Raw genomic sequence first — 115,343 nt, forward strand, 5'->3', positions numbered from 1 at the left:
AGGCCGCATCTACTCGACGGCTGTCTGACCACAACGGGGTTGGCCATCGAGCCATGGTGATCGCGGGGACGGACTCTACGAATTCAACTGGAGTAGTTGGGAAGCGGACAACTGCGCATGTCGGCGTAGCTGAACAGCTCCCCGCCGAATCATGAAGTCGGCCCTCTGCAAGTTCACTACAGGAGGACCCGGCGCCCGCATTGCTTGGACGCTCGCCGGCGCCGGGCCTTCCGTCAGACCCACTCGAAAGGAGTAGGTCATGTTCAGCATCCCATCGATCGCGAGCACGGACACCCTAGGGGTGCCTCAATGGCTCATGCGTCGACTGCTGACTCTCGTCACCGCTCTGACGGGACGCGGGCATCTTGACAAGATCCCAGCGATCGGAGTCAACATCGATGGCTGAAACCGTCTGGCTGTCGTCAGATGGCCCCCATGGTGACGACTACACCAGCGAGGTCGCCGCAGCCGTATCCGAGGCTGTCCGCGTCCTCAACCACGCCACGCTCTCCCGTGTCGGCGTCACCTATCCGTCCACCGTGTACGACGTCCTCGGCCGTATTGGCATTTCGACAGCTGGGCTTGACCAACTGCTGAGGCAACTCGGCGAGGCGTTGCGGCGCATGCAGGAATCCGGGCAACTGGGTGACGACCATGGCGACCCCGGCAAGCGTCTTGACAAGGCTCTGTCAGAACTCGCGGCGGCCCGGAAGTCGGCACGTGACCTCGCGCTCCGACTCGACCGTGCCTTCAACACCACGGCCGGTCTGCATCTGACAGACAGAGGCAGGCACTAGATGAAACGAGAAAGGCTGTATTTCGACGACCGATTCCCGACTCGGAGGCAGGTAGCAGGCCTGTCGGACGCCGCATTCCGTATACATTTCACAGCGATCTTCTGGTGTGCCCACAACCTGACCGACGGTGCGGTACTCCAGGAAGACCTGATCGACGTGTGTCCGCGAGTGCGGAAGCCGCTGCGCTTCATCGCCGAACTCGTGTCCCGGGGTACCTGGCATCTGCCTGGCGAAGAGTGTCCCTCCGATCTCTGCCCGGCGCCTGTGGCGAAGGGGTGGGTGATTCACGACTTCTTCGCATTCGTGCCCGCTAAGGAGCGGGTGGAGAAAGAACGGAAAGCTAACGCCGAGCGGCAGAAAAGGTGGCGAGACAGGCGACGCGACCGGACCGAGCCACACGCCGTCGACGGTGGCGTTGGTAACGCCGAACGTAACGCGTTACTAACGCCACGCAGTTCCGTCCAGTCCCCGAAGGGGACTAGGACGGAAGAAGATGAAGACAATCAGTCGTCTTCTCGTCCGTCTTCTCGTCCGTCTTCTCGCCGTAACGCGCGCGCCTGGGCGAACGACGACGACTCCGTCGATCGCGGTATCGTCCAGCTCCTGGCTGAGTTGACCGGCCGCGAGATTCGCCTCCTCGACGCGGCCGTGATCCGCCACGCGATCCTCGATGGCCGGTCCGTCAAGCACCGAAGTCGCTACGTGGCCAAGGCACTCAAGGAAGACCCCGACAAGTTCCTGCCTGCGGTCGAGGGCGTCGAGCCCAGTCCGTCGCTGAGGATCGCCCCAGATTGGTGCGGTTACTGCGACGAGCGCACCCGGCAGATGGAACTTCGCGACAACACTGTGGCGCGCTGCCCGGCGTGCCACCCACTCATGGCTAAGAGACCTGCGTCATGACCAGACGCAAAGCACTGTCCTGCTTGAGAAAGCACCGCAGGCAGCCTGCGCTTTCGACGTCACGGAAACATCCGACCCGCCGCCCTGCCGAGGTGCTGGCCGCAACGTGCGGATCTACGCCAGGGTACGGCGACAAAACGGCCCCGACTCCAGTACCGCCAAGCACGTCGCCGGGGCCGCACCCCTACCCGCCAGCAACGAACGCATAGGAGCGCCTCTCATCATGACCGCATCCACCACTCGTAAACAGCGGACTCCGCACATCGTCTTACCAAGTGGACCGCCCCGCCTGACGTCCAGCGCCGCCACGGAACTGCTCGCCATCCTGCTGGAGGCTCACCAAACCATGCTCGTCAACCGCCCCAACGTCGCATAGGACCCATGAACACCATCCGCTTCGCCTTCTACGGCCGGGTCTCCACCGAGGACAAGCAGGATCCCCAGTCCTCGCGAGGCTGGCAGATCACCCGCTCCCGCGCGCTCATCGAGTCGCGCGGGGGCGTGATCGTCACCGAGTTCTTCGACGTCGACAAGTCCCGCTCGATCCCCTGGCAGCGCCGCCCGCACGCGGCGGCGCTGCTCGCCGAACTACGCAACCCCGACCGCGGCTTCGACGCGGTGGTGATCGGCGAGCCGCAACGAGCCTTCTACGGCAACCAGTACGGCCTGACCTTTCCCGTCTTCGAGCACTTCCGGGTTCCGCTCTGGGTGCCCGAGGTGGGCGGCCCCATCGACCCGAACAACGAGGCCCATGACCTGGTCATGAGCGTGTTCGGCGGTATGAGCAAAGGCGAGCGCAACCGCATCAAGATCCGCGTGCGCAGCGCCATGTCAGCCCAAGCCCAGATGGAAGGCCGCTTTCTGGGAGGTCGGCCGCCTTATGGCTACCGGCTGGCCGACGCGGGCCCACACCCCAACCCGGCCAAGGCGGCCGACGGCAAGCGTGCTCACCGACTGGAGCTTGATCCCGTCGCCGCACCCGTGGTGGAAGAGATCTTCGCGGTCTTTCTCGACGGCTACGGCCTGTTCGCCATTGCCGAGAGACTGACCCACAACGGGATTCCCAGCCCATCAGCTCACGATCCGGGCCGGAACCGTCACCGCTCCGGCATCGCCTGGTCCAAGAGCGCGGTGCGCGCCATCTTGACCAACCCCCGCTACACCGGCCACCAGGTGTGGAACCGCCAGCGCAAGGACGAGGTCCTCATCGATGTGGACGACGTCGGCCTGGGCCACACCACGAAGCTCAGGTGGAACTCCAAGCAGGACTGGGTCTGGTCGAAGACGGTCGTTCACCCGCCGATCGTGTCCACGGAGGATTTCGACGCCGTGCAGATGACGCTGACGGGGCGAGGCGATCGCCACACCGACAAGACCCGCAAGCGCACCCCCAAGCCGTACCAGCTCCGGGGGCTGCTGTACTGCGGTGTCTGCGACCGCAGAATGCAGGGCCAATGGGTCAACGACGCGGCCTACTACCGCTGCCGCTTCCCCGAAGAGTACGCCCTGGCCAACCACCTCATGCATCCCCGCAACGTCTACCTACGAGAGGACCGCGTCGTCCCGCGACTGGACCGCTGGCTCGGCCGGCTGTTCGCGCCCCACAACGTTGACCAGACTCTCGACGTCTTGGCGGCCGCACAGGACGTGACACCGCCCGAGGCCCAAGCACTCGCTGTGGCACGCCGCCAGATCACCGAGTGTGACCGCAGGCTCGCCCAGCATCGGGCTGCTCTTGAGGCGGGCGCCGACCCGGCGCTCGTCGCCGGATGGATCCAGGAAGAGCTTGTCCGCAAGACCGCGGCCGAGCAACGCCTCGGCCGCGCGCACGTACTGCCTCAGAGGCGGCTGAGGCGTGATGAACTGGCGGAGATCACGCACAGGCTTGGAGACATGGTGCGAGTTCTCTCGAATGCCGACCCGATCCGGAAGGCCAAGATTTACGCGAACATCGGACTGCGGCTGGTCTACCATCCGTCAAAACAGAAAGTCCTGGTCACGTCTACACATGACCAGGACCCCATAGGTGACCGGTTTGTGTCCGAGGGGGGACTTGAACCCCCATGCCCCGCAAAGGGCACTAGCACCTCAAGCTAGCGCGTCTGCCTATTCCGCCACCCGGACGTGGTGCCTGCACGTGGGACCGTCATCCCGCGTCGGCGGACTTAGGTTAGCAAACTCTTGAGCCGCCGTCATATCGGTAAGAGGGCAGGTGCGGGCGGGGTGCCGGGAAGGGGTGCCCGGCGGCAGGATGGGAGGTGGAAGCCGTACCGAAACCCCAAGGAGTCCACCATGACGGCGATCAACGCTGAGGACGAGGTCGTCGGGCTGTGCCGCGACCTGATCAGGATCGACTCGACCAACGCGGGCGACAATTCGGGGCCCGGTGAGCGGGCCGCCGCCGAGTACGTGGCCGAGAAGCTGGCCGAGGTGGGGCTGGAGCCGAAGATCCTGGAGTCGGACAGCCGCAGGGCCAACGTGGTCGCCCGCATCGCCGGGGAGGACTCCTCCCGTGACGCCCTGCTGCTCCACGGCCACCTGGACGTCGTCCCCTTCAACGCCGCCGACTGGACCCAGCACCCGCTCAGCGGTGAGATCGTCGACGGCTGCGTCTGGGGGCGCGGGGCGGTCGACATGAAGAACATGGACGCGATGATCCTCGCGGTGGTGCGGCAGCGGCTCGCCGAGGGGCGCAGGCCGCCGAGGGACGTGGTGCTGGCCTTCACCGCCGACGAGGAGGCGGGGGGCAACTACGGCGCCCAGTGGCTCGCCGACGAGCACAAGAGCCTGTTCGACGGGTGCTCGGAGGCGATCGGCGAGGTGGGCGGGTTCAGCGTCTCCATCGACGAGGCGCGCAGGCTCTACCTGATCGAGGCCGCCGAGAAGGGCATCGCCTGGATGCGCCTGACCGCCACCGGCAGGGCCGGGCACGGCTCGATGCTCAACGCGGAGAACGCGGTCACCGAGCTGGCCGAGGCGGTTGGCCGCATCGGCCGGTACGAGTGGCCGGTCCGGATGACGCGGACGGTGAGGACGTTCCTTGAGGAGACCTCCAGGGTCCTGGAGCTGGAACTCGACCTGGACGACGCGGAGAAGACCGTCGCCAAGCTGGGGCCGCTCGCCCGGATGATCGGCGCCACGCTGCGCAACACCGCCAACCCCACGATGCTGGAGGCGGGCTACAAGGCCAACGTGATCCCCCAGACCGCGACCGCGCACGTGGACGGCCGCTTCCTGCCGGGATACGAGGACGAGTTCTTCGAGACGCTCGACGAGCTGCTCGGCCCCAACGTGACCAGGGAGTTCGTCTACCACGACATCGCCATCGAGACCGGCTTCGACGGACCGCTGGTGCGCGCGATGGCCGACGCGCTCCTCGCCGAGGACCCGGGCGCACTGGCCGTGCCGTACACGCTGTCGGGGGGCACGGACCTCAAGGCGTTCAGCAGGCTGGGCATCCGGGGATTCGGCTTCGCGCCGCTGCGGCTCCCCGCCGACCTGGACTTCTCCGGGATGTTCCATGGCATCGATGAGAGGGTTCCGGTGGATTCGCTCCGGTTCGGGGTCCGGGTCCTTGACCGTTTCCTGGACGGCTGCTGAGCCTTTACCGGGAAAACCGTTGTGTTGACTCGTTGTGGTGCTAACGTAACTCTCCGTTGAGGGATGGTCCGTGTCCAAGCGGGCCCGTCCAGGAGTTTTGGGGAGGTCACGTGGCACGCGTGCCGCACGAGCAGTGGAGGGCGTCATCGCCCGCTGTTCGACGCGCGCCCGTGACTCTTCCCGTCGACGACACGATCCCCGGCCGGGCTGACCGGATGGCGCGGTTCGCGGCCGGCACTCGGTGGGGTTTCATGCGAGCCCTCGCCATCGGTGGTCTCCTGGCCGCCGCATGGCTGCTCGCGGTCGTCTTCGGGCTCCTCGGTGCCGCTCCCGCGGTCGCGGACACCACCGCGACGACAGGAGAGGCCCACTCCCAGACCCCTCACACAGCCGCTTCCGGACCGGCCCTCGGGGCCGGTGTCTTCCCCACGGTCGGCGGCGGGCCTTCGGCGACGGAAAACGCCGAGGCCATGGCGGGGCGAGGTGTGGACGGGCTCACCAGCCAGTCCCAGCCGGGGTTCCCGGCACCCGCCACCGTCGAGCACGGCTCTGGCGCGAATGGATTCGTGCCCCAGAGCGGTAGTGGATCCGGTGCCCCAGGGCCGGGTCCGGGGGATGTCGCGTGGTTCGCCTACGACCCGCGGCCGACGACGCAGCGTGTTCCGCCTGCGTTCGTGCTTCCCCCCGTCGTCCGCACAGCGGCGGACGACCCTTCTTTCTCTCCTGACTGATCTCGTCTCGCGGACCGGCCCATCCCCTTTCTGGTGATCCGCCGGTCGCGGAGCCTGCCTTCATCCTCCGTCCCCAGGAGAACCGCTCCGTTCGGTGAGCGATCAGCAGGCCGAAGAAAAGGCAATTGCCATTCCTCGTGACGGCCCTCGGGGCCTCCGCTGTGCGGGCCTTTCCGGCCTTCCCACGGCTTCGCACGCCCTCACGAGGGTCAGGTCCCCCCCGAAACTGCTAGGAGCTTCAATCATGCGTACGTGGGTTACGGGTACGGCCCCCGCGGCACTGCTCGCACTGGGCGTCATGGCGATGGGCGGCGGTACGGCCTTCGCCGACACCGACGGCGACCATTCGATCGGCGGCGGCAACCAGGTCAACCTCCCGATCACCCTGCCGATCGACATCAGCGGCAACTCCGCCGCCGTGGCCGGGGAGTCGTCCGCCTCCTCGGAGGGCGGCGCCTCCGTCGAGAGCGACGCCGGCGGTGCGGGCGCGGGTGGCAACACCACATCGGGCCGGGGTTCGGTGCTGGGCGGCAACCAGGTCGTCGCCCCCATCACCGCACCCGTCAACGCCTGTGGCAACGCGGTGTCGGTCTTCGGCCGCTCCGAGGCGGGCTGCCGGGGCGGCTCCTCGGTGCGGAACGAGGGCGGGAGCGGCGGCGGAGCCGGCGGCAACCGTACGAACGGTGACCACAGCATCGGCGGCGGCAACCAGGTGGTGGCGCCGATCACCGCGCCGATCAACGCCTGCGGCAACTCCTTCGCGATCTTCGGCGGGGCGACCGCCGGTTGCCGGGGCGGTGCCTCGGTGAGCGGTCAGGGCGGTGCCGGTGGAGCCGGTGGAAACCGCACGTCCGGCCGGGGTTCCGTGCTGGGCGGCAACCAGGTGGTGGCGCCGATCACCGCCCCGATCAACATCTGCGGCAACTCGGTCGCCGTCGTCGGCGAGGCCTTCTCCGGTTGCGAGGGCGGCGCCGAGGTCGGCGGCGGCACGCCCGATGGCCCGGGTGGCCCCGCTGGTCCGGGCGGTCCCGGCGGTCCTGGCCACCCTGGCGGTCCTGGCCACCCGGGTGGTCCCGGTCACCCCGGCGGGCCCGGGCACCCTGGCGGGCCTGGGCACCCTGGCGGGCCTGGGCACCCCGGTGGTCCGGGGTGGCCGGGTAAGCCTGACGGTCACGGCGGACCCGGCCACGGCGACCACGGGAAGCAGGGGCCGCGTCCCGGCGGCGGCTGGGACCACGGTCCGCGTCCGGGCGGCCACGGCGACGACTGGGAGCGCGGTCCCCGTCCCGGCGGCCCCGGGGGCTACGGCCGGCCGGGGAACGACACCGACGGGCGCTTCGGCGCCGGTAGCGGCAACCAGGTGGTCGCGCCGATCACCGCGCCCGCCGAGGTCTGCGGCAACAGCGTCGGCAACGGCCCGGCGGGCTGCCCGGGAGGGACGTCGGCCGGGACGGGCCGGGGTGGCGGTGCGGGCGCGGGCGGCAACGTCACGTCCGGCCGGGGTTCGGTGCTTGGCGGCAACCAGGTGGTGGCGCCGATCACCGCGCCGATCAACGTCTGCGGTAACGCGGTGGCCGTCCTGGGCGGGGCGTTCGCCGGTTGCCAGGGGGGCGCGTCCGTCGTGGGCGGCGGCGGTGGCGCCGGCGCGGGCGGCAACGTCACGTCCGGCCGGGGTTCGGTGCTCGGTGGCAACCAGGTGGTGGCGCCGATCACCGCGCCGATCAACGTCTGCGGCAACGCCGTCGGCGTGCTCGGCCAGGCCGCGGCCGGGTGCAGGGGCGGCGCCTCGGTCTCGGGCGGTGCGGGCGCGGGTACAGGCGCCGGTGACAACCGCACCTCGGGTCGGCACTCCGTGCTTGGTGGCAACCAGGTGGTGGCGCCGATCACCGCGCCGATCAACATCTGCGGCAACGCCGTGGCGGTCCTGGGCGACGCCGCCGCGGGCTGCCTCGGAGGCTCCCGCGCCGGTGGCCCGTCCGGGCGTCCGGGCGGTGGCCAGTGGGGCGGTCCCGGCGGTGGCCACCGGGGCGGCCCCGGTGGGCACGGCGGCCCTGGTGGGCACGGCGGTCACGGCGGTTACGGCAAGGGCCACGGTGACTGGGACTCCAAGCCCGGCAAGCAGAGGACGAGCGGTCTGCTGCCCGCGTTCCCGGCCGTCCCGGCGCTCGGCGGCGCGGCCGGACAGGCGTCCGCCCCCGGCCTGTCGCCGACGGCCGCGGACCGGTCGCGGTTCCCGGCCGCCGAGAGGCTGCCCGAGTTCCCCGCCGCTCCCGCCGTTCCCGCGGCGCCCGCGAGCGAGGTGAGCGACCGGGCCGCGAAGGCCGGAAAGGGCTTGTCGGCTCCCGTCGCCGACCTGACCTCCTCGACCCCGGCCGGAGCCCTGCCGGTCGGTGACCTGGGCCTGATGAGCGCGGCCCAGCCCGTCGGCGTGACCGGGATGAACGTCGGTTCTCTGGTCACCCTCCTGATCGGTGCGCTGGCCGCGGCTGCCGCGACGGTCTTCGGCACCACCCGCCGGATCCGTTTCGGCAAGAAGTAGGGGAACGGGAAGCAAGGCGGGAAGTAAGACATTAGTAACCCATTGGACACGCTTTCCCAGGACCGCTGAGGAAGGCGCCTAGACGCCTCGAAGGCGGCGAGACAGGACGGCCGCGCCCTCGTGGCGCGGCGTCCGCTCGGCCTGCGAGGCACGGAAGCTTTGCCCGTTCCGGGGGCGCGGCCCGGAGCGGGCAAAGCCATGTCCGGAGTCACCCGGAGTTACATCGTCCTGGTCACACGTATTATCTTCCGGCGCAGTCGAACGTCTCGGCGGCCGTCGGGATACAGTCGCAGGCGGTCGAGCTCCCAGTCGCCGTATTCTGCATGTTCGGTCAGTATCCGCCGGGCTGCGTCCCGGGATGTGCCACGCGGAAGGTGGAGGACCAAGTAGGAGTAGTCGAGCACAGCGATTAGTCTCCGAGGGTGAGCCGGGGGACGTCGACACTCATAGGGCTTTATTCTGCGTCCTTGCGGCTTCCCTTGGGAGTGTTCTCGGTCGAGACCGGGTAACCCGAGGGGAAGAAAACGGGGAACGAATGCGAACAGCGAGGTAGGAAGCAGCGTGCCAGCCAAGAACGGCAACGCCGGTGGAACCCGCCTGGTGATCGTCGAGTCGCCTTCCAAGGCGAAGACCATCGCCGGGTACCTCGGCCGCGGCTACGTCGTGGAGTCCAGTATCGGACATATTCGCGATCTCCCTGAGAAGGCCGACGACATCCCCGAGAAGTACAAGGGGGAGTCCTGGGCACGCCTCGGTGTCAACGTGGATCACGAGTTCGAGCCGCTCTATGTCGTCAACCACGACAAGAAGGCGCAGGTGAGCAAGCTCAAGCAGCTGCTCAAGGACGCCGACGAGCTCTATCTCGCCACTGACGAGGACCGCGAGGGCGAGGCGATCGCCTGGCACCTTCGTGAGGTGCTCAATCCCAAGGTGCCGGTCCACCGCATGGTGTTCCACGAGATCACCCCTCGGGCGATCCAGGAGGCGGTGGCCAACCCCCGCGCCCTGAACCTGAGACTGGTCGACGCCCAGGAGACCAGGCGCATCCTCGACCGCCTCTACGGCTACGAGGTCAGCCCGGTCCTGTGGAAGAAGGTCAAGCCCCGCCTGTCCGCCGGGCGCGTGCAGTCCGTGGCGACCCGGCTCGTCGTGGAGCGCGAGCGCGAGCGCCTCGCGTTCACCAGCGCGAGTTACTGGGACCTGCAGGCGCTGCTCGACACCGGCCGCGACGAGATCCCGCACGAGTTCACCGCCATGCTGACCGGTGTGGGCGGTAAGCGCGTCGCCCAGGGCCGTGACTTCGCGAGCAACGGCACCCTCAAGAACGCCGACGTGCTCCACCTGGACGAGCAGGCGGCCCGTGCCCTGGCCGGGCGCCTCGCCGGGGTCTCGTACAAGGTCAAGTCCGTCGAGCGCAAGCCGTACACCCGCAAGCCGTACGCGCCGTTCAGGACGACCACGCTGCAGCAGGAGGCGAGCCGCAAGCTGGGCTTCTCCGCGAAGTCGACCATGCAGGTCGCCCAGCGTCTGTACGAGAACGGCTTCATCACCTACATGCGAACCGACAGCATCACGCTGTCGGAGACCGCCGTCGCGGCGGCCCGCAGCCAGGCGATCAAGCTGTACGGCGCGGCGTACGTGCCCGACAAGCCGCGCGTGTACGCGAGCAAGGTCAAGAACGCGCAGGAGGCGCACGAGGCGATCCGTCCCTCGGGTGAGGAGTTCCGCACGCCGGGCGAGACCGGGCTGAGCGGCGACATGTTCCGCCTGTACGAGCTGATCTGGCAGCGGACCGTGGCCTCCCAGATGAAGGACGCGGTCGGCGAGTCGGTCACCGTCAAGGTGAACGGCACGTCGAATTCGGGTGAGCTGGTCGAGTTCACCGCCTCCGGCCGGACGATCACCTTCCACGGTTTCCTGAAGGCCTACGTCGAGGGCGCGGACGACCCGTCCACCGACCGGGACGACTCCGAGAAGCGCCTGCCGAACCTCACCGAGAACGACCCGCTCACCGCGTCCGCGCTCAACGTGCTGGCGCACGCGACCAAGCCGCCCGCGCGATACACCGAGGCGTCGCTGATCAAGGAGCTGGAGGACCGGGAGATCGGCCGCCCGTCGACGTACGCGTCGATCATCGGGACGATCCTGGACCGCGGTTACGTCTTCAAGAAGGGCACGGCCCTGGTGCCGTCCTTCCTGGCGTTCGCGGTGGTGAACCTGCTGGAGCGGCACTTCGGAAACCTCGTCGACTACGACTTCACCGCCGACATGGAGAAGGTCCTCGACGACATCGCGAACGACCGGGCGGAGCGGGTGCCCGAGCTGCGCCGGTTCTACTTCGGCGCGGAGGGCGACGAGGGCCTGAAGGAGCTGGTCACCGACCTCGGTGAGATCGACGCCAAGGAGATCAGCTCGTTCTCCATCAGGGGCACCGACATCATGATCCGGGTGGGGCGCTACGGCCCGTACCTGGACCGCGACGGCGCCCGGGTGAACGTGCCGGAGGACCTCGCGCCCGACGAGCTCACCGCCGAGATGGCCGAGGAGCTGTTCTCCCGTCCGACGGGTGACAGGGAGCTGGGCAAGGACCCGGTGACCGGGCACGTGATCGTGGCCAAGGACGGCCGTTACGGCCCGTACGTCACCGAGATCCTTCCCGAGGAGGCGCCGCCGGCCGAGGGCGCCAAGAAGAAGACCAAGAAGGCCGACGCCGTCAAGCCGCGCACCGGCTCGCTGCTCAAGTCGATGTCCCTGGACACCGTCACCCTGGAAGACGCCCTGAAGCTCCTCTCGCTGCCTCGCGTGCTCGGGGTGATCGACGACCAGGAGGTCACCGCCCAGAACGGCAGATTCGGGCCTTACGTCAAGAAGGGCACCGACTCGCGCTCGCTGGCGTCCGAGGAGGAGATGTTCACGATCACCCTTGAGCGGGCCAAGGAGTTGTTCGCCCAGCCCAAGGCGAGGGGAAGGCAGGCCGCGGCGGCGCCCCCGCTGCGCGAGCTGGGCGAGGATCCCGTCTCCAAGAAGCCGATCGTGGTGAAGGAGGGGCGGTTCGGGCCGTACGTCACCGACGGCGAGACCAACGCCTCCCTGCGCAAGGGTGACGAGGTCGAGCAGATCACGACCGAGCGCGCCGCCGAGCTCCTCGCCGACCGCCGCGCCCGTGGCCCGGCGCCCAAGCGTCCCCGCACCACCAGGGCCAAGGCGAAGGCCTGACACTTCGTTTTCGGGGTCCCTGGGAGCTTTCAGGCCGGCCTTCCAGGGTTCTGTGAGCTCCCAGGGCCTTGAGGGCTTTCGGGGTGTTGAGTTTCCAGGGTCCTGAGCTTTCAGGGTCCTGGGCCTCCAGGTTCCGAGTCTCCGGGGTCCTGGGCTTCCAGGGTTTTGGAAGTTCAGAGCCCTGAACCGGCGTGCTTCTGGGCTTCCGAGGCTCTGGACTTCCGGGGTTCCAGGTATCCGGGAACGCATTCGCCATCCCGGGCGTTCTTCGGAGCGCACCGGGAACGGCCGGTGGGCGCGGGAGAGGCGAGTGACGGTTGTGGGTTTCGTGTCGCTGGTCATCTGCGCGATCACGCTGGTCCACTTCTATCTGTGGCGTCGCCTGGTCGGTTCGACCACGAGGCCCGGCCGGACCCGCCGGGTGCTGACGTGGGTTCTCGTCGCCCTGGCCGTGCTCGCCCCGGTGACGTTGGTCGCCTCCCGCAGCGAGTGGGGCCACTTCCTGGCCTGGCCGGGGTTCTTCTGGATCGCGGTGATGTTCTACCTCTTCGTGTTCCTGGTGATCCTGGAGATTCCCCGGGGTGCGGCCCTGCTGGTCCTGAGGTGGACGGAGCGGCGGGCGGAGGGGCCGGATGTGGCGGACGCTCAGGAGAAGCGGGCCGCGCTCATGGCCGCCCAGCCGGTGCCCGCCGTTCGACCCGATGTCGCCGACCGGTCCGCCGTCGCCGGTCGGTCCGGGTTCGAGGCGGGGTCCGAGGCGGGGTCCGGGAGGAGGGCCGAGGCGAGTTCGGAGACGGGGACCGAGATCGGTGGCGTGATCGTCGTTCCCGGTGCCGGGGACGCGCGGCGCGACGGAGGGTTTCCAGGAGGACCGTACGGCCAGGCCGGGATGAGCAGGAGGCTGTTCATCGCCCGTACGGCAGCGGTCGCCGCCGGGGCGGGGGCGCTGGGCACGGTCGGGTTCGGGGTGAGGACGGCTCTCGGTGACCCGGTGATCGAACCGGTCAGGGTCGTCCTGCCCAGACTGGATCCGCGCCTGAGCGGCCTGCGGTTCGCGGTGGTGAGCGACATCCACCTGGGCCCGCTCACCGGTACGGAACACGCCCGTCGCCTCGTCCGCATGATCAACTCACTGGAGGCCGACGTGGTCGCCGTCGTCGGTGACCTGGTCGACGGTACGGTGGCCGAACTCGGCTCGCTGGCCGTGCCGCTGAAGGACCTCGAATCCCGCTACGGTGCCTACTTCGTCACCGGCAACCACGAGTACTACACCGCCAACGGCCCGCAGGAGTGGATCGAGGAGCTGCGCGGGCTCGGCATCCGCCCCCTCGGCAACGAGCGCGTCGAGATCGCCCACGGGGGAGCCGTTCTCGACCTCGCCGGGGTCAACGATCTCGGCGGTGTCGCCTCGGGTGACGGCCCCGACTTCGAGCGGGCGCTGGGCGGTCGTGACCGTTCCCGGTCCACCGTCCTGCTCGCCCACCAGCCGGTCCAGGCCGTCCAGGCGGCGACGTACGGCGTGGACCTCCAGCTGTCCGGCCACACGCACGGTGGCCAGATGGTCCCCTTCAATCTGGTCATCCCGATGCAGCAGCCGGTCGTCTCCGGCCTCGGCGAGGTGGACGGCACCCAGGTCTACGTGACGCGGGGCGCGGGCTTCTGGGGGCCGCCGGTCCGGGTGGGCGCACCGCCTGAGATCACTCTTCTGGAAGTCCGGAACGAGTAACCCTGGACACCCGGCCTGGGGCACACCGTTCAGGAAGTTCGCGGTGAGCACCTGGGGAACTCGGCAGGGAGACTTCCTCGGGAAGTTCACGGCGGGCACTCGCGAGAACTCGGACAGGAGTGCTCCTCCGGGAGTCCGCAGCGAGCACCCGGGGGAAACCCGGCAGGGAGACCCCTCGGTAAGTTCACGGGGAGCACCTGGGGAACTCGGACGGGAGTGCCCCTCCGGAAGTCCGTGGCGAGCACCTCTGGAAATTCCACCGGAGGCACTTTGGGGGGCTCCAACGGCAGCACCTCTGGAAACAGTCGTACCGAGCGCCTCTTTTCGCGGGTGTGACCTGCGGGGCGCGGGGCCGGCGTATTACCCTCGTGCGACGGGCAGCCGGGTATTTCCGCCTGGCTCGTGTTTTCCCAAGCCCAGCGAGCATCTGGATACGCTGACACTATGACCACCCCTGGCCGGAGCACCGCGCGACGTAAGACCCCCCACGTGCTGGCCAACGCCCCGTTCCGCAAGCTGTGGACGGCGATGTCGGTATGCAGCCTGGGAGACTGGCTCAACCTCCTCGCGCTGACCGCCCTGGCGGGCAATCTCACCGCGGCGTCGGGCTACCAGGTTCAGAGCCTGGCCATCGGCGGCGTCTTCGTGGCGAAGATGCTCCCGGCCATCCTGCTGGGACCGCTCGCGGGGGCGTTCGCCGACCGGTTCGACCGGCGGCTGACGATGTTCTTCTGCGATCTCCTGCGCTTCGCGCTGGTGCTGTCGATCCCGCTGGTCGGCAGCTACCAGTGGGTGATCATCGCCACGTTCCTGGTCGAGTGCGTCAACCTCTTCTGGGTGCCGGCCAAGGACGCCACGGTGCCCAACCTGGTGCCCAAGGAGCGGCTGGAGGAGGCCAACCAGCTCAACCTCCTGGTCACGTACGGCACCGCGCCCGTCGCCGCGCTGCTGTTCGCGCTGCTTTCCGTCGCCGACGACGTCCTGGGCAGGCTGGTGCCGTTCCTCGCCCAGCGCGAGACCTACCTGGCGTTGTTCATCAACGCGCTCGCCTACCTGGTCTCCGCCGTCATCATCTTCTCGCTCAAGGACATCCCGAAGAGCGGAGCGCGGGCCACCTCCACGCCGTCGGTGCTGCGGCAGATCTTCGAGGGCTGGCGGTTCGTCGGCGGCAACCGGCTGATCCGCGGTCTGATCATCGGCATGCTGGGCGCGTTCGCCGCCGGTGGCGCGGTGGTCGGGGTGGCCAAGATCTACGTGGAGGCGCTGGGCGGCGGCGACGCGGCGTACGGCGTGGTCTTCGGCGCGGTCTTCGTCGGTATGGCCTCCGGCATGTTCTTCGGGCCCAGGCTGCTGAGGGAGCTGTCGCGGCGGAGGCTGTTCGGCCTGTCGATCGTGGTGGCGGGGCTCGTCCTCGTCGCGGTCGCCCTCGTCCACAACCTGGTGATCGTCGTCCTGCTGACCGTGCTGCTCGGCGCGTGCGCGGGAATCGCGTGGATCATCGGCTACACCATGATCGGGCTGGAGGTGGACGACAGCCTGCGGGGCCGTACGTTCTCCTTCCTGCAGTCGCTAGCCCGGGTGACCCTGCTGCTGGTGGTCGCGGTCGCGCCGACCCTGGCGGGCCTGTTCGGCGAGCGCCAGATCAGGGTCGGTCTGGAGCCGGTCTACCGGTTCGACGGCTCGAACCTGGTCTTGCTGGTCGGCGGGCTGCTCGCGGTGATCGTCGGAATCGTCGCGCTGCGGCAGATGGACGACCGCAGGGGCGTCTCGATCGTCGCCGACCTGCTCGCCGCGGTGCGCGGGGAGCGCTTCGCCCCCGAGAGCCCTGAGCAGGGGCGCGGGATGTTCATCGCGTTCGAGGGCGGTGAGGGGTCGGGGAAGACCACCCAGTCCAGGTTGCTCGCGATCTGGCTGCGCGACCAGGGCTTCGACGTCGTGCAGACCCGTGAGCCCGGCTCGACCAAGGTGGGGATGCGGCTGCGGGCGATCCTGCTCGACGCCGTGCACCAGGGACTGTCGGCGAGGTCCGAGGCGCTGCTGTACGCGGCCGACCGGGCCGAGCACGTGGAGAAGGTCATCCGACCGGCACTGTACCGGGGTTCGATGGTGATCTCCGATCGCTACGTCGACTCGTCGCTCGCCTACCAGGGCGCGGGCCGCGCCCTGGACACCGGGGACGTCACGATGATCAACAATTGGGCCACCGGCGGGCTCGTCCCCGATCTCACCGTGCTCATCGACACCCCGCCTTCGGTGGGGCTGGCCCGGCTGGGCGGGGCCGCCGACCGCATCGAGTCGGAGCCCCTGGAGTTCCACGAGCGCGTCCGTCGTGAGTTCCGGGCACTGGCCGCCGCCGAGCCCGACCGCTACCTGGTCGTCGACGGGACCCTGCCCCAGAGTCAGATCTCCTCGATCGTCCACGACCGGATCCGCGAGATCCTGCCCGACCCGGTGCCGCAGGAGTCGGAGGACGTCACCGGGACGATGCCCGCGATCCGCGACTGAGCCCGCGTCCCCGACGGTAGGTTGGGGGCGTGGGAGTCTTTGACGATCTTGTGGGGCAGGAACGGGCCTCCGCGACGCTCCGCCGGGCGGCGGCGGCCGGGGCCGATCTGCTGGCCGGAGGGCGCGGCGCAGGGATGACCCACGCGTGGTTGTTCACCGGGCCGCCCGGATCCGGTCGCGAGGAGGCCGCGCGGGCGTTCACCGCCGCGCTGTTCTGCCCGGACCAGGGGTGCGGCCACTGCGACATGTGCCACCAGGTGGCGGTCGGCTCCCACCCCGACCTGGAGATCGTCCGCCCGCAGGGGCTCTCGTACGGCATCAAGGACACCCGGCGGCTCATCCTGCGCGCGGCCGGGGCGCCGACGCTGGGCCGCTGGCGGGTCGTGCTGTTCGAGGACGCCGACCGGGCGACCGAGGGGGCGTCCAACGCGCTGCTCAAGGCCATCGAGGAGCCGCCGCCGAGGACGGTGTGGCTGCTCTGCGCGCCCTCCCCGGACGACATGATGATCACCATCAGGTCCCGATGCCGGATCGTCACGCTCGTCACCCCGCCCACCGCGGCGGTCGCCCACGTGCTGGCCACCCGCGAGAACGTGCCGGTGGCGATGGCGGAGTTCGCGGCCAGGGCCGCCCAGGGGCATATCGACCGTGCCCGCAGGCTCGCCCTGGACGGGGACGCGCGTGCGCGCCGCGAGGCGGTGCTGTCCATCCCCCGGTCGCTGACCGGTGTCGGGGAGTGCGTGATGGCCGCCGAGCGGCTGGTGAAGACCGCCGAGGACGAGGCCGCCGCGGTCACCGCGGTGCTGAACGAGTCGGAGATCACCGAGCTGCGGCAGGCCTACGGCGAGGGCTCCACGGGCAAGGGGCTCAACAGGGGCCTGATCCGCGGCGGCGCCGGGGCGCTCAAGGATCTCGAGGACCGCCAGAAGTCCCGGGCGACCCGCACCAAGCGCGACGTCATCGACGCCTCTTTGCTCGACCTGGTGGCGTTCTATCGCGATGTGCTGGCGGTGCAGTTCGGCGCGTACGTGGAACTGGCGAGTGAGGACCGCCGCGCAGACCTGGACGAACTGGCCCGTGCCTCCACGCCGGAAGACACCCTGCGCAGGATCGACGCGATCATGCGCTGCCGGAGGCGGCTGGCGTCCAACGTCAGTCCGCAGATGGCGGTCGAGTCGATGACCATCTCGCTGCACCGGCCCGGGCTCTGAGCCTCGGCCGTCCCCGAACCGTACCGGGCGGGATTCGCCGACCCCGAACCGGCCCTGAACCGGCTTGATTCGGCCCCGAATCGGCCCCGAAACGATCCTGACGTCGTACCGGGCCGATTCCGGACCGGTCTTATCCGGTCGTACGGGGCCGTCGGACCTGGCTGTGAGGTCACGCGAGGCTCTCGGGTGCCGTTTTCAGGAGCCGCAGTCCATAGAGCCGGTTCCACGCCGCGAGGGCCCAATCACTGCCCGCCGTCCCCGGGCGCGGATCGACGGCGCGATGCCCGCTTGTTCGTCGCGGTGTCCGGGCCGGGGCCGTTCGGAGAGGGCTCTGACCGATACCGGACATTTTCCAGTTTCCTTGGCCGGCGGCTGAATATCTGCTGGTGGGAGGGTAGTTGGTAACCCTCATCAAGTAGTCGCTATCCGTCTGTTTCCGATTAGGTGGAACCATTCATCGCTAAGTCGCCTCAAAGTACGAGTACGGGTCGTTAAGATTAACCGGCAAAATAGGTTATTTCGTTATAAATCGGTGGACAGTGTCCTGCTCTATGGGGATGAGCAGCGAAGACCGGGGGACTCTTGGTGAGCATTGGGGCACGGTACGGCGGGATTCCGCCCGCGAAGGAGCGGGCCGTCACGAGCCGTGTGGGCGACGACGACACGCTGAGAATCGAGTGGCCGCAGCCGATCCACGGGGGCGACGGGAACGATCCCGGGATCGTTCTGCGGCACGTGGAGACCGGCGAGGAGTGCGAGGCCACGAATCTGAAGGCACTCTCCGCGGGCATCTGGACGGCGTCGCGAGGCGGTGAGCCCATCGCCACCGACGACCCGGGATTCTCGCTCGACGGCCTGTGGGCCTACGCGGAGACCCCCAGAAACCGAGAGATCAGGGCGTTTCGCACCGCTGTCGGGACGCTGGGCCTGCGGGTCCGCGAGGTCGAGCCGTACGTCGAGGTGATCCGGGTGACCGCGGAGGACGGGGTGATCGAGGTCGAGGGCGCCGTCGCGTACGGCGAGCCGATCCGGGGGGCGGCGAAACTCGTGGCGGTGGCCCGCCGGGGACCCGAGCCCGTGAGCGGGCCCGCGAACTTCCAGGGGCGGTGGTTCGACGGCGGGATCGAGATCGCGCCGATGGCCGAGACGCAGGTACGGCGCCGGGTCTTCTGGGATCTCTACGCGGAGTTCTCCGGAACCCGTCTGCCGCTCGCGACTCGCCTTGATGACATAACGGACAAGAAAACCAAAATTCGGTTCCCGGCCCAGCGCGTGGGACAGGTGAGGGTCCGGCCGTACTACACCGAGACCGACAGCCTCGCCGTCGCGCTCAGCGTCGAGGAGGAGAGCTCGTGAAGATCTCCTTTCTCATCCTCAACGCCTACGGCATGGGCGGAACCATCCGCGCCACCTTCGACCTGGCCACGGCGATGTCCGAGCGGCACGAGGTCGAGATCGTCAGCGTCTTCCAGCACGCCGACGTCCCCTTCCTGCCGTTGGGCTCCCAGGTTCGCCTGCGTTCACTGGTGGACCTGCGGGAGGGGGCCAGGGTCCGCTGGCCGTACGCGAAGAAGGCCGAGCGGCTGAGCGCGCGGGAGAGCGCGCTGATCCACCCCGAGGAGCGCGCGTACGCCTCCTTCAGCGCCTGGAGCGACGAGGTTCTCGTCCGCGAGCTGCGCAGGCTCCGCAGCGACGTGCTGATCACCACCCGCGCGGGGCTCAACATCATGGCCGCGAGGTACGCGCGCAAACGGGTCATCACGATCGCCCAGGAGCACCTGCACTTCGAGGCACACCAGCCCGGGATCTTCGAGGAGATCCGGACGTGGTATCCGAGGCTCGACGCCGTCGTGACCCTCACCGAGGCCGACGAGCACGACTACCGGAAGATGCTCGACGGGGCGTCCACCCAGGTGTTCACCATCGGCAACGGGCTGCCCGGCGGCCCGCGTCCGCGCTCCCGGCAGGAGAACCGGATCGTGCTGGCCGCGGGCAGGCTGGTGCCGGTCAAAGGGTACGACCGCCTGCTGAAGGCGTTCGCCCGGGTGGCCAAGGAGCGCCCGGACTGGAAACTGCGCATCTACGGCGAGGGCCGGGTCGGCGACAAGCTGATCAAGCAGTCCGTCAAGCTGCGCCTGCACAACAACGTCACGTTCATGGGGCCCACGGGAGACATCGAGGGCGAGCTCGCCAAGGCCTCGATCCACGTGGTCAGCTCTCGTTTCGAGGGCTTCGGCATGACCATCATCGAGGCGTTCGCCTCCGGGGTGCCGGTGGTCAGTTTCGACTGCCCCCGTGGGCCTCGCGAGATCATCACGCCCGGGATCGACGGGCTGCTCGTCCCCGCGGACGACGTGGACGCACTGGCCGCCGGGCTGATCCAGATGATCGACGACGAGGAGGGCCGCCACCGGATGGCCGAGAACGCCCTCCAGACGGCCAGGAGCTACGACATCTCCATGATCGCCGACCGCTGGGAGAAGTCCTTCGCCGAACTCGGCCGCTGAGCCGAGCCCGCGCGCCGGGCGGAGCGCACCGGATGGGACACGTGGGCAGGAAGGGGCCACAGGCGGAAAGAGCGCGGACGGGGCGGAACTCGTGGGTCGAACGAAGCAGCAGAAGGCCCGGCACGGCGTCTCTGTGATGTGGAAGTCGAACTGCTCTCCCACGGAGAGCCCCTCGCCAGGGACCGCGTCGACATCGCGACGCTGTTCGCCGAACATCACCTCGGGCTGGTACGGCTGGCGCTGCTCATGGTGGGCGACCAGGCCACCGCCGAGGACGTCGTACAGGAGGCGTTCACCCGCACCCACGCGGGACGGCGCCGTCTGCGCGACCCGGGCAGGGCGCTGACCTACATCCGTTCGGCGGTTCTCAACGGGTCGCGATCGGTGCTGCGCCGCCGCGCGGTCGCCTTCCGACGGACCGCGCCGTACGAGCCGCCGGTCTGGTCCGCCGAGCACGTGGCGCTGCTCGGTGAGGAACGCCGAGAGGTGCTCATGGCCCTGCGCGCGCTGCCCAGGCGGCAGCGGGAGGCGCTGACCCTCCGCTACTACCTGGACCTGTCCGACCAGGAGATCGCCGAGACGATGGGCATCGCCGCAGGCACCGCCCGTTCCACCCTCGCGCGTGGGCTGGCCGCCCTCGCGCGGATGCTCAAGGAGGAGTCATGACCGACATCGAGAACCGCCTCCGCGATGCCCTCTCCACCGCCGCCGCGACCGCCGAGAACGTTCGCCCGCTCACCGTCCCCGCCCGCCGCCGCTCCAGGGCACCCTTCCGGATCGCCGTCGCGGCCCTCGCCGTCGCCGTGACGGTCTTCGGAGTCGTACGGCTCAGCGCGATCTCCCAGCTGTCGAGGGAGAACATCGTCGCCATGGCGATGAGCGGCCCCGAGCAGTCGGGATACGCCGATGTGTCGGTCTTCCTCTGCAAACAGGACAGCCCCTTCCCCATCTGCGACCATGCGGCGACAGAGGATGAGCAGGAGGAGATCCGCCGGGCACTTGAGGTCCGGCCCGATGTGGAAAGGGTCTTTTTCAAAGATAGCCAGCAGGCATGGAAGGAATTCCAGAGCCAGTACGCGGACAATCCCGCGCTGCGGGAGGCGATAGCCGTCGAGGACATGCCGGAGTCCTTCCGAGCCTGGCTCAGGCCGGGGACGGATTCCAGGGCCGTCGCCCGCGCCATGGGCGAACTGCCGGGGGTGTCCAACGCGGTCGATACGCCCTGCATGCTGAGAAAAGCATCGCTGTGGTCGCTCATCACGCACTTCCTTCCGTGGTCGGGTGAGCCGGAGCAGTGCTCCTTCCCGGCGTTCAAGCCCCCGGGGGCCTGAGCGGAAGCGGACCGAACGGGTTCGGGCCGGGCGGGTGACGGCGGCTTGAGCGGTTCGCGAGTACGGCCGGGCGGTGTCGCGTGCCCGGCTCGACGACGCCGGGGTCGGGCGGCTTGTCCATGATCGCCCTTGGATGACACCCCACATCCGAGGGCATGACGCATAAGGTGAGCACGAGCCGTACCCCCAGGTTTGGAGCCATATGGGCATGATCATGGCGGTGAGTTTCACCCGCTACGGCAGGCTGTACTACCTCGATCCCGGTGAGCACACCCCCAAGGTCGGAGACAAGGTGCTGGTTCCCACCGACGCGGGCCCCGAGGTGGCCGAGTGCGTCTGGGCGCCCCAGTGGACGAGCGAGGAGGTCGGCGGGCTGCCGGTGTGCGAGGGCATCGCGACCGAGGAGCACCTCACCCGAGACGAGGGCAACAAGCGGCGCCGCGCCGAGGCCCGCAGCGTCTCCAAGCGTCTGATCAAGCGGCACGCGCTGCCCATGAAGGTCGTCGGCGTCGACTACACCGACGCCGAGAACGTCTACACGGTCTATTTCTCCGCCCCACAGCGGGTCGACTTCCGCGCCCTCGTCCGCGACCTGGCCCGCAACCTGCGCGCCCGGGTGGAGTTGCGCCAGATCGGCCCCCGCGACGAGGCCCGCCTCCAGGGCGGCATCGGCCCCTGCGGCCGCGACCTGTGCTGCGCCACCTTCCTCAAGGACTTCGAGCCGGTCTCCGTCCGGATGGCCAAGGACCAGGACCTGCCGGTGAACCCGCTGCGCATCGCGGGGGCGTGCGGACGGCTGATGTGCTGCCTGAAGTACGAGCACCCCCTCTACCTCGACGCGCACAGCAGGATGCCCCGCCTCGGGCTGAAGGTCGACACCCCCGAGGGGGCGGGAACCGTCGTGGGCCGCAACGTACCCTCCGACTCCGTCGTGGTCCGCCTTGAGGAGGGCGGCCGCCGCTGCGCGTGCCCGTCGGCGTCGGTGTGCTCCCCGCGCAAGCAGCACGACGCGGCGTACGGGGACGCGGTGAAGGTCGCCGACGGCGGCCCCGAGGGGTGACCGGAGGCCCGCGGGCGCCCGGGTTTCAGCGGCCCCCGAACCCGCGCGGTCGCCGACCGCTTGAGCCCGCACGAGGGCTCGGGTTCGACGGCTGCGGAGCCTGTGTGGTCGCCGATCGCTTGAGCCTGCACGAGGGTTCGCGTTTCGATGACCGCTGAGCCCGTGTGGCGCTCGGGTTCGACGGCCGACTGAGCCCGCGCGGGCGTAGGATGCGAGCGGTCAGCCTCTCCGCGCGCGTCGGCTCCCCCCGCCGGACCCGCGTGCGATCCCGACCCACGGACTACGGAGCGGACAAGGCGTGAAATCCCATGTGGCCGCCGTACTGGCGGCGGTGGCCCTACTGGCGAGCGCGTGCACCGGCACGGGCGCCAACGCCGGCTCCGGCAGCGGCGACGGGGGCAGCGGTACGGGCGGTGGTGAGGTAGGGGGGTCGTCGCTCACCTGGAAAGACTGCGGGGACGGCTTCGAATGCGCGAAGCTCCCCGTTCCCCTCGACCACGGCAAGCCGGACGGCGAGAAGATCGAGATCAGCGTGATCCGGCTTCCCGCCTCCGGTAACCGGATCGGCTCGATCCTCATCAATCCCGGCGGCCCCGGCGCCTCCGGGGTTCAGTACGCCCGAAGTGCCCGCACGGCGGTGAGCAAGGCCGTACGAGACCGCTTCGACGTCGTGGGCTTCGACCCGCGCGGGGTCGGCGACTCCGAGCCCGTCCGGTGCCTGTCGTCGAGCGAGCTGGACACCTACGTCGGCCTCGACAGCTCGCCCGACTCGCCGGGAGAGGTCACCATGCTGGAGGAGGGGTCGCGGCGGTTCGCCTCCGGCTGCCAGGCTCGTTCGGGCAAACTCCTGCCGTACGTCGGCACGGCCAACGCCGCCAGGGACATGGACCTGCTCCGCGCCGCCGTCGGCGACGACCGCCTCACCTACCTCGGCAAGTCGTACGGCACCCAGCTGGGTGCGGCCTACGCGGACCTCTTCCCCGGCCGCGTCCGCGCCCTCGTCCTGGACGGCGCCGTGGACCCCTCGCTCGGCCCGCTGGAGATGAACACCGCGCAGGCGCGCGGTTTCGAGGTCGCCCTCGACGCGTTCCTCGAAGACTGCCTGGCAGCCACCGACTGTCCCTTCCGCGGCTCCGTCGCCTCCGCCCGCGAGGAGATCGCCGCCCTGCTCCGCCGCGCGGACACGACCCCCCTGAGCAACGGGACGGGCGACGGCCGTACGGTGACCGAGGCATGGACCACCCTTGGCCTGATCACCCCGCTCTACGACCGGCAGGCCTGGCCGGTGCTCAGGCAGGCGCTCGACCGGGCGCTGAAGGGTGACGGCACCACCCTGCTCCGCATGGCCGACCTGTTGATCGACCGTGAGGCGAGCGGCGAGTACACCAATCAGACCGAGTCCAACCTCGCCGTCAACTGCGTCGACGCCCCCTACCCCGCCGACTCGGCCGCCTACGCCGCAGCGGCCCGTGAGGCGGCAAAGGAGGCCCCTCTCTTCGGCGCGTACGTGATGTGGAGCTCGCTGCCCTGCGCGTACTGGCCGGTCAAGGGAGGCCCACGGGAGAAGATCGACGCCCCCGGAGCTTCGCCCATCATGGTCGTCGGTACCCTCCGCGACCCGGCCACCCCCTACCAGTGGTCCGAGGCCCTCGCCTCCCAGCTCTCCTCCGGCGTTCTCGTGGGGTTCGACGGCGACGGGCACACCGCCTACCTGACCGGTTCGACGTGCGTGGACCGTCTGGTGGACGGCTACCTGATCGATCTGGCCGTCCCCAAGGACGGGACCCGCTGCCCCAAGATCGGGTGATTCCAAGGCGCGAGAAGGCTTCGGGAGCCTGTAGACTGCCGTAGGCCGTGGTGAACACGGCACGCCGCCTTAGCTCAGTCGGCCAGAGCACTTCACTCGTAATGAAGGGGTCTGGGGTTCGATTCCCCAAGGCGGCTCCAGCTCAAAGGCCCTCCCGGATGATCAGGGAGGGCCTTTTGCATGCCGTGCAGCAGTGAAATACAGCAACGAGGTCAGCCGTCCTGGTTCGAGCGCGACCACCGCGCAGACGGGGCCGCCACCGGCCACGATCACCGGCCAATGCCCGGACTCGTCCTCGGCATGCCCCGATGCGGCCCTGCCTTCGTCGATGAGCTTCTCGCCCAGGCGCGCACCATATCCCCGTCACTCGTGTAGTCGAACGCCTGCGAAATCGACTGTAGGGAGCACGGGACGATAGGACTATGACAAACTCCGCGACCGACTCATAGCCAAATGACGAAGGGACGGTTGGCGTGGCGCCGGGCCTCGGCTTCGTCCGTCAGTCTCCGGCGGCGCTGAGAGTCCGCAAGATGTCGACCAGTGTCGTCATCTGCTGGGAGGTGAGCGGCTCGAACAGCTCTTCCGCCGCCCGTTCATAGCCGGCCGTCCAGTCCTCGGCCAGGGCGGCCCCCTGTGCCGTCGCCCGAAGGAGCACGGACCGGCGGTCGTTGGCGCTGGTCTGGCGTTCGAGCAGTCCGTCGCGGACCAGCGCGTCGACCAGGGTGGAGGCGGTCCCTTGGGCGATGCCGACCGCGAGAGCGAGCTCGGTGAGCCGGACGGGCTGTGAGCGTGCCACCTCCACCACCAGGCGGGACCTCGGCGTCGACACCCCGTGCTCGCCCAGGCGCTCGTTGAAGTGACGGACGAGAACCTTCGCCGTGCGACTGAACTCGTCGGCGACCTGTGCTGCGGTGACGCCCTTCCTCGCGTGCGGCATCGCCCACCTCCCACTTGACGCATCCATCGTACGGGAGGTTACATAGACGTAGATGCATTGGCATCAAACTATTCGATTACGATGCATCTATGAGGAGCGGCCGGGGTCGCGCGCCGAGCAGCACCGGAACCGGGTGCGCACGAGGGGTGCGCGCTCAACCACAAGGAGTGGAAACGTGAAGGTTTTCGTCACTGGCGGCAGCGGTTTCGTCGGCAGCACTCTCGTCCATCGCCTCGTCGCCGAAGACCGCGAGGTCACGGCACTCGCCAGATCGGATGCGAGCTTTCAGCGCGTACGCGCGGCCGGTGCCGATCCCGTACGTGGCGATCTCGCCGACCTCCGCGAGGTCGGCTCCCCGGCACCGAGCTGGCTCGCCACGCTGCGAGAGGTCGACGCGGTCGTGCACGTCGCGGCGCACATGGAGTTCTGGGGGCCCGACTCGCTCTTCGAACGGGCCAACCACGTGCCGACGGTCGCCCTGCACGCCGCGAGCGTCGCGGCCGGGGTACGACGCTTCGTGCTCATCAGTGCCGCGTCCGTCTCCACGGGCAGCCAGCGTCTTCCTGTCGTGGACGAGTCGACGCCGGAAGGCCGGCCGAACATCGCCTACAGCCGCGTCAAGCTGGCCACCGAGCGCGTGCTCCTGGAAGCCCGCAGCGGAAGCACCGAGCTGGTGGTGCTCCGCCCGCCGTTCATCTGGGGTCGCGGAATGACGACGATCACCGAAATGGCCGAGGTGGCCGAGGCCGGACGGTTCGCCTGGATCGATCACGGCACGCACATCGTCGACTTCGTGCACGTCGGCAACCTGGTCGGCGCCGTGCTCCTGGCGCTCACGCGGGGCTGCCACAAGGGCGTCTACTACGTGACGGACGGCACGCCGATGCCCATTCGCGACTTTCTCACTCCCCTGCTGGCGACCCGCGGCGTGGATCTGTCCAAGGGTCGCAGCGTCCCGCTGGCGATGGCGGCGCCCCTGGCGGCGATGATGGACCGCACGGCCCGCCTGCTCCGCCGGAAGTCGGCGCCCCCGCTGACGAACTGGCTCGTGAGCTTCACCGGCCGGGACCGTTCCTACGACATCACCGCCGCGAGGACGGAGCTGGGCTACTCGCCCGACGTGACCCTGGAGAAGGGCCTGGCTGCGATGAGCTTCTCCTGAGCCGGGCGACGTCAGTAGGTGTAGAAGCCCTCGCCGGTCATGGCGCCGAGTCACCGGACGACATCAGCCGCCCGGCGAGCGCACACTGCGTCGTATTCCGGCCGATCTCGACGGTGACGAACTCGACACCCAGATCGGCGGGTTGTGCCGTGATGGACGCACCGATCGGTTCGCGAACCGGCGCCAGTCCACGGGTATGCCATCGTCTCGGGGTCGCCTGCTCTATGGATCTTGGATCGCGGGGGATCCTTACGTTGAATCGACTTGCGCGAACTTTCCAGGTGAAAGTCCGAGGCTAGGTTGGGGTCGTCGTGGGGAGAAGGAGGGTGGGGGAGGCTTCGATGAATCGCAGGGGGACGGGGCCGTAGCGTTCGGGGAGTTCGGCGGTTGCCTTTTGGAGGTCGGTGGTGCCTATCTCTACGGCGGCGCCGTCGAAGCGGGCGGCCACCGTGGTGATGGGGACCCCCCTGCGGGTCCAGTAGTCGATGTCGTCGGTGATGCGCTGGGCCAGGGCCTCCAGGCGGCGAGCGGAGTGGGCAGCGTCGCGGAGTTCGACGGGGGCGGCGGGGAACCTGCTGCGCAGAGCGCTGTCCAGGGTGGAGGACGGGACGCGGTAGACGATCAGCTTGGAGCCGTCGACGGTTATCCCGGCGTACTGGTCGGGGTAGGTCTGGCGTAGGTACTCGCTGACGCGGTCGGCCAGGAAGGGCGCCTCGGCCTGGCCCGTGGGTGTGGAACTCACGGCGGCGGGGTGGGGAACGGAGGGCGTGGGGCCTTCGGGGGTCGCGGCCGTGTCGTCGCCGGGGGCCGCGCATGCCGCCATGGTGGTGGCCAGGCAGAGGGCCGCGCCCAGGACGGTGGCCGTGGTGCGGATGTGATTCCTTGCACTCATGAGGACGCCTCCGATCATATTGTCCGACAAACAGTAGAACGAAAAGTGGACGGGATGCGTTCGAACCGGGATTGAAAAAATGACCCCCGTTTCCGGGAAACGATCGGCTCATGGCGCGAAAAATGGGTCGGCGCTGAGCGCCGACCCCTTTCGGTCATTGCATGTCACACCCAAGTCCGCCGATCGTCCGGTGACGATGGTCATTTCAGGGAAGGCCGCGATCACGTTGCTCCACGGGGAGTGGTACATGCGCCAGGCGCAGGTACGGCCGGCGTTCACATAACCGGTGCACGGGTACGGAGGTGCCGTTGTCGTAGGCGGAGGTCACATCGGCGGCGTACACCTGGGTGTTGTCGCTGGGGTTCACGACCTCGACCGGGCCGCCGCTGTCGCCCTCGCTGATCGCGTTGGTGAACGCCCGCTGCTCGGCCCGGATCATGCCGGAGAGAAATCCTCCAGGGACGCTCGGAACATTGAGGGTCACACCCACCGTGATGACCCGGACGTTGCAGTTGGTCCCGGAATAGGCGCCAGAGGTGCAGACGAAAAGGCCGACGTAGGAATTCTGAGTGCCGGTCGCCGGGTTGCTGTATTCCGTGAATATGTTGCCGGCCGGATGAGGTCCTCCCTGCGGGAGTCGATGAAACGGAAGCGTTCGGGTGGAAGGACAAAGGGGACCGGAGCCTTGGCCCCGGTCCCGATCACTCGACTCAGAAAGGTGTCAGGTCGGTCATCCAGGGATGATGGCGATGCCGGGGAACGCCGTGGTCGCGTTGCTCCACGGGGAGTAGTAGATGCGCCAGGTGCAGACGCGGCCGGTGGGCCGGTAGCCGGTGCAGGGGACCTGGGTGCCGTAGTCGGTGGCGGTGATGGTGCCGACGGCGTAAACCTGGTTGGTGTTGGCCGGGTTGGTGACCTCGACCGGGCCGCCGCTGTCGCCGCCGCCGGCCGCGTTGGTGAACGCCTGCTGCTCGGCGCGGACGGTGCCCTGGATCAGCCAGCCCACGTTGATCGTGACGTTGACCGCAGTGATCTTGATGGTGCAGTTGGTGCCGGAGAAGCCGCCGGAGGTGCAGACGAACTGGCCGACGATCGAACTGGTGGTGCCGACCACGCTGCTGCTGAACTCCGTGGCGACGCTGTTGACGGGGTTGTTGAAGACTCGGCCCCCGGCATTGGTGTCGATGAGGAGCACGTCACGGGAGGAGTTGCTGTGCGTGACGGTGCCGATGACCTGGCCGGTGGGGTCCGCAGCGGTCTGGCCGACCGACGCGCAGTGCGCCGAGGTCAGCATCTTGGGGACGCCCTGGTAGGTCACCGCGAAACCGGTCGTGCAGGCGGGTGACGGAGTGCCCCACACCGAACCGCCCCACCACGGCGGGCTGTCGTTCCAGCGGCTGGCGACCTTGGGTTGCACACCGTGCTCAAGGGTGACCGGCACCGCCGCGTCGGAGATCGCCGTGCGGGTCGCGCCGGCCGAGGCAGTGGTGGCCTTCAGGCCCGAGCCGTCCTGAAGGGGCTCGATGGAGGTGATCAGATCGCGGTTTGCCCGGATGAGGCGATTCGCCTCGCCCTCCAGCTCACGCGCCGAGTACCGCGCCGGCAGCACGCTGATCGCCACGTCGCGCCGCAACCGGCCCACGAGGTCGTTGATCGCCTTGGCGGGCTTGCCCTTCCAGTACACGCGCAGTTCGCGGTTCTCCGGCGCCGCGACGACGCCCGCGTAGCCGTCGCCGTCGCCCGCCAGTGCGGCGGTGATCCGGTCGGCGGCCTTGACCATCTTCTGCTGATCGAGCAGCAGGTCCTTCCACGAGGCGTAGCCACCCGGCACCGGTCCGGTGTGCTCCACGGATCCCGTGGTCCAGGGCTTGGCCGGGTCCGGTGCGCCGGCGGCCTGGGCGGTGCCCATCCCGGCGACGGCGATCATGACGCCGACCGCCGTGGCCAGGTAACGGAATCGAGTTGACCTGCGGGTTCTCAGGGGGATGTGCACTTTGGATTCTCCTAAGCGACGTCCTCGGCACTTCCGGCAAGCGACGGCCGATCAGTACTTCGTCCACGTCGGCTGGGGCCTGGCCGGCCGCGTGCGGGCGACGATCAGGGACCGGCGCCTGCGCACCGGCCCCTGATCGCTCGAATCAGATCTCGTCGATCATCCGAGGACGATGGCGATACCGGGGAACGCGGCGGTCGCGTTGCTCCACGGCGAGTAGTACATCCGCCAGGCGCAGACGCGGCCGCTGGTCACGTAGCCGGTGCAGGACACCGCGGTGCTGCTGTCGATCGCGGTGTTGACGCCCGCCGCGTACACCTGGGAGGTGTTGGCCGAATTGATGACCTCCACCGAGCCGCCGCTGTCGCCCTGGCCGACCGCGTTGGTGCGCGCCGACTGCTCGGCCCGCACCGTGCCCGTGATCAGGTAGCCCACATTGATCGTGACATTGACCTGCTGCACCTGGATGCTGCAGTTGGTGCCCGAGTACGCGCCGGAGGTGCACACCCACAGGCCCACGTAGGAACTGGAGGTGCCGATGACCGGGTTGCTGAACTCCGGCGAGGTGGAGCCGGGGTTGTTGTTGAAGACCCGGCCCGCGGAGGTGCCGTTGATCAGCAGCACGTCAAGGCCGTCGTTGTCCGGCGAGATCGAGCCGATCACCTGGCCGGTCGGGTCGGTGGCCGTCTGACCGGCGTTGCCGCAGTGGCCCGCGGACAGCATCCTGCTCGTCCCGCCGTAGGTGACGGCGAAGCCCGTCGAGCAGCCGCCGCCGGTACTGGCGTTACGCCAGGCCGCGCCGCCCCACCAGGGCGGGGAGTCGTCCCAGCGGGTGGTCAGCGTCGGCTTGACGCCGGCCTCCACGGTGACCGGCACCGCCGAGTCGGCGACCTTCGAGCGGGTGAGGCCGTGGTCGGCGCCCGATACCGTGAGGCCCGAGCCGTCGACGTTCGGCGCGATCGCCGTGATCGCGTCACCGGACGTGCGGATCAGGCGGTTCATTTCCCGCTCCAGCTCGCGGGCCGAGTAGGCGGCGGACAGGACGCTGACGGGCACCTCTTGGCGCACCTGGCCCAACAGGTCGCGGACGGACTTGGGGGTGTTCCCCTTCCAGTAAACGCGGAGCTCATGGTTCTCCGGCGCGGCCACGATGCCGGCGAACCCGGCACCGCCCTGAGCCTTGACCGCGGCGGTGACGCGGTCGGCGGCCTTGACCAGTTTCTCCTGGGTGGCCAGCAGGTCCTTCCAGGAGGCGAAACCGCCCGGGATCGCGCCGGCCGGCTCGATGGGCCGGGTGGTGGTGTCCTTGACGGGGGCGGGGGCGGGGGCCGCGACGGCCTGCCCGGCGCTCATCCCGACAAGGACGAGGGCGGCGCTGAGCGCCACTGCCAGACGACGAGGGGATCGTGGGGATCTTGTGGTGGTTGGGGGGATTTCCACCGGAATGCTCCTCTGTGACTCGCTTGTTCGGATGCATCCGGTATTCCATGCATTAAGTGGTTAATCAATGACTTGACTCTTGTTATTGAGACTGGTAAAGCATCGGCCTCATGCTGGTTTTCCGGCTTTGTGTCCACGGGGAAGTGATAGCGCTAACTGTGACTTGACCTGCGGGTATGGATTTACAGACCGTCATAATTCCAGCCAATAGCACATGTCATTAGTTGTCCGCTTTTGGACATGGCGGAAAAGCGATGATCATCGATTTAGGGCGCCCCTGGGCAGCCCGGCGTATAAGAAAGCCGTTACCGGCAGGTAGACCTGGCCCACTGGCCTCGATGTTTCGTGAGGGTGTTTTGGGTCGCGTACTGAGCGCTTTTCAGCCTGCTTCATGGATCTGCGGGACGTGAATTGCTTGATCGGCCGGCCTGCTCTTTTGGACGGCAGCGTGACTTCCGCAGTATCCGCCGACTCTTCAGCTGCGCACTGAACGTTTTTCATCCCCCTGTGACGGTCTGGCTGATCACGGAGTGGCCGCAGACTCGGTGTTTGCCTGACGAATGTGGAAAGCTCCTGGTAGACGGGTTGATCACCACAACCAGGCCGTCGGAACCAAGAGCTTCGAGTGCTTTTCCAGCGCGCCGCCGTGGGTTTGTCGCGTTCGACGCTGAACTACGTGGCTGGGCTGATACGCCGGCGGCGCAAAGCGATCGGGTCGCTCTGGCGCCGGCTCAACCCCGGACAGCAGGCCATGCCAGTCCTGGTCCACCTGCGCAGGGGGGAGACGTTCGCCGAGGTCGCAGCCGGATTCGGCAGGTGATCACCGATCTGCTCCACCGCGACCGCCAGGGCAAGCTTTCCGGTCTGCACGGCCTCGGAAGCGGTGGGCAGTGTCTCGTAGTCGCGGGCCAGGCGGCGGTGGTGCGTGAGCGGCCGAAGGTGCGCTCGACGACCCACCGGCGAGGCAGGACGATGAATCCGCGAGTGGCGGGGTCTTGGGACACGACCTGGGCATCGATGCCGAGGGTGGCGGCATGGTCGATGAAGTGCGTGCGGTGGCCGCCATCGATCCAGGCTCTGGCCGGTGGCGAGTTGGTTGAGCAGGGGTGTGCCGGCGACCGAGTCCTGCACGTCGGTGGCGGTGACCAGGACGGCGAGCAGTAAGCCGAGCGTGTCGGTGGCGATGCTGCGTTTGCGGCCGACGATCTTCTTGGCCGCGTCTGTGCCCTGGCCGGTGGCAGGGACGTTGGTGGAGGTCTTGACGCTTTGCGCGTCGATCACGCACGCCGATGCTTCGGGGTTGCGTCCTTCGGCCTGGCGTACCTGGCGGCGGGCGCGCCAGGCGGTCAGGACGGGTTCGATCAGCTGTCGGCGGGCATCGGGCAGATCGCTGGGACAAGGGGGAGGTCCAGCCATGGCAGTGGTCTATCGCCGACCAGATCGTCGAGCCCAGAGACTTGCAGGTCGAGCCCAGAGACTTGCAGGTCACGACAACGAACTACAGCGCCACCGCCAGCCACAAAAAACCCACGACGGATCATCTTTAAACCAGACGGGAGAAAAGCCGTAGATCACTGTCGCATCCACACCAGATGTCACTATGGGTACCGACTTTCCCAGACGTTTCACTCCCTGTACTTTCCGCTGCTTGCAGAAACAAGCACAAAACACCCTACTTATCAGCCAAACGCTCTCTGAGAGGTCAGCCGAAGGCGGCGTGTGGTGCGCTGGTGCCCTGGGGTACGCGGAACGGGCCGGACGCGCCGGGGCGGATGTCGAAGTCGAAGATCGCGGTTGGCAGGTAGACGGTGGCGCAGGAGTTGGGAATGTCCACCACCCCCGACAGCCGGCCCTCGATCGGCGCGGCGCCGAGCAACAGGTATGCCTGTTCGGGGCTGTAGCCGAACGCCGTCAGGTAGTCGATCGCGTGCAGGCAGGCCCGCTGGTAGGCCAGCTGCGAGTCGAGATAGCGCTGCTCGCCGTCCAGGGTGACGGACACCCCGGAGAAGGCGAGCCACTCGCTGTACTGGGGGGCGGTGCGGCCCGGCATGAAGATGGCGTTCTCGTCGACGCGGTACGTCCGCATGCCCTCTTTGATGACGTCGACCCGCAGGTCGATGAAGCCGCCCATCTCGATGGCACCGCAAAAGGTGATCTCGCCGTCGCCCTGCGAGAAGTGCAGGTCGCCGACCGACAGGTTCGCACCGGATACGTACACCGGGTAGAACACGCGGGATCCCCGGGTGAGGTTTTTGATGTCCTGGTTGCCGCCGTTTTCTCGCGGTGGCGCGGTGCGGGCCGCCTCGGCTGCGATTCGGTCGAACTCGGAGGAGGAGACAGAGCCGAGGATGGCGTCCTGAGGCTCGGGAGGCAGGGCCAGCGGCGGCACTCTCTCCGGGTCTGTGGCCCTCAGCGCCGACTCTCGCGTGTTCCACTTCGACAGCAGCGCCGCTGACGGCGCGGTGCCCATGAGTCCGGGGTGGGTGATGCCGGTGAACGACACCGCCGGGATATGGCGTGATGTGGCGATCTGACCGGAGAAGTCCCAGACCGCCTTGTAGGCGTCGGGGAACTGCTCGGTGAGGAACCCACCGCCGTTCTTGGTGGGGAAGATCCCGGTGTAACCCCAGCCTTGACCGGCCAGCGGGCCGCTGTCCTCCTGGGAGATGGGCCCCAGGTCGAGGATGTCCACGACCAGCAGGTCACCCGGCTCGGCCCCCTCGACCGCGAACGGGCCGCTGAGCGCGTGCACCGTCGTCATCGGGGCATCGCGGATGTCCTCGGCGGAGTCGTCGTTGTGGATCGCACCGTCGAACCACTCCCGACAGTGGACCCGGAAGCTGTCGCCGGGCTTTACCCGTGCCACAGGCGGGATCTCGGGGTGCCAGCGGTTGTGACCGATCTTGGCCTGGTCGGTGAACCTTCTGGATGAGTCGAGCGGGAAAATCAGCTCCGGCACGGTTCGGATTCCTTTCGGCGCTGTGAGACAGAGACGGTCACGGCCGCGGCAGGCGGCTGGTAGCGGGATGGGCGGTCACCGCGCGTCCGGTGCGGCGCCGCGGCAGGGACGTGACGACTTCGGGCTCGTGGGCGCTGCGCTCCGCGCGCTGCAACAGGGTGGACACGGCGTCCGGGGAGCGCGCCAGCATCGGCGCCGAGAACATCCGAAGCGAGACCGCGCCGCAGTCTGGGCACCGCACCGCGGCGGATGCCGTTCCGATCGGAAAAGTGACCTCAATTTCGGAGCAGTAAGGGCACCGATAGGCATATACCGTCATAGCGTGCGCCCTTCGAGCGGCTTCGAACCGGTCCTCTTCGGTCGTGCATCCCTCTCTGTCGCTGTGACCTGGGAAAACAGTCTCAGAGTCGGATGTATTCGCAATTTAACGCGTGAATGGAATGCAATCCATCTCGCTTCCGTCAACTTGCCCGCACAGTAAGGTAGATACCTTGGTCTCCGGGCAAAAGTGCGAGGATATGTTCCCTTGCGATAAACGCATAAATATATTTCTGTTTGCCGACCGCCCCTCCTGGAGCGGGTGGCCGGCTACCTGCGAGGTTCCCCGGTAGCCCGGCACCGGCGCTGACTCCGGCCGCCCGACATCCGTCGTGCCGGCCTTGAGCCAAGCGATAGTCGGCCCGATGTGCTCCAAGCCGCGCGCCGAACCGTCCGATCGGCTCTCGCCACACGGAGAGAAGTCCCTGGTCCCGTCAAAACGACGGGACCAGGGACTTCTTCGAGAGTCCGAGCCATCTGTTTCTTTGTCCGCTCAGCCGATCCACCGCTTTCCCGTTCGAACCCGAAGGTACGCGGTGGATCGCAGCTGGTTCGCGGCCCCGTTGCAAACCAGACTGTCTCTCCGATGCCGGCCCGGGTCCTGCGGGAGATCCGAGCCGGCACGACGGTGGCCGGTCCGGGTCCCGCGGCGGAACCGGGCCGGCACGAGGGCGCCGGTCCGAGCCCTGCGGGAGATCCGAGCCGACGCCGTGGTGCTGTGAAGGATTCTGCGGTGACCCGGTATAGCGGCGGTATAGCAGCCGCGCATCGCGCGTCCTCGTCGTCGGCCCGCAGGTCGAAGCCGTTCTCGCCGGACTGTTTCCGGCTCCGGGTTCCGGCTTCGAAGTCCTGGCCGGAAAACGGGGTCGAGGCGCTGCCGGGAAAGTCGGGATGGTCGGGAACCATGGGCGCGGGGGGTCTCGCCAAGGTTCCGCTTCCCGGAAAACCGCCGCTGAGCAGGTGATATACAGCCGATATACATGTGCTCCATACTCTGGCGCAGCGTTTCGCTAGCGGGGCCTGGCGGCGCGTCGAGCAAGGAGACACTCATCATGTTGCGTAAGCGCTGGGCGACGCTCGCGATGCTGACCGTATTGGCCACGTCACTGTCCACCGCGGTTGTCGGTTTGTCCGCTCACAGTGCGGCCGCCGAGGTTCCTCCCCTCGAATATCCCGAGCCGTACGACTGGTTCAGGCCCGTCATCGCCGAGAACCGGTCTGGTCCGGCCATGGACGACTGCTACCTCTACGGCATCTGTCCCTGATCCGAACCAGTGGAGAGCCTGCCGTCCTCCGGGGAAGGACGTCGGCTGCGCGGTTTCGCCGCGTTCGCCGACGTCGAGGACGCGCATTCTCCGCTCCAGGGTGCGGGAACGGCCCAGGGCACGGGAAAAACCCAGGGTATGGAGAAGGTCCGGGGTACGGGAGGGGCCCGGGGCAGGGGAACGACCCGGAGGGCGGGGACGGCCCGAGGCGCGGGGACGGTTCGGAGTAGAGGAAGGGCCCGAGGCGCGGGAACGCCGGGATCAGCCGGTCAACTCCCGCGAGAAGGGGGCCCCGATCTCCGCGTAAAGCTCCGTGGCGAGGCGTTCCTGGGTTTCCGCGGTGGTCGTGTCGCCGTTGTCATGCGAGATCGCGGAGAGTACGACCCAGGTCTGGGCCTCGCCCATCCGGTGCCCGGTCGCCCGGTGGTTGTCCAGGGCTCGACGGCCGTACTTCTCGGCTTCCGTCAGGAGTCCCCGCCGGTGGCAGGCGTAGGCGAGCACAGTGAGCGCCCGTCCTTCGACGACGCGGAAATGAGGTTCGCCGACAAGTTCCAGCGCCTGCTCGGCGAGGTCGGCGGCGGCTGTGTGGTCGCCCGAGCGGTGGTGGGTGATGCCCAGCGCGAGGAGCGCCTCGCCCACGAGGTGGCGGGCGTTGATCTCCCTGGCGATGCCCAGCGCGGTCCGGTGGAGACGCAGGGCCTCCTCGGGGTTCCCGGAGTGGTCACGGATGGAGGCGAGCGTGTTCATCGCCTGGACCTCGGTGAATCGGTCGCCGATGTCCACCGCTATCCCCAGCGCGGCCTCGGCGGTGTCGTGGGCCTGCTCCAGCCGGCCGGAGTCACGGCGTACCAGGGCGAGCCACGCCAGCGTGTCGGCCTCGAGGTATCGGTCGCCGAGTTCCCGGTGACGGGCGAGGGCGGTGGTGAGGTGGTCGGCGGAGGCGGCGAGGTGGCCGAGTTGGTGGTGGAGTTCGCCGATGGTGGTCATCGCGACCGCTTCGGCTCTCGGCGCCGAGGTCTCGCGGATCAGCGTCAACGCCTGGACGGCGTGGTCGAGCCCTTCGCGGAGCCGGCCGGACTGTCTGCAGGCGTTCGCGAGGTTGTTCAGGATCTTGGCGCGTGTCTGCTCGGAGCCGAGACGGTCGTGGAGTTCGAGCGCTCTGGACAGAGGGCGGGTGGCTTCGTCGGGGAGGCCGACGAACATGAACGTGGTGCTCAGATTGCTCAGGGCGCTCGCCTCGCCCTGCGTCCATCCCGTCTCGTGGCTGAGGGCGACCGCCCTGTTCAGGTAGGCGATCGAACGGTTGTAGCGGGCGAGGCAGTGGTAGGCGTGGGCGAGGTTCAGGAACGCGGACGCCATCGCCCGCCGGTCCCGTTCCGCGTGGGCCGCGGCGAGTGCGGCACGGCCGGTGGCGAGCCAGTCGACCATGCGTCTGGAGAAGTTGTGGTAGCCGCGAAGCCTGTCTGCCAGGAGCCAGGCCATGGGTCTGGGACCGTGCCGGACCGCGTGATCGATCGCCGCGACCACGTTGTGGTGTTCGGCGCTCAACCACGCCATGGCGGCGGCGGGGTTGTCGATGGCCGGCTTCCGTGGGGTGGCGGGGGTGTCGACGGTCGCCGTTCGTGCCGCGGCCGGGTCGTCGATGGCCGCCTGTGCCGCGGCCGGGTCGCCGACGGTCGCCGTTCGCATGGTGGCGGGGGTGTCGACGGCCGCGGTCCGTGTCACGATCCCGTCGGGCGCGGGGAGCTGGAGCATGTCCGGGTAGAGCACCTTCGCGGCGTCGCCGGCCATTGACAGGTACCACTCGAACAGCCTGCCCGTCGCCTTCGTCCGTTCCTCCTCGCCGTCCTCGGCGGACGAGAGGTCGTCGGCGTATCGGCGGAGCAGGTCGTGCACGGTGAAGCGGCCGGGGCCGTGCTGGTCGACCAGGTGGACGTCGGTGAGCCGATCCAGCGCCGCCGCCGCCTCCTGCTCGGAGACGTCCGCGAGGGCCGCCGCCGCGGCCGGGGTGAAGTCGGGGGACGCGACCGGCCCGAGCCGCCGGAAGATCCGTCGCACGTGCTCGGGCAGGAGCCGGTACGACAGGTCGAAGGTGGCGCGGACGGCGGTCTCCTCGTCGCCGTCGATCGTGAGCGCGTTCACCGGACTGCCGGTGCCGAGTTCCGTGACGTAGTCCCTGATCGGGAAGTTCGGGCGGTCCAGCAGGCGCGCCGCCGCTATGCGCAGCGCGAGGGGCAGGTGGGCGCACACCTCTCCCAGCCTGGCGACGGCCTCGGGTTCGGCCCGTACGCGGTTCGCGCCGAGAAGGTGGCCGAACAGGGCTTCGGTCTCGGCAGGGGCGAGCGTGTCGAGGGTGATGCGCTGGGCGCCCTCGCGGACGACCAGCCCGGTGAGCCGGTCGCGGCTGGTGACGAGCACCGCGCAACCGGCGTTGCCCGGCACCAGGGGCCGGACCTGTTCCGCCGAGCTCGCGTTGTCCAGCAGGATGAGGATCCGCCGTCCCGCCATGAGCGAGCGGTAGCGCGCGGCGGCCTCCGTCGCCTCGACGGGAACCTGTCCCGGCGAGACGCCCAGCGCCCGGAGGAAACCGGCGAGCGCGTCCGCGGGGTGTACCGGGGCTCCGGGCGAATACCCCCGCAGGTTGAGGTAGAGCTGCCCGTCGGGGAACCTGTCGGCCACCCGGTGCGCCCACCGCACCGCGAGGGCGGTCTTGCCGACGCCTCCCATCCCGGTGATGGCCGAGATGGTGATCGGGTCGGTGGCGCCACCGGGCAGCATCCTGTCCAGAGCCTCGAACGCGTCCTCACGCCCGATGAAGCCGGGGATGTTCGTGGGCAGTTCCCTGGGCACCGGCGGTGTCGTACGGGTGGCGTCCGACACCGTGGCCGTCGTCGCGGGCGCGGCGCGCTCGGGTGCGGGGGGCCGGTCGTCACCGCGAAGGATGTCCTGGTGCAGCCGCTGGAGCGCGGGGCCCGGTTCCACACCGAGCTGCTCGTGGAGCAGGGCGCGTGTCTGCTGGAAGACCTCCAGTGCCTCGGCCTGGCGACCGCTGCGGTTCAGCGCGACCATGAGGTGGGCGCGCAACCCCTCGTGGTACGGGTGCGCCAGCGCGAGCCGGGTCAGTTCGCCGATCAGTTCGCCGTGCCTGCCCAGGGCGAGTTCCGCCTCCGCCCACCGCTCGTGGGTGACGAGCCGGAGTTGTTCCAGCTGCGCCGCCTCCTCGGAGATCGGTTCGCAGTCGCCGAACTCGGCGAACGCCGGACCTCGCCACAGGTCGATGGCGTCGCGCAGGATGCGGCCGGCCCTCGCGGGGTCGGCGTCAAGTGTCCGGCTTCCCTCGGCGGCGAGCCTACGGAAGCGGGTGGAGTCCAGGCCGTCGCCGGTGACGATCGTGTATCCGCCCGGCTGCCGGATGATGCGGTCGTTGCCGAGCACGCTCCGCAGCCGATGCACGTACAGCTGGATGTTGCGTCGTGCGGAGGCCGGAGGACTGTCGTTCCAGACGGTGGTGACGAGCTGGTCGACCGAGACCGTCTGCCCGGCTCCGCGGGCGAGGAGGACGGCGAGCACGAGCCGGGGCTTGTACGCGGCACCGACGAAGACCTCCTGGCCGGCGTGGGTCACCTGAAGCGGTCCCAGCACCTGGAACTCCATCAATGGCCACCCCGCTTCCTGGCTTCACGTGGTGGCCGGCCTTCGGGTTCGACGGCCCCGATCGTCTCTCGGAGGGCGTCGGTGTCCATGAGGCGTGATCATGGCATTTACCACCATCCGTGTACAGCTCATCCTGATGTGTGAAACAGCACCTCGCGCACCTCGGCACTGCGGTTGTGGTGCGAACCCAGCGGAAAACCGTGCCCGGATGACCGGGCATCTCCCGCCACGGTGACCGGGAACGACTGCCGCGAGGGCGGTCGGGTATCGCGGATTACGGCGAGGAGCACCTGGAAAATCCCATAATCTATGGCTTATGTCTGAACGGGGTGAAGGACAGTCAGGGGTCGCGTCCAGTGTCGGGCGTCTCGCCGCCATCGCGGCGGCGGCGGGTCTGCTGGTCGCGGGGATCGCACTACCGGCGGTGGGAGGCGCGGGCCTCGGCATCGTGTCGGCGACCAACGAGCTGAACCTCAGGCCTGAGGATCTCAAGGAACCTCCGCCGGCGGAGGTCACGGTCGTGCAGGACGTCAAGGGCAACGAGATCGCGCGGTTCTACGAGGAGTACCGCAAGGTCGTCAAGATCGACCAGGTCGCCGAGATCATGAAGACGGCGATCATCTCGATCGAGGACTACCGCTTCTACCAGCACGGTGCGATCGACCTTGAGGGCACGATCCGCGCGTTCGCCAAGAACCTGCACGCGGGCGGGGTGAGCCAGGGCGGCTCCAGCATCACCCAGCAGTACGTCAAGCAGGTCCTGCTCAACTCCGCGGCCACCGACGAGGAGAAGGACAAGGCGCTGGAGGCCAGCTACGCGCGCAAGCTCAACGAACTGCGCTACGCGATGGCCGTGGAGGAGAAGTACTCCAAGGACGAGATCCTGGAGAAGTATCTGAACATCGCCTACTTCGGCGCGGGCGCCTACGGCGTGGAGGCGGCGGCGGACCGGTTCTTCGGCGTCACGGCCGCGAAGCTCACCCTGCCGCAGGCGGCGACGCTGGCCGGCGCCGTGCAGGACCCCAACGCCACCGACCCCAACCTGGGCAAGAAGTATCGCGACCGGTTGCTGCACCGGCGCAACGTCGTGCTCGACCGGATGGCCGAGCTGGGCAAGATCACCCCGGAAGAGGCGAACAAGGCGAAGAAGGCGAAGCTCGGTTACAAGGGGACGAAGCTTCCCGGCGGTTGCGAGTCCAGCAAGTACCCGTACTTCTGCATCTACGTCCGTCAGGAAATCCTGAACAACCCCGACTTCGGCAAGACGGCCAAGACCAGAGGGCAGTTCCTCAACCGCGGTGGCCTGACGATCAGGACCACGCTCGACCCGTCCATGCAGGCGGCGGCGGACAGGGCGATCAGGAAGTGGGTCTTCGCCTCCGACAACCCGGTGGCGGCCGAGGCGTTGGTCCAGCCGGGCACCGGGGCGATCAAGGCCATGGCGGCGAGCAGGAAGTACGGCGGGGACGAGGACAAGAAGGAGATGTCCTACAACGTCGTCGCGGACGCCGCGCACGGCGGCGGTGTCGGCTTCCAGGCAGGCTCGACCTTCAAGACGTTCACGCTGCTCACCGCACTGAAGCAGGGCATGAAGGTGAACGACGGCTTCAGCGCCGGTGCCGGTTTCCGCGCCTCGGGCTACTCGGCGTTCAAGAACTGCAAGGGCGAGAACATCGGCGACCCGAACCACACCGTCACCAACGACGAGGGCGCCCCCGGCTGGAAGACCCTGCAGACCGGCACCTGGAGTTCGGTGAACACGTTCTTCATGGAGTTGGAGCAGCGCGTCGGGCTCTGCGAGACGATCAAGACCGCGAAGTCGCTGGGCATCCACCGCTCCGACGGTCTCAAGCTCCTTGAGTACTCGACGTTCACGCTCGGCACCAACGAGATGGACCCGGTGACCGTGGCCAACGCGTACGCCGCGATCGGCGCGCGCGGCAAGTACTGCGCGCCGATGGCGATCACCCGGATCACCGACAGGAACGGCAAGGTCACCGACTACAAGCCCAAGTGCCGCCAGGCCCTCGACCCCGAGGTCGCCGACGCGGCGGCCCACGTGCTGTCCGGCGTGTTCACCAAGGGCACGATGCGAGCCGTCGGCGGCATCGGCCGCGACGCGGCGGGCAAGACCGGCACCACCGACAGCTACGCCACCGCGTGGTTCGCCGGGTTCACCCCGGACCTGGCCGGCGCGGTCAGCATCGGTGACCCGCGCGGCTCGCAGAAGTACAAGCTGAACGGCGTCACGATCGGCGGCCGTTACTACGGTTCGGTCGTCGGCGCCAGCATCTCGGGCCCGATCTGGAAGGAAACGATGCTGGCGGCGCTGAAGAACGTCGATCCGACGTCCTTCACCCCGCTCAACACGGAGCGGTTCGGCGGGTGCGGCCAGAGCTGCCAGCCCGCGCCGCCTCCGTCGAACAACGACGGCCCCGACAACAACGCCGACGGCCCCGACGGCGGCGGCGATGAAGTGCAGGTCCCCATCGGCCAGGGCGAGTAACGGCCGGCGGCCGAGCGGGGTCGGGGCGGCCGTCCCGACCCCGCTCGGAGCGCATCGGTCAGGCGTCGCCGGACCCTTCGTCCCGGGCCCAGCTCGGGAGCGCGTCGATCAGGCGTCGCCGGACCCTTCGTGGCGCCACAGGCGCAGTTGCAGGTCGAGCACCACCCTGTCGTCGGGGTCGTCGAGGCGGTAGCCGCCCACCTGTTCCAGCCGTGCCACGCGATAGCGAACGGTGTTGGGGTGCACGAGCAGTGAACGCGCCGTGGCGCCCACGTCGCCGAGTGCGCCGAGGTAGGCGGCGACGGTGTCGATGAGGCTGCTGCCGTGGCTCCGGTCGTATTTGACCAGGCGGCGGAACCGGTCGTCGGCCAGCAGATCCGTCTCTCCCAGAGTCGTGAGCGCCTCCGACAGCAGCACCGCCGTGCGCTGGCCGTCGAGACTGATCACCGGTCGGTCGGGGGTATGAGCGACGGTCTCGCACACGCGGTCGGCCTCCGCGCGGGCCGCGGCCACGGTCGGCACCGACAGGGACGAGGCGATCGCCGCACGGAAGGTGGCTCCCCGGTGCCGCTCGAACGCCGCCAGGGTGCGGCGGGCCCACTTCAGGTAGCGGTCCACCTCGACCTGGCCGGGGAGGACGGCGTACAGGCGGAGCCCGACCGGGGCGACCATCGACTCGTCGCGGACGGAGTGGGCGTGCACCGTCAGCATCGTCACCGCCTCGGTGGAGGACAGCCACTGGCGCGCGTCGGCGTCACCGACCGCCTCGAAGGCGACCACGGCGAACTCCTGGGGAGCGTCGAGGCTCAACTGCCGCACGAACCCGGTCTCGTCGCGTTGGGAGCCGGGGGCGAGCATACGCTGGACGAACTCGGTGCCCATGGTGTGGATGAGACGGCTCTGGCCGACGAGTCGCGCGGCGAAGATCGAGGCCGCGACGAGGTGCTCCTCGGTCTGTTGGGAGAAGGGCCGGTTCGTCTCCTGCATCCAGATGGTGCCGAGGTACTCGCCGGACCGCGGATCGTGCATGCCGACCCCGAGCCTGCGCCGGAATCCGTCCTTCTCGTTCAGCGTCACCGTGGCACGAGGGCGCCGTAGCCGGTCGTAGACCCGCATGGCCTGCAGTTCCGCCATGTGTTCCGCCGGGGGTTCGCGCCCGAGGATGGTGAGACGCCGGATGTCGTCGGCCTGGTCGCTGTAGGGGGAGAAGGCGAGCACCCGTCCCTGCACGTCTTCGATGGAGATCAACGTGCCGGTCATCATGCCGAGCGCCTTGGCCAGTCCGAAGAGGTCGTTGTGCTCGCCGAGCGCGGGACCGGTCCTTCGTGCGAGCCGCTCGTATCCATCGGATTCCTGGACGAAGCGTTCGACCACGGTGACCAGACGCCACCACGGCGTCCGGTCGGTGATCCCGATGACCGGGACCGGGAGTTCGCGCAGCGACCGCGGGTCGGCGTCCTTGAGCTTCACGACGAGCGCTCCGGGCCGGTGGCGGGCGAGATCGGCGGCCGCCGCGACCGCGTCAGGGCCGCGGACGCCGAGGAGCAGGACGACGGCGCCGTCCATCTCGTGGTCATCGGGCGGGGGCATTCCGTCGGACACGTCGAGGGTGACGCAGCCGCCGATGGGGACGTCCAGGCCGCCGGGTGCGTGGACCACCGACACGAAGGGGTCGCGCACGACGTCGAGGAGTTCGGCCAGGGTGGATGACCAGCGCGGATACGCAGATTTCACAGGACTCCGCACTCTGTGACATGGATGTTATCTACTTGGCCAACTATCTATCAAACAGGACAAAAATATATACATCCCCACAAAGCTTGTGAACAGTTCGGCGTTTTAGGGTGACAGCACCCCCAACGGTCGACCGACCGAAACCCCCAGAAACCAGGAGGACCAACATGGCGTTGGTTCGCATCCGACGCGCTCTCGGCGTTGTCGCCGTAGGCGTGCTCGGCACCACCGTCCTCTCGGCGTGCGGCGGTTCCTCGACGGAATCCGTGTCCGCCTCCGCTCCTGCCTCCGGTACCTCCGAGTCGCAGGTCTACGTCATCCCTCAGCAGGTCGGTGTCCCGCCGTACAGCTTCCTCGACGACGGCGGCAAACTCGCCGGGCTACTGCCCGACCTGTCCACCGCGCTCGGCGAGGAGATGGGGGTGACCGTCAAGAACGAGCAGGCGTCGTTCGAGAACTCGCTCCTGGGCCTGCAGCGCGGCGCCTACGCCTGGGTGCCCGGCGCCGACGTCACGGCCGAACGGCTGAAGAAGTTCGACTTCGCCACCACCCTCATCGAGAGCTACGGCTTCCGTGTCAAGGCCGACGGCATCACCATCGGCGACTCACTCGACGACCTGTGCGGCGTCTCCGTCGCGGTGACCGCGGGTTCGAGCCCGGTGTCGACACTCAAAGACCAGTCCAAGAAGTGCGAGGCCGCCGGGAAGAAGCCCGTCGACGTGCAGACCTTCGCCGACCAGGCGACCGCCGACCTCGCCGTCAAGAGCGGCAGGACCGACGCCTCCACGGCGACCTCCAGCGGCCTGGGCTACCAGACGCGTACCGAACCCGGCGTGTGGAAGATCACCGGACCGATCTATCAGGCGATCGACATCGGGTTCGCCTCGATGAAGGGCGACGGCATGGCGGCCAAGCTGCAGCAGGCCACCGAAGCGCTGATCAAGAACGGTACCTACGCCAAGATCCTCGCCAAGTACGGTACCGAGAACATGTCGATCAAGAGTTCCGTGATCAACCCAGAGCCGCACGCATGAGTGAGGTCAGCACGGCCGGGTTCCCCTCGGAACAGGCGGGAAAGGACGGGACGCCGGAGGACTGGCGTCGCCGGATGGAATCGATCTCACGGCTCCCCCACGGACGTCCGCTTCACCTCGGCCGGCTGACCTTCGCGGTACTGATGGTGGCCGCCGTCGCCGGCCTCGCGATCAGCGTCGCCCGCAACCCCGCCTTCGAGTGGGGCACGGTGGCCGACTACTTCTTCTCCGAGCAGGTCATGAACGGCCTGGTCAACACCATCACGCTGACCGCACTGTCGATGGGGCTCGCCCTCGTGGTGTCGGTGGTCATCGCGAACATGCGGCTCTCGGCGAACCCGGTCCTGCGCGCCGTCAGCGGGACGTACGTCTGGTTCTTCCGGTCCATCCCGCTGCTGGTCCTGCTCATCCTGTGGTTCAACGTCTCGTTGATCTATCCGACGTTCAGCCTCCCCAACCCCTTCGGCGGCGACCTGTTCGCGCTGGACACGCGCAACCTCATGACCGCCTACTGGTCGGCCGTGCTGGCCTTCGGCCTTCAGCAGGCCGCCTACACCTCGGAGATCATTCGGTCGTCGCTGCTCGCGGTCCCCCAGGGGCAGCGCGAGGCGGCGCTCGCGCTGGGCATGACCCCGCTGGACACGTTCCGGCGCATCGTCTTCCCCCAGGCGATGAAGATCGCGGTGCCGCCGGTGAGCAACGACCTCATCAACCTGCTGAAGGCCACCTCCCTCGTCGCCTTCATCTCGGTCTCGGACCTGCTCTACAGCGTCCAGCAGATCTACAACCGTACGTTCGAGGTCGTCCCGCTGCTCATGGTGGCGACCATCTGGTACATGATCCTCGTCAGCCTGCTGTCGGTCGCCCAGTACCACCTGGAGCGCACGCTCGGCCGCAGCACCGCCACGACGCGCCGCACCGGGTGAACCGGGATGAGTGAGAGCCAGGTCATGACGACGCCGCTGATCAGCGCACTGAACGTCCGCAAGTCCTTCGGCCGGCACACGGTCCTGCACGACGTGTCGCTGGACGTCCACCAAGGGGAGACGGTCTGCCTGCTCGGACGCTCCGGCAGTGGCAAGAGCACCTTCCTGCGCTGCCTCAACCTGCTTGAACGCACCGACTCGGGGGTGATCATGCTCGACGGTGAGCTGCTCGGCTACGAGGAACGCGGCGGCAAGATCCACCGGCTGTCGGCGCGGCGGGAGGCGAGGCAGCGCCGACGCCTCGGCATGGTGTTCCAGCAGTTCAACCTGTTCTCGCACAAGACCGTGCTGGAGAACGTCATCGAAGCGCCCACCCGGGTGCTACGGCGTCCGGGCGGGGACGCGCGTCGTGAGGCGCGCGAACTGCTCGCCAGGGTCGGTCTGGCCGAGAAGGCCGACGCCTACCCGGCCCAGCTCTCCGGCGGCCAGCAGCAACGCGTCGCGATCGCCCGTGCCCTCGCGATGAAGCCACAGGTGCTGCTCTTCGACGAGCCGACCTCGGCGCTCGATCCAGAGATGGTCAACGAGGTGCTGCAGGTCATCCGCGAGCTTGTGCTCGACGGGATGACCACCATCATCGTCACCCACGAGATCGGGTTCGCCCGCGAGGTCTGCGACCGGTTCGTGTTCATGGAGGACGGCCGCATCGTCGAGGAAGGCCCGTCCAGCCGGCTGTCCGGCGAGGCCGAGCATCCGAGCACCCGCGACTTCCTCAGCAAGGTCCTCTAGCCTCGGCGCCCGCGAGCGCCGCACATCGTCGTGCCCCGGCACGAGCCCGACAGACATCATCGTGCCCCGGCACGAGCCCGACAGACATCATCGTGCCCCGGCACGAGCTCGACAGAGAGAGGCAGTCATGCCATCGACGGGCGGAGCCATGCCCTCTGTGGCCGTGATCGGTGGCGGTTTCGCCGGACTCGCGGCGGCCCACCAGCTGAAGCGGCACGGGTACTCGTTCACCGTGTTCGAGACCGAGGACGGACCGGGCGGCACCTGGCGCGTCAATCGTTTCCCCGGTGCGGAGGTCGACACCCCGGCCCCGATGTACTCGTTCTCGTTCGCCCCGTACGACTGGTCACGCTCCTACCCCGGCCAGGCGGAACTGCAGTCCTACCTTGAGCACGTGGCCGACCGGTTCGGGCTCAGGGCCCACTTCCGGTTCGGCACCACCGTCCGGCGGCTGGTCTGGGAGGAGGACGGCCAGCGCTGGGCCGTGCACCTCGACACCGGTGAGGTGCTGCGTTTCACGGCCGTGGTGACCGCCGTCGGACTCCTGAACGTCCCGAACGAGCCCGCCTGGCCGGGCCGCGAGCTGTTCACCGGCGACATCTTCCACACGGCGCGGTGGCGTTCCGACGTGGCGCTCGACGGACGCCGGGTGGGAGTCGTCGGCACCGGTTCGACGTCCGCCCAGATCGTCGCGGAGCTCGGCGGCCGAGCCAAGCATCTGACGGTGTTCCAGCGTCAGCCCGCATGGGTGGACCCGAAGGTCTCGCTCCCGTTCACCGAGAAGGAACGTGCCCGACGGCGTCACCCGGTGACGCGGCGACTCATCCGGTGGCGGTTGTTTCTGCAGCTGGAACGCAAGTGGCTCGGCGGCAGGATCATCCGGCCCGGCGGGACCGTCGACACCCGGGCGGTCAAGATCTGCCAGGACTACCTCGCAGAGGTCTTCGCCGACCACCCCGACCTCAGGGCGGCTCTGACACCGACCTCGGCCTACCTGGGCAAACGGGCGATCCACAGCTCCACGTTCTACCCGACCCTGCTGCGTGACGACGTCACCCTCGTTCCGCACGCCGTGGAACGAGTGACCGAGACCGGCGTGGTCGACGCCACCGGCCGGGAGCACGAACTCGATGTCGTGATCACCGCGACGGGATTCCGTGCGGCCGAGTTCCTCTGCGGCCTGGAGGTCCACGGGCGCGCGGGCCGCGACCTGAGGGAGAAGTGGGGCGACGACCCCATGGCGTTCCTCGGCATCATGGTGGACGAGATGCCGAACCTCTTCATGATGTACGGCCCCAACACCAACTACTACGCCCCGGTGTTCAACTTCGAGCAGCAGGCGAAGTTCGTGGTGCGCTCCCTGCGGGAGATGCGCCGCCGCGGTGCCAGCGCGGTCGAGGTCAGGCCGGAGGCGGTCAGGCGGCTGAACCGCTGGCTGAAGCGTCGCCTGGACGCCAGCTCGTTCGCCCAGGCACCGAACTACTTCCGCTCGGCGAGCGGCCGGGTGGTCACCCAGTGGCCGGACGGCGCCTCGGTCTACTGGTTGCTCACCCGGACCCTGCACGCCCGATCCGCGCGGTTCTTCCGCGCCCCCAGCGCGTCGGACTCCCCGGACAACCGGCACCTCTCCGTGCCGTGAGGGCCTGTCCCGGATCCTGAGAGGGCGACGTCCCGGCCGTGAGAAGAACCGAACGGCCCCCGCGGCCCATCGGGCCGTCGCGATACACAAACGCACCCCGGACGACGTTCCCCGCACACTCGTCGGGGACACCATCCGAGCCCGCTGACCGGTTCCCCGCCCGGTTACGCCGCGAGGAACGTTTCGCCTGGTGAAGTGCTGTCTTCTGGCGGGAGAGCCGCTGTGCGCGGGTCATGGATCGCCCCCACGTCCAAAGATCTCGGATGTGGGAGAGGCGTGTGCCCGGGGTGTGGAGATCGCCCGATGAAGGATTCAGGCCCGGCGCGGTAAGTACAGGTGACCGCATACGCCAGGAAAGGCCGACATGTATGACAATCTCCCGCGAAGACGTCGGGGTCGATGACGCGGCCCTCATCGAGCGGTCGTTGAACGAACCCGAGATCTTCGCCGTCCTGTTCGACCGGCACGCACCACTCCTGCACCGCTACGTGACCAGGCGACTGGGACCCAGCGAGGCGGAAGACGTCGTGGCGGACACCTTTCTCGCCGCCTTCCAGCGCCGGAGCGATTACGACAGGGGCCGCTCCGACGCCCGCCCGTGGCTCTACGGGATCGCCTCCAATGTGATCGGCAAACGGCGACGCACCGAGAAGAACCTCTACCGCGCCTACATCCGCAGTGGCGTACATCCGGCGGAGATCCCCGGCGTCCAGGTAGAGGACGGGATCAACACCCTGGCCGTCAACCGGCCGCTGGCGCAGGCCCTGTTGAAGCTCAAACGGGCCGATCGCGACGTGCTGCTGCTCGTCGCCTGGGCCGAACTGAACTACCGGGAGGTCGCCGACGCGCTCGCCATCCCGGTGGGGACCGTGGCCTCGCGACTCAACCGAGCCCGCATGCAGATCCGTCAGGCCTTGAACCAGGAAGAACGAGGAGAATGACGATGGACGCACTGAAGACCATGTGGGAGACCGTCCCCGCGGCCACCGAGAGCGAACTCGCCGGAGCGCGACGGCGCCTGATGAGTGGGATCCACTCCCGGCGGCGCCTTGTCACCACCCCCCGGCTGCTGGTCACGGCCGGTGCCGCGGCGACGGCCGTCGCGACGGCACTGGTCCTCGGGAGCGGCGCCCCCGCCTACGCGGTGGCCGAGAGCCCGGACGGCACGCTGACGGTGACCGTCAACGAACTCCACGACCCCGACGGGCTGGAGGCGAAGCTGGCCGCTGCCGGCGTCAAGGCGGATGTGACGTTCCTGGCGCCGGGCATGCTGTGCGCGCCTCCCCGGTTCACCGGTGTGGACGCGACCTACGGCGGGCCGCCCGCCGGCGGACCGGGGGATCTGCGGTCGGCCACGAAGGCGGCGCGTTCGTCCCAGGCCGCCACGGTGACCTCCGTACGGACGATCCGGATCGCCCCTGAGCACATCAGACCGGGCGAGACGCTCGTCATGGAGTTCCGCGACAACCTGAACGCACAGGTGCCCTGGCACCTCGGCATGTGGCTCGCCAAGGCGGGCAGCCCGGTGAAACCGTGCGCGCCCATCAAGGAGATTCGCTGACCTCCTGCCGACGACCGGAGTCGACGACGGCGGTGACGCGGATCTCGACGCGCATCCCCTCGCGGCTGTTCGGGGCTTCGCCCCCGAGAAGGCCACCGTCAAGGTAGCCGGCCACTACGACGGCGCGGTCCTCCAGGTTTGCGACGCATAAGGGAAACTGCTCCGAAACACGTTCAACCAGGTCCACAAGAGTACGGACTGTCGCACGGCCGGATGGATTTTGGGCGCTTTCGGCCGTGCGGCGCTCGTGGACAGGTCAGATCTCTCCGCTGCGGATGCCCGTCAGGAAGTCGCTCCAGGCTCTCGGGGAGAAGGTGAGCATCGGACCGGACGGGTCCTTGCTGTCGCGTACGGCGACGAGGCCCGGCAGGTTCATGGCCACCTCCACACAGTCGTCTCCGTTGGGGCCGCTGTGGCTACTCCTGATCCAGGTGAGGTTGGGGCGAATGGATTCCATGATGTTCGCCTCTACTTAAGTTGATCAATGTCGTCGGCCTGGTTATGTCAGAGGCAGGAGTGAGACCACGTCGGCATCGGGATGCACGCGTTCTGCGTATTCTGCGGCCAGCGCTCTGCTTGACGCGTAGTTGAGCCGCTCCTGAGTTTTGCGTAGACGCTCTTCGCACATATCAAGAATCTGCCCCCAGCGGAAGACCCACAGGCCGACCTGTCCATCGTCCTGGGCGCAGTTGGGCGGAAGGTTGAGGCCCTTTATCTGCCATTCCAGGGCCGGGTCAATGGTGTTGCCGATCAGCCAGAAGTCCCACCGAGTCTTCTCGTCATGTTTGTATCGATCATCGGAAACCACTGCAAAAGCGTAACTGCGGAGCTGGGCGAGCTCCTTTTCTGTGAGGGTAAGACTCGGCCGCTTCAGCTCCACAACGAGATGACGCTTGTTTTTGTCCGCACCGGTGACTCCGGACAGCATGAGATCCAGGCGCCCTGACCTCCCGTCGGCGCGACGAACCGGCCGCCGGGAGTTTCGGCGAGGGGCTGCTCCTTCGAGAATCGCCAGGTGTCGCTCCAGGGCTTCGGTGAGTCCAGTTTCTGAAACAGCGCTGGAGAACTCATCGCCAAAAACCCAAAGCTCTTTTTCCAGCATCCGATGGAGCTGAGTCCGCTCGCGCAGCTCCCACTTCGCCTCCGGCTCATAGAGCAGGCTTCGCAGTAACGCCAGAAAGTCAACTCGATCGACGGCTTGCGCATTGGCGGCGACGATGTTTCCCAGGCTGGCACGACCCACCAGCCTTTCGATCTGTTCTTTCTGTGCCGCAGAAAGGCTGAACAGATCTTCGAGCACCTTTGATATGGAAGTCGGCTGCCTGCGGAGCGCTTCACTGAGCAGGACCAACTGCGTGCGTCGAGCTTGCTTCCCGCCCTTGAGGTGACGACTGAGCAACACTGCGACATCATCGAATGTGGCTCGCTCAGCGACTTCGACGTCCGACTCGGGCGAACCGTTATAAGGATAAACGCCCTCTTGTATCCAGAGCTCGATCTGCTCTTTGGTCCGCTCGCTCTCCCGCATACGGAAATGTAACCGCATTTGGTCGCGTGCCGCCTTCGCGACTCGCCCAAGTGGTGTATCGTCTATCTCAAATTCGCCGTCAAGGGAGTCGTATTCAGACAGGTTGCGAAGGCGATGCCATAAGATGTAGGCGGTGAAATTGAAATCGGGTGCCTGAATTCCTGCCGAAAGCGTCAGCCGGTGAACGCCCTGATCATCACATATCAGGAGTTCTCGCTTTTGTGGCTTGATCGACCATTCCACGATGCGTAGCACCGGTCCGGCGCTTTCCTCGTCCGTCGCGACTTCCGCATCGACGCCATCCAGGTGAAGCGCATATTCGTCCTGGCGGCGGATGACTTCGGACGGATCGAGTCGTCGCCCTCGCCAGCAAATTTTTACATCAGGGTACTTATCCAGATAGACAGCGAATCGGCCTGTGAGCTCAAACCTAACGCGGTCAGAAAGAAGCCGGTTTTTCCTGGGGGCATCCCCGGTAACGCGGACGGTGGTCCCGGTTTCTTCCTCGGTGAGTCGGCTGTCGTCCAGGTCGAAGACGCTGGCTCCATCTGAGAACCGTACGGTGGTGCGCGTGCGAGCGGTCGGCCCGTCCGCGACCGTTACCCAGCCGGCGGATGAGCCAAGGGCAAGGACCCGGAACCGACCGTAGCCGTGTCTGCCATGCAACTGTCGCCCGAGATTGCTTGTCTTTTTGGCCTTTTTCTTCCACGATCCGCCCATTCCACTGAAGGCCGGACGTACCGAGTCGGCGGGAATTCCGTGACCGGTGTCTGTGACCGTGATCGAGTCGACCCCGTCCAGGTCGTTTAGCTCGATCTCTGCGAAAACCTCTTTTGCATCAGCGTCCAGGCCGTTCCAGATGAGCTCTTCCATGGCCCCTACCGGGTCACCTCGCCGGGCCACACGCTCAATGAAGTCTGGCTGGACTTCGACTGGAATATGCACACGGGCATCATTGCCGATCACCGTATGTGGCGCAACAATTATCCGGATGTAGGTCACCGAGGCTGGGCTGTCGAGGTCAAGTTCGGCAACTTTAGGTTATCGATGATGATTTGCGGCTTTCCGGATACCTTATAGTCGACATTCCGAAATTATGGGGTATCCGGAAGATGGTGGACTGACCGCACGAGGTCATCGCAGCGACTTCTCGGAGGAAGGATCACACTTGTCGAATGACTGGGTGGCCTCTGTAGGGCCTCGGTGGTACGACGCTTGCGTCGGTCAGATCTCTCCGCTGCGGATACCCGCCAGGAAGTCGCTCCAGGCTGTCGGGGAGAAGGTGAGCATCGGACCGGACGGGTCCTTGCTGTCGCGTACGGCGACGAGGCCCGGAAGGTTAGTGGCTACTTCCACACAGTTGTCGCTGCTTCCGCCGCTGTAGCTGCTTTTACGCCATACGGCGGTGGTCAGGTCAGAGGGGGGCATGGTCACTCCTTACCGCAGCAATGAACGCCGCAGACTTCTCGGGGGACAAGCACACACCGGCAAGACGCTCGAATGTCAGCTTAAGGTTCTTCACCTGATCCGTCGCCTCTACATAGACGTCTCCGCCTGGGCAGCCGGTGTAGCCCACCTCCGGATCTTCGGTATCGAACGCCAGCAGAGAGAAAGCGCCCTCCAGGCCACAGTGCGCACCGATCCGAAGCGGAAGTATCTGAACGGTGATGTTGGGCCAGTCCGTGATGTGAAGGATGTCTCCGAGTTGGCGGGCCATGATGGCGGGCGAGCCAACAGGGCGGCGCAGCGCGCATTCGTCCATGAGCACGTGCAGCGAGGGCGCCTTTGAGCTGAGAAGGCTGATTTTGCGTGCCATCCGAGCTGCCACATACCGCTTCAATTCTGTGGGTACCAGTTCCGGCCGTGACGTGCGGATGAGTTCACACGCGTAGTCCTCGTTCTGCAGAAGGCCCGGCACCAGCAGCGGTTCCCAGGTGTGGATGGCGGTCGCCTCGGATTCCAGGCCGACGTAGGCGCCGGCGAACACATCGCTGTAGGCGGTCCACCAACCCCGCTGACCGGCATCCTGGCCGAGTTGGATCAGCCCTGCCTTCGCCGAGGGGTCCACAGCGTACAGATCGCAAAGATCAGCGATGTCCGTGCTGCTGGGCATGGTGCGGGCGTTCTCGATGCGGCTTAGCTTGGCTGTGGACCAGCGGAGCGGAGTGGACACCTCCTCCAGGGTGAGATTCGCTATCTCGCGAAGTCTTCGCAGCTCACGGCCGAGGCGGCGGTGCCGGACGGTAGGACTCGCAGCAGCCATGCCGACCAGCATGCCTGATCACTGTCGTCGTGCGCCGAGCAAATTCATACAAGGCGCTTGTGATCATGTAAGTTGCGCGCCACACTGTAAGGAGTTGATTGAATACCTAGAGTGATGGCAGGGTTGAAGTGTCCGGGGCGGCATCGTAGCCGTCGTTGATCGCCGCTGCGCCGATCAGTCGGCGGGCGAAACGTCGTCGGGACGCGAGGGCTCTGCCTGCGGGTCGATGTATGTTCCTCTTCCGACCACGGTCCTGATCAGGCCGCGCCCGCGCAGTTCCCGCATCGCGCGCCGGACCGTCAGGTATGCCACGCCATATTCGGAGGCGAGATCGCGCTCTGCCGGGAGTCGCTGACCCGGCCGTAGGTCGCCGGCATCGATCAACGCCTGGATGTGATTGGCCAGCCGGACATACACGTATTCCGGGCTGTCCTCTTCTGGATCGAACGGCGAGACGCTGCTCATGAATTCACCGTATGGCTATGGTGACCTGCTGAAATCCATGGGTAGCCATACATCGCTATACATGGCTACACTCCATCGCGTAGCCTCTGGCCCAGTACGAAAACGGGATCCGCAGGCGCTCGCAACGCCGCACGGATCCCTTGACCAGGAAGGCGCTCCTGATCCATGAGTAACCCTAGTACCCCGGTTCTCGACCGAGCCGCGGTGAACGACTGCGGCTGTTTCGCCGAGGTGCCGCCGATGCCGATGGGATGTGCCACCTGCGGGCACGCTCCCTACGCACACGGTTGCCCCGATCAGGTCGCCGACCACGAGTACGCTCAGCCGTCCGCCGCGCTGATGGATGTTCGCCTGCGGGTCCGCCGCACCGGAGACCGCTCCCCGTCCTGCTTCGAGTCGCCCGTTCGCGTGGTTCCTGTCGAAGAGGCTCCGCCGATACCGGCGCAGCGTCGCTCCGAGCACGACTCGGCCGCCGTGCCTTCCGTACCGGCATCATCGTCCTGCCGTCTTCGCCCGGCGCTCCCGTCCAGATCCATCCATCTCGGGCGGTCCCAGTCCGGCGCCGTACGTCGCCTCGCGGCCCGTCCCCGGAGATCGGCCGCCTGCGTCCTGCACCGTGTAACGGTCACCCCGTCTCCGTACCGGCCACCCGGCCCGTACGGCACACCCCTCCGCGTCTTCGCCCACCGTACGAAGCGGGCCCGTCCACCGCTACCAACGACCGGACGGGCCCTTGATCGGATCGAGGTCCAATCAATGAACGATGGTGGGTCCATCAGTCCCGAGCCCAGGCGGGAATCGACCATTCCCGGCTGGCGGCTCATCCTCAGTGACGCCGGACGGTTGTGGGCCAGTCGTGAGCAGCCCTTCTCCTTGGCCGCGTTCCACGCCGGAGCCGAGCGCACCGTCGACGCCGACAGTCTGGAGGCCCTGCGGGCTGAGACCGACCGGCAGGAGATCATCGCCCAGGAGGCCGATGCCCAGACCGACCCCGTCACGGAGACCCCGGTCGCGGAGAGCGCTGTCGGGCAGGTGGTCTCATGATCCGGCGACGGCCCATCCGCTCTCGCGGACGCCACCGCGACGGCCAGGCCGCCCTGCCCGTACCCCACCACACCTGGGACCACGAGGCGCGTGCCGAGGCCGCGATGCTGGAGATCACCCGGCCCGGCTGGTCCGTCCTGTACGGCACGGGCAGCCGCCTCTTCCACGCCATCGCCACCTGGCCCACCCCCGAACCGCTGATCATCTGTGACCGTACGGTCGAGGGACTGAAGGCGCAGATGCGCGAGGCCGAGACGACCATGCTGCATCGCTGGGCACTGACCTCCACCTCGGTCACCATCGGCCACTTCTGACGAACGGGCACGGCGGCCCCATCCCTTCCCCGATCCGGGGCCGCCGTGCCGTCACCGGCGTATCGTGCGAGGGCGAAACGTGGTACGTGAGCGCGTCATAGCTCTGGCACGTTGGCTTCGACGAATGCGGGAGCCAACAGTCGGATGCGTCCTTCCTCCAGGTCGCCGGCGAGCGCGCGCACGGCCATCTGTACGCCGGTGGCGCGTGCAGAGCCGAACTGCTCCCACAGGAGTTCGCAGCCTTCGGCTACGACGTCGCGGATCTGCTCCTCCTGGGATAGCCGTTTGAATGTCGAGCGCAGGCTGTCGCCAGTGGCCATCATCAGTCGCACGACGTCGCCGGCGTCCTTGTCGGCCAGGCGGTGAGGTGGGGCGGCGCGGTCGTTGAGCCTGTCGCGAAGCTTGAAAGCTTTGGCGATCAGCAGCGAGGTCGGACCGGCTACCTCAATCGCGAGTTCTCGTGAGTCGCTCCCCGGTTCGAGGCTTGGCACCTGCAACGAGGAGTGATCAAACAGAGTGGCTTCAAGTCCGAGGACATGCCGGGTGGCGTTCTTGTCGTGGGGTGGTAGGTGCGCGCTGCGCCTACCACGGTTGGGGGCGAGCGTCTCCGGCACGAGAAGGTCCACCTCAACGGGATGGCTCTGGCCATTGATCATTTCCATACGGGTCCAGAGTCCTGGGCTGTTGGGGATGGTCAGCTCGAATCCCGCACCGCGCATGGCCTCGTTGAGCAAAGGCTCGTCCCGGATGAGCTTGGGGTTGAGGCTCAAATCAGCGTCGCTGGTGTAGGGGGAACCAGTCAGTACGACGCCGGTTGTCCGCAGATGCACTGCCTGGGCGCCGACCAGGACGATGGCATTGGAGTGTTCGTAGAGTGCCTGTAAGGCGTCCAGGAGGACCCGGCGGGCCACGACGGTGAGTTCATTAAGATCAACACCTTCGGGAATGCGCGCCATAAGGTTCCTCCGGATCGTCGAAACCCCAGCTCACCCCCATAGCTGAGGTCAGGATGGGGGAAACTCTATGCTGTCAAGGTCGTCCAGGCGCCAGTTTTCCTCATGGTCACGCATGTAGTTCAGCACTGCCTCTCCAGCAGCGGGTAGTCGACCAGGCCCCGATAGGGAGTCCAGCACCAGTTGGCTCAACGCCACGTGGGGCAGGCCGTCGACCTGGCGAACTCCGGAGAATACGCTCGTATCGGGAGGTTGGAGCAACAAGACGTCGGCACCCTGGTTCACCGGGAAGAGACCCTGACCTTCCACCAGACGAGCGGTGGCCTCCTCGGTGGCATAGAGCATCGCCTGACCGCCGATGGCCAGGGGAGCCACCCCTGTAGCCGCGAGTGGCCCGGTAAGGGCCATTGAGGTGCGGAGTTCCTGGTGTTCGAGCAGCCTGCCGATGAAGGAGTCCAGGCCGTTGGGGACCAGGAACCCGAGGAAGCGCCCTGGTCTCAGCAGAGACGTCTCCGAGGCGCGCAGGCGTAGGAGGGCCTCCCAGTCGACCTTCACGACAATTCTGTTTCGGCGCCTGATGATCGCCTCTTCTTCCAACGCGTCCAGCAGACGCGAGACGTAGGCACCGCTTAGGCCGGTCGTCTCCGCCAGTTCCGCCGCCCGGTAGGCAGGGCGGACATCGGCCAGGACACGGACCAGGCGCCCGGCGCGTGCGCCGCTCAATCCGCGCTGAGCACCAGCCGTACGTGGTCGTGGATCCCGTGCGGCGCCCTGGGTTTCAAGCACTATGGCTGGTTGATTCATCCGGAAAGAGACATTGCCGGTCAGGTCGATGTAACCGCAGCCCCAGCGAGACAGCAGGGCGCGCGTCTGTGGACTGATCCATGGAGCGATGACCAGCACAGCGGCGTCCTGACTGAGGCGGCGCATCAACGAAACCCGGGGCAGTAGCTCTCGCTCCAGGAGAACCGGGGTCCAACTCAGCTTGGTTTCCACCAGGACGCGCCTGGTGAGGCTCCGGTCAGGGCTTGTGATGGTGATGAACGCGTCATGCCCGAGGTCCTCCGCCCGGCAGGCGTCGGCTTCCAGCGTCACCTCCCATTGCTGCCCCAGCATCTTGCGCAATCGGTCGATTCCCAGCTCCAGAAGTTGCTCTGGAGTGTTGGGGAATCCATTTTCATGGGTGCGCGCCATGACTCCAGGGTGACATGGCAAGTGCCGGGAATCCATGCTGAGTTGCCAGAAACAGCGAGTTGCCAAAACTTGGCAACTCGCTGTTTCTGGCAACTTTGCCCAATCGGGGTAGCCTGGGCAGCCGCAAGAAGTTGGGCGCGATGGTCAGTGGGCGGGGTGAGGGCCAAGATTCTTCGCAGGTCAGGGATGATCCTCGTTGTTCTCGCCGCTGGGCCGCCCGAAGTAGTAGCCGGTGATCCCCGGGGGATCCGTGCCTTGCTCGGGTTACGCGTCGAAGCGGCGGCGGGAGTCCTCGATGTGGCCGAGATATCGGCTGGTCCAGTCGCACATGCCGTCAACCGTCTTGCGTAGCGCCTGGCCCGACTCCATGAGGGTGTACTCGACCCGTGGCGGCACGGTGGGGTGCACCTCCCGCTCGACCAGGCCGTTGCGCTCCAGCATGCGCAGGTTCTGGGTGAGCATCTTGTGGCTGATGCCGTCGATCTCGTTCCGCAACTCGCCGAAGCGCAGGGTGCGGTCCCCCAGGGTCTCGATGATCAGGAGTGCCCACTTGTTGGCGATGTCCGAGAAGATCTCCCGCGCCAGGGAGTCCGCGCGGGTCAGGTCCGCGTCCTGGGGCGAGCCGTTGAACTGCTTGGTCACCATAAGGTTCCCCAGTCACTGAAAAGTGCGTTCTTCCATGTCAGTGAACACTCTCCTATGGTTCCCAAGTAACTACAAGAGACCGAGAGTGATCGGGGCCGCCGGAAGCGAGCCCGAGGACTCTCCTGAAGAGGGAGTGGGCAGCATGGCCATCACCCTGGTGAACCCCGCCGGACTGCCGGAGATCGATGTGTACCGGCAGGTGTCGATCGCGACCGGGACGAAGCTGGTCTTCGTCGCCGGGCAGGTCGCCTGGGATGCCGGCGGGGTCACGGTCGGCGAGGACGATCTCGCGGCTCAGGTCGAGCAGTGTTATCTCAACATCGGCACGGCCCTGGCCGAGGCCGGCGCCTCCTTCGGCGACGTGGCGAAACTGACCGCCTACGTCGTCGGCTGGACCCCCGACAAGATGCCGTTGTTCCTGGAGGGGGTCGCTCGGGCGGCCGCGAAGCTGGGGGTCACCCCGGTCGCTCCGGCCACGCTGCTGGGTGTCGCGGCGCTGGCCGTACCCGACCTTCTGGTCGAGGTCGAGGCCACCGCGATCATCGACTGAGTTCGGCGCGACAGGGTACGGATCGCCGTGTCATGGTCCTCGGACCACATCCCGTCCCCGCTTCGCGGGCGATCCGCGTGGGGCGGAGGTCAGGTGCGGCGTGCGGCCCAGACGGTGCGTTCGGTGCGTACCGAGAGGTCGTCGCGGCGCAGGAGGCTGCCGGGACCGCTCGTGTCGAGCAGCCGGTCGAGTGCGGCGAGGTCATCGGCGGGGAGCGTTTCCGCGACGGCACCGCGGACGCGCCGAAGGGTGCTCAGGGCGTAGCGACCGACGGCTTCGTTGTGGGTGCCGTCGATGTTCACGATGACGGTGCGCTCGCCGTCGAGGGTGAACCCGGCGGCGGTGAGCATCGGTCCCCAGTCGGCGCCCCGATGGGGCATGTGCTCGGCGTGGAAGCGGTCGGTCGCGGCGTGGCTGCGGTCCTCCAGGCCGGGCCGCTCTTCGGGGGCGTCTTCCGGCAGGAACCGGGGAAAGCCGGCCAGCTCGACGACGGCGAACAGGCCGCCGGACGGGAGCATGTCGTGGACGTTGCGCAGAGCATGGCCGGGGTCGGCCATGTGATGCATCGAGGCCGAGGCCCAGACCAGGTCCGGCGTACCGAGGTCGGGCCAGTCGGCGGCGTCGAGGTCGGCCTGCACGGTGCGTACGCGGTCGTCCACGTCCCGGGCGCACGCCTTCCTGCGCAGGCGATGCAGGTGTTCGGGTGAGGCGTCGACGGCGATGACGTGAGCTTCGGGGAAACGGTCGAGGAGGGCGAAGGTGCCCGTTCCCGTGCCGCAGCCCAGGTCGGCGATGTGGCGCGGGCTGGTCTTCAGCGGCAGCCACGCGGTGATGGACGCGATGTGCTCGGCGAGGACTTCCGCGTCCAGGTCGAGGATCTCCGCCTGGTCGGCGTCGTCCTCCCGGTGGTGGTCGTCCTGCCGGTGGTGGTCGTGCTGCGCGCCGTGGTCGTGCTGCGCGCCGTGGTGGGAGGCATGCGAGTGTGCTTGGGTCATGTCGTCACCGTAAGGCGGGTTTGCTTAGAAAGCATGATGACTCCCAGAATGCGCAAGAGACCGGTGTGAGACGGTGCCTCACGCGCAAGGCGCACCCGTACGCGGAGGGTGCGCGTCGCCGTCATCGGCGGAGTTCGGGGGTGTCGCCGTCGTTGTCGCGCTGGTGTCCTCGGCGGGCGTCGCGGTCGAAGATGCCCAGAAGTTCACACGGTCCGCCTTCGGCGCCGATGGCGTGCGGCAACATGGTCGGGAACTCGGCGGCCTGGTTGGTCTCGAGGCGGAAGCGCCGGTGGCCCAGCATGAGGATCGCGGTGCCGGAGAGGACGACCAGCCATTCCCGGCCTGGGTGGGCGCGCATGCGCGAGGGGTTGTCGGGCGGCGGCTCGGTCATGCGCTGGCGTATCACGCTCATGCCGGGGTCGCTCTTCACGGGCCAGCGCATCCGGCCGTGAGCGCCGTCGACGATCGGGCTGATCACGACGTCGTCGGCGGCGTTCTCGACGAGCTGGTCGAGGGTGGTGTCCAGAGCGCGGGCGAGGGTGACGAGCTGGTCCAGGGCGAGGCGGCGCTGTCCGTTCTCGATGCGGCTCAGTGAGGACTGGCTGAGGTTGGCGCGGCCGGCCAGCTCTTCCAGGGACCAGCCCTGTGCGACGCGCAGGGCACGGATGCGTTTGCGTACGAGGCTGTCCAGGTCTCCAGTTTCTTGCGTCATGGGCAGCATAGTATGCCCATGACGCAAGCAGGGATGACGCCGTGCGCAGAAGGCCGGCGCCGAGGCCGCCGCCCGATAACGGCACAATCGGAGAGGGAGAAAATCGGATCCGCGACTTCCTGACCTCGGAACCGCCGCGTCACGGCTGAGCCGTCAACGCCGCCACGGCGGTCCCGCCGGGCTTATCACTGAGGCCGGCTGAGAAGTGGTATCCAGAGCACGTTTCTCAGTCAGCGCTCAATGGTGGTGTTCTCCCGCAGGGAGTCACGTCCTGCCGGGGGTGATCCCGTAGCGCCGGATCCGTTCGGCCTCGCCGACGTGGCCGAGTCGTACCAGCAGGCCGATCGCCTCGCGCAGGGCGCCGGGCAGGCCCAGCTCGGCGGCGCGCAGGTGGGCGAGGACCGCCCTCTCCGGGTGACCCGTCTCGCGCAGCAGGACGGCGAGCCAGGTCAGGGCGCCGGTGTCGCCCGCCTCGACACGGGCGCTCAGCCAGGTGATCGCCTCCGTCGCCCCTCCTGTCTCGTACATCAGGTCGACCGCGTGGCCCAGAGCGCGGGCGTCGCCGTTCTCGGCGCGGCTGCGCAGCCAGGTGATCGCCTCCTCCGCACGGTCCAGCTGGTGCAGCAGGGTGGTGAACCGCCCGAGGGCTTCGGTGTCGCCGTTCTCGGCGCGGCCGCTCAGCCAGGTGATCGCCTCCTCGGCCCGGTCCGTCTCCTGGAGTAGTTCGACCGCCTTCCACAGGGCGTCGGCGTCGCCGTTCTCTGCGCGGCCGCGCAGCCAGGTGATCGCCTCTTCGGTCCGGTCCGTCTCCTGGAGTAGTTCGACCGCCTTCCACAGGGCGTCGGCGTTTCCCGCCTCGGTGGCGTCCCGGTACGCGGCCAGCGCCTCCTCGATACAGCCGGTCTCCTGGAGTAGTTCGACCATCCCCCAGCCGGCACCGAGGTGCCCGGTCTCGGTGGCGCGCCGGTACGCGGTCAGAGCCTCCTCCAGCCGGCCCTCCCGATGCAGCAGGACGGCCATCGGCCAGCGTGAACCGTCGTTTCCCGCCTCGGCGGCGCGCTGATATGCGGCGATCGCTTCCTCGGTCCTGCCCGCCCTCTCCAGAAGGCGCGGCAGCAGATCGAGGGCGGGGCGGTCACCGGTTTCCGCGCGGGCGTTCAGCCAGGTGATCGTCTCTTCGGTCCGGCCCGTCTCCTGGAGCAGTTCGACCATCTTCGAGATCGCGCGGTGGTCACCGTTCTCGGCGCGGGTTCGCAGCCAGGTGATCGCCTCCTTGGTCCGCTCCGACTCCCGCAGCAGCTCGACCGCCTCCCAGAGGGCGTCGGTGTCGCCGTTCTCGGCGCGGATCCGCAGCCAGGTGAGCGCCTCCCCGGTACGTCCCATCTCCCGCAGCAGGGCGACGGCCTGCTTGAGGGCGTGGCCGTCGCCGGTTCTCATGGCGCGACGGCAGGCGACGATCGCCTCCTGCGTGCGGCCCGTCCTGTACAGCAGGGACGCCAGCCACTCCGGGGCGTCGACGATCCCCGCCTTCGCGGCGCGCAGGTAGACGGTGAGGGCCTTCTCGTGGTGTCCCATCCTGTCGAGGAGTGCCGCGGTCCAGAGAGGAAGGCCGGCGTCGTCGAACCAGTCGCGGGCACTAAGCCAGGTGATCGCCTCCCTGATCCTCCCCTCGTCCACGAGCAGGGTGATCGCCTCCTTCGCGGCGTCGGGGTCGCCCGTCTCGGCGGCGCGCAGGTAGGCGGCGATTGCCCTCTCGCGGTGTCCGGCCCCGTCGAGGACGGCGGCGATCGAGGCGAGGGTCCGGGCGTCGTCCTGGCCGCTGTGGACCCGCAGCCAGGTGAGCGCCTCCTCGGTACGTCCCGTCTCCCCGAGCAGGGCGATCGCCTGTCGCGGGGCGTCGGGGTCACCGGCCGTGGCCGCGGCCCCGTACAGCAGGAGTGCGTGGTGGTAGAGACCGCGGGCCCGTGCCTGGGCGGCGAGGCGCGGCAGGTCCTCGGGGGCGGCGTGGGAGATCAGCGCGTCCCACAGGGCGGCGGGGACGGGACGCGTACGGCGCTCGGCGCGACCGAGTTGTTCCAGGTGGTTCGCGAGCCGGTAGCGGGGGGAGGCGGACGGCTCGTCGTGGTGGGGGTGGACGCGCGTGAGGGGGCCGTGGACACCACAGGCGTAGGCGAGGGCCCGTTCGAACCAGTCCCGGGGCAGGGCGCCGTACTCGTAACCGGTCAGACAGTCGAACGCGGCGGTCTTCAGGAGGGAGTGGGAAAGGGCGGGGCCGTGTCCCGCGCGCCTGGCGTCCATGGCGGCCTCGATCACGGCCCTGGCCGGGGCGGGCGCGTTGCGGTAACGCTCCACCGTGTCGGGCACGCCGGTCAGGTACTGGGCGATCCTGCCGTCGCGGGTCCCGGCGTACGCGCGCTCCAGACGCGGGTCGCCGCGCGCCGCCCCCAGGTGGGAGCCGGTGAAACGGTCGGGGACGTGGATGGCGGCGCCGGTCACCAGCGCCCGCGCCTGGGTACGGGGGTCGGCGCCGCCCGCGGCGGGAGTCTCGGTGAGGGCGGTCCAGTACTCGGGCCAGAGGGTGCCCAGGACCAGCACCGGGCCGCGCTCCGGGTCGCCCACCAGGGCACGCAGCCCGGCGGCGACGCGCTCGCCAAGGCCGCTCGCCGGGGTGAGCAGGTAGGACTGCGACTCGTCGAGCCACACGACGGTCCGCGGCGCGAGGGAGCCCAGGGCCACGGCGACCGCCTCGGGAGGGCCGGGAGCGGCCGGGTCCCACAGTCGCCACCTGCCGGGCAGGAGCCGCACGGCCTCCCAGCAGGCCCGGGTCTTGCCGGTCGACGAGTCGCCGACCAGCATCGCGACCGCGCTGTGCCCGGCCGCCGCCCGCCGCACGACGGCGGCCAGGTGGTCGTCGTGGGGGCGGGTCACGTAGACGGGCAGGTCGGCCATTCCCGCGGCCTCCGCGCCCGCGTCGATCGCCCGGTGCACCCCCAGCGAGAACGGGTCGGCCAGCGAGCGGATCGGCAATCCGGCCGACGAGACCAGGCGGGCTCTCCTCCACAGCTCGCGGCCCCGGTCGGCTGCGTCGGCCGGGGCCCGCCGGGCCAGGCGGGCCAGCACGGTGAGTACGGCCGTCAGGTCGCCCTGGCGGGGAGGCGTCTCCGCCGAGGCCAGTATCCGGCGGACGGTGTCGCGTCGGGGAGCATCCGGGCCCGGAAGGTCGTCGGAGATTCCCTCGGCGATGTCGTCGAGAGTGGGGGAACCGGCTTCCAAGTACAGCTCGTGCAGCAGATCCTTGAGGTCACGCAGCGGTCCGGGAGGGATCTGCGAGCGGGTGGTCAGGAGCGGTCGCCGCCGCACCTGACCTTTATTTTCATCGCCGTTTTTCATCTTTCGTTGCCACTCATCGCAACATCATCGCTCGTTATGCGGGCTGCGAAAGGTCGCGAGCACCAATAAAATGGTGACAAATATACTTCTATCGGAAGTTGAATCTTGGTCCGGCGACGGGCACTCCCGGGGCATGCTCCGATCAGGGCATCATTCGGAAAGGACGCTTTCCACTGTGCGAGCCGATAACCAGGTGTTCAGACGTTTTCAATCTCGGCCCCGCCTGGTCGGCTTTCTCGCGGGTCGACGTCCACGGATGGCGAGCCGCCGGGCGGAGGCGATCACCTACGTTCTCACTGATGAGAGCCGCCGGGCGCGCTCCCGCGGCGGACTCGGTGCCTGGTGGTCGCCGACACGCAGATGGACCGGGCCGAGGCGGTCCCTGCCGATCGGGAAAGGTCACTTTTCATCGTCTGAACCGATAATGAGTATTTAGGCGTTTTAATGCAAGATCGGGGGATATTTATGGGTTTGGTGTTCGAGTCCCGGCCTCCGCCTCCGGTGAGGGCGGGCACCCGTCGGCGAGCCGGGCGTCCGATCTCGCGGTGCTACCGGCGGTATCTGTCGAGCATCTGGCTCCCGACATCGACATAGCCGGAGAACAGCCCGATCACATCTCTGAGCCGATCCTGCGCGGGACCGGGACTCACCAGGGCCTCGCCGTCGCGCAGTGCGGCGATCAGGGTCCTGGCCCGTGAATGGCTCGCCTCCAGCAGCGACTCGATCCCTCCCGTGGCCTCGACCAGGAGCCTGCGGCTGCCGGGCTGCGGGATCACCTTGGCGAGTCCCCAGGAGTCCAGCTGCCGCACCGCGGTGCTCACCGCGCCCTTGCTCAGTTCGAGCTCGGCGGCGATCGCGTCGAGGGAGGTCGCCTCCTCGGTCACCAGCAGCAGTCCGTAGACGCGGCCGGTCGCGTGCGGGAGGTTCCACGAGGCCAGCAGGTCACCCACCGAGGTGATGAACGCGCGACGCCTGGTCGCGCTCACCGCTGTGCCCGCCTCATGCCGAGATCCTACGCAAGAACGCCTCGATCGCCACGTTCACCGCACGAGGGTCGTCCTGGTTGGCGATATGGCCCGCGCCGGGGATGACGACCTCCTCGACGCCCTCGGTCCTGGCCCACCTGGGCATCGCCGAGGCGATGTTGCCGGTACGGTCTCGTTCGCCGCGAATCAGGCACAGAGGCACAGGCGTGCGATAGCCGGGATCCGGGTCGAGGAGTTCGACGGTCGCCCGCCACACCTGGACGAACTCCTCCTTCGACAGCTGGGAGAACGCCCGTCGCGCGTCCGCCCGCGCCTTCTCCGTCACCGCCGAGGCGTTGGCCATCATGCCGGGAAGGCGTTTGGTGGAGATCATCGACAGACTCGGCGCGGCCGCCTTCAGCAGCAGACGCTCATTCCATGACAGCGGCGCGGTGTTCCACGTCGAACCGATGACGATCAGCGCTCGGGCGAGGTCCGGACGCCGCCGGACGACGGCCTGGCCGAGATTGCCGCCGAGGGACTGTCCCACGAGCACGGGACGGTCGAGCGCGAGATGCTCGACGAGCGCGCACAGGTCCGCGATAGCCCGCTCGGCGGTGAACGGAGCCCCGGCCGGGCGAGAGCGGCCGTGGCCGCGCATGTCCCAGGTGACGACCCGGTATCCCCGGGCGCGCAGGTATTCGCTCTGGGCGTCGAACATCACGTGGTCGGCCCCGGCGCCGTGTGAGAACACCAGCGGCACACCGTCGCCACCGCTGTCGGCATGGCGGAGAGCGCAACCGTGCAGCGAGAGCACCGATGCTAGATTCACCATTTGCTAAATATAGTGAATATGTCCGGCGGGCGCACACCGGTCCCTCGGGCTCGCGAAGGTCACAGTGACGCCGGAGCAGTCGCCGACGGCTCCAACTGGACCTGGGTCTCGGAGTCGGGGAAGCCCACCGAGCGGTACACGCGGATCGCGACGTAGGTCGGATCGGCTGCTCTCGCCGCCGGGCCGGCTCGGGGTCCCGATTCGAGCGGCGTCGATCATGCGGTGCCGGTGACGGAGACGAAGCCGGAACCGGGCCGGTAGTCGGGGGACTGGTGCCTGAAGTAGGTGTTGTAGACCTGGCAGTAGTGGCCACCACGAGCCAGCAGCGTGGTGTGGTCGCCCTCCTCGACGATCCGGCCGTGATCCAGCACGATGATGCGGTCGACGTGCTCGATCGTGGAGAGCCGGTGGGCGATGACGATGGAGGTGCGCTCGGCCAGCACCCGGTCCAGGCCCTCCTGGATCTGGGCCTCGGTCAGCGGGTCGACGCTGGCGGTGGCCTCGTCCAGGACCACGATCGCCGGATCCTGGATGAGCAGGCGGGCCAGCGCGACGAGCTGGCGCTGGCCCATGGACAAAGCGCGGCCGTGCTCGCCGACGTCGGTACGCAGGCCGTCCGGCAGAGCGTCGATCCAGTCGCCCCCGCCGACCGCCGCGGCGGCGGCGAGCACCTCCTCGTCGCTCGCCTCCGGTCTCGGATAGCGGATGTTGTCGGCGACGGTGCCGCTGAACAGGAACGGAACCTGCGGCACCGCGCCGATCTGCCGCCGGTATCCGGCCAGGTCGAGTGTGCGGACGTCGCGATCGTCGATCGTCAGCAGGCCGTCCTGGAACTCGTAGAACCGGGTGATGAGCTTGCTGAGTGTCGACTTGCCCGCCCCGGTGTGGCCGACCAGCGCGACGCTCTCGCCCGCCTCGATCGTGAGGTTGAAGTCCCGAAGGACGGTGTTCTCCGCTTCGTAGCCGAACCTGACGTCTCGGAACTCGATGCGGCCCGCGAGCCTGCCGACCGGCTGGGGGTCGATCTGCACCACCCGGGGTGGCGCGTCGATCAGGGCGAAGACCCGCTCCGAGGCGGACAGGCCCTGCTGGAACTGCGACCAGAACGCGGCGATGGAGGTGAGCGGGAACCAGAAGAGCGCGACGCCCTGGAGGAAGAGGAACCAGTCGCCGCCGGACAGGGTGCCGCCGAGGACGGCGGTGCCGCCCAGCTGGACGAGCGCGACCGTGGCGAGCCCGGCGACGACGAAGAGAACGGGGAAGATGCCGGAGAAGACGAAACCCTGTTTGAGTGTGACCTGGTAGCTCTGCCGGTTGATGGGGCGGAACTCGTCGTAGACCCGCTGCTCCTGGCGGAAGTTCTTGGCGACGGTGATCCCGCCCATGGTCTCCTGCAGGGTGGCGTTCACCCGGCTCAGCGAGCGTTGCGCCTGGCGGGTGCTGCTGCGGGCGACCCGCCGGAACAGCAGGGCGATGCCCATCACGATCGGTGCCACGAGAAGGGTCAGCAGGGCGAGCTCGACGCTGCGCAGGAAGAGTATGGCCGTGACGAAGCCGACCATCAGCACCTGGCTGATCAGGTCCATCGTCAGGGTGGAGACGGTGGCGAAGTCGTCGGTGTCGGAGGTGACCCGGCTGACGATCTTGCCCGACGGGGTCTCGTCGTAGAACGACAGGTCACGCTTGAGTACGGCGTCGAACGCGTCCTCGCGCAGACGCAGGACGACGTCGCCGGTGACCTTCGCGCTGTGCCACTGGCGGACGAAGTTGAACAGCCAGCCGAGCATCCCGGCGATCAGCAGGCCCGCGGTGAGTTGCCACCCCACGTCGGCGATCGTGCCGCCCTCGATTCCGTCCACGCCCCAGCTGACCAGCAACGGAATCGCCGCCTGGCTCAGTGAGAACAGCACGATCATGACGGCGACCAGGATCATCGACCCCAGCTTCGGCCGGAAATAGGACAGGATCCGGCGAAGGAGCTCACGATCGCTGTAGGTGCGGTCGTAGTCCTCGGCGTCGAGGCCGTCCATGAGGAAGCCCATCAGCCCTGCCCTCCCTGCTCGCCCGCGAGGACCACGGCCGGATCGATGGTGTCGCCGGTCACGTCGGCCTCGTCGTAGTGGGCGAAGATCCGCCGGTAGAGGCGGCTCCTGGAGAGCAGCTCGTCGTGCGTTCCGTAGTCGACCAGCTCGCCTCGGCGGAGCAGCAGGACCTTGTCCGCCCACCGGATCTGGGAGAGCCTGTGGGTGATCAGCAGGGTGGTGCGCCCGTCGAGAAGGCGGCCGATGGCCCGCTGGATCCTGTCTTCCGTGGCGGAGTCGATCGCACTTGTCGAGTCGTCGAGCACGAGGATCGCCGGATCCGTCAGCAGCGCCCGCGCGATGGCGAGGCGCTGGCGCTGGCCGCCGGAGAGGGTGATGCCGCGCTCACCGATGACCGTGTCGTAGCCGTCGTCGAGCTCGCCGATGAACTCGGCGGCCTGGGCCTCCTCCGCCGCCCGGACGACGGCGTCTCGCTCCACTCGCTGGCCCAGCCCGAAGGCGATGTTCTCGGCGACCGACCGGGAGAAGAGCACGATGTCCTGCTCGATGGTGGAGATCTGGGAGCGCAGCGAGTCGAGGTCCCACTCACGTACGTCCACGCCGTCGACCAGGATCCGGCCCGCGGTGACGTCGTAGATCCGGGGGACCAGCTTGGTCAGGGTGCTCTTGCCGGAGCCGGTCTCGCCGACGATCGCCACGGTCTCGCCCGGCTTCACGGTGAACGTCACGTCGCGCAGCACGGGATCGTCGTCCCCGTAGCCGAACGTCACGTTCTCGAAGACGATCGCCCCGTTGATCGGCGCGGTGTGGCCGTCGTCGGGCTGCCGGAGCTCGGTCTCGGTGTTCATGATGCTCAGGATCCGGCGGGAGGACACGATGCCGATCTGGACCAGCGAGAAGGTGAAGATCGACATGTTGGTCGGGAAGCCCAGCATGCCCATCAGGCCCATGAAGGCGACCAGGTCGCCGATCGTGATGGCACCCGCCGTGTGCAGGTGGAGGCCGTGCCAGAGCGAGCCGGCCATCGCGAAGGCGAAGAGCAGGGTCGGCAGGTAGCGGGCTTGGACCAGGCCGTTGTGGACGAAGGAGTCGCGGTAACGCCGCGCGCGTGTCTGGAACCGCCGCCGCTCCTGGCCCTCCTGCGCGGTCACCTTGATGACCTCGATGCCTCTGACCGCCTCGTTCAGCCCGGCGTTGAGATCGCCGAACTGTTCTCGCATACGGGTCGCCACGGGGTTGAGCCGTCTCATGTAGTGCCGGAGCGCGAAGACGAAGGCGACCGCGAAGACGCCGGGCACCAGCAGCAGTCGAGGGTCGATCGCGGCGATGAAGACCAGGGGCACGAGGCCGGTCAGACCGGAGTCGACGATGAGGTCGACGCCAGGACTGATCATGGTGGAGAGCTGCCGGATGTCGTTGGCCGCCCGTGCCATCAGGTCGCCGACCCGCTGCCTGTTGTGGAAGGTCTGGCTCTTGCCGAGCAGGCTGACGTAGAGCTCGTCCCTGGCGTCCCGCTCCAGTCGCTTGGCGAGGACCTCGCTGGCCAGACGCGCGACGACGTCGAAGAGGCCGCGGGCGAGCACGATCGCCAGCAGCGCCAGCGAGATCATGCCCAGCGCCCGTGCCCCGCCGCCGTCCTCGCTCAGGACGGCGTCGAAGGCGTCACCGGTGAACCCGGGGACCATGGCGTTGAGCACGACCATGATCAGTGATGCGCCGAGGAATCCGACCAGCTGGAGCGGGTGGCGGCGAACATGGGACCAGAGCCAGCGCACCGGCCCCCGCCTGTCATGCGGGCGGTCGGAGACGGAGAACTCCGAACTGCTGGTGGTCACGGGCTCGCTCCCGAGCAAGTCGAGGATGAAAGTCGAACTTGCTTTCTATCACCGGGCGCCGACACTTCCCACGCATTTTCTCACCCCCGCCTGTTGCGGGTCGCGGCCCGCCGACCGGGACCCCGGACCCGGGGGGCGTGTGCCGATCCGGACCTCGGATCCGTGGGGGCGTGTGCCGATCGGGACCTCGGGCACATGGGGGCGAAGTGCCGTCCGCCGTGCTCACACAGCGGGTCGGCGGTCCACCGCCGCCTCGACGGACGTGGACTCGACGACGGCGGACCCGCCGGTCGCGGACTCGACGTTCATGGACTCGGCGGACGCGGACAGGTCCGTACGGAGCGCGTACGGCACGAAGACGCACAGCACGGCGATGGCGAGTCCCGTGGCGATGCCGAACACCGCCCGTACCCCCCACAGCTCCGCCGCGACTCCGGCCAGTGCCGCGCCGGCGGGAATCACGCCCCAGCTGAGCATCCGGGACGCGGCGTAGATACGTCCCAGCAACTCCGGCGGCGACAGGTTCTGCCGGATCGTGGCCACCAGGATGCGCCAGATGCTCGACCCGGCGCCGGCGATCACCGCCCCCGCGGCCACAGTCCAGGTCGGCCCGCCCAGCGCCACGGGCGCCACCAGCAGCACGGTCCCCGCGGCGTCGACGATGAGCAGCCTGGCCACCCCGAACCGGCGCCGCAACGGCTCCACCACCGCCGCCGCGAGCAGCCCGCCCACGGCCATCGCCGTCAGCACCAGGCCGTACTGGACCGTGGTGAGGCCGAGCGGGCCGGGGCTCACCGCGTACACGACGAGCAGGGCCGTCGCGACCGCCCAGGGGATGTTCATCACGGCGGTGAAGAGGGTGAGCGTTCGCACCACCGGCTGCCGCCACAGGTATCGGAAGCCCGCGGCCACGTCGCCGTTCCCGGTGGTGCCGGCCTCGGCGGGTGTCCGGCGCAGGACCATCATGGCGATCCCGGCGACGGCGAGGGCGTACAGGAGCGCGCTCGCGCCGGTGGCCAGGGCGAGGGTGAGGCCCGCGAGCAGCCCGGCGAGCGGTGGGCCCGCGAGCTGGTTGGCGATGTTGACGGTCGCCTCGATGCGCGCGTTGGCCCTGCCGCGCCCGGTGGGTTCGACGACCACGGGGATGGTCGAGGTCAGCGCGGTGTCGACCAGGGTCTCGGCCACGCCGAGCAGCACCGCCACGGCGAGGAGCAGGGGCAGCGACAGGGTGCCGGTGAGGTGGCCGAGGGTGAGGCCGGACAGCGCCAGCGCGCGGAACAGGTTCACGCCGCTCAGCAGCATCCGGCGGTCGACCCGGTCGACGATCCAGCCGGCGTGCAGGCCGAAGATCGGCCATGCCAGGGTGAGCGCCGCCGTCACGGCCGCCACCCCGCCGGGGGAGGCGTCGGCGGCGATGGCGAGCAGCGGCAGGACGAACAGCGCCATGCCGTCGCCGAGGTTCGCGGCACCGGTGCCGAACCACAGCGCGTTGAACGGCCGGCCCAGCGAAACGGGGAGGAGGCGCATCCGTTTCTCACCTTTCAAATATGTTTGATCGGTCATAGCGTGGCCGATGGCACCTAACCTGTCAACAGACTTTGATCGGTGAGATACTCATGCCATGACTGCCGTCGAGCTGGTTGGAAACGCGCTGTGCCTGGACTTCGCGAACACGGTCAACGCCCGTCCGGTGGCCGGGCGAGACTGGTTGGGCACGCCGGATGAGGCAGTGACCTGGGCCGCGGCGGCGGGGCGTCCGATCGAGGAGCCGGACGGGCTCGCGGCGGCCCTGCCGGACGCCCGCGAGCTGCGTGAGGCGGTGTTCCGGGTGTTCCGGCCCCTCACGCGGGGGGAGCGGGCGCCGCGACCGGATCTGGACACCGTCGTCGCGCTGCACGGTGACGGCATCGCCCGTGGCCGGCTGGAGGAGGCCGACGAGAAGTTCCGGTTCTCCTGGGGGGCACCGCGTACGGCGCGAATCCTGCTCTGGGAGGTCGCGGCCTCGGCGGTCGAGCTGCTCACCCATGGGCCGTTGGACCGGCTTGGCGAGTGTCCTTCGTGCTGCTGGTTGTTCCTGGACGTCAGCAAGAATCGTCGCCGCCGGTGGTGCAGCATGGCGACGTGCGGCAGCCGCGACAAGTCGCGGCGCTACTACGCGGGGCGCTCCTCCTGAGGTTCTTGGGTCTTGGGGCTCGAGCCTGGGACTCCTGGGTTCGAAGGGCTCGGGCGGGAGGGGCCGGCCCGGTGGGTCTCGGTTCGCCGGAGCCTCGGTCCGATGGGGCCCGGTCCGGCGGGGCCTGAAGGTCGGTCGCGGGTCTCGCGGGTCTCGCCGGGCCCGGTCAGGTTGGCCGACATCCGCGTCAGGACGTCGATCGTGGCCAGATACTCCTCGGCGCTGATTCCCTCGGTGAGGCGGGCGCGGTCGGTGTCCACCCGCCGTCGCAACTCTTCGTGCGCCCGGATCCCGGCGGTGGTGAGGGAGAGCCGCTCCGCTCCTTCCAGCCAGCCCCGCTCGCGCAGACCGTCCACGAACGGGCGCAGGGAGGGGAACCGGTCGTCGAGGAAGGGAGCGAGGGCGGTGTCGAGGCCGGCGAGGGTGGGGGAGTCGACGGCGACGACGTTCAGCACCTGCCAGTGGCGGCGGGTCAGCCCTTGGTCGGCGAGGAGGTCGTCGAGAGAACTCTCGACGAGGCCGTGGAGGTGCTTGATCCAGTAGCCGATGGGACGCCTCTGGCCGGTGATCCGGGAGGTGTTCACGGTGCCGCCTCTCCCTGCTTCTCGATCTTCGGTAAATACATGTTCTTTGACAATAACATGTATTAATGCATGTATTATCGAGAGATGGAAGACCCTCAGGTGGCCGCCGTCGAACGGGCGATGGTGGCGATCCGGCGCAGCCAGACCCGCCGAGCCCTCCAGCGCCTCGCGGGTGACGTCGAGCTCGACCCCGCGCTCTTCGGGGTGATCGACGCCGTGGAGGAGGAAACGGAGGCCGCGACGGTGACCTCCGTCGCGGGCCGGATGGGCGTCGACCAGCCCCGTGCCAGCCGCCTGGTGGCCAGGGCCGTCGAGGCGGGGCTGGTTCGCCGGGTGGCCGACCCGGCCGACGGCCGCCGCAGCACGTTGGAACTCACCGAACTGGGCGTCGGGCACGCCGAGCGGGTCCATCGCTTCCGCCGCGAGATCTTCGACGCGGCGATGCGTGACTGGTCCGAGCGGGAAAGGAAGGAGTTCGCCCGCCTGCTCACGGCCTTCGTCGCGGAGCTGGGCCGACGCCACAGGGAAGGCTGACCGCGCTGACCCTGCTGACCCTGCTGACCCCGCTGACCGCGCGACGGCGCGGGAAGGGGCTTCGCTGGGAAGGGGACCAATCCGCCGTCCCGAGGCAACCTGATCGGTGGGATACGCATGGAGCAGGCATGCAGTCTGAGATCAGGAGTGTGGTGGAGAAACCGCCGCCGGAGCCTCACGCGGCGGCCGCTCCGGCCGACACCGTCGTCACCGATTTGTTCATGACCCACCGTCTCGGCCTCGTCCGCTTCGCCTTTCTGCTGGTGGGGGACCGGGAGACGGCCGAGGATGTCGTGCAGGACGCCTTCGCGGCGATCCACCGCCGGTGGAGCCGGTTGACCGATCACGACCAGATGCTCCCCTATCTGCGGACGGCGGTACTCAACGGTTGCCGCATGGTCCACCGGCGCCGGATGATCACTCGGCGTTTTGGCGGTGATCGGAAAGTGCCGTTCTGGTCCGCGGAGACCGAGGTGTTGCTGGGGGAGACCCGGCGAGAGGTGTTCCTCGCCGTTCGAGCACTGCCGCGCCGTCAGCGTGAGGCGGTGGTGCTGCGCTACTACCTCGACCTGTCGGAGGGGGAGATCGCCGATGTGATGGGGGTCAGCCGCGGAACGGTGAAGTCGTCCACGTCCCGAGCCCTCAGGACGCTCGCCACGAAACTGGAGGAGGACCGATGACCCCGCAGACCGAAGACCGGCTCCGCGACGCCTTTGCCGCCGGTGCCGAGCTGGTGAGCGCCGAGACCCTGCGCCCCGCCGACCAGGCGGTACGACCGAGGGCCACTCGTCGCCTTCCTGGTTCTCTTCGTATGGCTCCGCTGCTGGCCGCCCTGGCGGTCGTGGTGGTGAGCGTCGCCGTCGGGACCGGGTTGCGCGGTTCGGGTGCGGTACAACCCGTGACGGAAGGTCCGCCCGGCCCCGGCTTCCTCCTGGTCGCGAGGAACGACGGGTTGATGGTCCGCGACGCCCACAGCGGTAAGGTCACCGACCGGGTTGTGATGCCACGATCCCCGGAAGGGAGCACCCGGGGTGTGCGCGGCGGATATCTGCTCGCCGGAACCGGAGAAGGCAGAACGTTCTACGTCGCCCAGAGCGTGCTGTCCCGTCAGACGGCGGTGAGCACCACGTGGTTCTACCGGATACGGATCGACGAGCGCGGGAGGGTCGCGGAGTTGGCGCGCGACGTGATCTCCCCTGTGACAGGTACGGCCGCGTCATCCCTCGCCGTCACGGACGACGGCACCCGACTGGCCTACAGCGTCGACGGCGAGGTGTGTGGCAAGGACAAGACGCTGCGCTTCTGCCCCGGTGCCCGGCTCACGGTCGTCGACCTGCCCACCGGGAAGACGCGTACCTGGACGACGAACGCCACCGGAGACCTTTGGAGCCTGTCGTGGGCGGCCGACCGCCGCACGCTGGGCTTCGTGACCATGTCGCAGGCCCGGGTCCTTGACACGACCGCCGCCGGTGACACGCTCAAAGCCGGCCGGACGGTGGTTCAGGGGGTGGATGCCCCGGATGCCGCGACGATCAGCCCAGACGGTCACAGGATGCTGGTCGGCCGCAGGTACCCGTCCGACGGCCGGGGACCGCACCGTTACACGATCGAGGAGTACTCCGTCGTGGACGGCCGGAAGATCGGCACGCTGTTCGGCGCGGAACACGCCGGCAGGAGCATTCCGCGGTGGAAACTGTTCCAGTACGACGCCACCGGGCGCCACCTGCTCTTCACGGGAAACTTCTACCCGCTGAGCAGGCTGGACGAGAACGGACAGGTGACTGTCCTCGTTCGTCAGGAGCCCTTGGACTCCCTCGGGGCCTCGCAGGAGATGTTGGCGGCCTGGTAGCGACGGTCCGTCCCGACTCATGATCGCAAACCGCGCCGACCCACCTGGAGGGGGCGACTGAGAACCGGGTGACGGAGAAACCTCGTCGGTCACGGCAAGGGACGACGTAGCGCCTCCCGGCGGGCTCCGGTGCACCGGGTCACCGCCGGGAGGCGCTGGATCAGTTCGTCACCTGGAGGTCACTGCCAGCTGTCCAGTCGGCAGCCGTCGGTGGTCTTGCCGTTGTTGCAGTGGTTGAGCTGGAGGGCGTCGAGCTGGTAGACGAAGGTCTGGCCGGCGGGGCTGACCACCGAGATCTGGACGCTGGTAGCTCCGGTCGGGGCGGTCGCCCTGTGCCGGTATTCCGTCCAGGTGCTGGTCAGCGCGGTGGTCGGACCGTCACTGGTGGAGATCAGGGTATTGGACGAGTTGTACCACGACAGGCGCAGTTTCACGTTGCCGGAGGTGGCGGTGGTCATCTTGGCGAAGAACTTGTAGGTCTGGCCGGCGGTCACCGCGGGTTTGCGGGTGACCGATACGACGCCGTCGGCGTGCGACTGCACGTTCATGGTGAGCGACCGGCGGCCGTCGTAGTGCTTGGCCGAGATCTGTGACGTCGGGCCGGGCGGGGTCACCTGGATCCAGCCGCCGCCCGAGACGCTGAACCCGGTCGGGGCGGCGTACGGCGCGTCGGCCTCGACGGTGCGTTCCTGCGCGGTCAGCAGGTCGTTGCTGTAGCCGATGTCGCAGCAGGTGGGGGTGGTGAAGTAGGGCCAGGCCGCGACGTTCACCTTGCGGGTGTCACCGGCCTCATTGCCGGTGTAGAAGGTCGCCGTGGTCTCGCTCGGGTCGTAGTAGTTGTTGAAGTCATGGTCCAGCTGCCAGTCGGAGGTCTGGCTGGACATGACGTCGGGATAGCTGAGGTAGTTGACGGTCTCGGTGACCTTGGGATGGTCCACGTAGAAACTGTCCGCGCCGAGGTGGATCAGTTCGTGCAGCAGGGTGGCGCTGGACCATTCGTCGGCGGTCGCCGCGCACGTCGTCGTGCACCAGGCGGTCGCGGTCCCGTTGAAGTCCTCGAACACCACGTACTTGCGGTTGGCGTTGTCGTATCCCGCCGTGCCGAGATCATCGGTGATCTTGTCCACCGTGGTCTCGCCGCCGATCACGCCGGCCTCGATCTTCTCCGGTATCACCAGCGCGCGGGCGTAACCGGAGTAGGTGCTGGTGTCGTAGCCGGTGCGGCAGCTCAGCTTCAGGTGCTGGTCGTAGTCGGTGGACTCGTCCAGCTCCAGGTCCATCCGGTCGACCAGCTTGGCGATCTGCTCGACCTGGGCCTCGTAGTTGTTCCCTCCGCCGTCGTGCCAGGCGTAGATCACCTGGATGGCCGGGGTGCTCCCGCTCGCGTCCTTGGGGTCGGACAGCGTCGTGGTGCAGCCACGCTTGGGCACGTTGGCGTCCACCGGCAGTGTGTACGGACCGGTGGGTTCGTTGATGTACGGCGGCGCGAATGCGGCCGCCGGACTCGCCATCGTCAGAACGACGAGTCCCCCCGCGGCGATCGCCGACATGATGCGACGCAGTTTCAATGACAAAGGTGCTCCTCCCGTTGAGAACCCATGATCGGGAGAGTAATCAGCACCGCTGACGAAACAAATACCTCATTGCAAACATTTTCAGACTTATGAATAAACGTACAGTCTTGCTCTGGTATCGGATTGGCCGTAACTAAAAGTGTAATACCGATAATGGTTCCGCTTGACATCTTTTTCTGACAAAAATCCCGATAGGGAACCTTAAGTGGATTCAATGATGCGTGTCCACAAAAGGATGGTTTGTGCATTTTGCGCCATATGGCGGAGTCGACGGACCGATAGGGGGTCCCGTGGCAAACAGCGAAAACCCAACGGATATGGCTCTGAGCTGGGGTTGCCGAGGGTTTTTCAGGAAGGTTGTTGATCTACTCGGCTACATCCCCAATGCCCCCTGGAGATTCCGCAGGCGGCGTTGCTGCGGTTGGCGGGCCAGATGGCGGTGTTCCCCGGGATGCTGGAGGCATACGACCGGTCGACGTGGAAGCGGCCACCCGGAGGGGCTCTCGACGGAGGGAGACGGGATGCTCGTCCGCGAACGCGGCGGGGGCCCACGCGGGATCCCGTACGGCTCGGCGGCGATGTGTCTCGGGAAGAGTTCACCGGCTCACGAGAACTGGGGCGATCTGCTCGCCGTGGGCATGACGACCGGATCGTCAGGCCGTACCGGCTGGAATCGGGATGCCGGACCTGAAACCGGCATGTAGCCTGCGCGGGGACTTGGAAAGAGGGAAGCGCAGTGGCACATGTTGAGGTCGGGCATCTGACGTACGTTCTGCCGGATGGGCGGCCGCTGCTGGACGATGTGTCCTTCCGGGTCGGCGAGGGGGTCAAGGCGGCGCTCGTCGGGCCCAACGGGGCGGGTAAGACGACGCTGATGCGGCTGATCGCGGGCGACCTGCAGCCGGTCGACGGGAGTGTCGCCAGCTCCGGTGGCCTGGGCATCATGCGGCAGTTCATCGGCAGCATCCGCGACGGCAGGTCCGTCCACGACCTGCTGGTCAGCGTCGCCCCGCAGCGTGTTCGGCAGGCGGCCGAGCAGCTTGAGGCCGCCGAGCTCGTGATGATGGAGCGCGAGGACGAGAAGGCGCAGATGCGCTACGCGCAGGCCATCACCGACTACACCGACGCGGGCGGCTACGACATCGAGGTGCTCTGGGACACCTGCACGATGGCCGCCCTCGGCATGCCGTACGACGACTGCAAGTATCGCGAGGTCAACACGCTGTCGGGCGGTGAGCAGAAGCGGCTGGTGCTGGAGGCGCTACTGCGAGGGCCCGACCAGACGCTGCTGCTCGACGAGCCGGACAACTACCTGGACGTGCCGGGCAAGCTCTGGCTGGAGCGGGCGCTGCGCGAGACGGCCAAGACGGTGTTGCTGGTCAGCCACGACAGGGAGCTCCTGGCCAACGCGGCCGACCGGATCATCACCGTCGAGTCCGGCAACATCTGGGTGCACGGCGGAGGGTTTCGTACGTACGCCCAGGCGCGCAGGGAGCGCAACGAGCGTCTCGACGAGCTGAAGAAGCGCTGGGACGAGGAGCACGCCAAGATCAAGCGCCTGGTCCTCATGCTGAAGCAGAAGGCCAAGTACATGGACACCATGGCCGCGGCGTACCACTCGGCCCAGACCAGGCTGCGCAGGTTCGAGGAGGCCGGGCCGCCGGAGGCGGCGCCCAAGGAGCAGTTCATCAGCATGCGGCTCAAGGGCGGCCGGACCGCGAAGCGGGCGGTGATCTGCGAGAAGCTGGAGCTCACCGGTCTGATGAAGCCGTTCGACCTGGAGATCTGGTACGGCGAGCGGGTCGCGGTGCTGGGTTCCAACGGCTCGGGCAAGTCGCACTTCCTGCGTCTGATCGCCGGGGAGGAGGTCGGGCACACCGGTGTGGCCAGGCTCGGCGCACGGGTCGTCCCCGGCCATTTCGCCCAGACGCACGCACGCCCCGAGCTCATCGGCCGGACGCCCTGCGAGATCGTCATGACCGAGCACGCCCGGCTCAAGAACGAGGCGATGAAGGTGCTGTCGCGCTACGAGCTGGCCGGGACCATCGCCGAGCAGCGCTTCGAGACGCTCTCCGGCGGCCAGCAGGCGAGGTTGCAGATCCTGCTGCTCGAACTGTCGGGCACCACTCTGCTGCTGCTGGACGAGCCGACCGACAACCTCGACCTGGCCAGCGCCGAGGCTCTCCAGGAGGGGCTGGACGCCTTTGACGGGACCGTGGTCGCCGTCACCCACGACCGCTGGTTCGCCGATGACTTCGACCGGTACCTGGTCTTCGGCGCCGACGGAAAGGTCTACGAATCATCCGAACCGGTATGGGACGAGGCCAGAGTGGTCCGGCAGAGGTAAAGACTCCGGCCGTTTCCGGCGTGTCCAGGTGGGCGGGGGGCCGCAGGCCGGTTATCACGGCTAGGTGACGCACAGCACCCGAATCGTCGGCGCCCTCGCCCTCCTCCTCATCGGATGCGCCGGATGCACCGAAGACGAGGAGACGAAGCAGGCCGCCGCGCTCCAACCGCTCGCGGTCAGGGAGCAGGCTTCCTCCATCGTCAAGGGTGACGATGGGTATGTGGTGAATTGGGCAGGAGTGCTCGCCAACACCAACCCGTGGCACTTCGGCGAGCACGTCGTGGCCACCGTGGTGGCCAAGAACTCCCAGGGCAAGGAGGTCATCCGGCTCGAACAACCGCTGGACGCCGTACCCCCCGCGGGGACGCTCCCCTTCACCGGCCAGGCGGTGGCCCAGGACAAACCGGCCACCGTGAGCATCACGTACCGTCCGGCGCACTGGCACCAGGCGGGCCGGATCGTCTCGGCGTTCCAGCCCTTCCCGATCCGCGAGGTGCTGACCGACCGCACCGCCGACGGCGACTACCTCGTCACCGGCTACGTCGGCACCCCGTACGTGATACCGGCCCGCAGCCTGGCCGTCACCGCGCTCCTGCGCGACAAGCGGGGCAAGCTGCTCGGCGGCGGGAGCACGTTCGTGGACAACGTCCAGGCGGGGCAGAAGCGCCGGTTCATCATGCAGATCAAGAGCGTCCAGAACACCCGCGACATCGCCTCCGCCGAGGTGAGCGCGCGCACCTGGGGATCGAGCAGCCGTCCCTTCGAGCAGCTCGCACTCGGCGGTTCCCTGCCTCTGAACACGGTCAAGCCGAAGATGCCCCCGTTCGCCAAGGACCGGGGCAGGCAGGCGCCCCTCGCGGGTGCCGGCCGTCCGTGAGTGATCGCCGAACGCTCTGACCGGCCCGTGGCCGTTCGTCGGTGATCGCCGAGGGCTCGTCATCGTTCGACCGTCATCGTTCGACCGTGGTCGTTCGTCCGTGATCGTCGGATGTTCCGGCCGTCCGCCCGTGGTCGTCCGTCCCTGACCGCGGGGCCGGACGCCCGCGGTCGGGCGACCTTCCCCAGTGCTCCGATATGCACGAACAATTCGGGTCATATAGCAATTCTTTGGTATTTATGATTGTCATTCACGTCGAATTCTTACTTGATTCGATGACATTTTAAAGACAATCGAAGTTGCCGTCCGTGAAGTGCTGCATCCACGGTTACTCGGCGCTTACCTTCGATTACATGACTGACGGTGCCCTGGTCGCAGCGCTGTGTGCGAGGAGTCCCGGAGCCCTCGCCGATCTCTACGACTCATACGCGGAAAGCGTCTACCGATACTGCCGTTCAATGCTCGCCACCTCCGGCGCCGCCGAGTCGGCACTCCTCGACACCCTCGTCGCCGCCGAGGCCCACATTCACGCGCTCACCGACGCCCGTCGGCTGGAGGCGTGGCTGTACGCACTCGCTCGGGGGGAGTGCGTACGGCGTGATCTCGACGAGGGGCACGGCTCGCAGGACCCCGCCCCGGTGGTCGCCGCCGGAGACGACGCGGACCTGCGGGTGATGGCCTGGAACGCCACCCGGAGCCTGTCGCCCGACGACCGGGAGATCCTCGACCTGAGCTGCCGCCACGGCTTCGGCCCCATCGACCTCGCCGCGGTCCTGGGTGTCACCCCCAAGGTCGCGGGCGCGCTGTACGAGTCGGCGAGGGAGCGCCTGCGCGACGTCGTCACCGCGGAGGTCCTCGTCCGCAAGGGGCCCTACGACTGCGCGAGCCGGGCCCGCATGCTGACCGGTTTCGGCGGCGAGCTCACGCCGGAGGCGCGCGAGCGGGTCATCCGTCACGTGAACCGCTGCGACACCTGCGCCCCACACCGGGTCAGGCAGGTCTCCGCGGCGAAGGTCTACGACCTGCTCCCCCTCGTCGCGTTGCCGCCCACGCTGCGCGCGTGGGTGATGAGTCACTTCACCGACCCCGAGCGGGTCCCCTACCGGCGCGACGTCGCCGATCGGGCCGGCCCTCTCGACGGTGCCGGGTTCCCCGTCGACAGGGTTCGCGGGAGCCGTCGCAGGCCCTACGTGCTCGCCGGCGCGGCTGCGGTCGCCGCGATGACGGCGCTGGCCCTGGTCCTGGTCCAGACGGGGATCGGGCCGCAGGGCACGGGGTCCGGTGTCGCCTCGGACGCGTTCCCGGCGGTGCTGGAGCCTTCGGACTCCTGGAGACCAGGAGAATCCCGGCGAGAAGGCGCGCCCGTGACGTCGGAACCCGTCGGGGAGGGGGCGGCCGTCGAGCGGATCGGATCGCTCGGGGTGACGGAGCCGGTCAGTGCCACCGGACCCGAGCTGCGGAGCGACCGGCGGCCGGGAGCACCGGACCCGATCGGCCACCGGGGGGAGAGCGGGTCTCGGCAACCGGGTGACGAACCTCCGGGCGAAGGGCCACCCGGTCCGGTCGGTGACGGGTCGTCCGGCGAAGGGGCATCCGATGACGGATCGCCGGATGATGGAGCGGTCGACCGTCCGGCCGCTCCTGCGGAGAACCCGGCCCTGCCCTCTCCACCCCTGTCGCCGGTGCCGCCGGGGTCCCCCGGGATCGGCACGCCGGACAGGCACCACCCGTCCCGTGATCACCACGGACACTCCCCCCGCCGCTGCCGAACTCCTCATCGGCCGGCGAACCCGGCGAACCCGGCGCCCCCGTGGACGGCCCCAGGCTCTCCCCAGGAGGACTCGGCACCTCCGCGGGCGAATCCAAGGTCACCGGGCGACGTGACAGGCCCGAGGGGAGGGCGCAGGCCTCCGCGCGCGGCCCCGACACCTCGACGGACCGACCCGAGACCTCCGCGAGCCGAACCCGGACCTCCGCGAGCGGATCTCCGGCCGCCGTTCACCCATCCGCGACGTTCGCCTGCCAACCCAGACCGCCCGACGTCCGGCCAGGGGCGGATCCCTGACGATTCCCGGCCCGCGTCCACCGGTCCTGGGCGGTCCTTGGAGGGTCCGGAACGGATCTCGACCAGCGCGGATCGCGAGCGGACAGACGTTCGGCGGGAAAACCGTCGCGCATTCGTCGTACAAGGCGCCGGGCGTGAAGATTCGGGGGCCGGGACCCCTGACGGTGGGGATAGTGTGGCGGGCGATGACTACGGTGAGTGAGCGACATGTGTGTGAAGAGTGACGAACGGGAATGCTGAGGTAGGCCGCCTGGCATGCGGTGACGCGTCGCGTCGCGCCGCGTCGCGCGGACAAGACCGCGACACGTGGCCAGACCGCGCAGAGGCGGTGACAAGGGGGACTCCGGGGGGAGACGCATGCATTCAGTCAGACGGCGCCGTCATGCCGCCGCGGTGGCGGGCCTCGCCTGTTGCCTGATCGCCGGGCCGGGGCTCCCCGCCGGCGCTGTTCCCGGCCGGCCGGGACCGGCCGACGACGCCGTACGGGGCGGCGTACCGGCTCCGTCGGCGGGTGAGGTCGCCGAAGCGCGGGCCGTCGCCCGCGAGCGAGGTGAGAGGCTCGGCGCGACCACGGTTCAGGTCGCCGAGGCGCAGGCCAGGCTGGAGGAGCTGGTCGCCGAGGCGGAGCGCCTCGTCGAGTCGTACAACGGGGAGCTGGTCAAGACGGCTCGCGCCAAGGAGCTCGCGGAGCAGGCGGCGGAGCGGGCGAGGACGGCGGGCCTGGAGGTCGGGGAGGCCCGTGAGGCGGTGGCCGCGATCACCGCTCAGAGCTACGGCGGTCTGGACATCACCCAGCCCATGGTGGCGATGATGACCGACAGCGGCGGCCCCATGGACGACGGCTATCTGCGTCGGGCCAGCATCCTGGCCCACATGGGCGGGGGGCAGGCGGAGACGCTCAAGCAGCTGCGGGACGCCCAGGAGGTCTTCGCGATCCTCAAGGCGCAGGCGGACGACGCCTACACCGAGCGACAGGCGGCGCAGGCGAGGGCCGAGGAGGCGAAGCTCGCCGCCGAGGAGGCCGTCGCCGAGCAGGTCGAGGAGACCCGGCGGATCAAGGAGGAGCAGGCTCGGCTGGAGAGGCTGGCCGACGAGGCGCGCGACGCCGCCGACCTGCTCGCCAGGAGGCGCGAGGCGGCCCTGGAGCAGGCCAGAATCGCGAGGGAGAGCGCCGAGCGCGCTCGACAACAGGCCGCCGCGGTGCGCCGAGAGGCGGCGCGGATGGCGGTGGCCTCGGGAGAGCCCGCTTCGCGCTGGGCGCTCAATGTGACGGCCGGTTCCGCCAGGGGCGACATCGCCGCCGACTGGGCGCTCACCCAGCTCGACAAGCCGTACGTGTGGGCGGCCGCCGGGCCGTCCGCCTACGACTGCTCGGGGCTGACCATGCGGGCCTGGGAGCGGGTGGGGGTCGCCCTGGACCACTGGACCGGCACCCAGTGGACCGCGGGCCCGCACGTGCGGCTCAGTGAGCTCCAGCGGGGTGACCTGCTCTTCTACGGGCAGATCACGAGCGATCCCGGAGACATCCACCATGTGGGGATCTACGTCGGCCGAGGGCTGATGGTGCACGCCCCGCAGACGGGTGACGTGGTGAGGGTCGCGCCGATGTGGCGCAGCGATCTTGTCGGCGCGACCCGTCCCGCGTGACGACCGGCCAGAGGACGATCGGCTGAGAGGTGACCGTTCGGAGGGTGACCGGTCAGGGAGTGACTGTTCAGGGGGGCGAACCGTCGGGGAGTGTGAGTCGGTCAGAGGATGATCGGTCAGAGGGCGAACGGTTGGGGAGCGGGCTGAGGACCGGGTAATAATCCGGTCAAGGATCAGTGCTTTCCGTGGGTGTCGTCCTTGGCGCGCTTGATGGAGCGGACGATCTCCTCTTCCGCCTCCACCCTGCCGACCCAGTTGGCGCCCTCGACCGACTTGCCGGGCTCCAGGTCCTTGTAGACCTCGAAGAAGTGCTGGATCTCCAGGCGGTCGAACTCGGGAACGTGGTGGATGTCGCGAATGTGTTCCATCCGGGGGTCGGTGGCGGGGACGCACAGAACCTTGTCGTCGCCGCCCTTCTCGTCGGTCATACGGAACATGCCGACCGCCCGGCACTTGATCAGGCAGCCGGGAAAGGTCGGCTCCTGGAGAAGCACCAGGGCGTCGAGAGGATCACCGTCCTCGCCGAGGGTGTCTTCGATGAAGCCGTAGTCGGCGGGATACTGCGTGGAGGTGAAGAGCATGCGGTCGAGCCTGATGCGGCCTGACTCGTGGTCCACCTCGTACTTGTTCCGTTGCCCCTTGGGAATCTCAACGAGAACGTCGAACTCCACCGCGTTTCCTCCACTCAACCCCCCGGGCACCCCCGGTTGGGCGTTAATGTCTCGTAGGCGTTTTATGCCTTTTGGATACGGATGATGAGAGGACGGCGACGGTAATGCGGCGTGAGCGGTGGGTGGCCTTGGTCACTCTCGTCCTGCTGCAGGTTTTCGTCGTCGCGGCCGGGGCGCACCTGCTCGCCAGTGGTGTGCTGGTCGCGGGTGAGCCTGAGACGGTCGTCGTGTCGGCCGAGCCGCCTCCCGTCCCGGTCATCACCGCGGGTCCGGTGCTGGCTGCGGGGGGGAGCGGCCCTCTCCCCGCCAAGGGTACTTTGGCGGGGCGGCTGACCGAGGCGCTGGGTGACCCCGCGCTGGGACGAAGTGTCGGGGCCGCGGTTCTCGACGCGGAGACGGGCGCCCTGCTCTTCGACAGCGGGGCCGCCACGGGCATCACCCCCGCCTCCACCACCAAGGTCGTCACCGCGGTCGCGTCGATGGCCTCGCTGGGACCCGACGCCAGGCTGAGCACCCGCGTGGTGCGGGGATCCTCGCCGGGCTCGATCATCCTCGTCGGGGGCGGTGACCCCACCCTGGCGAGTCCCAAAACGGCGGCGAGCCCGGTCTACCCCCGGCCCGCCTCGCTCGCCGTCCTCGCCGCACGCACCGCCAGGGCGCTCAAGGAGGCCGGGGTGTCCAAGGTGACGGTCGCCTACGACGACTTCCTCTACACCGGGCCGCGCACCGCCGCCACGTGGAAGCCCGGCTACGTGCCCGAGGGGAGCGTCGCCCCCGTCACGGCGCTCATGGTCGACGAGGGCCGGGTCTCGCGGGGAAGCGACCAGCGGGTCTCCGACCCCTCCCGCACGGCGCACGGCGCGTTCGTGTCGCTGCTGTCGAAGTACGGGATCACGGTCTCCAAGTCCGCCAGACGGTCCAAGGCCCCGGCGGGCGCACAGGAGATCGCGAGGGTCGACTCCGCGCCGGTCTACGCCCTGGTCGAGCGGGCACTCACGCTCAGCGACAACGACCTGTCGGAGGCGCTGGCCAGGCATGTGGCGATCAAGGAGGGGGAGCCGGCCTCCTTCGAGGGCGGCGCCGCGGCCGTCGGCAAGGTGCTGACCAGGCTCGGCGCGGCGAAGGGTGTGCTGGTGTTCGACGGCAGCGGGCTGTCGCCGAAGAACCGCATCGCCCCCGAGGCGCTCGCCCGCCTGGTCGCGGCGGCGGCCTCCCCGGCCAACCCCGGCCTGCACCCGATCATCAGCGGTATGCCGATCGCCGGCTTCAGCGGCACCCTCGGGCACAGGTTCGACAAGCTCCACTCCGCCTACGGGCTGATCCGCGCCAAGACGGGCACCCTCGACGGGGTCAACACGCTGGCGGGCATGACCACCACGCGGGGCGGACGCATGGTGACCTTCGCCTTCATGGCGGACAAGGTCCCGCCCGGCTGGGGCAAGGCGGAGGCGGCCCTCGACAGGCTCGCCGCCGCGGTCGCCGCCGGTTGATCACAGGTTCCGGGTGCGCGACTCGGGGGGAGAGCACGTACGGTGGACGGTATGCAGGTGATCGACTGGGATCTTGCCGTAGCGACCGGAACGCGCCTGGTGCGCCCCGGGCCGCAAGTGAGCCGAGAGGAGGCCCGGCAGGCCGTCGCCGACTTACGGCGGCTCTCGCGCGAGGCCGAGGGGCATGTCCGCGAGTTCACCCGAATCGACACCGAGACCGCGCCGCAGACCGCGACCGTCGTCGACAGACCGGGTTGGATCAAGGCCAACATCGACGGGTTCCGGGTGGTGCTCGAGCCGCTCACCGAACGGATGGCGGCGAGGGGCAGCCAGGCGCCGGCGATCGTGGGCGCCGTGGGTTCACGCATCACCGGGGTCGAGGTGGGCGCGGTGCTGGCCTTCCTCGCCTCCCGCGTCCTGGGGCAGTACGAGCTGTTCCTGCCGCCCGACCCGACAGGCCAGGCGCCCACGGGGCGCCTCACGCTGGTCGCGCCCAACATCGTCCACGCCGAGCAGGAACTCAACGTCAACCCGCGTGACTTCCGCCTCTGGGTCTGCCTGCACGAGGAGACCCACCGGGTGCAGTTCACCGGTGTCCCCTGGCTGCGCGAGTACGTCAGGTCGCAGACGACCGACTTCCTGCTCGCCTCCGACATCGACCTGCCCGCGCTGCTTGAGCGGCTGCGCTCGGCCGCCGGCACGTTCACGGACGTCGTCAGGGGCGGTGAGGGCAACCTGATCGACGCGATCCAGACGCCCGAGCAGAAGGTGATCCTCGACCGGCTCACCGCGGTGATGACCCTGGTCGAGGGGCACGGCGACTACGTGATGGACGCGGTCGGCCCGTCGGTGGTCCCCTCGGTCGCCGACATCCGCGCCAAGTTCCACCACCGTCGCGAGGGCGGGTCCCGTCTCGACCGCACGGTCCGAAGGCTGCTCGGCCTCGACCTCAAGATGAAGCAGTACGCCGAGGGCTCCGCCTTCGTCCGCACGGTCGTGGGACAGGTGGGCATCGACGGCTTCAACAAGGTCTGGTCCTCGCCGGAGACGCTCCCCACCCAGGATGAGATCTCCAATCCCACGCGCTGGATCGCCAGGGTGAACGGCACTCCGGCCATCCCCGCCGGGGGTGCCGTCGGCTGACCGGCAGGGCGGACAATGGCGGGCATGGGTCCGCATCCCGCCGTCGCCGACGTCCGACGTGCCGTACGGCTCGCACTGGGCGACCTGGAGCCCGGTGCTCTCGTGCTGGCCGCGTGCAGCGGCGGCGCCGACTCCCTCGCCCTGGCCGCCGCGCTGGGCTTCACCGCGCCCCGCGCCGGGCTTCGCGCCGGTCTGCTCAGCGTCGACCACGGCCTGCAGGAGGGCTCGGGCGAGCGTGCGGGCGACGTCGTGCGGCTCGCGCCAGGGCTGGGAATCGATCTCGCCGAGGCGCTGCCCGTCTCCGTCGGCACCTCCGGAGGTCCGGAGGCCGCGGCGAGGCAGGCGAGGTACGCGGCTCTGTCCGAGGCGGCGGAACGCCTCGGAGCGGCGGCCGTGCTGCTCGGGCACACCAGGGACGACCAGGCGGAGACCGTGCTGCTCGGGCTGGCCAGGGGGAGCGGCACCAGGTCGCTGGCCGGGATGCCCGCGCGGACCGGGATCTATCGGCGGCCGCTGCTGGAACTCGGCCGCGCGACCACCGTCGCGGCCTGCGCGGCGCTCGGCCTGTCCCCGTGGGGCGACCCGCACAACCTCGACCCGCGCTACACCCGGGTCCGGGTCCGCGAGCGGTTGCTGCCCGCCCTGGAGGACGAGCTCGGCCCCGGTGTCGCCGAGGCGCTCGCCAGGACCGCGTCCCTGTGCCGCGACGACGCCGACGCGCTCGACGCGTGGGCCGGGGAGGTCTACGCCCGCGTCGCCGTGAGGGATTGCGCTCTTAGCGATATCGCGACGGTGACGGTGGCCGTACGGGACCTGGAGGATCTTCCCGTCGCGGTGAGGCGGAGGGTGTTGCGCAGGTCGGCGATCGACGCGGGAGCGCCACCGGGCACACTCGCGGCCTCGCACGTCCTCCAGGTCGACCGTCTGGTCACCGCGTGGCGAGGACAGCGGTGCGTAGAGATGCCCGGGGGGGTGAGGGTGGTTCGCCGGTATGACACCCTGATACTCGCCAGACAGCCAGCCAGCCCCGTTTCGTAAGGAAAATCCCAGGTGGACGCAGCTGACATGGGCCGGGACCTCTCGAAGGTCCTCATTCCCGAGGAAGAGCTCCAAGCCAAGATCAAGGAGCTCGCGAGCCGGATAGACGAGGACTACGCGGGACAGGACCTGCTGATCGTGGGCGTGCTCAAGGGCGCGGTCATGGTGATGGCGGACCTGGCCAGGGCCCTGCGCCTGCCCGTGCAGATGGACTGGATGGCCGTCTCGTCCTACGGGGCGGGCACCAGGTCGTCGGGTGTCGTGCGGGTGCTCAAGGACCTCGACACCGACATCGCGGGACGCCACGTGCTGGTCGTCGAGGACATCATCGACTCCGGTCTCACCCTGTCGTGGCTGGTCCACAACCTGAAGTCGCGCAACCCCGCCTCGGTGGAGATCTGCGCCGCGCTGCGCAAGCCCGACGCGATCAAGGTGCCGATCGACGTGAAGTACATCGGTTTCGACATTCCCAACGAGTTCGTGATCGGTTACGGCCTCGACTACGCCGAGCGTTATCGCAACCTTCCCTTCATCGGAACTCTCGCCCCTCACGTATACGGAGCGGGCTGAAAAGTACGCCCTGCGCGAAGTGTGTCATTCACAAACGGGGACATTGCCCATAGCGGCGGGGAACACGGACCTACCTGACGTACGTTGGTAGGGCAAAGCCGGTCTGTCCGCGCGGTGACCCCGCGCGCCATGCCGGTGTACCTTCGGACAACCGAAGAGGTGGCCTCCCGCCGTCTCTGGGTAGTCAGTTGGAGCGGTTAGGGATACCGCGAGCCCCGGGTTCGCCCGGGGTTGCCAGGCTCTGGTCAGGAAGGGACGGGCCCGCCGGGGTTCCGCATCGGATGGATCTCAAGCGATTTACACGTGGGCCACTGCTGTGGATCCTGGGCATCGTCGTTCTGCTCCTTCTCGTCACCACGATGTGGGGCGGTGAGGGCGACTTCGAGAGGCGAGACACCTCACAGATCGTCAGCTGGATCGACGAGGGCAAGGTCTCCAACGCCAAGATCATCGACAAGGACCAGCGCATCGAGGTCACTCTGACCGACAAGAAGCGCTACTACTCCATGTGGGTGACCGGCCAGGGCATCCAGCTCGCCGACAAGCTGCAGACGGCGGAGGCGGCCAACAAGCTGCCCGGCGGATACAACGTCGAGGTGCCCAGGGAGAACTTCCTTCTCGGGCTCCTGGTGAGCTTCCTGCCGATCGTCATCATCGTGCTGATCTTCCTGTTCATCATGAACCAGATGCAGGGCGGCGGCTCCCGGGTGATGAACTTCGGCAAGTCGAAGGCGAAACTCATCACCAAGGACACCCCCAAGACCACCTTCGCCGACGTCGCGGGTGCCGACGAGGCGATCGAGGAGCTCCAGGAGATCAAGGAGTTCCTGCAGGCCCCGGCGAAGTTCCAGGCGATCGGCGCCAAGATCCCCAAGGGCGTCCTGCTCTACGGCCCGCCCGGGACCGGTAAGACCCTGCTCGCCAGGGCCGTCGCCGGTGAGGCCGGGGTGCCGTTCTACTCCATCTCCGGTTCCGACTTCGTCGAGATGTTCGTCGGCGTCGGCGCCTCCCGGGTCCGCGACCTGTTCGAGCAGGCGAAGGCGAACGCTCCGGCGATCATCTTCATCGACGAGATCGACGCGGTGGGCCGCCACCGCGGTGCCGGTCTCGGCGGTGGCCACGACGAGCGCGAGCAGACGCTGAACCAGCTCCTCGTCGAGATGGACGGCTTCGACGTCAAGGGCGGCGTGATCCTGATCGCCGCGACGAACCGGCCCGACATCCTCGACCCGGCGCTGCTGCGCCCCGGTCGTTTCGACCGCCAGGTCACCGTCGACCGCCCCGACCTGGAGGGCCGCAAGGGCATCCTCAAGGTGCACGGCCGCGGCAAGCCCTTCGCCGAGGGCGTCGACCTCGACATCATCGCCCGCAGGACGCCCGGTTTCACCGGTGCCGACCTGGCCAACGTGATCAACGAGGCCGCGCTGCTCACCGCGCGGGCCGACCAGAAGCTGATCACGATGGAGCTGCTCGAGGAGTCCATCGACCGGGTGATGGCCGGTCCCGAGCGCAAGTCGCGCCTCATGTCGGACCAGGAAAAGAAGATCATCGCGTACCACGAGGGCGGACACGCCCTGGTCGCGCACGCGCTGCCCAACTCCGACCCGGTCCACAAGATCACGATCCTGTCCCGCGGACGCGCCCTCGGCTACACGATGACGCTGCCGATGGAGGACAAGTTCCTCGCGACCCGCTCGGAGATGCTGGACCAGCTCGCGATGCTCCTCGGTGGCCGTACGGCAGAAGAGCTCGTCTTCCACGAGCCCACCACCGGCGCCTCCAACGACATCGAGAAGGCCACCTCCATCGCCCGCCGCATGGTCACCGAGTACGGCATGAGCGAGCAGCTCGGCGCCCGCAAGTTCGGCAGCGGCAACGGTGAGGTCTTCCTCGGCCGCGAGATGGGCCACGAGCGCGACTACTCCGAGAAGATCGCCTCCACGATCGACGAGGAGGTCCGCCGCCTCATCGAGTCCGGCCACGACCAGGCCTGGGAGATCCTCGTCGAATACCGCGACGTGCTCGACAACCTGGTGCTTGAGCTGATGGAGAAGGAGACCCTCTCCCGCGACCAGGTCCTGCAGATCTTCGCCCCGGTCGTCGTCAGGGAGAAGAGGCCTTCCTACTCCGGCTACGGCAAGCGGCTGCCCTCCAACCGCCCGCCGATCCTCTCCCGCAAGGAGCAGTCGGGCAACGGCACGCTTCCCCCGGGCGAGCAGGCCGACGGCAACGGCGCCCTTCCTGCCGGGACGGGCCACCCCGACACCGCACCCAAGGACGTGAACTGAGCGTGGCGGGTGCCAGGCCGCTCCAGGTCGACACGGTCCGGCTGGAAAACGCTGTCCGTGAGATCCTCATCGCCATCGGTGAGGATCCCGACCGCGACGGGCTCCAGGCGACCCCCGCCAGGGTCGCCCGCGCCTACGCCGAGCAGTTCGCCGGGCTGGGGCAGACCCCGGAAGACGTCCTGACCACGGTCTTCGACGTCGACCACGACGAAATGGTGCTCGTCCGCGACATCGAGGTCTACTCGACCTGCGAGCACCACCTCGTGCCTTTCCATGGCGTCGCCCACGTCGGCTACATCCCCAACGAGAAGGGGCAGGTCACCGGCCTGTCCAAGCTCGCCCGCCTCGTCGACGTGTACGCCAGGCGTCCCCAGGTGCAGGAGAGGATGACCTCCCAGATCGCCGACGCGCTCATGAGCGTGCTGGAGCCGCGGGGGGTGATCGTGGTGATCGAATGTGAGCACCTCTGCATGACCATGCGGGGTGTGCGCAAGCCCGGTGCCAAGACGATCACCTCGGCCGTGCGCGGAAGCTTCCGCGACAGTGACAAGACCCGCGCCGAGGCGATGGCCCTCATCATCCGCTGATCGCCTTCGCACGTGCATTCGAGACACACCCCGTCAGGACCGCCGATCGGCGGCCCCGGCGGGGTTTCCGCGTTGTGGAGGGTTGTGGCCGGAAGCCCTGAATCTCCGCCACGGCCGATCGGTGCCTGGTACGTTGCTCGCGTCGGACGCCGCCGGGCGTACGCCGCCCGCGTCCGCAGGAGCTGGAGGAGAACGCATGCCGGCCAGACGTCCCCGAGGGCCGTCCGCCCTGTGACGGGTGTGCGGATTCGTTATGGCACAAGCCGGACCCACGAGACGGGCGTATGGTGCGCAACGCCTAGGCTGGTCGCCATGACGACGTGGAGTGTGCCCGGGCTGCCGGACGCGGGCCGGTGCCTCGTTATGGGCGTGGTCAACGTCACTCCCGACTCCTTCTCCGACGGCGGCAGGTGGTTCGACCCGGTGGTGGCCGTACGTCACGGCCTGGAGCTGGTCGAGCAGGGCGCCGACATCGTCGACGTGGGCGGCGAGTCCACCAGGCCCGGCGCCGCGCGGGTGCCCCTGGAGGAGGAACTGGCCAGGGTCGAGCCGGTCATCAGGGGGCTGAGCCGCGAGGGCGTCACCGTGAGCGTCGACACCATGCGGGCCGAGGTCGCTCAGATGGCCGTGGAGGCCGGGGCGAAACTGGTCAACGACGTGAGCGGAGGGCTCGCCGACCCGGCGATGCCGAGGGTCGTGGCCGCCTCGGGTGTGCCGTACGTGGTGATGCACTGGCGGGGGCACAGTCACGCCATGGACCGCAGGGCCGTGTACGGCGACGTGGTGACCGAGGTGCGCGAGGAGCTCGCCAAGCGGGTCGCCTCCGTGCTGGCCGAAGGCGTGGCCGAGGAGCAGATCGTGCTCGATCCGGGGCTGGGCTTCTCCAAGAACCCCGAACACAACTGGGCTCTGATCGCGGGCATCGACAGGCTCGGAGAGCTGGGATACCCGCTGATCATCGGAGCCTCGCGGAAACGCTTCCTGGGTCGCCTCCTGGCCGACCAGGACGGCGCGCCGCGCCCTTTCAGTCGTAGTGACGATGCCACGCTCGCCGTGACCGCGCTCGCCGCGCAGGCGGGGGCCTGGTGTGTACGCGTGCACGACGTCCGCCCGAACGCGGACGCCGTCCGTGTGGCTGCCGCAGTTCAGGGAGCGAGATCATGAGCGTCGACACCACCGCCGTCGAGACGGTCAACCAGGCGTTCTACACCGCCATCGAGGACGCCGACCTCGACAGGATGACCGAGATCTGGGCCGAGGACATCGAGGGTGAGCAGGTGAGCTGCGTCCACCCCGGCTGGCCGATCGTGAACGGCCGGCAGGAGGTGCTGCGCTCGTGGGCGCTCATCATGGCCAACACGCCCTACATCCAGTTCGTGCTGACCGACGTCCGGGTCATGGTCCTGGGCGACGTCGCCATCCTCACCTGCGAGGAGAACATCCTCACCGCCGGCGACGAGGGTGATGCCAGCTTCGCGGCGGGCAAGGTGGTCGCGAGCAACACCTTCGTGCGGACGTCGGCGGGGTGGCGGCTCTGGCTGCACCACGGCTCGCCCGTGCTGCAGGGGGACGACGAGGACGAGGAGGAGGAGGCCGCGTGATCGACGCCGAGACCCCCTCGTCTCCTGAGACGCCCCTGCGGATCGACGACGGCGTCAGCGACCTGATCGGGGATCCGGCCGACGAGCCGGTGGGCGGCCCGGCCGAGGGTTCGCTTCGAGATCCACTGGAAAGTCCGGCCCCCGGCGCGTACGGGAACGCGGCGCACGGCCTGCCGTCGGACGCGGCCGGCCGGGCGGTCGCCGACCGGATCAGCCTGAAGGGGCTGCGGGTGCGCGGCCGGCACGGTGTGCTGGCGGCGGAGCGGGAGCTCGGCCAGGAGTTCGTCGTCGACGTCACCCTCTTCCTCGACACGGCGCCGGCGGCGGCCGAGGACGATCTGACCAGGACCGTCCACTACGGCGAGCTCGCCGAGGACCTGGCGGAGGTCGTGCGGGGCGAGCCGGTCGACCTGATCGAGACCCTCGCCCAGCGCCTCGCCGACGTCTGTCTCGCCCGCGAGCTCGTCCAGGTGGCGGAGGTGAGCGTGCACAAACCCGCCGCGCCGATCCCGCTGCCGTTCGACGACGTGATCGTGACGATCACCCGGGGCCGGGCATGAGGGTGGTTCTGGCGCTCGGCAGCAACCTGGGCGACCGGTTCGAGACGCTGAGGGGCGCGCTCGACGCCCTCTTCGAGAAGCCGGAGCTCACGTTCGTCGCGGTGTCGCCGGTCTACGAGACCGACCCGGTCGGCGGTCCCGAGCAGGGCGCCTATCTCAACGCGGTGGTGATCGCCGAGAGCGCGCTGGAACCTCGGGCGCTCCTCGATCGTGCTCACAGTGTGGAGAACACCTTCGGCAGGGTCCGCGTGGAGCGCTGGGGAGCGCGCACGCTGGACATCGACCTGATCACCGTGGGGGACGTCGTGATGGACGATCCCGACCTCACCCTGCCGCACCCCAGAGCGCACGAGCGCGCGTTCGTGCTGGTCCCCTGGGTGCGGGCCGATCCCGAAGCGGTCCTGTCCGGGCGCCGGGTGGCCGACCTGCTCGCCGGTCTCGACCAGGGTTACGTACGGCCGCGTCCCGACCTGATCCTGCGGGGGCCCGCGTGAGGCCGACCCGCCCCGGCGTTCTCGTCGGGCTCCTCATCGTGTTCGCGATCCTCACCTGGGCGATGCTCAGACCGCTCTACTCGTCCCTGCCGACCGTGCCGTGGACGGCGATCCCGACGGTGCTGCTGCTCGCGATCGGCGAGTTCTACACCGGGTGGATGACGAAGGCCAGGATCGAGCGCAAGCCCGACACCGAGCCGGTCGAGCCCCTCGCCGTGGCCCGTCTGGCCGCCCTCGCCAAGGCCTCCGCGTTCGGTGGCGCGGTCTTCGGCGGGATCTTCGCCGGGTTCACCGTGTACACGGTGGAGATGTTGGAGCAGGAGGTCCCCCGCAGGGACTTCTTCATCACCGGCGGGTCGCTGCTGGCGTGCGTGCTGCTGGTCTGCGCGGCCCTGTACCTGGAGCACTGCTGCAGGGTTCCCAAGGACTCCACGGGTGACGAGCAGCGCTGAGACGCCGCGCTAGCGTCGCCTCGCCGTCCACTGGCGTCCGAAGAGCATGATGACCGGAAGCGTGCAGATCAGCGCTCCGGCGATGGCGAGAGGGCGCTCCAGCCACCAGAACAGGTCCAGCCGTACTCTCTCGCCGGGTCCGCTGCCCACCAGCCACCAGGTGAGCGCCACCCAGATCGCCATGCCGGTCGTGTGGAACAGGAACAGCGGAAGCGCGAACCGGTTCACCGTCTCGTTCACGCGCTGCCACCTGGGCCGTACGAGCAGGCGTTCCATGGACGGCCTCAGCACCTCCACCAGGCCGATCTGGAAGATCAGCAGGGCCACGATGACGAAGGTGGGCGGCGCCATGTTGGACAGCTTGTCGCCGGGAACGCCCACCATCGATCCGGGGTAGATGCCCGAGTAGACCAGGCCGAAGAGGGCGAACAGTCCGGTCCACAGGATGGCGACGTCGAAGCGGCGGGGAAGCGCCACCACCCGGTCGTAGAAGAATCCGGCCTGGTGGGCGAGCCCCCAGACAATGATCATGTTGAGCCAGCCCACGGCCTCGTACCCGTAGCGCAGCCGCAGCACGTCGACGACGAGCGCCGCCCCCGCCAGCCAGATCAGGGCGAGCACGTCGTAGCGCCGGTGCAGCCAGAGCGAGATCGGCAGCAGGGCGATCAGCACGAGGTAGACGCCGATGAACCAGAGCGGGCTGATGACGAGCAGGACCACGCGGCCCATCCACTCGATCCCGAACGCCCACGTCACGATCACGCCGAACACGATCCAGGTCCCGGCGAGCGCGAGCGCGGGGATCGCGAGGCTCCGGATGCGCCGCCACACGAAGGTGCCGATGCCGACCCCGCGCTCGCAGGCCCGGTTCCACGACAGGAGGTGGACGTATCCGCCCACGTAGAAGAAGAGCGGCAGCACCTGCAGCAGCCACGTGAGGATCCACAGCCCCGAGGTGAAGCCCAGCGGGCTCGTCGGCGAGGGGCCGTCGGGCCCCCACTGCAGGATCGTGAACGCCCAATGCCAGACGACCACGACGATCAGGCTGAGCGCGCGCAGCCAGTCGACGTACCGGTCCCGCCGTGACCCGTCCGTGGCGGGAGGCACCTCGGTCGCCATCTCCTGCTCTCCGCCGGATTCGATCATGCGGTTACGACCGTGCCTTACTTGTCGATGTCGCCGACGACGAAGAACATCGAGCCCAAAATGGCGACCATGTCCGAGACCAGGTGGCCGGGGAGCATCTCGCGCAGCACCTGGACGTTGTTGAAGGAGGCCGAGCGGAGCTTCATCCGCCACGGCGTCTTCTCCCCGCGCGAGACCAGGTAGTAGCCGTTGAGGCCCAGCGGGTTCTCCGTCCAGGCGTAGGTGTGGCCCTCGGGCACCTTCAACACCTTGGGCAGGCGCTGGTTGACCGGCCCCGGGGGCAGGTCGAGGAGCCGCTCCACGCAGACGTCGGCCAGGTCGAGGGAGACCTTCACCTGTTCGAGCAGCACCTCGAACCGGGCGTGGCAGTCTCCCGCCGACCGGGTGACGACCTTCACCGGCAACTCGCCGTAGGCGAGGTACGGCTCGTCCCTGCGCAGGTCGACGTCGACGCCGGAGGCGCGGGCGATCGGGCCGCTCACGCCGTACTGCATGATCGTCTCGCGGTCGAGGACGCCCACCCCGCGCGTGCGGGCGAGGAAGATCTCGTTGTCGGCGATCAGGTTCTCGATGTCGGGCAGTCGACGCCGCACATCGGCCACGGCCTGGGCGACCCGGCCCGTCCACCCCGCGGGGATCTCCTCCTTGAGGCCGCCGACCCGGTTGAACATGTAGTGCATGCGCCCGCCGGAGATCTCCTCCATCACGGCCTGGAGGGTCTCGCGCTCCCGGAACGCGTAGAAGACCGGGGTGATCGCGCCGAGCTCCAGCGGGTAGGAGCCGAGGAACATCAGGTGGCTGAGCACCCGGTTGAGCTCGGCCATCAGCGTGCGCGTCCAGACCGCCCTCGTCGGCACCTCCATGCCGAGCATCCGCTCCACCGCGAGCACGACGCCCAGCTCGTTGGCGAACGCCGACAGCCAGTCGTGCCGGTTCGCCAGCACGATGATCTGCCGGTAGTCGCGCACCTCGAAGAGCTTCTCGGCGCCCCGGTGCATGTAGCCCACGATCGGCTCGGCGGAGCCGATCCGTTCCCCGTCCAGCGTGAGCCGCAGCCTCAGCACACCGTGCGTGGACGGGTGCTGCGGCCCGATGTTGAGGATCATGTCCTCGGTGGCGAGCTCCTTGCCGTCCGCCCCCCGTACGGCTTCGGCTCCAGCCCCCATCCCCACGCTCAGCTCACGGCGCGCGCCTTCAGTCATAGGGCCATGCTGTCACGTCAGCCGCGCGAGGCAAGATCCCGCAGGGCGCCGATCAGTCGGTCGACGTGCTCGGAGGTGGTACCGATGCCGATGGAGGCGCGGACGGCGGAGGCGGTGACGTCGTCACAGCCGCCGTCCTTGGCGCCCAGCAGGTGCCGTACGAAGGGATGGGCGCAGAACTTGCCGTCGCGGACCCCGATGCCGTAGTCGCCGGACAGGGCCTCGGCGATCTCGCGGGCGGTGAAGCCGTCCACCACGAAGGAGACGATGCCGACGCGCGGGTGGTCCGGGCCCCACAGGGAGAGCTCGTGGACGCCGGGGACACCTGCGAGGCCCGCCCTCAGGCGCCGAAGGAGGTGCTCCTCCTCGCGGACCAGCGGGGTCCAGCCGGTGGCGGACAGCGCGTCGCAGGCCGCGGCGAGCGCGATGGCGCCCAGCACGTTCGGGGTTCCGGCCTCGTGCCGCGCCTCCGGGTCGTCGTGCCACTCGGTGTCGTCGTCGTTCACGGCCTTCGCCGCGCCGCCGCCCCGCAGGTACGGCTCGGCGTCGGCGAGCCAGTCGGAACGGCCGATCAGCGCGCCCGTGCCGAACGGCGCGTAGAGCTTGTGGCCGGAGAAGACCACGTAGTCCAGGTCGAGGGCCGTCAGGTTGAGGCGGCGGTGCGGGACGAGCTGCGCGGCGTCGACGAGGACGCGGGCACCGTGGCGGTGGGCGATGTGGGCGAGCGCGGCGATCGGCCACAGCTCCCCGGTGACGTTGGAGGCGGCGGTCACGACAAGCAGCTTGGGGCCGTCGATCGAGGCGAGGGTGTCGTCGACGGCGCGGACGGCCTCGCCGGGGAAGGCGGGGGCCGCGAGCCGCACGACCCGCTCCCAGGGCAGCAGCGAGGCGTGGTGCTCGGTGTCGAAGACCACGGCGGTGGTGCCCTCGGGCAGGCTGCGGGCCAGCAGGTTGGTCGCGTCCGTGGTGTTGCGGGTGAAGATCACCGAGTCGTCGGGGCGGGCGCCGACGAAGGCCCGCACCGTGTGCCTGGCCTGCTCGTAGCGGGCCGTGGTCAGCTGGGACGCGTACCCGGCGCCGCGGTGGACGCTGGAGTAGGCCGGGAGCGCGGCGGCGACGGCGGCGCTCACCGGCTCCAGACAGGGGGCGCTCGCGGCGTAGTCGAGGTTGGCGTAGCGGACGAGCCTGCCGCCCCTGACCGGGACCTCCAGGTCCGAGCCGAGCACGGCCGGGATCGGCCGGTCACCGGACGCGCGGGTCTCGGGGACGGCGGTGGTGGCCGAGGTGACGGGGGTGTGGATCGTGAGGGTGGACACGCCATGGCTCCTTCGAGGTCATCGGACCCCAACCCATGGCATAGGTGCCTGGAGCCCGCGCTTGCCCGGCACACCTCGTGCCGGACCAGGTCCTCACCCGGGGCACCCCGCCGCGGACGCGAGGGTTGCCGGCCAGCGAGCCGGGGCTTGTCACTGGCACTCATGACCTACGGAGGCACTATAACCGACGCCCCGCGGTGGCTCGCAAGTCCGAAAGGTGATCAACCCGGTATCCGGGGCAGGAGCGGGCGCCTGGGAGCGTCCGGCGAATTGACGGCGAAGTTGTGACGAAAGGAAGGAACTCGGGGCCTTTCCCGGTCGTCCTGGAGTCAGCCGAAGAAGGTTCAGCCGGCTGAATGATCGCGCGTTCGAGCGTTGGCCGAAGAAATCGGTCGAAGAAGGAGAAGGCCATGGATTGGGTGACCAACCCCGAGATATGGATAGGTTTTTTCACCCTTGTCGCCCTGGAGATCGTCCTGGGGATCGACAACATCATCTTCATCTCGATCCTGGTGGGCAAGCTCCCGCCCGCGCAGCGTGACAGGGCACGCAAGATCGGTATTTCCGTCGCCCTGCTCAGCCGTCTCCTCCTGTTGTTCGCGCTGTCGTGGGTGGTGAGGCTCACGACGCCGATGTTCGAGGTCTTCGGGCAGGGGATATCGGGGCGCGACCTGATCCTGATACTCGGAGGACTGTTCCTGCTGGGCAAGAGCGTCCACGAGATGCACGGCAGCCTGGAGGGGGACTCCCACCACTCCGAGGGCAAGGTGTCCGCGTCCTTCACCTCGGTGATCATCCAGATCATGATCCTCGACGTCGTCTTCTCGCTCGACTCGGTGATCACCGCGGTCGGCATGGTCGACGAGCTGGGCGTCATGATCGCGGCCGTCATCGTCTCGGTCATCGTGATGCTGATCGCCTCCGGGCCGATCAGCCGCTTCGTGGACCGGCACCCGAGCATCAAGATGCTCGCCCTGTCCTTCCTGGTGCTGATCGGCGTCGTGCTCATCGCCGAGGGGTTCGAGCAGCACATCCCCAAGGGCTACATCTACTTCGCGATGGCGTTCTCGCTGCTGGTGGAGCTGTTGAACATCCGGGTGCGCGGCAAGGCGGGCAGGCGTAAGCCGGTCGAGCTGCGTTCTCGCTACGGTGCCGAGGGCCAGGCGGGTCGTACGGACTCGGTGGACGGCACGGACAGCACGGACAGCACGGACCGGAAGGACCCGAGGGATTCGGCGGACCCTACACACCGGGCCGGTTCGGAGGCTCCGGTGGCTCAGGGGGTTCCGGCGAGCCAGACCGCTCCTACGGGCGGAGTGGACGAATCAACCGAAAAGGGAAATTTGGCCAAGCGAGCCGACTCCTGACCAGGATTACGATGATTACGTGCGCTTTGATCCCTGGAATCCGGAATTCGTCGCCCATCCCTATGACGTCTACGACGAGCTGAGGCGGGAGCGGCCGGTCGGCTTCTTCGAGCCGACCGGCCAGTGGCTGGTGGCGAGGCACGCCGACGTCAACGCGCTGCTGCGAGACCGCAGGCTCGGCCGGTCCTACCTGCACGTGGCCTCGCACCAGGAGTTCGGCAGGCCGGACGACCCCGAGTTCCAGGACCCGTTCTGGCGGGTGATCAGGGCAGGGATGCTCGACGTCGAGCCACCGGTGCACACCAGGCTCCGGCGGCTGGTCTCGAAGGCGTTCACCCCTCGCATGGTCCAGGCGCTCCGTCCCAAGATCGCCCGCATGGCCGAGGAACTCGTGGACGTCTTCGTCGAGCGCGGCGGAGGCGACCTGATCGCCGAGGTCGCCGAGCCGCTCCCGGTCACCGTGATCGCCGAGATGCTCGGCATCCCCGAGGCCGACCGGCACCTGCTGCGCCCCTGGTCGGCCGACATCTGCGGCATGTACGAGCTCCAGCCGTCGGTCGAGGCCCAGCACACCGCCGTACGGGCGGCCGAGGAGTTCTCCGCCTATCTCGTCGAGCTGGCCCGTGCCCGCAGGGCCGACCCCGGTGACGACCTGATCAGCGCGCTCGCCCTGGTGGCAGACGGGGGCGACAGACTCACCGAGGAGGAGCTGGTCGGCACCTGCGTGCTGCTGCTCAACGCCGGACACGAGGCCACCGTGAACGTCACCGGCAACGGCTGGTGGTCGCTCTTCCGTAACCAGGCGGAACTCGACCGGCTCCGCGCCGACCACACCCTGCTGCCCACGGCGATCGAGGAGCTGATGCGCTGGGACACCCCGCTGCAGATGTTCGAACGCTGGGTGCTCGAGGACATCTCGGTGGGCGGGGTCGACATCCCGCGCGGCTCCGAGGTGGCGCTGCTGTTCGGCTCGGCCAACCGCGACCCCGAGGTCTTCGCCGACCCTGCCCGCCTGGACGTGGGCCGGGCCGACAACCCGCACATCTCCTTCGGCGCCGGCATCCACTTCTGCCTCGGGGCACCGCTGGCCAGGGTGGAGCTGATCGAATCCTTCGGCGCCCTCCTGCGCAAGGCGCCGAAGATGGAACTCGTCACCGAACCCACCTGGGGTCCCGGCTACGTCATCCGGGGCCTCACCGCTCTCGATGTGCGGGTCTGAACCGGTCCGAGCACACGGCGGCCGATGACAACCCGGATCGCGGCGACCCGGACCGCACCGTATCCCGCGACACGACGGCCCGGCCCGGGGGAGCATCCCATCGGCATCGGCATCGGCATCGGCATCGGCATCGGCGAAGCGATCGGTCGTTCCGTCGAGGGCTCGCCGCTCTCAGCGGCGGCTCTGGGAGAGCCAGCCGAAGCCGCCGAGGCCGCCGGGGGCGATGAGCTCCGCCTCCTCAGAGGCCCTCGTGAGAGCTCGCAGGTAGCCGCGCGGGTCGCTTCCCGCCTGCTCGACCGGCGGGCGGCTCCCGGTGACGCCGAGGGCGCGCAACGCCTCACGCTGCGTGGTCAGCGCCGTCGTGACGGCTCCGGCGCTCTCACCGGAGGCCGCGCAGGCGTCGAGCGCCACGTGGGCGGTGATGTCGCACGAGCCGTCGGGCACGGGCGCGACCGTCGCCCCGTCGCGGTATCCGGCGAGCGTGCCGTACGGTGGCCGGTCGTCCAGCGTGTGGGAGTAGTCGATCGCGATCGCCCGGCCGCGCGCCAGCCGTACGATCACCGAGGCCCACGCCCTGTCGCGCGGCCTGCCGATCTCGGCCCGCTCGCCGGGGGCCCGCATCCGCCACCAGCGGGCCAGCCACGCGAGATCCGCCTCGGAAGGGCTGTCACCGAGCCGCTCCTCACCGTTCGTGATGTTGACCAGGACCAGCCGGGGTCCGTCGGCCGTCTGCTCCACGATGTCGACGGGAACGTTGTCGAGCCACTCGTTGGCGACCACCAGCCCGTGGATCCCGTCCGGCGCGGCCTTCGCCCAGACGATCTCCTCGGGCAGCGCCGAAGGCCGGGGCGCCAGATCGACCGCGGTGACCCGCAGCCTCGACCGGAGCGCGGGCGGCGCCGTGGCGAGCACACCGGCCGCCAGCCTGCCCTCACCGGCGCCGATGTCGACCAGGTCGAGCACCTCGGGGCCGCCCAGAGCCTCGTCGATCGCGGCCAGCTCGCGCAGCACGGCCTCGGCGAAGACGGGGGAGGCGCCGACCGAGGTCCGGAAATGGCTGGAGGGACGCTCCCGGAGATAGAAGCCGCTCTCGCCGTAGAGCGCGTGCTCCATCGCGGCACGCCAGGTGAGCCACACGCTCTCAGACGCTACCCGCCGGGGCGAGGGAACGAGATCGACGCGCGCCGACGCTTCGAGTGAGTGCATGACCGCATTCTGTCATCGGTTTGCACGATCGTTGTTGACGCCACGTCGGCGCGCCGCCGTCCGAATCACCGTACGGGCCGGGTATCCGGGCTCTTTCGTGGGTCACGTACGCTCCCGGTGTGCCCGATCCGGGCATACCGGGAGGAGACCTCGCCTCCGTTGCCGAACACGCGTCCTGAAGCGGTCGCGACAGCACGGCCCGTTACTCTGGTCAATCGGGCACGGAACCCACATGGTCGAAGGACGGGACGTCATGGACGCAGTCGATCGCCCGGCACGGCTGGCCGTCGGAGTGGTTGGAGCGGGCAAGGTCGGTTCGGCGCTCGGCGCCGCGCTCGTCAGGGCGGGGCACCGGGTGGTCGCGACGAGCGGCGTCTCCGACGCCTCCAGGGAGCGGGCGGTCGAGCGGCTCGGGCTCGCCCCCGCGAGGCCCGAGGACGTGGTGGCGGGTGCGGATCTCGTCCTGCTCACGGTCCCCGACGACGTGCTGCCAGGCCTGGTCTCCGGCCTGGTGGAGACCGGCGCCGACCTGCGCGGCAAGCTGGTGGCGCACACCAGCGGCGCGTACGGCCTCGCCGTGCTGAACCCGGCGATCAAGGCCGGGGCGCTACCGCTCGCACTGCACCCCGTGATGACCTTCACCGGCCGCGACGACGACCTGCGCCGTCTCACCGGGATCTCGTACGGGGTGACCGCTCCCGACGCGCTTCGTCCGGTGGCCGAGGCCCTCGTCATCGAGATGGAGGGCGAGCCGGTCTGGATCGCCGACGAGGACCGGCCGCTCTACCACGCGGCCCTGGCGGGGGCGGCCAACCACATGGTGACGCTCGTCGCGGAGTCCTCGGAGCTGCTGGAGAGGATCGGCGTGGAGCAGCCGGGCAGGATGCTCGGCCCGCTGCTCGGCGCGGCCCTGGAGAACGTGCTGAGGCTCGGCATCGCGGGGCTGACCGGTCCGGTGGTGCGCGGTGACGCGGGGACCGTCCGCAGACACGTGGACGCGCTCATCCTCGCCGCTCCCGAGGCGGCGGACGCCTACGTGGCGCTGGCCAGGCTCACCGCCGACCGGGCGCTGGCGGCCGGGTTGCTCAAGCCCGAGGCCGCCGAGCGCCTCCTGGACGCCCTGGGCGGCAACAAATGGACCTGAACCCCCGGAGGTTCCAATGATCGTGGCGGACGACCGTGCGGGGCTGCTCAAGGCCCGCGAGACCCTGGGAATCGGCGCGGGTGCCTTTTCCGGGGGAAGCGCGCTGGCGCTCGTACCGACGATGGGCGCGCTGCACGAGGGGCATCGTTCCCTCATCCGGCTGGCCCGCGAGAGGGCCGCGCACGTGGCGGTGAGCATCTTCGTGAACCCGCTCCAATTCGGGCCCGGCGAGGACTACTCCCGCTATCCCCGTACGTTCGACGCCGACCTCGAAGCCTGCTCGGCCGAGGGGGTGGCCGTGGTGTTCGCCCCCTCGGCCGAGGACATGTACCTGCCGGACAGGCAGGTCGGCGTGTCCGCGGGCGAGATGGGCTCGGTCGTCGAGGGGGAGTTCAGGCCAGGCCACCTCGACGGCGTGCTGACCGTGGTGCTGAAGCTGTTCAACCTGGTCCAGCCGGACGTGGCGGTGTTCGGGCAGAAGGACGCCCAGCAGCTCGCGATGATCCGCAGGATGGTCGCCGACCTGAACCTGCCGGTCTCGATCGTCGGGGGGCCCACGGTCCGCGAGCCGGACGGTCTGGCGCTGTCCAGCCGCAACCGCTACCTGTCGCGGGACGACCGGGTGGCGGCCCTCTCCCTGTCCCGTGCCCTTGAGGCCGGGGCCGGGCAGGCTCTCGACCGCGGTGACGGCGCGGACGAGACCCGCGCCCTTGAGGCGGGAGCCGGGCGGCGCGCGCCCGCGGAGATCCGCCGGGCCGCGCTCGCCGTCCTGGAGGCCGAGCCGTCGCTCGCGGTCGACTACCTCGTCCTGGTCGACCCGGCGACCTTCGCGGAGGTCGGCGACGACCACACGGGTGAGGCGATCCTCGCGGTGGCCGCGAGGGTGGGGTCCACCAGGTTGATCGACAACGTCACGCTCGACATTCGCTGATCCGCGGCCGTTCGGCGGTTGGGCCTGTGAGCTGCGGGGGATCGGCGTTCCCGCCTCGTCGCGCTGTCACGGCCGTGTGGTCTGCGCGACCGTGTGGTCTGCGTGGGCATGGGCCTGCGCGGTTGTGCGGCCTGCGCGGGCGTGCGGCCTGCGCGGGCGTGCGGCCTGCGCGGGCGTGTGGCGTGTGTGAGGGCACGGAGGGCTTGGGGACGCTGAGGGCTTGGGGTACGGAGGGCCGGGGCACGGAGGGCTGGGGCGCGGGGACGCGCTTGTTCCTCGCGCCGGAGCTCCCTTCGCCGAGGCTCCCGTTTCGACCTCCGTCGGCGGCGTACAGCCCCGAGCTGCCATGATTTCGGCGTTCGGGCGAAATGTCCCACCCCGAGGAACAGCCGATTCGCGGGGGGCGTTATCGTCACACTGACGAAATGAACGGCCTCTAACGAGCCCCGCGAGGAGGCGGCTATGAGCATCCCGGCCATTCCCCAGAGGTTGACCGCTCCCGCTCCGGGCTGGACGGTACGGGCGGACGTGGTCGTGGTGGGCTCCGGCATCGCCGGCCTCACCCTGGCCCTGCGGTCCGCCGCTCTCGACCCCGGGGCGAAGGTCCTCGTCGTCACCAAGGACGTCCTGTCCTCGGGATCGACCCGCTGGGCACAGGGCGGCATCGCCGCCGTGCTCGACCCGCGGGACACCCCCGAGGAACACCTCTCCGACACGCTCGTCGCCGGAGTGGGCCTCTGCGACGAGGAGGCCGTCCGCACCCTGGTGACCGAGGGACCCGATGCGCTGCGCGGTCTGATCGCGATGGGCGCCCGGTTCGACACCGACGCCTCGGGGGCACTCCAGCTCACCAGGGAGGGCGGCCACCGGCGTGACCGCATCGTGCACGCGGGAGGCGACGCCACCGGGGCCGAGGTGCAGAGGGCGCTCGTCCAGGCCGTGATGGAGTCGGAGATCGAGGTGATCGAGCACGCCCTCGTCCTCGACCTCCTGAAGGACGCCGAGGGCCGCACCGCGGGGGTGACCCTGCACGTCATGGGCGAGGGCGAGCGCGACGGGGTGGGCGCGGTCACGGCGGGGGCCGTGGTACTGGCCACGGGAGGCATGGGACAGGTCTACTCCGCCACCACCAATCCCCTCGTCTCCACCGGCGACGGGGTGGCGCTCGCGCTGCGCGCGGGCGCCGTCGTCAGGGACCTGGAGTTCGTCCAGTTCCACCCGACCGTCCTCTGGCTCGGCGAGCACTCCACCGGCCAGCAGCCGCTGATCTCCGAGGCGGTGAGGGGCGAGGGGGCCGTACTGGTCGACGCGGACGGCACCCGGTTCATGCGCGACGTTCACGAGCTCGCGGACCTCGCCCCCCGCGACGTCGTGGCGAAGGCGATCATGCGGCGGATGCGCGCCACCGGCGCCGACCACGTCTATCTCGACGCCCGCCATTTCGGCGAGGAGAAGTGGCGCACCCGTTTCCCGACGATCCACGCGGTCTGCCTGGAACACGGCATCGACCCGGTCACCCAGCTGATCCCCGTCGCGCCCGCCGCCCACTACGCCAGCGGTGGTGTTCGCGCCGACCTGCGCGGCCGTACCAGCGTGCCCGGCCTGTACGCGTGCGGCGAGGTCGCGTGTACCGGCGTGCACGGCGCCAACCGGCTCGCCTCCAACTCCCTGCTGGAAGGCCTGGTCTTCGCCGGGCGCATCGCCGCCGACATCAACGAGGCGCGTACCGTCCTCGCCGGGAGCGCCGGGAGCGCGACGCGGCCGGTCGAAGACGAGTCGGCCGCGAGTGGGTCGATCGTGGGCGGGCCGGCGACGGGTGAGCCGGCGACGGGTGGGCCGGTCGCCGATGACCGGCCCACCGGCCTGATCGACCCCAGGGCCCGGAGCAGGATCCAGGGGCACATGAGCCGGGGAGCGAGCGTGCTGCGCGGCCAGGAGTCCCTGGGAGAGGTCGCCAGGGCCCTGCTGAACCTCAGGTGGACCCCGGTGGTGGTCGAGCCGTGTACCGAGTCCTGGGAGACCACCAACCTGCTGACGGTCGCCTCCGCGCTCGTGGCGGCCGCCCGCGAACGCGAGGAGACCCGGGGGTCACACTGGCGTGAGGACTTTCCCGAGCGGAACGACGACCGGTGGCTGGGCCACCTCGACATCACCCTGACAGCGGAGGGACTGGCCATGACATACGCACCGCACGGGCAGCGCGCGAGCGCGTTGCCGCCCCAGGTGGAGAACGACCTGGTCGAGGCGGGCCTGGACCCGAGAGCGGTGACCGCGGTCCTGGAGGCCGCCGCGGCCGAGGACCTGCAGGAGGGGGGCGACGTCACCAGTGTCGCCACCATCCCCGCCGACCAGACCGCCACCGCCGACGTGGTGGCCCGCGCCGACGGCGTGGTCGCGGGGCTGGCCGTCGCCGAGGGCGCGTTCTCCCACCTCAGCCAGGGCCGCCTGGTGGCCGAGCGCAGGGTCAAGGACGGCGAGCGCGTCGCCACCGGTGACGTGCTGATGACCGTCACCGGTCCCACCAGGGACCTGCTGACCGCCGAGCGCACCGCGCTCAACCTGCTCACCCACCTGTCCGGCATCGCGACCCTGACCGGCCACTGGGTCCGGGCCGTCGAGGGGACCGGGGCCAGGATCAGGGACAGCCGCAAGACGCTGCCGGGACTGCGGGCCCTGGAGAAGTACGCCGTCCGGTGCGGCGGCGGAACCAATCACCGCATGTCACTTTCGGACGCCGCGCTGATCAAGGACAATCACGTGGTGGCCTCGGGTGGGGTCGCCGAGGCGTTCCGGGCGGTCCGTGACGCCTTTCCCGGCCTGCCGATCGAGGTCGAGGTCGATCGGATCGACCAGATCGAGCCGGTGCTGGCCGAGGGAGCGGAGGAGATCCTGTTGGACAATTTCACCGTCGAGGAGCTGGCGCGGGCCGTACGGCTGGTGGACGGCAGGGCGCGGTTGGAGTCCAGCGGAGGACTGACCCTCCAGGTGGCTCGTGCCGTGGCGGAAACAGGTGTTGACTACCTTGCCGTGGGCGCGCTCACGCATTCGGCGCCGGCGCTGGACATCGCCTTGGACCTTCGGGGGAATTGATGCTGCTTGCCATCGACGTCGGCAACACTCACACCGTTCTCGGACTCTTCGAGGGTGAGGACGTCATCGAGCACTGGCGGATCGCCACGGACGCCCGGCGCACGGCGGATGAGATCGCCGTCGTGCTCCAGGGGCTGCTCGGGCAGTCGCCGCTGCTCAAGGGCGCCGACGTCAACGGCATCGTGATCTGCTCCACCGTCCCCTCGGTGCTCAACGAGATGCGTGAGATGTGCCGCCGTTACTACGGCGACGTGAACGCGGTGATCGTCGAGCCGGGCGTCCGCACCGGGGTGCCGGTGCGGATGGACAACCCGAAGGAGGTCGGCAGCGACCGCATCGTCAACGCGCTGGCGGCGATCCAGCTGTACGGCGGGCCGTGCGTCATCGTCGACTTCGGCACCGCGACCTCCTTCGACGCCGTCTCCGCCAAGGGGGAGTACGTCGGCGCGGTGACCGCCCCCGGCATCGAGATCTCGGTGGACGCGCTCGCCACGGCGGGGGCGCAACTCCACAAGGTGGAGCTGATCCGTCCTCGCTCCGTGATCGCCAAGAACACCGTCGAGGCGCTTCAGGCCGGCATCATCTACGGCTTCGCCGGTCAGGTCGACGGGATCGTCGAGCGGATGGCGGCGGAACTCGCCGACGACCCCGACGACGTCACCGTGGTCGCCACCGGCGGCGCGGCGCCGCTCGTGGTGAGCGAGGCTCGCTCGATCGACATGCACGAGCCCTGGCTCACGCTGATCGGCCTCCGTCTGATCTACCACCGCAACACGCCGTGAGGACGACCTGTCACCACCGCAACACGCCGTGAGGACGACCTGTCACCACCGCAACACGCCGTGAGGACGACCTGTCACCACCGCAACACGCCGTGAGGACGATCTGTCATCACCGCGACGTCCTTCGGGGACGACCCACGACCGCGGCCGGGGACGATCTGCCACCGCGGCACCCTCCGAGCCTGATCCGCCACCGCGACGTCCTTTCGAGGACGATCCGCCACCGGCGACACCGTCCGAGGACGCCGGGGCACCGGGAGAGTCCCCTCCCGGTGCCGGACGGGGCGAACTCACGAGGTTCGCCGCATCGGTACCCTTTGGAACTGTGACCGATGACGTGACCACCCCCGCCGAGGATCTGCCCGAGCAGATGCGCGTACGCCGGGAGAAGCTCGACCGCCTCCGTTCCGAGGACGTCGACCCCTATCCGGTGAACTTCCCGCGCACCGCGACCAACGCCGAGATCCGCCAGAAATACGCCGATCTCTCCGCTGACACCGCGACGGGCGACAAAGTGGGTGTCACCGGCCGCGTGATGCTGTCCAGGACCGGAGGCAAGCTCTGCTTCGCCACCATCCGCGACGGCTCCGGCGATCTCCAGATCATGGTCTCCCTGGACAGGGTGGGCGAGGAGTCCCTCGCCGCGTGGAAGCGCGACGTCGACCTCGGTGACCACGTTGGCATCGAGGGCGAGGTCATCACCTCCCGCAGGGGCGAGCTGTCCATCCTCGCCGACCGCTGGGCGATCACGTCGAAGTGCCTGCGCCCGATGCCGGAGAAGCACGCCGGGCTCACCGACCCCGAGGCGCGGGTCCGTCAGCGCTACGTCGACCTCATCGTCAACGACGAGGCCAGGAAGATGGCCTACACCCGCAGTGCCGTGGTCCGGGCCGTCCGCGACTTCTGGCACGAGGAGGGTTACCTGGAGGTCGAGACGCCGATGCTCCAGCCGATCCACGGCGGAGCCACGGCCAGGCCCTTCAGGACCCACATCAACGCGTACGACATGGAGCTCTACCTCCGGATCGCGATCGAGCTCTACCTCAAGCGGCTGGTGGTCGGCGGCCTGGAGAAGGTCTTCGAGATCAACCGCAACTTCCGCAACGAGGGCGCCGACTCCACCCACAACCCCGAGTTCACGATGCTGGAGGCGTACGGCACGTATCTCGACTACAACGACATCGCCGACCTGACCCAGCGGATGATCCAGAAGGCCGTGCTGGCCGCCCTCGGCCACTCCGTCGTCGTCCACCAGGGCCAGGAGGTCGATCTCGGGCTGGCGAAGTGGCCGCGGATCACCCTGTACGGGTCGGTCTCCGAGGCGCTGGGCGAGGAGGTCACCACCGAGACGCCCCTGGAGCACGTCCGTAAGCTCGCGGACGCGCGGGAGATCCACTGGGACGCCAAGTGGGGTCAGGGCAAGCTGGTCCAGGAGATCTTCGAGGCCCTCGTCGAGCACACGCTCATTCAGCCCACGTTCGTCATGGACTATCCGCTGGAGACCTCCCCGCTGGCACGCAACCATCGGGACAACCCCCTCCTCACCGAGAAGTGGGACCTGATCGGCTTCGGCACCGAGCTGGGCACCGGTTACTCGGAGCTGAACGACCCGGTCGAGCAGCGCCGCCGCCTCACCGAGCAGTCCCTGCTCGCCGCGGGCGGCGACGCGGAGGCCATGCAGCTTGACGAGGATTTCCTCACGGCCCTGGAATATGCGATGCCGCCCACCGGTGGCATGGGGCTCGGGATCGACCGTCTCATCATGGCCTTCACCGGCAAGAACATTCGCGAGACCATCCTGTTCCCGCTGGTCAAGCCGACCGCCTGAGCCCGGCGAAGGGCGACACGCAGGGATCTTACGGTGGCGGGGGGGGGGGGGGGCCCCCCCCCCGCCCCCGCGCGGGGGGGGGGGGGGGGGGGGGGGGGGGGGGGGGGGGGCCGCCGCGGCCGGGGGGGGGGGGGGGGGGCGGCGCCCCCCCCCCCCCGCGCCCGCCCCCCCCCCGCGCGCGGGGGGGGGGGCCCCCCCCCCCCCCCCCCCCCCCCCCCCACGCCGTTTTCATGCGGTGTCGCCGTGAGTGCCACGGGGCCGACGCCGGGACGGACGGGACGAGATCGGCGGCCGGGACGAGATCGGGGGGCCGGGAACGGCCGTCGCTCCCATGGGCCCACGTAATGTCGGCCGCCTTTCCGTGTGGGGCGGAAATCCATTTCCAGCACGTCCAATATCGCTTTCGCGTCCCACCGTCATCGCGTGATACTTCGCGAATGTCGTGAAGCTGCTTCCTTGACCCTCATATTTCCGTATTTTTCGTGGTGTGTCGTCAAGGTAGCGGATGGTCGTGCTGGCCGAAGAGTATCGGGAAGAGATCGGTTTTTACCGAAAAATGTGGGCGGTCCGGATCTCCGGAGGACCGGCTCCGACGTGCCCGGCGAGGCGGGGACCCCGCAAAATCTTGTTCTGCCGGGACTTCGATCGCCGCAGCCAGGGGTGCCTACCGGCTCGCGCCCAGGACGGGTCATGACATAGCCGCAAAGGCACTGACATATCATGAGTACTTCATGTAGCGCCTACTATGTCAATACTGGACGCGCGCTATGAAGAGCAGAACTTGACGACCTTTGAACGAGGCGTTTACCGTTCCTGGCGGACGGTATTCATTTCCGGCGTCTCGCACCCGGTTTCCAGAGTGGGGGGAGTGACTCTTGGTGGCATATCCAGAAGTGGATTCACGCCATGGCGACGGCCCTCTGGGCATGAGCGATATCGGTCTCAGCGATGACGACCTCGTGCTGCTGGCTGAGCTCGCCAAGGGTGTCACGGTTGATCGAGTGGGGCGTCGCCTCGACATCAGCGGGCGGACCGTCAGGCGCAGGCTGAGAGGCATCTGCGACCGCATCGGTGTCGCCACGGCGATCGAGGCCGTCGCCTGGGCCGCCCGCCGTCGCCTGATCTGACACGGCACCGCACGCGTGCCCGGCAGGTCGGGCCGGGCACGCGTGCGGGCAGGAGGGCGGGGCGGGGCACGCTCAGGCGGCGATGCGGACGCCTCCGACGAAGGGCCGGTTGTCGATCGTGGTGATGTGGACGACGTCACCCGTCCGGGGCGCGTGGACCATCAGACCCGCGCCGATGTAGATCCCGACATGGTGCAGGTCGCTGTAGAAGAAGACCAGGTCTCCCGGGCGCAACTCTTTCCTGGAAACGTGGGTGCCGGCGGTCCACTGGTCACCGGTGTAGTGCGGCAGGCTGATGCCGACCTTCTGGTAGGCCCACATGACCAGCCCGGAGCAGTCGAAGGAGTTGGGACCCTCGGCGCCCCAGACGTACGGCTTGAGCTGTTGGGTGAGCGCCCAGCGGGTCGCCTCCGCGGCCTTGCCGCTGCCCACGATGGGCACGTTGGTCTTCACCCGGGCGCCCCTGTTGCCGACGGCCCTGGCACGCACCTCGCTGAACAGGTCGCTCTCGACCCGCGCGACCAGACGCTCGATCTTGGTCCGGTTGCCGTCGATCTCCGCCAGGAGCTCCTTGACCTCCGCCGTCCTCGCCTTGGCGCCGGCCTTCGCCCGCTCGGCGGCCTCGATCGCCCGGGCGACCTGGGCGACCTCCTCGCTCTGCTGCTGCTGGAGTGCGTAGTTGGTGGTGGCCTGATCGAGGAAGGTGTCGGGGTCCGTCGCCTGCGTGAAGGCGAGCCCGGAGTTCAGGCCGCCCGACATGTAGGTGCTCTGCGCCAGGAGGGTGGCCTTGGTGCGGCGGGAGGCCAGCTCCGACTCGCTCGACGCGAGGATCTTCTCGGCGCTCTCCGCGGCCCGCTGGGCCTGCCTGAGCTTGACCCGCTCGCCGTTGTATCGCTCGGCGAGGACGCCGATCTCCTCGTGCAGTTTCTCGGCCTGCTTGGCCAGCTGCTGGAGGCTGGGTTCGGGGTCGGCGGTGGCCGCGACCAGCGGCGTGCCGAGAGTGAGGGTGGCGAATGCCAGGCCGATGACCGCCATACGGCGGCGCAGCCCGCGCGGCGCGCGTTCTCGACGGCGGGCGTCGTCGCCCGCGTTCTTTCCTCCGCGGTCGCGCTCGCGCTTCACCAACGGGCTCCTCTCCTCGGCCGCCTACCGGGTTAGCTGACGGGTTCGGGCCGGAGGCAGCCCTACCGAGTGCGCCGGTGGCACTCGGATTCACCCCGAAGGACGTGGTGGGTCCCCGGTTCCCCGTGGTGGGGGATTCGGCGGGTCAGGCTTTTACGTCTCTGACATCGAGCACGGAGATTAGTGCACCCGTGGTTCCTGCTCAACCAGAACTGCGAATTCAGTGGAGGTTTCGCAACCGAAGTGTCACGGAAAGATCACACGCCAATATGATCAACATGGCCATTACGCTGCCTTTACCTCCCTGGTGGGGGCGTGGCGAAGGTCTTCCCAGGTCCGGGACCGTACCAAAGGTGAGCTGTGGCACACGTGAGATGCCGCGCGCCCAGTGTGGTAAAGCGATTACCGGCGGTCATGTGAGGGGGGTGTGCCGCGAGTTAAGGAGGAGCCGTAATTGAAGACCGGTGAGGACGTACGCTGAACGGTCATGGAGCAGCTTGCTGAGCATTCTCCCGTGCCGGTCGTGCGCACCCCGAGCGGCGGGGAGCGACGCGCGGGACCCGAGGGGGCGGAGCCTGACCCGCCCCTGCCCGAGGCGATCAAGGTCGCCGAGGTCGTAGAGGTCGCCGAGGTCTCGGTCCGTCGTGCCCGGACTCCGGACGTCCGCGCGATCAGGCGGCTCGTCGACACCTATGGCGGCGTCGGCCCACGCCTGCTGGAGAAGGCCACCGTCACCCTGTACGAGGACGTTCAGGAGTTCTGGGTCGCCACCGACAAGGAGGGGGCGGTCATCGGCTGCGGGGCTCTCCACGTCCTCTGGGAGGATCTGGCCGAGATCCGCACCGTGGCCGTCGATCCGACCCGTCGCGGGATGGGAATCGGCCACCGGATCGTCTCCGCCCTCATCCGCACGGCCGCGGAGCTGGGCCTGCGCCGGGTCTTCTGTCTCACCTTCGAGGTCGACTTCTTCGCCAGGCACGGTTTCCGCGAGATCCAGGGCACGCCCGTCGCCCCCGCGGTCTACGCGGAGCTTCTCGCCTCCTACGACGAGGGTGTGGCGGAGTTTCTCGATCTGGAGCACGTCAAGCCCAACACCTTGGGAAACACCCGGATGCTGCTCCACCTGACACGTGAGCCCGACTGTGATGACTTTAGAGCTGACTGATCGGAAAGGTGACTGTCGATACCTATGTCGATACCTTGTGCAGCAGCAAGCATGTGCGTCTGACATTTGCCACATGCGCAGTCTAAGTGAGGTGACGCGGTGAGCACCGGACAGCCGCCGTATCCACAGGATGATCCCGACCGCGATCGCACACCGTCGGGGCACCCGGATTACGGACAGCACAACGCGGGTCGAGCCGCTGGCGAACTCGATCCCGACGTAACGGTCATGGGATATCGGTCGGAGGCCTCACAGCCGAACACCGGCCCAGGACAGAGCCAGCCCGGCTACGGCCAGGGTTACGGGCAGCAGGGCTACGGCCAGCAGCCCGGTTACGGGCAGCAGGGGTACGGCCAGCAGCCCGACTACGGGCAGCAGCAGGGTTACGGCCAGCAGGGTGGGACAGGGTCGTACGGGCAGCAGCCGGGCTATGGCCAGCAGGCGTCCCAGCAGCAAGGTTACGGTCAGCAGCCCGACTACGGGCAGCAGCAGGGTTACGGCCAGCAGGGTGGGACGGGGTCGTACGGGCAGCAGCCGGGCTACGGCCAGCAGGCGTCCCACGAGCAGTCCGGCTACGGGCAGCAGTCCCAGCCCGGTTACGGCCAGCAGGGTTACGGCCAGCAGCCCGGTTACGGGCAGCAGGGTTACGGCCAGCAGCCCGACTACGGGCAGCAGGGTTACGGCCAGCAGGGTGGGACGGGGTCGTACGGGCAGCAGCCCGACTACGGCCAGCAGGGCTACGGCCAGCAGCCCGCGTACGGGCAGCAGGGCTACGGTCAGCCGTACGGCGGTCCTCCCGGGGCGCCCGCCCCGCTCGCGGAGTGGTGGCAGCGTCTCCTGGCGAGGCTCATTGACGTGATCATCCTGGCGATCCCGGGGGTCATCGTCACCACGGTGTTGACCGCGATGCTCGTGACCGCCCCCACCTTCAACGGCACGACGGTCACGGAGGGGAGCGGGACCTTCCTCGCCACGCTCCTCGTCGCACTGATCAGCGCGTCGATCTACATGGCCTACGAGTTCCTCATGCTCAGCAGGGGCGGCCAGACGGTCGGCAAGATGGTCATGGGCATCAAGGTCGTGCCGGTCGGCGGCGCCCTGCCGCCCGGTGGGCTCGGCTCCGACATGGCGGTCAAGCGCGCCGGGGTGTTCTTCGGCCCGCAGTTCCTGAGCTGGATCCCCTTCGTGGGCTTCGTCTTCAACATCTTCAGTCTCGTGAACGTCCTGTGGCTGCTGTGGGACAAGCCACTGCAGCAGGCCCTGCACGACAAGGTGGCGGGGACGGTCGTCGTCAAGATCAAGTAGTCCCCTGAATAACGGGGCCGGCGGTTCAACCGCCGGCCCCGTTTTCGTGCGCGGGTGAGAAAACGGGGGTCCTTAGGGGCCCGTAAGAGGCTCGGGGCCGAGGGGTGCGGAAGCCTCAAAACCATTTGCCGCGCCCTGAGCAACGCGGGGGAAGTTATGACCGACTCTCGACCCGCTCGCCGGAATATTCGCGTACGTTGCCCACAACGGGCTCACGTCCGCCCCAGGTGTCCTATGAGGGGTCAATGCCGGATCCGTCCCCGTCGGGGGTTCGCGCACTACTCGCCGAATGGCCGGTGCCGCGCGCCTCCGGCATCCTCGGTGACCCCGCGCCGGATTCTCTTCTTCGCCTTCCGCCGTGTGTTCGGGGCAGCCGGTGAAGTCCTTCTTACGGATCCGGATCGGGGCGCCCGGTGTTGGCGAGGTTGTCTGAGGAGTGCATCGCGTTTGGTGGTTATACGGTCTACGACTATGTACTCCGTGCCGGAGTGGGTCGTACTCTTGGCAAGAAAGTGTTGAAGATCCGTCTTGTTCCATACACTTGTGTCACATCGGTTCACACCGGGGTGATGAAGCGAGCGGCTCCCCGTCCGGGCGTTCTGCCGACGGAGGGCATTCTCGCGATGAAGTCACCGGCGGCGATCTCAGGCTCCATGGCAAGGTGTTGTTCATCCCGGCGGACAGCCCCTTCAGCAGGGACTTCGTCGCCGGGAGGTCGATGGTGCGGCGGCGCGGAAGCCGTGCGGCATTGGTATTACGGCGACGATGATGATCACCTGATGGCCCCCCTGGTTTTTCCTCGTGCCTTTACGACCACAACCGGTAAGAGAGCTGGAGAGAAGCATTAGGCTGGAGGAAGACGGCATGGTCGCCCCTGTGACGCGTGTCGCCGGTCGGTGGCGCTATGGTCATCCATGGGCGGTTCCACCGATCGGGCGCGCCCGCGAGGCCCGGAGAGCCGCCGCCATATTTTCATGGTCCCCAGAAAGCCACCCACGGTGCGGAGCGAGGACGAATGTACGACGTATTGTCCGCGTTGATACCCCCGGCGGTCGTCGGCGGGGCCTTCATCTTCGGAGTCGTCAAGCTACTTCGGAGTGAAGCCGCCGGCCGACGTCCGGCAAAACGGCCCGACCCCGAGTCGCAGAAGAGCTGATCCACGGGAGGCTCGACCGGTGAGTCTCGGTTGCCTGTGAGAATCGCCGAGCTCCTGGAATTGCCGCTCTTCGATCGCGGGTATATGTTTAGCTTGCGAATGAAACAATACTCCGCGAAAGGATTGTGTAGATGGCCAAGCAGATCCAGGAGATTCTCATCGACGACCTCGATGGGGGCGAGGCCAATGAGACTGTCGCCTTCGCGATTGACGGCACCAGCTATGAGATTGACCTGAGTGACGTTAACGCGAAGAAGCTCCGCGACTCCCTGTCGCCTTTCGTGCAGAGCGCCCGCCGTTCCGGCGCCCTGGCTCCCCGCCGCCGTCGCGCAGGCGGAGCGCGGGCACTCACGCGAGAGAAGAGCGCCGACATCCGGGCGTGGGCGAAGTCTCACGGACTCAATGTCAGCGAGCGCGGTCGGATCGCCTCGAAGATCGTCGAGCAGTACGAGCAGGCTCACTAGATCGGCTCAGTAGATCGAGTGAATCATGCGGTTATGGCGGTCACGGTGGGGTCCGGTGGCGGCCATGACCGCATGATGCGTTTTACTGGAAGACAAACGTCGTTCGCTTGCGGCGTAGCGGGAACATCGCACCCCCCATAAGTAGTTGGATGGAGGGTGAACGCCCTGCGCTCGGGGAACGTCTTCTGCATAGAGCGGTCGCCGGGTCGGGGCTACCATGCGGGATGACAGGGCTCGGATATCCCGGACCTGCCTGACCGCTCTGTGAGGAGCGACGAGATGTTCGAGAGGTTCACCGACCGCGCACGGCGGGTTGTCGTCCTGGCCCAAGAAGAGGCCCGGATGCTCAACCACAACTACATCGGTACGGAGCACATTCTTCTTGGCTTGATCCATGAAGGTGAAGGCGTTGCCGCCAAGGCTCTGGAGAGCCTCGGCATCAGTCTTGAAGGTGTGCGTCAGCAGGTCGAGGAGATCATCGGCCAGGGTCAGTCTGCGCCGTCGGGGCACATTCCGTTCACCCCGCGTGCCAAGAAGGTCCTTGAGCTGTCGCTCCGCGAAGCCCTGCAGCTGGGACACAACTACATCGGCACCGAGCACATCCTGCTCGGCCTCATCCGTGAGGGCGAGGGCGTCGCCGCCCAGGTGCTGGTGAAGCTGGGAGCCGATCTCAACCGGGTCCGGCAGCAGGTCATCCAGCTGCTCCACGGTTACCAGGGCAAGGAGCCGGCCGCCGCGGGCGGTCCGACCGAGGCCGCAC

General features: G+C 68.5%; 94 protein-coding genes, 2 tRNA genes, 3 pseudogenes and 2 riboswitches (1 of these 101 running past the window's edge). Of the genes and pseudogenes, 62 read left to right on the plus strand and 37 right to left on the minus strand.

Going from position 1 to position 115,343, the window contains the following annotated elements:
- Positions 1-398 precede the first annotated feature (398 nt).
- From ACIBH4_RS31010 to ACIBH4_RS31020, 3 genes and pseudogenes are all read left to right on the plus strand, one after another.
- Entirely contained in the window at positions 399-797 is a 399-nt protein-coding gene (locus ACIBH4_RS31010; protein ID WP_362510084.1) for a hypothetical protein, read from the plus strand.
- Complete coding sequence (locus ACIBH4_RS31015) at positions 798-1,697, plus strand: hypothetical protein (RefSeq protein WP_362510087.1); 900 nt, start codon at positions 798-800, stop codon at positions 1,695-1,697.
- 381 nt (positions 1,698-2,078) lie between these two features.
- Positions 2,079-3,191 (plus strand): annotated as a pseudogene (locus ACIBH4_RS31020) (recombinase family protein); the annotation flags it as partial.
- A 48-nt stretch (positions 3,192-3,239) separates the two neighbouring features.
- On the opposite strand, the gene ACIBH4_RS31025 reads toward ACIBH4_RS31020, so the two are convergent.
- Together ACIBH4_RS31025 and ACIBH4_RS31030 are read right to left on the minus strand one after the other, a co-directional pair.
- Entirely contained in the window at positions 3,240-3,671 is a 432-nt protein-coding gene (locus tag ACIBH4_RS31025) for a hypothetical protein (RefSeq protein WP_362510090.1), read from the minus strand.
- A 64-nt stretch (positions 3,672-3,735) separates the two neighbouring features.
- A tRNA-Leu gene (locus ACIBH4_RS31030) sits at positions 3,736-3,821 on the minus strand.
- A 168-nt stretch (positions 3,822-3,989) separates the two neighbouring features.
- Between ACIBH4_RS31030 and ACIBH4_RS31035 the strand changes: the two genes are divergently transcribed.
- The 3 genes from ACIBH4_RS31035 to ACIBH4_RS31045 all read left to right on the plus strand — a co-directional run bounded on the left by ACIBH4_RS31035 (position 3,990) and on the right by ACIBH4_RS31045 (position 8,567).
- The gene (locus ACIBH4_RS31035; RefSeq protein WP_362510093.1) at positions 3,990-5,297 is read left to right on the plus strand and encodes a M20/M25/M40 family metallo-hydrolase; all 1,308 of its coding nucleotides are present in this window, start codon (positions 3,990-3,992) and stop codon (positions 5,295-5,297) included.
- 170 nt (positions 5,298-5,467) lie between these two features.
- Positions 5,468-6,028 (plus strand): hypothetical protein, encoded by a 561-nt coding sequence (locus ACIBH4_RS31040; RefSeq protein WP_362510096.1) that lies wholly within the window; start codon positions 5,468-5,470, stop codon positions 6,026-6,028.
- Positions 6,029-6,272: 244 nt separating this feature from the next.
- Positions 6,273-8,567: a chaplin family protein gene (locus ACIBH4_RS31045; protein WP_362510099.1), complete on the plus strand. Its 2,295-nt coding sequence runs from the start codon at positions 6,273-6,275 to the stop codon at positions 8,565-8,567.
- Positions 8,568-8,785: 218 nt separating this feature from the next.
- Here the strand turns inward: ACIBH4_RS31045 and ACIBH4_RS31050 are convergent, their stop codons facing one another.
- Complete coding sequence (locus ACIBH4_RS31050; RefSeq protein ID WP_084195129.1) at positions 8,786-8,971, minus strand: DUF5703 family protein; 186 nt, start codon at positions 8,969-8,971, stop codon at positions 8,786-8,788.
- Positions 8,972-9,128: 157 nt separating this feature from the next.
- Here ACIBH4_RS31050 and topA point away from each other — a divergent pair, with 157 nt between their 5' ends.
- The 11 genes from topA to ACIBH4_RS31105 all read left to right on the plus strand — a co-directional run bounded on the left by topA (position 9,129) and on the right by ACIBH4_RS31105 (position 24,070).
- Positions 9,129-11,783, plus strand: a complete 2,655-nt coding sequence (gene topA / locus ACIBH4_RS31055; RefSeq protein ID WP_362510102.1) for a type I DNA topoisomerase — start codon at positions 9,129-9,131, stop codon at positions 11,781-11,783.
- A gap of 310 nt (positions 11,784-12,093) precedes the next feature.
- Positions 12,094-13,509, plus strand: coding sequence for a metallophosphoesterase (locus ACIBH4_RS31060; RefSeq protein ID WP_362764734.1), 1,416 nt, complete (start codon positions 12,094-12,096; stop codon positions 13,507-13,509).
- Between the two features lie 444 nt (positions 13,510-13,953).
- Complete coding sequence (gene tmk, locus ACIBH4_RS31065) at positions 13,954-16,014, plus strand: dTMP kinase (protein WP_362510108.1); 2,061 nt, start codon at positions 13,954-13,956, stop codon at positions 16,012-16,014.
- Positions 16,015-16,043: 29 nt separating this feature from the next.
- A complete protein-coding gene (locus tag ACIBH4_RS31070) occupies positions 16,044-17,225 on the plus strand; it encodes a DNA polymerase III subunit delta' (RefSeq protein ID WP_362510111.1) in 1,182 nt (393 codons plus the stop codon).
- Between the two features lie 585 nt (positions 17,226-17,810).
- Positions 17,811-18,581, plus strand: coding sequence for a hypothetical protein (locus ACIBH4_RS31075; RefSeq protein ID WP_362510114.1), 771 nt, complete (start codon positions 17,811-17,813; stop codon positions 18,579-18,581).
- Positions 18,578-19,732, plus strand: coding sequence for a glycosyltransferase family 4 protein (locus ACIBH4_RS31080; protein ID WP_362510117.1), 1,155 nt, complete (start codon positions 18,578-18,580; stop codon positions 19,730-19,732). Before ACIBH4_RS31075 ends, ACIBH4_RS31080 begins: the two co-directional genes overlap by 4 nt.
- Before the next feature lie 138 nt (positions 19,733-19,870).
- Positions 19,871-20,398, plus strand: coding sequence for a SigE family RNA polymerase sigma factor (locus ACIBH4_RS31085; RefSeq protein WP_362510119.1), 528 nt, complete (start codon positions 19,871-19,873; stop codon positions 20,396-20,398).
- Positions 20,395-21,063, plus strand: coding sequence for a permease-like cell division protein FtsX (locus ACIBH4_RS31090; protein ID WP_362764731.1), 669 nt, complete (start codon positions 20,395-20,397; stop codon positions 21,061-21,063). Before ACIBH4_RS31085 ends, ACIBH4_RS31090 begins: the two co-directional genes overlap by 4 nt.
- A 202-nt stretch (positions 21,064-21,265) precedes the next feature.
- On the plus strand, positions 21,266-22,123 hold the full coding sequence (locus ACIBH4_RS31095) for a stage 0 sporulation family protein (protein WP_399173306.1): 858 nt from the start codon (positions 21,266-21,268) through the stop codon (positions 22,121-22,123).
- A gap of 298 nt (positions 22,124-22,421) precedes the next feature.
- Positions 22,422-23,930 carry an alpha/beta hydrolase gene (locus tag ACIBH4_RS31100; protein ID WP_362510124.1) on the plus strand — a complete coding sequence of 503 codons (1,509 nt, stop codon included), beginning with the start codon at positions 22,422-22,424 and terminating at the stop codon, positions 23,928-23,930.
- A gap of 63 nt (positions 23,931-23,993) precedes the next feature.
- A tRNA-Thr gene (locus ACIBH4_RS31105) sits at positions 23,994-24,070 on the plus strand.
- A gap of 359 nt (positions 24,071-24,429) precedes the next feature.
- Here ACIBH4_RS31105 and ACIBH4_RS31110 read toward each other — a convergent pair.
- Positions 24,430-24,867, minus strand: coding sequence for a MarR family transcriptional regulator (locus ACIBH4_RS31110; protein ID WP_362510127.1), 438 nt, complete (start codon positions 24,865-24,867; stop codon positions 24,430-24,432).
- Between the two features lie 175 nt (positions 24,868-25,042).
- Between ACIBH4_RS31110 and ACIBH4_RS31115 the strand changes: the two genes are divergently transcribed.
- Complete coding sequence (locus ACIBH4_RS31115) at positions 25,043-26,029, plus strand: NAD(P)-dependent oxidoreductase (RefSeq protein WP_362510130.1); 987 nt, start codon at positions 25,043-25,045, stop codon at positions 26,027-26,029.
- Positions 26,030-26,324: 295 nt separating this feature from the next.
- Here ACIBH4_RS31115 and ACIBH4_RS31120 read toward each other — a convergent pair whose 3' ends face one another.
- From ACIBH4_RS31120 to ACIBH4_RS31130, 3 genes are all read right to left on the minus strand, one after another.
- On the minus strand, positions 26,325-26,921 hold the full coding sequence (locus tag ACIBH4_RS31120; protein ID WP_362510133.1) for a hypothetical protein: 597 nt from the start codon (positions 26,919-26,921) through the stop codon (positions 26,325-26,327).
- Positions 26,922-27,126: 205 nt separating this feature from the next.
- Complete coding sequence (locus ACIBH4_RS31125; protein WP_362510136.1) at positions 27,127-27,360, minus strand: hypothetical protein; 234 nt, start codon at positions 27,358-27,360, stop codon at positions 27,127-27,129.
- Between the two features lie 291 nt (positions 27,361-27,651).
- The gene (locus tag ACIBH4_RS31130) at positions 27,652-28,914 is read right to left on the minus strand and encodes a hypothetical protein (RefSeq protein ID WP_362510139.1); all 1,263 of its coding nucleotides are present in this window, start codon (positions 28,912-28,914) and stop codon (positions 27,652-27,654) included.
- A 1-nt stretch (position 28,915) separates the two neighbouring features.
- Between ACIBH4_RS31130 and ACIBH4_RS31135 the strand changes: the two genes are divergently transcribed.
- Positions 28,916-29,050 carry a hypothetical protein gene (locus tag ACIBH4_RS31135; protein WP_399173310.1) on the plus strand — a complete coding sequence of 45 codons (135 nt, stop codon included), beginning with the start codon at positions 28,916-28,918 and terminating at the stop codon, positions 29,048-29,050.
- 23 nt (positions 29,051-29,073) lie between these two features.
- Here ACIBH4_RS31135 and ACIBH4_RS31140 read toward each other — a convergent pair whose 3' ends face one another.
- The gene (locus ACIBH4_RS31140; RefSeq protein ID WP_362510141.1) at positions 29,074-30,300 is read right to left on the minus strand and encodes a hypothetical protein; all 1,227 of its coding nucleotides are present in this window, start codon (positions 30,298-30,300) and stop codon (positions 29,074-29,076) included.
- 679 nt (positions 30,301-30,979) lie between these two features.
- Between ACIBH4_RS31140 and ACIBH4_RS31145 the strand changes: the two are divergent.
- Positions 30,980-31,165: pseudogene (locus ACIBH4_RS31145) on the plus strand (IS5/IS1182 family transposase); the annotation flags it as partial.
- Between the two features lie 56 nt (positions 31,166-31,221).
- Here the strand turns inward: ACIBH4_RS31145 and ACIBH4_RS31150 are convergent.
- Together ACIBH4_RS31150 and fmdA are read right to left on the minus strand one after the other, a co-directional pair.
- Positions 31,222-31,770 (minus strand): annotated as a pseudogene (locus tag ACIBH4_RS31150) (transposase); the annotation flags it as partial.
- A gap of 286 nt (positions 31,771-32,056) precedes the next feature.
- The gene (fmdA, locus tag ACIBH4_RS31155) at positions 32,057-33,313 is read right to left on the minus strand and encodes a formamidase (protein WP_362510144.1); all 1,257 of its coding nucleotides are present in this window, start codon (positions 33,311-33,313) and stop codon (positions 32,057-32,059) included.
- A gap of 1,370 nt (positions 33,314-34,683) precedes the next feature.
- On the opposite strand from fmdA, the gene ACIBH4_RS31160 reads away from it, so the two are divergent.
- Positions 34,684-34,896 carry a hypothetical protein gene (locus ACIBH4_RS31160; RefSeq protein ID WP_362510147.1) on the plus strand — a complete coding sequence of 71 codons (213 nt, stop codon included), beginning with the start codon at positions 34,684-34,686 and terminating at the stop codon, positions 34,894-34,896.
- A 261-nt stretch (positions 34,897-35,157) separates the two neighbouring features.
- Here ACIBH4_RS31160 and ACIBH4_RS31165 read toward each other — a convergent pair whose 3' ends face one another.
- Positions 35,158-38,550, minus strand: a complete 3,393-nt coding sequence (locus tag ACIBH4_RS31165; RefSeq protein ID WP_362764729.1) for a BTAD domain-containing putative transcriptional regulator — start codon at positions 38,548-38,550, stop codon at positions 35,158-35,160.
- Positions 38,551-38,866: 316 nt separating this feature from the next.
- On the opposite strand from ACIBH4_RS31165, the gene ACIBH4_RS31170 reads away from it, so the two are divergent.
- Positions 38,867-41,056 carry a transglycosylase domain-containing protein gene (locus ACIBH4_RS31170; protein ID WP_362764726.1) on the plus strand — a complete coding sequence of 730 codons (2,190 nt, stop codon included), beginning with the start codon at positions 38,867-38,869 and terminating at the stop codon, positions 41,054-41,056.
- Positions 41,057-41,164: 108 nt separating this feature from the next.
- Here the strand turns inward: ACIBH4_RS31170 and ACIBH4_RS31175 are convergent, their stop codons facing one another.
- Positions 41,165-42,790: a helix-turn-helix domain-containing protein gene (locus ACIBH4_RS31175; RefSeq protein ID WP_362510156.1), complete on the minus strand. Its 1,626-nt coding sequence runs from the start codon at positions 42,788-42,790 to the stop codon at positions 41,165-41,167.
- Positions 42,791-42,957: 167 nt separating this feature from the next.
- Here ACIBH4_RS31175 and ACIBH4_RS31180 point away from each other — a divergent pair, with 167 nt between their 5' ends.
- From ACIBH4_RS31180 to ACIBH4_RS31205, 6 genes are all read left to right on the plus strand, one after another.
- Positions 42,958-43,824 (plus strand): transporter substrate-binding domain-containing protein, encoded by an 867-nt coding sequence (locus ACIBH4_RS31180; RefSeq protein ID WP_362510158.1) that lies wholly within the window; start codon positions 42,958-42,960, stop codon positions 43,822-43,824.
- Positions 43,821-44,750, plus strand: a complete 930-nt coding sequence (locus ACIBH4_RS31185; RefSeq protein ID WP_362510161.1) for an amino acid ABC transporter permease — start codon at positions 43,821-43,823, stop codon at positions 44,748-44,750. Before ACIBH4_RS31180 ends, ACIBH4_RS31185 begins: the two co-directional genes overlap by 4 nt.
- A gap of 6 nt (positions 44,751-44,756) precedes the next feature.
- Positions 44,757-45,539 (plus strand): amino acid ABC transporter ATP-binding protein, encoded by a 783-nt coding sequence (locus ACIBH4_RS31190; RefSeq protein ID WP_362510163.1) that lies wholly within the window; start codon positions 44,757-44,759, stop codon positions 45,537-45,539.
- Positions 45,540-45,666: 127 nt separating this feature from the next.
- Complete coding sequence (locus ACIBH4_RS31195) at positions 45,667-47,178, plus strand: flavin-containing monooxygenase (protein ID WP_399173316.1); 1,512 nt, start codon at positions 45,667-45,669, stop codon at positions 47,176-47,178.
- A 368-nt stretch (positions 47,179-47,546) separates the two neighbouring features.
- Positions 47,547-48,119 carry an RNA polymerase sigma factor gene (locus tag ACIBH4_RS31200; protein ID WP_362764721.1) on the plus strand — a complete coding sequence of 191 codons (573 nt, stop codon included), beginning with the start codon at positions 47,547-47,549 and terminating at the stop codon, positions 48,117-48,119.
- 2 nt (positions 48,120-48,121) lie between these two features.
- Positions 48,122-48,739, plus strand: coding sequence for a hypothetical protein (locus tag ACIBH4_RS31205; protein WP_362510172.1), 618 nt, complete (start codon positions 48,122-48,124; stop codon positions 48,737-48,739).
- Here the strand turns inward: ACIBH4_RS31205 and ACIBH4_RS31210 are convergent.
- From ACIBH4_RS31210 to ACIBH4_RS31235, 6 genes are all read right to left on the minus strand, one after another.
- Positions 48,723-48,926 carry a hypothetical protein gene (locus ACIBH4_RS31210; protein ID WP_362510176.1) on the minus strand — a complete coding sequence of 68 codons (204 nt, stop codon included), beginning with the start codon at positions 48,924-48,926 and terminating at the stop codon, positions 48,723-48,725. The two genes, ACIBH4_RS31205 and ACIBH4_RS31210, sit on opposite strands and share 17 nt — an antisense overlap.
- Positions 48,927-48,995: 69 nt before the next feature.
- The gene (locus ACIBH4_RS31215; protein WP_362510178.1) at positions 48,996-49,196 is read right to left on the minus strand and encodes a DUF397 domain-containing protein; all 201 of its coding nucleotides are present in this window, start codon (positions 49,194-49,196) and stop codon (positions 48,996-48,998) included.
- A 42-nt stretch (positions 49,197-49,238) separates the two neighbouring features.
- On the minus strand, positions 49,239-51,269 hold the full coding sequence (locus ACIBH4_RS31220) for an ATP-binding protein (protein ID WP_362764718.1): 2,031 nt from the start codon (positions 51,267-51,269) through the stop codon (positions 49,239-49,241).
- Positions 51,270-51,491: 222 nt separating this feature from the next.
- Complete coding sequence (locus ACIBH4_RS31225) at positions 51,492-51,695, minus strand: DUF397 domain-containing protein (protein ID WP_362510183.1); 204 nt, start codon at positions 51,693-51,695, stop codon at positions 51,492-51,494.
- Complete coding sequence (locus tag ACIBH4_RS31230) at positions 51,682-52,542, minus strand: helix-turn-helix transcriptional regulator (protein WP_362764715.1); 861 nt, start codon at positions 52,540-52,542, stop codon at positions 51,682-51,684. The genes ACIBH4_RS31225 and ACIBH4_RS31230 overlap by 14 nt, the downstream gene beginning before the upstream one ends.
- 162 nt (positions 52,543-52,704) lie before the next feature.
- The gene (locus ACIBH4_RS31235) at positions 52,705-52,995 is read right to left on the minus strand and encodes a winged helix-turn-helix domain-containing protein (RefSeq protein WP_362510189.1); all 291 of its coding nucleotides are present in this window, start codon (positions 52,993-52,995) and stop codon (positions 52,705-52,707) included.
- Positions 52,996-53,751: 756 nt separating this feature from the next.
- Here ACIBH4_RS31235 and ACIBH4_RS31240 point away from each other — a divergent pair.
- Both ACIBH4_RS31240 and ACIBH4_RS31245 read left to right on the plus strand, forming a co-directional pair.
- Positions 53,752-54,039 (plus strand): hypothetical protein, encoded by a 288-nt coding sequence (locus ACIBH4_RS31240; RefSeq protein WP_362510192.1) that lies wholly within the window; start codon positions 53,752-53,754, stop codon positions 54,037-54,039.
- Positions 54,036-54,353, plus strand: a complete 318-nt coding sequence (locus tag ACIBH4_RS31245) for a hypothetical protein (protein WP_362510194.1) — start codon at positions 54,036-54,038, stop codon at positions 54,351-54,353. The genes ACIBH4_RS31240 and ACIBH4_RS31245 overlap by 4 nt, the downstream gene beginning before the upstream one ends.
- Before the next feature lie 95 nt (positions 54,354-54,448).
- Here the strand turns inward: ACIBH4_RS31245 and ACIBH4_RS31250 are convergent, their stop codons facing one another.
- From ACIBH4_RS31250 to ACIBH4_RS31260, 3 genes are all read right to left on the minus strand, one after another.
- Positions 54,449-55,309, minus strand: coding sequence for a hypothetical protein (locus tag ACIBH4_RS31250; protein WP_362510197.1), 861 nt, complete (start codon positions 55,307-55,309; stop codon positions 54,449-54,451).
- Between the two features lie 48 nt (positions 55,310-55,357).
- On the minus strand, positions 55,358-56,500 hold the full coding sequence (locus ACIBH4_RS31255; protein WP_362510200.1) for a helix-turn-helix domain-containing protein: 1,143 nt from the start codon (positions 56,498-56,500) through the stop codon (positions 55,358-55,360).
- Between the two features lie 264 nt (positions 56,501-56,764).
- On the minus strand, positions 56,765-57,145 hold the full coding sequence (locus tag ACIBH4_RS31260; RefSeq protein WP_362510203.1) for a helix-turn-helix domain-containing protein: 381 nt from the start codon (positions 57,143-57,145) through the stop codon (positions 56,765-56,767).
- A 142-nt stretch (positions 57,146-57,287) separates the two neighbouring features.
- On the opposite strand from ACIBH4_RS31260, the gene ACIBH4_RS31265 reads away from it, so the two are divergent.
- Entirely contained in the window at positions 57,288-57,695 is a 408-nt protein-coding gene (locus ACIBH4_RS31265) for a RidA family protein (RefSeq protein WP_362510206.1), read from the plus strand.
- Between the two features lie 89 nt (positions 57,696-57,784).
- Here the strand turns inward: ACIBH4_RS31265 and ACIBH4_RS31270 are convergent, their stop codons facing one another.
- The 8 genes from ACIBH4_RS31270 to ACIBH4_RS31305 form a co-directional block, all read right to left on the minus strand.
- Positions 57,785-58,690 (minus strand): methyltransferase, encoded by a 906-nt coding sequence (locus tag ACIBH4_RS31270; protein ID WP_362764712.1) that lies wholly within the window; start codon positions 58,688-58,690, stop codon positions 57,785-57,787.
- A 121-nt stretch (positions 58,691-58,811) separates the two neighbouring features.
- Complete coding sequence (locus tag ACIBH4_RS31275) at positions 58,812-59,402, minus strand: XRE family transcriptional regulator (RefSeq protein ID WP_362510211.1); 591 nt, start codon at positions 59,400-59,402, stop codon at positions 58,812-58,814.
- 264 nt (positions 59,403-59,666) lie between these two features.
- On the minus strand, positions 59,667-62,762 hold the full coding sequence (locus tag ACIBH4_RS31280; protein WP_362764709.1) for a hypothetical protein: 3,096 nt from the start codon (positions 62,760-62,762) through the stop codon (positions 59,667-59,669).
- Positions 62,763-63,340: 578 nt separating this feature from the next.
- Positions 63,341-63,778: a transcriptional regulator gene (locus ACIBH4_RS31285; protein WP_362510216.1), complete on the minus strand. Its 438-nt coding sequence runs from the start codon at positions 63,776-63,778 to the stop codon at positions 63,341-63,343.
- A 13-nt stretch (positions 63,779-63,791) separates the two neighbouring features.
- Positions 63,792-64,592 (minus strand): alpha/beta hydrolase, encoded by an 801-nt coding sequence (locus tag ACIBH4_RS31290; protein WP_362764706.1) that lies wholly within the window; start codon positions 64,590-64,592, stop codon positions 63,792-63,794.
- 215 nt (positions 64,593-64,807) lie between these two features.
- Positions 64,808-66,634 (minus strand): ABC transporter ATP-binding protein, encoded by a 1,827-nt coding sequence (locus ACIBH4_RS31295; protein ID WP_362510222.1) that lies wholly within the window; start codon positions 66,632-66,634, stop codon positions 64,808-64,810.
- Positions 66,634-68,469 carry an ABC transporter ATP-binding protein gene (locus ACIBH4_RS31300; protein WP_362510225.1) on the minus strand — a complete coding sequence of 612 codons (1,836 nt, stop codon included), beginning with the start codon at positions 68,467-68,469 and terminating at the stop codon, positions 66,634-66,636. Before ACIBH4_RS31300 ends, ACIBH4_RS31295 begins: the two co-directional genes overlap by 1 nt.
- A 222-nt stretch (positions 68,470-68,691) precedes the next feature.
- Entirely contained in the window at positions 68,692-69,996 is a 1,305-nt protein-coding gene (locus ACIBH4_RS31305; RefSeq protein WP_362764703.1) for an MFS transporter, read from the minus strand.
- 94 nt (positions 69,997-70,090) lie between these two features.
- On the opposite strand from ACIBH4_RS31305, the gene ACIBH4_RS31310 reads away from it, so the two are divergent.
- Positions 70,091-70,642, plus strand: coding sequence for an ABATE domain-containing protein (locus tag ACIBH4_RS31310; RefSeq protein WP_362510231.1), 552 nt, complete (start codon positions 70,091-70,093; stop codon positions 70,640-70,642).
- On the opposite strand, the gene ACIBH4_RS31315 is transcribed toward ACIBH4_RS31310, so the two are convergent.
- Positions 70,621-71,226, minus strand: coding sequence for a MarR family transcriptional regulator (locus ACIBH4_RS31315; RefSeq protein WP_362510234.1), 606 nt, complete (start codon positions 71,224-71,226; stop codon positions 70,621-70,623). The genes ACIBH4_RS31310 and ACIBH4_RS31315 overlap by 22 nt on opposite strands.
- 84 nt (positions 71,227-71,310) lie before the next feature.
- Here ACIBH4_RS31315 and ACIBH4_RS31320 point away from each other — a divergent pair, with 84 nt between their 5' ends.
- From ACIBH4_RS31320 to ACIBH4_RS31330, 3 genes are all read left to right on the plus strand, one after another.
- Positions 71,311-71,760 carry a MarR family transcriptional regulator gene (locus tag ACIBH4_RS31320; RefSeq protein ID WP_350941572.1) on the plus strand — a complete coding sequence of 150 codons (450 nt, stop codon included), beginning with the start codon at positions 71,311-71,313 and terminating at the stop codon, positions 71,758-71,760.
- A gap of 128 nt (positions 71,761-71,888) precedes the next feature.
- Positions 71,889-72,440: a SigE family RNA polymerase sigma factor gene (locus ACIBH4_RS31325; RefSeq protein WP_362510240.1), complete on the plus strand. Its 552-nt coding sequence runs from the start codon at positions 71,889-71,891 to the stop codon at positions 72,438-72,440.
- The gene (locus ACIBH4_RS31330) at positions 72,437-73,609 is read left to right on the plus strand and encodes a hypothetical protein (protein ID WP_362510243.1); all 1,173 of its coding nucleotides are present in this window, start codon (positions 72,437-72,439) and stop codon (positions 73,607-73,609) included. Before ACIBH4_RS31325 ends, ACIBH4_RS31330 begins: the two co-directional genes overlap by 4 nt.
- Positions 73,610-73,788: 179 nt before the next feature.
- On the opposite strand, the gene ACIBH4_RS31335 is transcribed toward ACIBH4_RS31330, so the two are convergent.
- Positions 73,789-75,177 (minus strand): carbohydrate binding domain-containing protein, encoded by a 1,389-nt coding sequence (locus ACIBH4_RS31335; protein ID WP_362764701.1) that lies wholly within the window; start codon positions 75,175-75,177, stop codon positions 73,789-73,791.
- 742 nt (positions 75,178-75,919) lie between these two features.
- On the opposite strand from ACIBH4_RS31335, the gene ACIBH4_RS31340 reads away from it, so the two are divergent.
- From ACIBH4_RS31340 to ACIBH4_RS31355, 4 genes are all read left to right on the plus strand, one after another.
- Complete coding sequence (locus ACIBH4_RS31340) at positions 75,920-77,530, plus strand: ATP-binding cassette domain-containing protein (RefSeq protein ID WP_362510249.1); 1,611 nt, start codon at positions 75,920-75,922, stop codon at positions 77,528-77,530.
- 64 nt (positions 77,531-77,594) lie between these two features.
- On the plus strand, positions 77,595-78,407 hold the full coding sequence (locus ACIBH4_RS31345) for a hypothetical protein (RefSeq protein ID WP_362764698.1): 813 nt from the start codon (positions 77,595-77,597) through the stop codon (positions 78,405-78,407).
- 353 nt (positions 78,408-78,760) lie between these two features.
- Positions 78,761-80,674 (plus strand): sigma-70 family RNA polymerase sigma factor, encoded by a 1,914-nt coding sequence (locus tag ACIBH4_RS31350; protein ID WP_362764695.1) that lies wholly within the window; start codon positions 78,761-78,763, stop codon positions 80,672-80,674.
- Positions 80,675-80,829: 155 nt separating this feature from the next.
- Positions 80,830-82,119 carry a C40 family peptidase gene (locus tag ACIBH4_RS31355; RefSeq protein ID WP_362510257.1) on the plus strand — a complete coding sequence of 430 codons (1,290 nt, stop codon included), beginning with the start codon at positions 80,830-80,832 and terminating at the stop codon, positions 82,117-82,119.
- Positions 82,120-82,292: 173 nt separating this feature from the next.
- Here the strand turns inward: ACIBH4_RS31355 and ACIBH4_RS31360 are convergent, their stop codons facing one another.
- Entirely contained in the window at positions 82,293-82,790 is a 498-nt protein-coding gene (locus ACIBH4_RS31360; protein ID WP_350941556.1) for an inorganic diphosphatase, read from the minus strand.
- A 122-nt stretch (positions 82,791-82,912) separates the two neighbouring features.
- Between ACIBH4_RS31360 and dacB the strand changes: the two genes are divergently transcribed.
- The 11 genes from dacB (at position 82,913) to ACIBH4_RS31415 (ending at position 93,013) form a co-directional block, all read left to right on the plus strand.
- A complete protein-coding gene (dacB, locus tag ACIBH4_RS31365) occupies positions 82,913-84,280 on the plus strand; it encodes a D-alanyl-D-alanine carboxypeptidase/D-alanyl-D-alanine-endopeptidase (RefSeq protein WP_362764692.1) in 1,368 nt (455 codons plus the stop codon).
- Between the two features lie 51 nt (positions 84,281-84,331).
- On the plus strand, positions 84,332-85,423 hold the full coding sequence (locus ACIBH4_RS31370; RefSeq protein WP_362510857.1) for a zinc-dependent metalloprotease: 1,092 nt from the start codon (positions 84,332-84,334) through the stop codon (positions 85,421-85,423).
- A gap of 24 nt (positions 85,424-85,447) precedes the next feature.
- A complete protein-coding gene (gene tilS / locus ACIBH4_RS31375; RefSeq protein ID WP_362510263.1) occupies positions 85,448-86,461 on the plus strand; it encodes a tRNA lysidine(34) synthetase TilS in 1,014 nt (337 codons plus the stop codon).
- Positions 86,462-86,473: 12 nt separating this feature from the next.
- Complete coding sequence (hpt, locus tag ACIBH4_RS31380; RefSeq protein WP_362510266.1) at positions 86,474-87,031, plus strand: hypoxanthine phosphoribosyltransferase; 558 nt, start codon at positions 86,474-86,476, stop codon at positions 87,029-87,031.
- Between the two features lie 281 nt (positions 87,032-87,312).
- Positions 87,313-89,319, plus strand: coding sequence for an ATP-dependent zinc metalloprotease FtsH (ftsH, locus tag ACIBH4_RS31385; RefSeq protein WP_362510269.1), 2,007 nt, complete (start codon positions 87,313-87,315; stop codon positions 89,317-89,319).
- A gap of 2 nt (positions 89,320-89,321) precedes the next feature.
- Positions 89,322-89,906 carry a GTP cyclohydrolase I FolE gene (gene folE / locus ACIBH4_RS31390; protein ID WP_362510272.1) on the plus strand — a complete coding sequence of 195 codons (585 nt, stop codon included), beginning with the start codon at positions 89,322-89,324 and terminating at the stop codon, positions 89,904-89,906.
- A 312-nt stretch (positions 89,907-90,218) separates the two neighbouring features.
- Positions 90,219-91,070: a dihydropteroate synthase gene (folP, locus tag ACIBH4_RS31395; RefSeq protein WP_362510275.1), complete on the plus strand. Its 852-nt coding sequence runs from the start codon at positions 90,219-90,221 to the stop codon at positions 91,068-91,070.
- On the plus strand, positions 91,067-91,507 hold the full coding sequence (locus ACIBH4_RS31400; RefSeq protein ID WP_362510278.1) for a nuclear transport factor 2 family protein: 441 nt from the start codon (positions 91,067-91,069) through the stop codon (positions 91,505-91,507). Before folP ends, ACIBH4_RS31400 begins: the two co-directional genes overlap by 4 nt.
- 170 nt (positions 91,508-91,677) lie before the next feature.
- Positions 91,678-92,067 carry a dihydroneopterin aldolase gene (folB, locus tag ACIBH4_RS31405; protein WP_362510860.1) on the plus strand — a complete coding sequence of 130 codons (390 nt, stop codon included), beginning with the start codon at positions 91,678-91,680 and terminating at the stop codon, positions 92,065-92,067.
- The gene (gene folK / locus ACIBH4_RS31410) at positions 92,064-92,561 is read left to right on the plus strand and encodes a 2-amino-4-hydroxy-6-hydroxymethyldihydropteridine diphosphokinase (protein ID WP_362510281.1); all 498 of its coding nucleotides are present in this window, start codon (positions 92,064-92,066) and stop codon (positions 92,559-92,561) included. The genes folB and folK overlap by 4 nt, the downstream gene beginning before the upstream one ends.
- Positions 92,558-93,013, plus strand: a complete 456-nt coding sequence (locus tag ACIBH4_RS31415; RefSeq protein ID WP_362510284.1) for a DUF3180 domain-containing protein — start codon at positions 92,558-92,560, stop codon at positions 93,011-93,013. The genes folK and ACIBH4_RS31415 overlap by 4 nt, the downstream gene beginning before the upstream one ends.
- A 9-nt stretch (positions 93,014-93,022) precedes the next feature.
- On the opposite strand, the gene ACIBH4_RS31420 is transcribed toward ACIBH4_RS31415, so the two are convergent.
- From ACIBH4_RS31420 to ACIBH4_RS31430, 3 genes are read right to left on the minus strand one after another with little or no spacing between them, the layout of a single operon-like run.
- Positions 93,023-94,159, minus strand: a complete 1,137-nt coding sequence (locus tag ACIBH4_RS31420; RefSeq protein ID WP_362510287.1) for an acyltransferase — start codon at positions 94,157-94,159, stop codon at positions 93,023-93,025.
- Between the two features lie 17 nt (positions 94,160-94,176).
- A complete protein-coding gene (locus ACIBH4_RS31425) occupies positions 94,177-95,361 on the minus strand; it encodes an NADH-quinone oxidoreductase subunit D (protein WP_362510290.1) in 1,185 nt (394 codons plus the stop codon).
- Positions 95,362-95,378: 17 nt separating this feature from the next.
- A complete protein-coding gene (locus ACIBH4_RS31430; protein WP_399173332.1) occupies positions 95,379-96,677 on the minus strand; it encodes an aminotransferase class V-fold PLP-dependent enzyme in 1,299 nt (432 codons plus the stop codon).
- Between the two features lie 52 nt (positions 96,678-96,729).
- Positions 96,730-96,845, minus strand: a riboswitch (SAM riboswitch).
- A 242-nt stretch (positions 96,846-97,087) separates the two neighbouring features.
- On the opposite strand from ACIBH4_RS31430, the gene ACIBH4_RS31435 reads away from it, so the two are divergent.
- Both ACIBH4_RS31435 and ACIBH4_RS31440 read left to right on the plus strand, forming a co-directional pair.
- A complete protein-coding gene (locus ACIBH4_RS31435) occupies positions 97,088-98,044 on the plus strand; it encodes a TerC family protein (RefSeq protein ID WP_362764689.1) in 957 nt (318 codons plus the stop codon).
- Positions 98,045-98,063: 19 nt separating this feature from the next.
- A complete protein-coding gene (locus tag ACIBH4_RS31440; RefSeq protein WP_362510296.1) occupies positions 98,064-99,263 on the plus strand; it encodes a cytochrome P450 in 1,200 nt (399 codons plus the stop codon).
- Between the two features lie 171 nt (positions 99,264-99,434).
- On the opposite strand, the gene ACIBH4_RS31445 is transcribed toward ACIBH4_RS31440, so the two are convergent.
- Positions 99,435-100,469, minus strand: coding sequence for an SAM-dependent methyltransferase (locus tag ACIBH4_RS31445; protein WP_362510299.1), 1,035 nt, complete (start codon positions 100,467-100,469; stop codon positions 99,435-99,437).
- Positions 100,470-100,722: 253 nt separating this feature from the next.
- On the opposite strand from ACIBH4_RS31445, the gene ACIBH4_RS31450 reads away from it, so the two are divergent.
- The 6 genes from ACIBH4_RS31450 to ACIBH4_RS31475 all read left to right on the plus strand — a co-directional run bounded on the left by ACIBH4_RS31450 (position 100,723) and on the right by ACIBH4_RS31475 (position 109,371).
- A complete protein-coding gene (locus ACIBH4_RS31450) occupies positions 100,723-101,613 on the plus strand; it encodes a DUF2520 domain-containing protein (protein WP_362510302.1) in 891 nt (296 codons plus the stop codon).
- Positions 101,614-101,734: 121 nt separating this feature from the next.
- A complete protein-coding gene (gene panC / locus ACIBH4_RS31455; RefSeq protein WP_399173365.1) occupies positions 101,735-102,544 on the plus strand; it encodes a pantoate--beta-alanine ligase in 810 nt (269 codons plus the stop codon).
- Between the two features lie 462 nt (positions 102,545-103,006).
- Positions 103,007-105,634, plus strand: coding sequence for an L-aspartate oxidase (locus tag ACIBH4_RS31460; protein WP_362764686.1), 2,628 nt, complete (start codon positions 103,007-103,009; stop codon positions 105,632-105,634).
- Positions 105,634-106,416, plus strand: a complete 783-nt coding sequence (locus ACIBH4_RS31465; RefSeq protein WP_350941530.1) for a type III pantothenate kinase — start codon at positions 105,634-105,636, stop codon at positions 106,414-106,416. The genes ACIBH4_RS31460 and ACIBH4_RS31465 overlap by 1 nt, the downstream gene beginning before the upstream one ends.
- Positions 106,417-106,741: 325 nt before the next feature.
- Positions 106,742-108,244 (plus strand): bifunctional lysylphosphatidylglycerol synthetase/lysine--tRNA ligase LysX, encoded by a 1,503-nt coding sequence (gene lysX, locus ACIBH4_RS31470; RefSeq protein ID WP_362510312.1) that lies wholly within the window; start codon positions 106,742-106,744, stop codon positions 108,242-108,244.
- Between the two features lie 926 nt (positions 108,245-109,170).
- A complete protein-coding gene (locus ACIBH4_RS31475) occupies positions 109,171-109,371 on the plus strand; it encodes a LuxR C-terminal-related transcriptional regulator (RefSeq protein WP_030905642.1) in 201 nt (66 codons plus the stop codon).
- A gap of 72 nt (positions 109,372-109,443) precedes the next feature.
- On the opposite strand, the gene ACIBH4_RS31480 is transcribed toward ACIBH4_RS31475, so the two are convergent.
- Positions 109,444-110,493 (minus strand): NlpC/P60 family protein, encoded by a 1,050-nt coding sequence (locus tag ACIBH4_RS31480; protein ID WP_362510315.1) that lies wholly within the window; start codon positions 110,491-110,493, stop codon positions 109,444-109,446.
- A 5-nt stretch (positions 110,494-110,498) separates the two neighbouring features.
- Positions 110,499-110,646, minus strand: a riboswitch (cyclic di-AMP (ydaO/yuaA leader).
- 445 nt (positions 110,647-111,091) lie between these two features.
- Here ACIBH4_RS31480 and ACIBH4_RS31485 point away from each other — a divergent pair.
- From ACIBH4_RS31485 to ACIBH4_RS31500, 4 genes are all read left to right on the plus strand, one after another.
- On the plus strand, positions 111,092-111,658 hold the full coding sequence (locus ACIBH4_RS31485) for an amino-acid N-acetyltransferase (protein WP_362764740.1): 567 nt from the start codon (positions 111,092-111,094) through the stop codon (positions 111,656-111,658).
- 228 nt (positions 111,659-111,886) lie between these two features.
- Complete coding sequence (locus tag ACIBH4_RS31490; RefSeq protein ID WP_362764683.1) at positions 111,887-112,963, plus strand: RDD family protein; 1,077 nt, start codon at positions 111,887-111,889, stop codon at positions 112,961-112,963.
- A gap of 1,287 nt (positions 112,964-114,250) precedes the next feature.
- Complete coding sequence (locus ACIBH4_RS31495; protein WP_350941526.1) at positions 114,251-114,583, plus strand: Lsr2 family protein; 333 nt, start codon at positions 114,251-114,253, stop codon at positions 114,581-114,583.
- A 279-nt stretch (positions 114,584-114,862) separates the two neighbouring features.
- On the plus strand, positions 114,863-115,343 hold the start of the coding sequence (locus tag ACIBH4_RS31500; protein ID WP_362510322.1) for an ATP-dependent Clp protease ATP-binding subunit. Its footprint extends 2,012 nt past the window's final position; the window shows 481 of its 2,493 coding nt (coding positions 1-481); its start codon is at positions 114,863-114,865; its stop codon lies off the right edge, out of view.

This window comes from Streptosporangium sp. NPDC050284, from assembly GCF_044459525.1.
In the GTDB taxonomy this organism is placed as follows: Bacteria; Actinomycetota; Actinomycetes; order Streptosporangiales; family Streptosporangiaceae; genus Streptosporangium.

Excerpts from the sequence above, each read along its gene's own strand:
- ftsH (WP_362510269.1), top strand. The coding sequence starts at position 87,313 with ATGGATCTCAAGCGATTTACACGTGGGCCACTGCTGTGGATCCTGGGC.
- ACIBH4_RS31450 (WP_362510302.1), top strand. The coding sequence starts at position 100,723 with ATGGACGCAGTCGATCGCCCGGCACGGCTGGCCGTCGGAGTGGTTGGA.
- ACIBH4_RS31200 (WP_362764721.1), top strand. The coding sequence starts at position 47,547 with ATGACAATCTCCCGCGAAGACGTCGGGGTCGATGACGCGGCCCTCATC.
- ACIBH4_RS31265 (WP_362510206.1), top strand. The coding sequence starts at position 57,288 with ATGGCCATCACCCTGGTGAACCCCGCCGGACTGCCGGAGATCGATGTG.
- ACIBH4_RS31400 (WP_362510278.1), top strand. The coding sequence starts at position 91,067 with ATGAGCGTCGACACCACCGCCGTCGAGACGGTCAACCAGGCGTTCTAC.
- ACIBH4_RS31015 (WP_362510087.1), top strand. The coding sequence starts at position 798 with ATGAAACGAGAAAGGCTGTATTTCGACGACCGATTCCCGACTCGGAGG.
- ACIBH4_RS31350 (WP_362764695.1), top strand. The coding sequence starts at position 78,761 with ATGACTGACGGTGCCCTGGTCGCAGCGCTGTGTGCGAGGAGTCCCGGA.
- ACIBH4_RS31090 (WP_362764731.1), top strand. The coding sequence starts at position 20,395 with ATGACCGACATCGAGAACCGCCTCCGCGATGCCCTCTCCACCGCCGCC.
- ACIBH4_RS31270 (WP_362764712.1), bottom strand. The coding sequence starts at position 58,690 with ATGACCCAAGCACACTCGCATGCCTCCCACCACGGCGCGCAGCACGAC.
- ACIBH4_RS31245 (WP_362510194.1), top strand. The coding sequence starts at position 54,036 with ATGATCCGGCGACGGCCCATCCGCTCTCGCGGACGCCACCGCGACGGC.
- ACIBH4_RS31320 (WP_350941572.1), top strand. The coding sequence starts at position 71,311 with ATGGAAGACCCTCAGGTGGCCGCCGTCGAACGGGCGATGGTGGCGATC.
- ACIBH4_RS31010 (WP_362510084.1), top strand. The coding sequence starts at position 399 with ATGGCTGAAACCGTCTGGCTGTCGTCAGATGGCCCCCATGGTGACGAC.
- ACIBH4_RS31255 (WP_362510200.1), bottom strand. The coding sequence starts at position 56,500 with ATGGCGCGCACCCATGAAAATGGATTCCCCAACACTCCAGAGCAACTT.
- ACIBH4_RS31290 (WP_362764706.1), bottom strand. The coding sequence starts at position 64,592 with ATGGTGAATCTAGCATCGGTGCTCTCGCTGCACGGTTGCGCTCTCCGC.
- ACIBH4_RS31170 (WP_362764726.1), top strand. The coding sequence starts at position 38,867 with ATGTCTGAACGGGGTGAAGGACAGTCAGGGGTCGCGTCCAGTGTCGGG.
- ACIBH4_RS31190 (WP_362510163.1), top strand. The coding sequence starts at position 44,757 with ATGAGTGAGAGCCAGGTCATGACGACGCCGCTGATCAGCGCACTGAAC.
- ACIBH4_RS31475 (WP_030905642.1), top strand. The coding sequence starts at position 109,171 with ATGAGCGATATCGGTCTCAGCGATGACGACCTCGTGCTGCTGGCTGAG.
- ACIBH4_RS31125 (WP_362510136.1), bottom strand. The coding sequence starts at position 27,360 with ATGATCCGGGCCGAGCAGCGGGCGTTCACCAACGCGATCAGCGAGGGC.
- ACIBH4_RS31275 (WP_362510211.1), bottom strand. The coding sequence starts at position 59,402 with ATGACGCAAGAAACTGGAGACCTGGACAGCCTCGTACGCAAACGCATC.
- ACIBH4_RS31215 (WP_362510178.1), bottom strand. The coding sequence starts at position 49,196 with ATGGAATCCATTCGCCCCAACCTCACCTGGATCAGGAGTAGCCACAGC.
- panC (WP_399173365.1), top strand. The coding sequence starts at position 101,735 with ATGGGCGCGCTGCACGAGGGGCATCGTTCCCTCATCCGGCTGGCCCGC.
- ACIBH4_RS31305 (WP_362764703.1), bottom strand. The coding sequence starts at position 69,996 with ATGCGCCTCCTCCCCGTTTCGCTGGGCCGGCCGTTCAACGCGCTGTGG.
- ACIBH4_RS31165 (WP_362764729.1), bottom strand. The coding sequence starts at position 38,550 with ATGGAGTTCCAGGTGCTGGGACCGCTTCAGGTGACCCACGCCGGCCAG.
- ACIBH4_RS31330 (WP_362510243.1), top strand. The coding sequence starts at position 72,437 with ATGACCCCGCAGACCGAAGACCGGCTCCGCGACGCCTTTGCCGCCGGT.
- ACIBH4_RS31185 (WP_362510161.1), top strand. The coding sequence starts at position 43,821 with ATGAGTGAGGTCAGCACGGCCGGGTTCCCCTCGGAACAGGCGGGAAAG.
- ACIBH4_RS31435 (WP_362764689.1), top strand. The coding sequence starts at position 97,088 with ATGGATTGGGTGACCAACCCCGAGATATGGATAGGTTTTTTCACCCTT.
- ACIBH4_RS31355 (WP_362510257.1), top strand. The coding sequence starts at position 80,830 with ATGCATTCAGTCAGACGGCGCCGTCATGCCGCCGCGGTGGCGGGCCTC.
- ACIBH4_RS31295 (WP_362510222.1), bottom strand. The coding sequence starts at position 66,634 with ATGGGCTTCCTCATGGACGGCCTCGACGCCGAGGACTACGACCGCACC.
- tilS (WP_362510263.1), top strand. The coding sequence starts at position 85,448 with ATGGGTCCGCATCCCGCCGTCGCCGACGTCCGACGTGCCGTACGGCTC.
- ACIBH4_RS31425 (WP_362510290.1), bottom strand. The coding sequence starts at position 95,361 with ATGACTGAAGGCGCGCGCCGTGAGCTGAGCGTGGGGATGGGGGCTGGA.
- ACIBH4_RS31035 (WP_362510093.1), top strand. The coding sequence starts at position 3,990 with ATGACGGCGATCAACGCTGAGGACGAGGTCGTCGGGCTGTGCCGCGAC.
- folP (WP_362510275.1), top strand. The coding sequence starts at position 90,219 with ATGACGACGTGGAGTGTGCCCGGGCTGCCGGACGCGGGCCGGTGCCTC.
- folK (WP_362510281.1), top strand. The coding sequence starts at position 92,064 with ATGAGGGTGGTTCTGGCGCTCGGCAGCAACCTGGGCGACCGGTTCGAG.
- ACIBH4_RS31465 (WP_350941530.1), top strand. The coding sequence starts at position 105,634 with ATGCTGCTTGCCATCGACGTCGGCAACACTCACACCGTTCTCGGACTC.
- ACIBH4_RS31325 (WP_362510240.1), top strand. The coding sequence starts at position 71,889 with ATGCAGTCTGAGATCAGGAGTGTGGTGGAGAAACCGCCGCCGGAGCCT.
- ACIBH4_RS31180 (WP_362510158.1), top strand. The coding sequence starts at position 42,958 with ATGGCGTTGGTTCGCATCCGACGCGCTCTCGGCGTTGTCGCCGTAGGC.
- ACIBH4_RS31045 (WP_362510099.1), top strand. The coding sequence starts at position 6,273 with ATGCGTACGTGGGTTACGGGTACGGCCCCCGCGGCACTGCTCGCACTG.
- ACIBH4_RS31250 (WP_362510197.1), bottom strand. The coding sequence starts at position 55,309 with ATGGCGCGCATTCCCGAAGGTGTTGATCTTAATGAACTCACCGTCGTG.
- tmk (WP_362510108.1), top strand. The coding sequence starts at position 13,954 with ATGACCACCCCTGGCCGGAGCACCGCGCGACGTAAGACCCCCCACGTG.
- ACIBH4_RS31160 (WP_362510147.1), top strand. The coding sequence starts at position 34,684 with ATGTTGCGTAAGCGCTGGGCGACGCTCGCGATGCTGACCGTATTGGCC.
- ACIBH4_RS31195 (WP_399173316.1), top strand. The coding sequence starts at position 45,667 with ATGCCATCGACGGGCGGAGCCATGCCCTCTGTGGCCGTGATCGGTGGC.
- ACIBH4_RS31025 (WP_362510090.1), bottom strand. The coding sequence starts at position 3,671 with ATGGTAGACCAGCCGCAGTCCGATGTTCGCGTAAATCTTGGCCTTCCG.
- ACIBH4_RS31120 (WP_362510133.1), bottom strand. The coding sequence starts at position 26,921 with ATGAGTGCAAGGAATCACATCCGCACCACGGCCACCGTCCTGGGCGCG.
- ACIBH4_RS31495 (WP_350941526.1), top strand. The coding sequence starts at position 114,251 with ATGGCCAAGCAGATCCAGGAGATTCTCATCGACGACCTCGATGGGGGC.
- ACIBH4_RS31235 (WP_362510189.1), bottom strand. The coding sequence starts at position 52,995 with ATGAGCAGCGTCTCGCCGTTCGATCCAGAAGAGGACAGCCCGGAATAC.
- ACIBH4_RS31490 (WP_362764683.1), top strand. The coding sequence starts at position 111,887 with ATGGGATATCGGTCGGAGGCCTCACAGCCGAACACCGGCCCAGGACAG.
- ACIBH4_RS31230 (WP_362764715.1), bottom strand. The coding sequence starts at position 52,542 with ATGCTGGTCGGCATGGCTGCTGCGAGTCCTACCGTCCGGCACCGCCGC.
- ACIBH4_RS31205 (WP_362510172.1), top strand. The coding sequence starts at position 48,122 with ATGGACGCACTGAAGACCATGTGGGAGACCGTCCCCGCGGCCACCGAG.
- ACIBH4_RS31310 (WP_362510231.1), top strand. The coding sequence starts at position 70,091 with ATGACTGCCGTCGAGCTGGTTGGAAACGCGCTGTGCCTGGACTTCGCG.
- ACIBH4_RS31095 (WP_399173306.1), top strand. The coding sequence starts at position 21,266 with ATGGGCATGATCATGGCGGTGAGTTTCACCCGCTACGGCAGGCTGTAC.
- ACIBH4_RS31370 (WP_362510857.1), top strand. The coding sequence starts at position 84,332 with ATGCAGGTGATCGACTGGGATCTTGCCGTAGCGACCGGAACGCGCCTG.
- ACIBH4_RS31445 (WP_362510299.1), bottom strand. The coding sequence starts at position 100,469 with ATGCACTCACTCGAAGCGTCGGCGCGCGTCGATCTCGTTCCCTCGCCC.
- ACIBH4_RS31420 (WP_362510287.1), bottom strand. The coding sequence starts at position 94,159 with ATGATCGAATCCGGCGGAGAGCAGGAGATGGCGACCGAGGTGCCTCCC.
- ACIBH4_RS31460 (WP_362764686.1), top strand. The coding sequence starts at position 103,007 with ATGAGCATCCCGGCCATTCCCCAGAGGTTGACCGCTCCCGCTCCGGGC.
- ACIBH4_RS31260 (WP_362510203.1), bottom strand. The coding sequence starts at position 57,145 with ATGGTGACCAAGCAGTTCAACGGCTCGCCCCAGGACGCGGACCTGACC.
- ACIBH4_RS31240 (WP_362510192.1), top strand. The coding sequence starts at position 53,752 with ATGAACGATGGTGGGTCCATCAGTCCCGAGCCCAGGCGGGAATCGACC.
- ACIBH4_RS31225 (WP_362510183.1), bottom strand. The coding sequence starts at position 51,695 with ATGCCCCCCTCTGACCTGACCACCGCCGTATGGCGTAAAAGCAGCTAC.
- ACIBH4_RS31110 (WP_362510127.1), bottom strand. The coding sequence starts at position 24,867 with ATGCCGCACGCGAGGAAGGGCGTCACCGCAGCACAGGTCGCCGACGAG.